This window comes from Streptomyces cinerochromogenes (genome assembly GCF_014648635.1).
In the GTDB taxonomy this organism is placed as follows: Bacteria; Actinomycetota; Actinomycetes; order Streptomycetales; family Streptomycetaceae; genus Streptomyces; species Streptomyces cinerochromogenes.
On record NZ_BMRM01000009.1, the window covers coordinates 168,774 to 280,235 of the forward strand.

A 111,462-nucleotide genomic window follows, 5' to 3' on the forward strand; every position below is an offset into this window, starting at 1 on the left:
CCTGGTACCGCCTTCGGCCCGGCTCGCCGTCGGCGTGTGCGGAGCGCTGGCGGTACTGCTGGTCCTCGGCACGGCCGGGGAGGCCGCCCGCCGCGGCCGTCTGCTGCGCGAGGCGAAGGCCGAACACGCCCGTCACGCCGCGACGCTGGAACAGCGGATCGCCGCGCACAACGCGCTGATGGAGCGCCTCGCCACCGAGATCCTGCCCAACGGCTTCTACCGGCTGCGCCGCGGCCAGGTGCTGCGCAACGCCGTACGCGACGTCTTCGACGCCGACCCCTCCCTGCGCGGCCTGCCCGAGGGCTACCGCGAACTGGTGCGCATCGCGCTGCGCGGTGCCGACCAGGAGATCTCGATGCGCGACGCCACCGAGCGCTCCTTCGTGAGCGTCGCCCGCCGCGTCCAGGCCATCGTCCACCAGCAGGCCCAGGAACTCCGCGAGATGGAGGAGGACCACGGCCGCAACCCGGAGGTCTTCGACGACCTGCTGCGCATCGACCACGGCACCTCGCTGATCGGCCGGCTCGCCGACACCATCTCCGTCCTCGGCGGCGGGCGGCCCGGCCGCCAGTGGCCCCAGCCGGTCTCCCTCTACAGCGTGCTGCGCGGCGCGATGTCGCGCATCCTGGAGTACCGCCGCATCAACCTCGCCTCGATCGTCAACATCAACATCAAGGGCACCTCGGTCGAGCCGATCATCCACGCCGCCGCCGAACTCCTCGACAACGCCACCCGTTACTCGCCGCCCACGACCAAGGTGCACGTCACCGCCGTCGAGGTGCAGTCGGGCGTCGTCATCGAGATCGAGGACTGCGGGGTCAGCCTCAGCGAGGAGTCCCGCGCCCGCATCGAGCAGATGATCGAGGACGCCAAGAACGGCGAGGACGCGCACAACCTCGGCGAGAACCCGCGCCTCGGCCTCGCCGTCGTCGGCCGCCTGTGCAAGCGGTTCGACATGGAGGTCTCGCTGCGCGCCTCCGCGTACGGCGGTGTCCGCGCCATCCTCGTCGTCCCGCGCGTCATGACGACCACCGAGCCCGGGGTCGGCGCCGTGCAGGCCCACGGCATCGGTGCCGCCGCCGCCCAGATCCCGACGGCGGACGCCGTCGAGGGCCCCAAGCGCCCGGCGAAGAAGCGCCGCCCCACCAGCCCCAAGATCCCCGCCGGCGTCTCGCTGGAGGACGACATCCCCGAGGTCACCGAATGGACCGCGGGCGGCCTGCCGCAGCGCCGCAGCCGGATGAAGACCCCGCTCAGCCAGCGGTACGCCGAGAAGGCCGCCATCGAACGCGCCGAACGCGAGGGCCGGCCGTCCGTCTGGGCCCAGAGGAAGCCGGAACCGGAACCCGAGCCCGAGATGGACCCCGAGATCAAGAAGCTCAGGGAACGGCCGCCGGGCATGTGGATGGAGGACTTCTGGAACGGCCTGCGCAAGGGCATGCCCCCGGACACCCCCACCCACGAACTGACCGACTTCACGCTCCACCCCACCAAGTACCTGCATCTGCTCAACGATTCGGCCGACTCCGCCGAAGGCGTCACCGAGGGCGCCACCGAGGCCGACGACGAGGGGGACCTCAAGTGATCCAGCAGCGAGGCAACCTGGACTGGATGCTCAAGCAGCTGAACGACGGCGTGCCGGGCATCGAGATGATCGTGGTCCTCTCCGCCGACGGACTGCGCATCGCCCGCTACGGCGGCGACCCCGACGCCGCCGACCGGGTGGCCGCCGCCTGCGCCGGCGTACAGAGCCTGGCCAGCGCCATCATCCAGGAGCTGCCCGGCGCCGGCGACATGAAGACGGTCGTCTTCGAGATCGAGGGCGGCTACTTCTACCTGATGAACGCCGGCCCCGGCGCCTACCTCGCCGTGCTGTCGGACGTGACCTGCGAACCGGGGCGGATGAGCGGCATGATGCGCGACCTCGTCGTCCGGATCGGCGGCCATCTCACCAGTCCGCCCCGGCGGAACGGGCAGACCGTATGACCCCTCCACGACGCACGCGGCGCCGGCCGCAGCCTTTGCCGGCCCCTCCGGCACCGCAGCCCGCGCAGCCGTACGAGCTGCCGCAGCCCCCGTCACCGGAGGCGGCGGAGACCACGGAGGCGGCGGCCGGCCGGGGACCGGGCAGCATCCCGGAACGGCTGTACTCCGTCACCGGATCCGGCGAGGGCGGCCGCGCCGAACTCGATCTGGTGACCCTGATCATGGCGCGCTGCGCGCCCCCGGTCTCCGCCACCCCGGAGCAGGCGGCGGTGCTCCGGCTCTGCCAGGCCCCGCTCTCCGTGGCGGAGCTGTCGGCCTACCTCCGACTGCCGTTCAGCACGATGACCGTCCTGCTCACCGAGCTGATCACGGCCGAACTGGTGCAGGCGCACGCCCCCGTCGTCCGCCAGGCGCTCCCCGACCGTTCACTCCTCGAAGCGGTGATGCATGGACTTCAACGGCTCTGACACCCTCCCCGGACCACGCACCGAGGACCACCTGCCGCACACGGCGCAGGCCGCGGTGAAGATCGTGATCGTGGGCGGCTTCGGCGTCGGCAAGACCACCATGGTCGGTTCGGTCAGCGAGATCAGACCGCTGACCACCGAGGAGACCATGACCCAGGCCGGTATCGGCGTCGACGACAACTACGGCTCCGACTCCAAGACGGCCACCACCGTGGCCATGGACTTCGGCCGCATCAGCATCACCGAGAAACTGGTGCTCTACCTCTTCGGCACCCCCGGCCAGGAGCGCTTCTGGTTCCTGTGGAACGGCCTGTTCGAAGGCGCGCTCGGCGCGGTCGTCCTGGTCGACACCCGGCGCCTGGAGGTCAGCTTCGACGTCATGGGCCGGCTGGAGGAGGGCGGCGTGCCCTTCGTCGTCGCCGTCAACACCTTCCCCGACGCCCCCCGTTACCCCGTCGAGGAACTGCGCACCGCGCTCGACCTGGGCCCGGAGATCCCGATCATCGAGTGCGATGTGCGCCGCCGGGCCTCCAGCAAGGACGTGCTGATGACCCTGATGCGCTTCCTGCACTCGATCGCCATGTCCCGCGCCCTCACCTGACCGGCAGCCCCCCGACACCCCGCCCCTCCTTTTCCGTTTTCCCGTTCCGGAGCGACCACTGTGACGCCTGAATCCCCCTCACCGACCGGCACACACGACACCCTCTCCGGTCCGCCGCCGGGCTGCCCCGCGCACGGCCTCGGCACCGCCGGACCGCGCCGGCTCTACGGCCCCGACACGGAGGACCTCGGTGACCTCTACGAGCGCCTGCGCGAGGAGCACGGCCCCGTCGCGCCCGTGCTGCTGCACGACGACGTACCGATGTGGGTGGTCCTCGGCCACGCCGAGAACCTCCAGCTGGTGCGCCAGGCCTCCCAGTTCACCCGCGACAGCCGGATCTGGTCCCCGCTGCTCGACGGCAGGGTCAAGCCCGACCACCCGCTCATGCCCCACATCGCCTGGCAGCCCATCTGCTCCCACGCCGAGGGCGAGGAGCACAAGCGGCTGCGGGGCGCCGTCACCGCGGCCATGGAGACCATCGACCACCGCAGTGTGCGCCGCCACATCGGGCGCTACACCCAGATCCTGGTCAACGGCTTCTGCGAGCGCGGCCGGGCCGAGCTGGTGTCCCAGTTCGCCGAGCACCTGCCGATGGCCGTGATGTGCGAGATCCTCGGCATGTCCGAGGAGTACAACGACCGCATGGTGCAGGCCGCCCGGGACGCCCTCAAGGGCACCGAGACCGCCATCCAGAGCCACACCTACGTCATGGACGCGCTGAGCCGGCTCACCACCCGGCGGCGTGCCCGCCCCGAGGACGACTTCACCAGCCACCTCATCACCCACCCGGCCCGGCTCACCGACGACGAGGTCCGCGAACACCTGCGGGTCGTCCTCTTCGCGGCCTACGAGGCCACCGCCAACCTCCTCGCCAACGCCCTGCGCATGGTCCTCACCGAGCCGGGCTTCCGTGCCCAGCTCAACGGCGGGCAGATGACGGTGCCGGAGGCGATCGAGCAGTCCCTGTGGGACGAACCTCCGTTCAGCACCGTCTTCGGCTACTACGCCAAGCAGGACACCGAGCTGGGCGGACAGCAGATCCGCAAGGGCGACGGGCTGCTCTTCGCGCCCGCGCCGGGCAACGTCGACCCGCGGGTACGGCCCGACCTGTCCGCGAGCATGCAGGGCAACCGCGCGCACCTCGCCTTCGGCGGCGGCCCGCACGAGTGCCCCGGCCAGGACATCGGCCGCGCCATCGCGGACGTCGGCGTCGACGCGCTGCTCACGCGGCTGTCCGACATCCAGCTCGACTGCGCCGAGGAGGACCTGCACTGGCGGCAGTCCATCGCCTCCCGGCACCTGGTGGCGCTGCCGGTGCGCTTCGAACCCAAGCCGCAGCAGGACGTCGACCTGCCCCCGCAGGCCATGCCCCTGCCACAGCAGCGCTCCCACTGGCAGATCGGCACCCTCAGCACCGACCCCGCACCCCCCGCCGACCCCCGTCCCGCCCCCCGTCCCGCTCCCACCCCGGCCCCGCCCCCCGCGGCCCCGGAGCCCCTCCGCCCCCGGGGCCTGTGGCGCCGACTGCTGGTCTGGTGGCGCGGGGAGTGAGGACGGGCTAGCCGCCCGCGGCCCACGCGTCGTACGACGTCCACGCCCGCAGGCCGCGGCGGCTGGCGAACGTGTGGGCCGTACCGGTGACCGGGTCGGTGAACTCCAGGGAACGGGCGAGGAGTTGCAGGGGGCGCCGGAAGTCGCCGGGCGGTACCGGGGGAGTGACCTCCGGGTACAGCGGGTCGCCGAGGATGGGGACGCCCAGCGTGTTCAGGTGGACCCGGAGCTGGTGGGTCTGGCCGGTCGCCGGGAGGAGGCGGTAGCGGGCCAGGCCTTCCCGGTGCCCGGTCAGTTCCACCCGGGTCTCGGCGTTCGGTTCGCCCTCGACCTCCCGGGCGGCCTGCACCCCGCGCTCCTTCACGATCCTGTTGCGCACGGTCCGGGGAAGGACGAGCGCGGGATCGTACGGCGCCACGGCCTCGTACTCCTTGCGTACCTGCCGGTCCCGGAACAGCCTCTGGTAGGCGCCGCGTTCCTCCGGCCGGACCGTGAACAGCACCAGTCCGGCGGTGAGCCGGTCCAGCCGGTGGGCCGCCGTCAGCGTCGGGATACCCAGCTCGCGCCGGAGCCGGGCCAGCGCGGTCTCGGCGACATGCATGCCGCGCGGGGTCGTGGCCAGGAAGTGCGGCTTGTCGGCCACCACGATGTGCTCGTCCCGGTACACCACCTCCACCGGGAACGGCACCGGCACCTCGGCGGGCAGGTCCCGGTGGAACCACACGAACATCCCCGGCCGGTACGGCGCGTCCGGTGCCACGGCCCGCCCGTCGGCCCCGACCACCAGCCCCGCGGCGAACATCGACTCGACCGTCCCGGGCCCGGCTCCCGTGAGCCGCTCCACGAGGTGCTCCCGGACGGTGGCCCAGGCCCCGTCCGCCGGCAGCCGCACCCGTACGGGGTCGACTCCCTCGCGCTGGGGGAGCGGGGCGGGCGGGGGCGGCGTACGGCGTCTCATCGGGGTCAAGGGTACGGGGCCGCGGTCACCCGGGCGGCGGACGAAAACGGGTGGGCCGCGGGCCACCGCACTCGGCAGGATGTCGGCCATGCCGTATCTCACCAGCCCGGTCCTGACGCCCGGCGCCCTCGCCCGTACGCCCCAGCCCGCCGTGCACGCCGACGACGACCTGCTCCTGCGCCCCTGGCGGCCCGGGGACGCGCCCGCCGTGCACGCCGCCTTCCAGGACCCGGTGCTGCGGCAGTGGCACATAAGGTCCTGTGACTCCGCCGAGGAGGCCGCCGGCTGGATCGCGCAGTGGGAACAGGGCTGGGCCGACGAACGCGAGGCGCAGTGGGCCGTCGTGGACAGCGCCTCGGACGCGTTGCTGGGCCGGGTCGCGCTGCGTCAGATCCTGCTCGGGGACGGTGTCGCCGAGGTGGCGTACTGGACGGTGGCGCGGGCCCGCGGCCGGGGCGTCGCCGCGCGCGCCACGGCGGCCCTCGCCCACTGGGCCTTCGAGGAGGTCGGCTTCCACCGCCTGGAACTCACGCACGCCACCGCCAACGAGGCCTCCTGCCGGGTCGCCGGCAAGGCCGGTTTCGCGCTGGAGGGCACCAAGCGCAGCGCCCTCAACCACCAGGACGGCTGGCACGACATGCACCTGCACGCGCGGGTCCGGGGCGACTGAGCCGGCCCGCCCGCCGACGTGACCCCGCTCCCTCGCCCCGTCCGGCCACACGCGATACATCGTGAGTGTTGCTCTCGCGACTCCCGACGCGATATGTTCGGTCACGGATATTCGGAAGCGGGGTGACCGTCGTGGCCGTGAAGCGTCGCAAGCTCGGCAATCCTCTGGCGCTCGCGGTGATGGCGACCCTGTGGCAGAAGCCCATGCACCCGTACGAGATCGCCCAGACCCTGCGCCGCCAGGGCAAGGACACCAGCACGAAGATCAACTACGGGTCGCTCTACACGGTCGTGCAGAACCTCGAGAAGCACGGCTTCGTCGAGGTGACCGGCGTGGAGCAGCAGGGCAACCGCCCCGAGCGCACGGTGTACGGACTCACCGGCACCGGACGCGAGGAGCTGACCGAGTGGCTGTCGGACCTGATGGCCGTCCCGGTCAAGGAGTACCCGATCTTCGAGACCGCCCTGTCCGTCATGGGGGTCCTGCACCCGGACGACGCCGTCCGGCTGCTGGAGGAGCGGCTGAGCACCCTCAAGGTGCAGCTGGCCGGCGGGCGCGGCGCGCTGGAGAAGCTCCGCGAGACGCTACCGCGGCTCTTCCTCGTGGAGACGGAGTACCAGCTGCACATGCTCCAAGCGCAGGCCGCGTGGGTCCGCGGCTTCCTCGAGGAGATCAGGGAAGGCACGCTGCCCGGGGTCGACCTCTGGCGGCGGTACCACGACACCGGGGAGCTGCCGGAGGAATTCACCGGACCCCTGTGACGAGAACGACCCCGGCACGGCTGTTGCAGCAGCCCCGCCGGGGTCTCGAACCCCGAATCGGATCCGCCGTGCGGCGGCTCCGGGCGATCGAGGTGCGGCACACCCAGGATAGCCCGGCGCTCTTCACGCGGATCTTCCACCGTCCGCCCACCCGGGCCGACGGACGATCCGTCATCGGCTCATTCAGGAGAGCAGTCGTCATGAACACCCGTGCACCCGCGGTGCAGGCGCGCCGGCTCGTCAAGACCTATCCCGGCGGCGTCACCGCCCTCGACGGGATGGACATCACCGTGACACCCGGCACCGTCTTCGGACTCCTCGGCCCCAACGGCGCCGGCAAGTCCACCACCGTCAAGATCCTCACCACCCTGGCCCTCCCCGACTCCGGCACCGCCACCGTCGCCGGGCACGACGTGCTGCGCCACCCCGACCGGGTGCGCCGCGCGATCGGCGTGGTCGCCCAGCACTCCGGCGCCGACCCGGTCGCGACCGGACGGGAGAACCTGCAACTCCAGGGCCGCCTCTACGGACTGGGCGGCGCCGCGCTGAACCGGCGGGTGGACGAACTGCTGGAGCGGTTCACGCTCGCCGAGGCCGCCCGCCGGCAGGTCAAGGGCTACTCGGGCGGCATGCGGCGCCGCCTGGACGTGGCTCTCGGACTGGTGCACCGGCCCGAGGTGCTCTTCCTCGACGAGCCGACCACCGGCCTCGACCCGGAGGCGCGCACCGCGATGTGGGAGGAGATCGGCAGGCTGGCCGGGGAGGAGGGGCTGACGATCCTGCTCACCACGCACTACCTGGAGGAGGCCGACCGGCTCGCCGAGCGCGTCGCGATCGTCGACCGCGGCCGGGTCGTGGTGGAGGGCACACCGGACGCCCTCAAGGGCGAACTGCGCGGCGACGCCGTCCACCTGGAGCTGGGCGAGCCGGTCGGCGAGGCCGGCCGCACACTGCTCACCGCTGCCCTGACCGCGCTGCCCGGGGTGCACGAGGCGTGGTGCGAGGGACGCCGGATCAGCGTCCGCGCCGACGACGGGGCCGCCACGGTGCCCGCGCTGCTCACGGCGCTGGACCGGGCCGGGGTGACCGTCGCCTCGGCCACCGTCGCCCGGCCCTCGCTGGACGACGTCTACCTCCGCCACGCGGGCCGCCGGTACGCGGAAGCCGAGGCCGGGACCGCGGGCGTGCTCGCCGGAGGTGTGCGATGAGCGCGGCCCTCACCCAGACCTGGTACATGGCGCAGCGTCAGCTGCGGGTGTTCGCCCGGCAGCCCGCCTACGCGGTCATCACCCTGGTCCAGCCGGTGATCTGGCTGTTCCTGTTCGGCAGCCTCTTCAGGAAGGTCGTCGAGCTGGGTGGCTTCGGCACCACCTCGTACCTGGACTATCTCGTGCCGGGCGTGGTGGTGATGAGCGCCCTGGGCTCCAACATGTGGGCCGGCATGGGCACCCTGGAGGAGATCCAGCGCGGCACCCTCGACCGCTTCCTGTCCACCCCGGTCAGCCGGGCCGCGCTGATGAACGGAAACGTCGTCAACAACGGCCTGGTCACGGCGTTCCAGTCGGTGGTCATCGTGCTGCTCGGGCTGCTCGGCGGTGCGGACTACCCCGGCGGCGTCGGCGGCATCGCGGTCCTCGTGCTGGCCGCCGTCCTGCTCGGCACGGTCTTCGGGGCGCTGTCCAACGCGCTCGGCATGCTGGTGCGCGAACGGGAGTCGATCATCGGGATCAACACCTTTCTGCTGCTGCCGCTGACCTTCCTCTCCAGTGCCTTCATGGCCCCGTCGCAGATGCCCGGCTGGATGCGGCACATCGCCGCCTTCAACCCGCTGGACTGGGCGATGGTCGCGGGCCGTTCGGCGATGTCCGGGCACCCCGACGGGGGTGACGTCCTCGGTCGCGGCGGCGCGCTGTTCGCCCTGGCGTTCGCGGCGGTGTGGCTGTCCGTGCGTACCTTCCGCTCGTACCAGCGGTCGGTGTGACCCCGTAGGGACCGGCCGGTGTGAAGATGGAGGACATGCCGGCCTACGATCTTGCCGACCGACTCGTCGTCGGTGTCGCCTCCAGCGCCCTGTTCGATCTGCGGGAGTCGGACGCGGTCTTCCGCGAGCAGGGCGAGGAGGCCTACCGGGCCTACCAGGAGGAGAACCGGGACAACACGCTCCAGCCGGGCGTGGCCTTCCCGTTCATCCGCAGGCTGCTGTCGCTGAACGACCTCGGCGAGCCGGGGGATCCGCTCGTCGAGGTCATCATCCTCTCCCGCAACGACCCGGACACCGGCCTGCGGGTCATGGGCTCGATCAAGACGCACCGACTGCCCATCACCCGCGCCGTCTTCATGCAGGGCCGCTCCCCGTACAGGTTCATGCCCGCGCTGAACATGTCGCTGTTCCTGTCGGCGAACGGCGACGACGTGCGCGAGGCCGTCGCCGCCGGGCTGCCCGCGGGACACGTCCGCGGCGGGGCGTACCCGGACGACCTCGCCGACCGGGAGCTGAGGGTCGCGTTCGACTTCGACGGGGTGCTCGCCGGTGACGCCGCCGAGCAGGTGTACCAGGCCGACGGACTGGAGGAGTTCCGCGCGCACGAGGCCCGCAACGCGGCGACCCCGCACGATCCCGGGCCGCTGCGGGACTTCCTCGCCGGGGTGAACCGGATACAGCGCCGCGAGGAGGAGCGGTGCACGAGCGATCCGGACTACGCGGTCCGGGTCCGCGTCTCCATCGTGACCGCGCGCAACGCCCCCGCCCACGAGCGCGCCGTGAACAGCCTCAAGCAGTGGGGTCTGCGGGTCAACGACGCCTTCTTCCTCGGCGGCATCGACAAGGGCGCGGTGATGCGGGTGCTGGACCCGCACATCTTCTTCGACGACCAGGTGACCCATCTGGAGAGCACCTCACGGACCACGCCCAGCGTGCACATCCCGTTCGGCAGGATCAACCAGACGGCCCCCTGACGGGCGGACGGCACGCGCCCCCAGGGCCGCGACGCTCAGGCCGCCGCTGCCGCCACGCCCTCCTGCTCGGCCTCGACGCGGGCGTTCCAGTCCCGCTTCGAGGCCTGCCAGCCGTCCTCGTTGTGGCCGAGGCGCCAGTAGCCGGAGATCGACAGGTCCTCGCGCGGGATCTGCCGTTCGACCCGGAGCAGGCGGCGCAGTTCCTTCACGAAGCCCGCCTCGCCGTGGACGAACGCGTGGAGCCGTCCCTCGGGGAAGTCCAGGCCGCGTACGGCCTCCAGGAGGGCCGCGCCGACCGGGCGGTCCCCGCGGTGCAGCCAGACGACCTCCACGCCGGTGTCGATCTTCTGCTCCTCCTCGGGGCCGGACACCTCGACGAAGGCGTGGGCGCGGGCGCCGGCGGGCAGCGCCTCCAGGGCACGGGCGATCGCGGGCAGGGCGCTCTCGTCGCCGGCGAGCAGGTGCCAGTCGGCGTCGGGGTCGGGCGTGTAGGCGCCGCCGGGGCCCATGAAGCGGACCGTTTCACCGGGCTGTGCGCGCAGGGCCCAGGGACCGGCCAGGCCCTCGTCGCCGTGGACGACGAAGTCCAGGGTCAGCTCCCGCCGGACCGGGTCCCAGGCGCGCACGGTGTACGTCCGGGTCACCGGCCACTGCTCGCGGGGGAACTCGGCGCGGATCCGCTCCAGGTCGAAGGGCTCCGGGTAGGTGACCCCGTCGGCGCCGAAGAGCAGCTTCACGTAGTGGTCGGTGCAGGTGTCCGCGGCGAATCCGGCCAGGCCCTCGCCGCCGAGCACCACGCGCTGCATGTGCGGGGTCAGGCGCTCGGTGCGTACCACCTGGGCGGTATGGGGCTTGCGCGGCTTTCGTCCCGGACGTTCTGCCATCACGGCCTCCTGCGAGGTTGGTTAGGTTTACCTAAGTTAGCATCCCGCTCCGCTGTGCCACCTCTCCGTGGGCCCTCGTCCTGATCGCTTTACCTGAATATTCCGGTCGGGCTCAGTGCGCCAGCGTCGTCAGCAGCCGCTGCAGGGAGCCCCCGAGGCCCCACCTGCGTGCCAGCTCCTCCAGCGCCGCCGGGTCGCTCGGGGCCTGCGGCAGCGCGGTACCGACGTCCGGCAGCGGCACGTCGTCGGCCACCCGCACCACCTTCGGCGCGACCGCCACATACGGCCGGGCCTCGGTGAGCCGCCTGCGCTGCGAGGGCGTGAGCTTCGCCCGCGGGTCGTCGACCGCCGCCATGATCCCGGCCAGGTCGCCGAACTCGGCGAGCAGCTTGGCGGCCGTCTTCTCACCGATCCCGGCCACGCCCGGCAGGCCGTCGCTCGGGTCGCCGCGCAGCAGTGCCAGATCCGCGTACCCCCGCCCGTCGACGCCATACTTCTCGCGCAGCACCGCCTCGTCGGTCAGCTGCAGCGTGCCCACGCCCTTCAGCGGATACAGCACCCGGATCCCGCGCGCGTCGTCCACCAGCTGGTACAGGTCGCGGTCGCCGGTGACGATGTCCACCGGGCCCTTCGCGCGCGCGGTGAACGTGCCGATCACGTCGTCCGCCTCGTACCCCGCGACGCCGACCCGCGCGATACCGATCGCGTCCAGCACCTCCTCGATCACCGGCACCTGCGGGGCCAGCGTGTCCGGCACCTCCTCCGCGTCCGGCGCGCCCTCGTGCTCCTCGGCGACGCGGTGCGCCTTGTAGGTCGGGATGAGGTCCACCCGCCACCGCGGGCGCCAGTCCGCGTCCATGCAGGCCACCAGGTGCTCCGGCCGGTGGTCCTTGACCAGCCGGTCGATGAAGTCCAGCAGCCCGCGGACCGCGTTGACGGGCGTGCCGTCCGGCGCCTTCACGGAGTCCGGGACGCCGAAGTACGCGCGGAAGTACAGCGAGGCGGTGTCGAGAAGCATGAGTCGTCCGGTCACGCACGCATCATGCCGCACGCCACCGACAGCGGCGTCGGCTCCCGGAACGCGTTGCGTGACGCGCACTGCCGTGAACCCGGCCACTCGCGGGTTTGCCCGGGCTTGACCTGGGGAGGCGCCGCCTCTGTCCTGTCCCCGCCAGACGAGAGGTTCGCGTGTCATCAGCCAGGCTTGAGGCGGAACACCTGTTCAAGGTGTTCGGCAGACGACCGGAGCAAGCAGTGGAACGCCTGCGCGAGGGCGCCGACCGGGCGGAGCTGCGCGCCGACGGCACGACCGCCGCCGTGATCGACGCGTCCTTCCGCGTCGCCGCCGGTGAGATCTTCGTGGTGATGGGGCTGTCCGGTTCCGGGAAGTCCACCCTCCTGCGCATGCTCAACGGGCTGCTGGAGCCGACCGCGGGCAGCGTCCGCTTCGACGGGCGGGACCTGACCGCGCTGTCCGACCGGGCGCTGCGCGAGCTGCGCTCCCGCAAGATCAGCATGGTCTTCCAGCACTTCGCGCTGTTCCCGCACCGCAGCGTCCGCGACAACGCCGCCTACGGCCTGGAAGTGCAGGGCGTGCCCCGCGCCGAGCGCGAGCGCCGCGCCGACGAGGCGCTCGCCCTGTGCGGCCTGGCCGGCTGGGAGACGTCCTGGCCCGACGAGCTGTCCGGCGGCATGCAGCAGCGCGTCGGCCTCGCCCGCGCCCTCGCCACCGACGCCGACGTGCTGCTGATGGACGAGTCCTTCAGCGCCCTGGACCCGCTGATCCGCCGCGACATGCAGGACCAGCTGCTGGAACTGCAGAAGACCCTGAAGAAGACCATCGTCTTCATCACCCACGACCTCAACGAGGCGATGCGGCTCGGCGACCGCATCGCCGTCATGCGCGACGGCCGGATCGTCCAGACCGGCACCGCCGAGGACATCCTGCTGCGCCCCGAGAACGACTACGTGGCCTCCTTCATCCAGGACGTCGACCGCTCCCGGGTGCTGACGGCGGGCGCCCTCATGGACACCTCGGTCACCGCCGACGCCCCGCTGTGCGGCTGCGAGACCGCGACCCGCGAGACCCCCTTCACCCGGCTCTGCGCGATCAGCGCCCGGCTGTCCCACCGCGTCTCCGTCGTGGACGAGGCGAACCGTGTCATCGGTGTCGTCCCCCGGCAGCGGCTGGTCGGCTTCCTCGGCGACGAGACGGCCGGCCCGGCTCCCTGTGACAACCCGGAGGGCAAGGTGATCAGCCGTGCCTAGGATCCATCTCGGCGACTGGGTCGACTCCGGCGTCTCCTGGCTGGTCGACCACCTCTCCTGGCTCTTCGACGCCGTCAGGGCGGTCATGGAGGGCATGTACGACGGCATCGACGCCGTGCTCGCCGCCCCGCAGCCGCTGCTGATGGCCGGCATCCTCGCCGTCCTCGCCTGGTGGCTGCGCGGGCTGCTCGCCGGTGTCCTCGCCTTCGCCGGGTTCGCCCTCGTCGACTCGCTCGACCTGTGGGACCGGGCCATGTCCACCCTCGCCCTGGTCCTCGTGGCGACCGTGATCGCCCTGGTGATCTCCATCCCGCTGGGCATCCTGGCCGCCCGCTCCAAGGCGGTCAGCGCCGCCGTACGGCCGGTTCTGGACCTGCTCCAGACCATGCCCTCGATGGTCCTGCTGATCCCGGCCATGCTCTTCTTCGGCCTGGGCACCGCCGCGGGCGTCGTCGCCACCCTGATCTTCGCGCTCGCCCCCGGCGTCCGCATGACCGAGCTGGGCATCCGTCAGGTCGACGCCGAGCTGGTCGAGGCCGCCGAGGCGTTCGGCACCGCCCCGCGCGACATCCTGTGGCGAGTCCAGCTGCCGCTCGCCCTGCCGACCATCATGGCCGGCGTCAACCAGGTGATCATGCTCGGCCTGTCCATGGTCGTCATCGCCGGCATGGTCGGCACCGGCGGCCTCGGCGGCGCCGTCAACGAGGCCATCGGCCAGCTCGACATCGGCTACGGCTTCGAGGCCGGCGTCGGCATCGTCGTCCTCGCCGTCTACCTCGACCGCGTCACCGGCGCGCTCGGCACCCAGCTCTCCCCGCTGGGCCGCAGGGCCGCCGCGAAGGCCCCCACGCGCGCGTGGTCGTACCGCCCGCGCCCGGCCGTCGCCGTGGCCGGGGCCGTCGTCCTCGCCCTCGTCGCCGGCGGACTCGGGATCTTCGGCTCCTCCACCGGCACCTCCGAGGCCTCCGGCACGGACGTCGGCAAGGGCAAGGAGATCCGGATCGGCTACATCCCCTGGGACGAGGGCATCGCCTCCACCTTCCTGTGGAAGGAGCTGCTGGAGGAACGCGGCTTCAAGGTCACCACGACCCAGTACGCGGCCGGCCCGCTCTACACCGGCCTCGCCACCGGCCAGCTCGACTTCCAGACCGACTCCTGGCTGCCCACCACCCACGCCGAGTACTGGACGAAGTACGGCAAGCAGCTGGACGACCTCGGCAAGTGGTACGGACCCACCTCCCTGGAGCTGAGCGTCCCCTCCTATGTCAAGGACGTGAACTCCCTGACGGACCTCGAGGACCACGCCTCCGAGTTCCACGGGAAGATCATCGGCATCGAGCCCAGCGCGGGCATGATGAGCCTGCTGAAGAGCAAGGTGCTCAAGGAGTACGGCCTGGACGGCGCCTACGACGTGGTGGACGGCTCCACCCCGGCCATGCTCGCCGAGCTGAAGCGCGCCTACGCCCGCAAGGAGCCGGTCGTCGTGACCCTGTGGTCGCCGCACTGGGCGTACAGCGACTACGACCTGAAGAAGCTCGAGGACCCCAAGGGTGCCTGGGGCCGGGGCGACGGCGTGCACACCCTCGCCCGCAAGGGCTTCGCCGCCAACAACGCGCAGGTCGGCCAGTGGCTGAAGGACTTCTCGATGACCGAGGAGCAGCTGACGGGTCTGGAGGCGCGGATCCAGAAGTCCGGCAGGGGCAAGGAGCAGGACGCCGTGCGCGACTGGCTGCGGCAGCACCCCGGCCTGGTCGACCAGTGGGCTCCCGTCGCCGCCCGGGACGGCGCCACCAGCCAGGCGGCCGGGTGACCTGACCGGCCCGGACCGCCTCCCGGGGGGCGGGCGCCGCCGAGACGCCGACACGCGTCCGGCGCTGCCCGCCCCCTGTGGCGTTTCCCCTACGGCAAGGATCCGGCCAATCACCGTTCGTGCGGACCGTTGGCCTGCGCCGGGGTGCCGCGCCCAGCTGGTCGGCACCTTCATCCCCCAGGGTGACCGGGTCACCGACCGGTCACCGGCCCCCAAGGCTGGCGCGAACCGAGAGGGTGGGGGATCACGGGGGTGTCAGGGATGTGACAGGCACGTGAAACGGTTTGCCGAACATGCGTAGGGTGCAGAGAAGTCATCAGAGGAAATGCGCCCCGCAGCGGGCACCCGGACAGCGGCACGACGAGCGAGGGAGGGAGCCGGAGCGATGGGCGACCACAAAGAGCAGCAGCCCGTGCGCGTGGGCGCGGCCGTCCGGCGGCGCCGTCGTGCGCTGGAACTGACCCTCGCCGCCGTGGCCGAGCGCAGCGGCCTGTCGGTGCCGTTCCTCAGCCAGGTCGAGAACGACAAGGCCCGCCCGAGCCGCACGTCCCTGGAGAAGGTGGCCGACGCCTTGCGCACCACGGCCGTCGAACTCCTCGCCGCCGCCGACCCGGCGGCGAGCGTGGACGTCGTGCGCGCCGAGACCTTCCCCGAGGGCGACTTCGACCCGCGGACCCGTTCCCTGGTGCGCGGCCACCACCAGCTGCACGCCTCCGAGTTCACCGGCGACCACGACGCCGGCCGCGAGTTCCAGCACCGCAACGACGAGCTGATGTACGTCGCCGACGGCGCGGTGGAGATCGAGGCCGAGGGACGCGCGTACCGCCTCGGGCGCGGGGACACGCTGTACCTGACGGGCGGGGTACGGCACCGGTGGCGGGCCACGGTTCCGGACACCCGGGTCATCGTGGTGGCGGTGGCGGAGCACATCGAGGCCGTGCAGGACAGGGCGCGCTGAGTGCGGCGGGAGCGGTGAGGGGCGTGCCGGGGCGTCGACCGTCCGCGCCCCCGTGGGGCGCCGCCCCTGCCGGGGGTGCGTAGTGCGGGTCGTCTCCCTGGTCCCGTCGCTCACCGAAGCCGTGGCGCTCACCCTGCCCGGCGTCCTCGTCGGAGCCACCGACTGGTGCAGTCACCCGGCGGACCTGGACGTCACCCGGATCGGCGGGACGAAGAACCCGAAGGTGGAGCGGATCCTCGCCCTCGCCCCCGACCTGGTGATCGCCAACGAGGAGGAGAACCGGGCCGCCGACCTGGACGCCCTGCGCGCGGCGGGGGTCGAGGTGCTGGTCACCGAGGTGCGGAGGGTGCCGCAGGCCTTCGCCGAGCTGGACCGGGTGCTCACCGCGTGCGGTGCGGCGGCCCGGCCCCCGTGGCTGGACGCGGCGGAGGCGGCCTGGGCCGGCCTGCCCGGGCCGGCGGAGCGCACGCGGGCGGTCGTACCGGTCTGGCGCCGCCCCTGGATGGTGCTCGGGCGGGACACCTTCGCCGGTGACGTCCTGGCCCGCCTCGGCGTGGACCACGTGTACGCCGGCCACCCCGAGCGCTATCCCCGCGTCCCGCTGGAGGAGCTGCGGGCGGCGGGCGCGCAGCTGGTGGTCCTGCCCGACGAGCCGTACCGGTTCACCGCCGACGACGGCCCCGAGGCCTTCCCCGGGCTGCCCTGTGCCCTGGTCAGCGGGCGGCACCTGACCTGGTACGGGCCGTCCCTGACGGAGGCGCCCCGGGTGCTGGCCGGGGCGCTGCGGGCAGCTCACCGCTGAGCAGGCCGCGCACGGTGCCCCAGGCCGCCGCGAGCCAGGCGGCCACGAGGACGCCGTACAGACCGGCGGCCGTGGCGTCGTACATCGCCAGTCCGGTGTGCCGGCCGAGGGCGGCGGCACCGGTGACACAGGTGCCCACCGGGAAGGTGAACGCCCACCACGTCAGCGAGAAGCCCATGCCCCGGCGCCGGGCCCGCACCACGAGCGCGGTGGCCAGCCCCAGCCAGAGCAGAGCGAACCCCATGACCGGCACCCCGTACAGCACGGCGAAGATGCCGAGGCCGCGGTCGTAGGGGGCCGGTACGACCCCGGGGGCGGCGTCCGCGACGAGGGCGACCGCGGTGGTGGACTGCCCGAGCGGGCCGAGGACCAGGAACAGGGCCGGGGTGAGCGCGAGCGGCAGCGGTCCGCCGGTGAGCAGCCGGGCGAAGATCATGGGCAGCATCACCAGCACGGCCAGCAGGCTCAGCCCGAACAGCGCGAAGCAGGCCAGCAGCAGGGTCTCCCGGGGCTGTCCGGGCGGCAGGTGCGGCACGAGCAGGGGGCCGACGGAGGCCGACACCATGGGCGCGACCAGCGGCAGCAGCCACACTGGGCTGGCCTGGGCGGCCTCGACGCGGTGCCGTACGGCCATCAGGCAGGGCACGGCCACGGCGGCCCCGAGCCCGATCACCGTACCCGTGGCGTACAGCACGGTGTCGAGGGCGACGGCCGCCCGCGTGCCGACGAGCTCCCGGCCCGCCGTCAGGGCGCCGCCGCCCACCGAGAGCAGGGCCATCGCCAGGCAGCCGTAGAAGGGGGCCATGGCCGGGTCGAGGAGGTGGGCGCGGGCCTGGTCGCGGTGGCGGCTCCAGTGCCGGGCCCGGGCGGCCAGCAGGGTCAGCAGCAGGAGGAGGGACAGCGCCCAGACGGCCGCGAAGACACCGCGCGGCCCGTGCACCGGCCCCGGCAGCGCGACGCCGGCCGAGCCGACGACGGCGGTGCCCATGACGGCGGCGTACCAGTTCGGGCCGAGGTGCCGGGTCCGGTCGGCCCGGGGGAGGCGGAGGGGCTGGGCTGCGGTGACCATGCCGCTACGGTCCCGTAGCCGATCGCCCCTGACCAGGGAGTTCCCGTCTATGAGGGCATAAGCTGGTCTTATGAGCGAGGCGGAGGAACAGCGCACGGCATCCCTGGCGCACCGGGTGCCGGACCTCGCCGCGCTGGAGCTGCTGCTGGCCGTGGCGCGGCTGGGCAGTCTCGGCGCGGCGGCCCGGGAGGTCGGCATCACGCAACCGGCCGCGAGCAGCCGGATCCGCTCCATGGAACGGCAGCTGGGCGTCGCCCTCGTCGACCGCTCGCCGCGCGGCTCCCGGCTCACCGACGCTGGCGCCCTGGTCACCGACTGGGCCCGGCGGGTGGTGGAGGCCGCGGCGGCCTTCGACGCGGGGGCGCGGGCGCTCAGGGACCAGCGGGACTCGCGGCTCAGGGTCGCGGCGAGCATGACCATCGCCGAGTACCTGCTGCCCGGCTGGCTCCTGGCGCTGCACGCCGAGCGGCCCGACACGGCCGTGTCGCTGCTCGCGGGCAACTCCGCGAAGGTCGCGGAGCTGCTGCTGGCGGGCGACGCCGACCTGGGCTTCGTGGAGGGCCTGTCGGTGCCGCCGGGCCTGGACTCCGCGGTCATCGCCCACGACCGGCTGATCGTCGTCACCGCGCCGGACCACGCGTGGGCCCGCCGGCGGCGGCCCCTGACGGCGGCGGAGCTGGCCGCGACCCCGCTCATCCTGCGCGAGCGCGGCTCCGGCACCCGGCAGGTCCTGGACGCGGCGCTCGGCGGCCTGGCCCGCCCGATGATCGAACTGTCCTCCACGACGGCGGTGAAGGCCTCGGCGGTCAGCGGCGCCGGGCCGTCCGTCCTCAGCGAGCTGGCGGTGGGCGAGGAGCTGTCGATGCGGCGGCTGGTCAGCATCCCGGTGGAGGGGGTCTCGCTCCACCGGGACCTGCGCGCGGTCTGGCCGACCGGCCACCGCCCGACGGGTCCGGCCCGGGAACTGCTGTCGCTGACACGCGGGTGACGGGTCGTCACCCGAGCGGAAAACCCCTCGCTCCGGGGCGGCCCGGCTCGCCATCATGCGGTATGACCCTCACCGCCCCGCCCGCCACCGGCGTCCGCACCCCCTGGGAAGACCTCCCGGCCGTCGTCCGCGACGCCGTCGCGGAGGTGCTCGGGGCGCCCGTCGTGCGGGCCGTCACCCAGAGCGGCGGCTTCTCGCCGGGCGTCGCCGCCCGTGTGCGCACGGCCGCCGGCCGGACCGGGTTCGTCAAGGCGGTGAGCGCCGACGCCAACCCGCACAGCCCCGGCCTGCACCGCAAGGAGGCCCGCACCGCCGCCGCGCTCCCGGCCGCCGTGCCGGCGCCCCGGCTGCTCGGGTCGTACGACGACGGCACCTGGGTGGCGCTGGTCTTCGAGGAGGTGGCGGGGCACCAGCCCCGGGTGCCCTGGCAGCGGGCCGAACTGGACCGTGTGCTCGACGCCGTGGCCGCGCTCGCCCGCACCGCCACCCCGTCCCCGGTCGACGCCCCGCCCGTCGCCGAGGACCTCGCCGAGGCCTTCTCGGGCTGGCGCCGGCTCCTGGCGGGCGAGGCCGGCGACGTGCGCGGCCGGCTCGGCGAGTGGACCGCCGGCCGCCTTCCCGGACTCGCCGCGCTGGCGGACGGATGGGCCGAGGGCGCGTCCGGGGACACCCTGGCCCACAGCGACCTGCGCGCCGACAACGTCCTGCTCACGGCCGACGGCGTCGTCTTCGTGGACTGGCCGCACGCCCTGCGCGCCGCGCCCTGGTTCGACCTGCTGGTCATGCTGCCGTGCGTGCGGGCCCAGGGCGGCCCCGACCCCGAGGAGGTGTTCACCGCGCACCCCCTGGGCCGGGCGGCGGACCCGGACGCCGTGACCGCGGCGCTGGCCGCCCTCACGGGCTACTTCCTGCACGGCTCGCTGCAGCCGGCGCCGCCGGGCCTGCCCACCCTGCGCCCCTTCCAGCGCGCGCAGGGCGAGGCCGCCCTGGCCTGGCTCAGGAGGCGGCTGTGACCAGGGCCCGCATCACCCGCAGGTCCTCGCCCATCTCCGGGTGCCACTGCACGCCCAGCACCCAGCCCTGGTCCGTCGGCAGCTCGACGGCCTCCACGGTGCCGTCCGCCGCGTAGGCCGACGGCACGAGCCCCTCGCCGAGCCGGTCCACCGCCTGGTGGTGGTACGTCGGCACCGTCAGCTCGTCGGGGACGATCCCGGCGTACAGCGTGCCCGGCACCGGCTTCACCGGGTGCTCGCCGAACGCGCCGACCACCTCCGCGTGCCCGTCCAGGTGCTGGACGAGCGTGCCGCCGAGGGCGACGTTCAGCAGCTGCATGCCCCGGCAGACGCCGAGCAGCGGGACCCCCTCCGCCAGCGCCGCCTCGATCAGCGCCAGCTCCCAGGCGTCCCGCTCCGGCGCGGGCGGCCCCGTGCGGGGGGAGCGCTCGGCGCCGTAGCGGGCCGGGTCGACGTCCGGGCCGCCGGCGATGACCAGTCCGTCGAGCCGGGCCACCGCGCCCGCGGCGTGCTCCGGCGCGTCCGGCGGCAGCAGCGCCGCGAGCGCGCCGGCCCGCTGCACCAGCCGCGGATAGCCGGCCGCGAGCAGCACCGCGTCCAGCTCCCACACCCCCCAGCGCACCCCGGACTCCAGATACGTGCTCACGCCGATCAGCGGCCGTGCGGTCATGCTGCCCTCCCTGGAAAAGCGCCCCGCTGCATGAGTGCCCGCTCTCACGCTGCCCACCCACAAAGGTATGCACCGATACCTTTGCTGGTCCTACTCTGGCAGATCCGGCTCACGCCAGGAAGCCCCGCAGCAGTGCCGCCGTGCCCGCGCAGTGCTCGCGCATCATCTCCCGCGCCCCGTCCGCGTCCCCGTCCAGCACCGCCCCGACCAGTGCCGTGTGCTGCCGCTGGGAGTGCTCCAGGTTGCGCACCAGCAGCGGGATGCAGTCCAGCAGGTCGTTCACGGTGGCCCGGACCGCCGCGTACTGCGCGGTCAGCGACGGCGAGCCGCACAGCTCGGCCAGCGTCAGGTGCAGCAGCGTGTCCGCCCGCCGGTAGTCCGCGAGCGGCGCCCCGTGGGTGCGGTCCAGCGCCTCCCGCAGCCGCTGCGCCTGCTCCCCGGTCAGCCCGTGCGCCGCGCACAGCCCGGCCGCGCCCACCTCCAGCACCTCGCGGAAGCGCAGCACGTCCTCGATGTCCACCTCGGCGATCCGGCGCCGCAGCTCGTCCTCGCCGCCCGCGTCCGGGCGCGGCAGCACGAACGTTCCGCCGTACCGCCCGCGCCGCGCCTCCACCAGACCCTGGTCCTGGAGCACCTTCAGCACCTCGCGCAGCGTCACCCGGCTGATGCCGAGCCGCTCCGCCAGCTCCCGCTCGGCCGGCAGCCGCTCGCCGCCCGGCACCAGGCCCAGCCGGACGATCTGCAGGATCTGCTCCAGCGCCTCCTCGAAACCGTTGCCCGCCCGCACCGGCCGCAGCACCGGGGCGAGCCGGTCCTCCGGCCCGCTCGTACCCATGTCGTGCGACATCCGCCGTACCCCCTTCCCAAGCAATGGTTCTCCGCAATACCTTATGGCTCCCGGCCCGGCCGAAAAAGCGCGATGGCGCCGAAGGAGGCTCTCCCGTGGCAGACCGCACACCCCCGCTCAGCGTCGAGGAACTGCACGCCCTCGTCGCGAGCGGTGAGATCGACACTGTCGTCCTGGCCTTCCCCGACATGCAAGGGCGGCTCCAGGGCAAGCGGTTCGCCGCCCGCTTCTTCCTCGACGAGGTCCTGCACCACGGCACCGAGGGCTGCAACTACCTGCTCGCCGTCGACACCGAGATGAACACCGTCGACGGCTACGCGATGTCCTCCTGGGAGCGCGGCTACGGCGACTTCGCCATGCACCCCGACCTCGCCACCCTGCGCCGGATCCCCTGGCACCCCGGCACCGCCCTGCTCGTCGCCGACCTCGCCTGGAACGACGGCTCCCCGGTCACCGCCGCGCCCCGCCAGATCCTGCGCCGCCAGCTCGACCGGCTCGCCGCACTCGGCTACACCGCCCAGGTCGGCACCGAGCTGGAGTTCATCGTCTTCAAGGACACCTACGAGCAGGCCTGGGACACCGGCTACCGCGGCCTCACCCCGGCCAACCAGTACAACATCGACTACTCCATCCTCGGCACCGGCCGCATCGAACCCCTGCTGCGCCGCCTGCGCAACGACATGGCCGGCGCCGGCCTCACCGTCGAGTCCGCCAAGGGCGAGTGCAACCCCGGCCAGCACGAGATCGCCTTCCGCTACGACGAGGCACTGCGGACCTGCGACCAGCACGCCCTCTACAAGACCGGCGCCAAGGAGATCGCCGCCCAGGAAGGCGTCTCGCTCACCTTCATGGCCAAGTACAACGAGCGCGAGGGCAACTCCTGCCACATCCACCTCTCGCTCGCCGACGCCGACGGCCGCAACGCCATGGCCGACGGCGACGGCATGTCCGACGTCATGCGCCACTTCCTCGCCGGACAGCTCGCCGCCCTGCGCGACTTCTCCCTCCTGTACGCCCCCAACATCAACTCCTACAAGCGGTTCCAGCCGGGCTCCTTCGCCCCCACCGCCGTCGCCTGGGGCCACGACAACCGCACGTGCGCGCTGAGGGTCGTCGGCCACGGCCGCTCCCTGCGCTTCGAGAACCGCCTCCCCGGCGGAGACGTCAACCCCCACCTCGCCGTCGCCGGCCTCGTCGCGGCCGGCCTGTACGGCGTCGAGCAGAAGCTGGAACTGCCCGAGCCCTGCCCCGGCAACGCCTACACCGCCGGCTTCGAGCACGTCCCGACCACCCTGCGCGAGGCCGCCGAGCTGTGGGAGAACAGCGCGATCGCCAAGGCCGCCTTCGGGGACGAGGTCGTCGCCCACTACCGCAACATGGCGCGCGTCGAGCTGGAGGCCTTCGACGCCGCGGTCACCGACTGGGAGCTGCGCCGCTCCTTCGAACGCCTGTGAAAGGTCACCACGTGTCCGACCCGAACGAGCTGACCGTCCTCAACCCCGCCACCGAGGAGACCGTCGCCACCGTCCCCGCCGCGAGCGAGGAGGACGTCGCCGCCGCCGTCGTACGGGCCGCACGCGCCCAGACCGGGTGGGCCGCCCTCGCCCCCGCCGACCGCGCCCGCCTGCTGCGCCGCTTCGCCGACACCGTCGACGCCCACACCGAGGAACTCGCCCGGCTGGAGGTCCGCGAGGCCGGCCACACGCTCGCGAACGCCCGCTGGGAGGCGGGCAACGCCCGCGACCTGCTCCTCTACGCGGCCGGCGGCGCCGAACGCCTGCTCGGCCACCAGATCCCGGTGCCCGGCGGCTGGAACGTCACCTTCCAGGAACCCCTGGGCGTGATCGGCGTGATCGCCCCCTGGAACTTCCCCATGCCGATCGCCGCCTGGGGTTCCTTCCCGGCCCTCGCCGCCGGCAACGCCGTGGTCCTCAAGCCCGCCGAGACCACCCCGCTCACCGCGCTCCGGCTCGCCGAACTCGCCCTGGAGGCAGGCCTGCCCGAGCACGTCTTCCAGGTGCTGCCCGGCTACGGCCACACCGCCGGCCGCGCCCTGGTGGACCACCCGGACGTCGCCAAGGTCGTGTTCACCGGCTCCACCGCCACCGGCCGCGAGGTCATGGAGCGCTGCGCCCGCCTGGTCAAACCCGTCACCCTCGAACTCGGCGGCAAGAGCCCCAACGTCGTCTTCGCCGACGCCGACCTGAAGGCCGCCCTCGACCCCTTCTCCTTCCTGGACAACTCCGGCCAGGACTGCTGCGCCCGCACCCGCATCCTCGTCCAGGAGACGGCGCTGGACGAGGCCCGCGCCCTCCTCGCCGACGCACTGGCCGCCGTGGTCGTGGGCGACCCGGCCGACGAGAAGACCCAGATGGGCCCGCTGATCTCCGGCAGGCAGCTGGAGCGCGTACGGTCGTACGTCCCCGCGGACGCCCCGGCCCTGCGCGGCAGCGCCCCCGACGGGCCCGGCTTCTGGTTCCCGCCGACCGTGCTCACCGGGGAGCGGCAGGACAGCCCGGCCGCACGCGAGGAGATCTTCGGACCCGTGGCCGTCCTCCTGCCCTTCACCGACGAGCAGGACGCGATCCGCCTCGCCAACGACACCCCCTACGGCCTCTCCGGCTCCGTCTGGACCCGGGACGTGGGCCGCGCCCTGCGCGTGTCGCAGGCCGTCCGCGCGGGCAACCTGTCCGTCAACTCCCACTCCAGCGTCCGCTACTGGACCCCGTTCGGCGGCTTCAAGCAGTCCGGCCTCGGCCGCGAACTCGGCCCCGACGCCCTGACCGCCTTCACCCAGACCAAGAACGTCTTCATCAGCACGGAGGGCCCCGCACAGTGACCGACAACAGTGTTTGCCGCCGCCTGGTCGGCCGTACCGCCGTCGTGACCGGAGCCGGCAGCGGCATCGGACTCGCCTCCGCCCGCCGGCTCGCCTCCGAAGGAGCCCACGTCGTCTGCGCGGACGTCGACGAGGCCCGCGGCAAGGCCGCCGCGGACGAGGTCGGCGGGCTCTTCGTCAAGACCGACGTCACCGACCCCGAGCAGGTCGAGGCGCTGTTCAAGGCGGCGTACGACACCTACGGCAGCGTCGACATCGCCTTCAACAACGCGGGCATCTCCCCGCCCGACGACGACTCCATCCTGGACACCGGCCTGGAGGCCTGGAAGCGGGTCCAGGAGGTCAACCTCACCTCCGTCTACCTGTGCTGCAAGGCCGCCATCCCCTACATGCGCCGGCAGGGCAAGGGCTCCGTCATCAACACCGCGTCCTTCGTGGCGAGGATGGGCGCGGCGACGAGCCAGATCTCGTACACGGCCTCCAAGGGCGGCGTGCTGGCCATGTCCCGCGAGCTGGGCGTGCAGTTCGCCCGGGAGGGCATCCGGGTGAACGCCCTGTGCCCCGGACCGGTCAACACCCCGCTGCTGCGGGAGCTGTTCGCCAAGGACCCGGAGCGGGCCGCCCGCCGGCTCGTCCACATCCCGCTCGGCCGGTTCGCCGAGGCCGAGGAGATCGCCGCCGCCGTCGCCTTCCTGGCCAGCGACGACTCCTCCTTCGTCAACGCCACCGACTTCCTCGTGGACGGCGGGATCGCCGGCGCGTACGTCACGCCCCTGTAGGGAGCCTCAGAGGAACGTGTGTCCCTCACCCCGGTAGGTGGGCACGGTCGCGGTGACCGTGTCCCCCTCGACCAGGTGGAGGGCGTCGAACCGCTCGCACAGCTCGCCCGCCTTGGCGTGCCGGAACCACACCTTGTCGCCGATGAGCAGGTCGTCGGCGGGCGAGCCGAGCAGCGGGGTCTGCACCTCACCGGGCCCCTCCTGCGGGTCGTAGGCCAGCCCCTCCGGCAGGTACGGCACCGGCAGCCGGTCGGGGCCGGCGGCGCCGGAGGCCGGGTAGCCGCCGCCCAGCACGGTGACGACACCCACCCCGGGCCGCCGGACGACCGGCTGGGCGAAGAGGGCCGCCGGACGGCCGGTGAAGGACGTGTAGTTGTCGAACAGCCGGGGCACGTACAGCCCCGAGCCGGCCGCGATCTCGGTCACCGCGTCCTCGGCGGCGGTGTGCTGCACACTGCCGGTGCCGCCGCCGTTGACGAACTCCAGGTCCGGTACGACGGCCCGCACCGCCCGCACCACGGCGGCCCGCCGCTCGGCCAGTTCCCGCCGGGCGGCGGCCTGCATCAGCCGGATCGCCCGCGAGCGCAGGGGCCGCCCGGCGACCGCGTCCCCGACCCCGGCGACGTGTCCCTCGTACGCCATGATCCCCACCAGCCGGAAACCCGGCCGCCGGGCCACCGACCGGGCCAGCTCGGCGACTTGGGCGGGCGAGTGCAGCGGGGAGCGCCGCGCGCCGACCCGCACCCGGCCGCCGAACAGCCTCAGCGAGGTGTCCAGCTCCAGGCACACCCGGACGACTTCACGCCCGCCGTCCCGGGAGGCGTCGACGAGGTCGAGCTGCGCCGGATCGTCCACCATCACCGCGACGGCACGGGCCAGCTTGGGGTCGGCGGCCAGCTCGGCGAACCCCGCCCGGTCGGCCGACGGGTAGGCCAGCAGGATGTCCTCGAACCCCGAACGCGCCAGCCACAGCGACTCGGCGAGGGTGAACGACATGATGCCCTGGAAGCCCTCCCTGGCCAGGACCCGTTCCAGCAGGGCCCGGCAGCGGACCGACTTGCTGGCGACCCGCACCGGCTTGCCCGCGGCGCGCCGGACCAGGTCGTCCGCGTTGGCGTCGAAGGCTTCCAGGTCCACGATCGCGAGAGGGGCGTCGAGATGGGCGGTGGCCCGGTCGTAACGGGCCCGGGCGGCGGCAGGCGCAGTCATGACGGAAGCCTGCCAGACAGGATTACCGCAGGGTAGGGGGATGTTCCGGGCAGATGCCGCGGCGCCGCGGACCGGTTCCGTCCCGACCCCCGACAACCCGTAGAGTGACGCGCACGTACGGCGGACGCATCCGGCACCCGCGTGAACCGGGATGCCGGTCCGGCCGTACGGGTATGCGTGCCCGGAAGGACCTGTCGCACCGGGCGCGGCCGAGCAGCAGGACGGCCCGCGTACGGCAACGGCCCGGGCATGAGGAAACGGGGGGTGCATGAGCACGGAAGCGCGGCACGCCCCGACCGGTGACAGCGCGGGCCCCGCGTGGCACGGCGGCGCCGGGCAGCCGGCCCCCCGCCCGCCGATGCCCTCCGCGCCCCCGGCTCCGGCCGACGACCCCGACGAGGAGCCGTCCGTCTTCACCCCGCGCGGCCCCCGCCCGCCGGCCGTCCCGCCCGCACGCGCCCACCGGCCCCGCCCGTCGACCGTCCCGGAGCCCCCCGCCCCCACCAGCCCGCCCCCGCCCCCCGCCTCGGCCCGCTTCCCCGACACCCCGCCGGCCGGCGCCGAAGCGGAACGCCCCGGCAGCACCGCCCCGACCGGACCACACGGCCCGACGACCCGGGGCCCCGCGACGCTCACGGGCCCGGGCGGGGCGGCGACTGCCGGGAGCGCGGCGGCCTCGGCGGCCCCCGCTCGCGCCGCGGGCAGCGCCAGCCGTGCGGGCAGTGTGGGCAGTGCGGGTTCGGCAAGCTCGTCGGGCGCGGCTGCTCAGGGCACGCAGGGGGATCCGGCGGCCCCGGGTCGTGCCGCGGCCCCGGGGCGTGCCGCGGCCTCGGCGGGGCCGGGAACGGCGACGGGGCCGGGCGGGGCGCCGGCTCCGGGGGAGGACGTCGGGGAGACGACGACGGCTCGGCTGCGGGCCGGCCGGCCGAGCGCGCCGGCCGAGTCCCCGTCGGAGACCACGGCCCGGTTGCGCCCGATCCGTTCGGTGTCCCCGGCGTCCGGGTCCGCGTCCGCCTCCGCGCGTGCCGCGGCCCCCGGCCCCCGGCACCCCGCTCCCAGGCACCCCGCCCCCACGCACCCGGCCCCCACGCATCCCGCGCACTCGGCGCCCGCGCACTCCGCGCCCGCGCACCCCGCCCCCTCGGCGCCCCCTCGCCCCGCTTCCGCGGCGGGGGCCACGGGAGCGGCAGGGGACCGAGGTGCCGCCTGGAGTCCGATGGCGCCCGCGCATCCCGTGAGCCCCGGGCCGGACCCGGCGCACTCCTGGAGTGCCGCGTCGGGCGGGCGGCCCGTGGTGTCCTTCGCGGAGCCCGATGTGTCCGGCGGGCGCAGGCGGCTCCGGGTGGGCCCGCGCACCGTCGCTGCCGCCGCCTGCCTCGTGCTCGGGCTCGGCCTCATCGGCGGTGCCGCGACCGGGAGCTGGCTCACCGGGGACGGCGGGGCCGACGGCACCGGGAACTCGTTCGGCACCGCCCGGACGCTCTGGCACAGCGTGCCCGTGGACGAGCTGTTCCCGCCCACCGTCCAGGGCACCGGCGCCGGCCCCGGCGGCGCCGACCGCACCTGGACCCGGATCGCCGTGGCCCCCGACAGCGGCTGCGCCCACGCCTTCGACCCCCTGCTGTACAAGGCGCTCGCCCCGGTCGGCTGCCGGCGGCTGCTGCGCGCCACCTACACCGACGCCACCCAGAGCTACGTCACCACCGTCGGCCTGCTGTTCACCGAGGCCGACCCGGCCTCCATGTCCGCGCTCGCCGCCCGCTTCCGCGCCGAACACCTGGACAGCCGTGCCGACCTGATGCCCCGGCCGTACGCCGCCGCCGGCACGGCCGCCGCGGCGTTCGGCGACCGGCAGCGGGCCTCCTGGACCATCTCCGTCCTCACCGACGCCCCCGTCGTCGCCTACGCCGTCTCCGGCTGGGCCGACGGCCGTACCGTCGACGCCCCCCAGCCCGCCGCGGACGCCGTCCGCTCCGGCGCCACCACCGATCCGGCCCAGGCCGGCCTCGGCAACGAGGCCCAGGGCCTGGCCGACCGCGTCCAACGGCGCCTGCGGAAAACCGTCGGCACGGCCACGGAGAAGCCTTCATGAAGCATGCCGCCAAGGCGGCGGTGAGCCTGCTGCTCGCCGGCTCCGCCGCCCTGCTGCCCTCCGCCACCGCCCACGCCGACGGCATCCGCGCCCAGCAGTGGGGCCTGTCCGCCCTCCACCTGGACGAGGCCTGGCGGACCACGAAGGGCCGCGGCGTCACCGTCGCCGTCCTGGACACCGGCGTGCAGACCGACCACCCGGACCTCGCCGGCAACGTCCTGCCCGCCAAGGACATGATCGGCTTCGGTGCCGAACCCGGCGACCGCACCTGGGGCCGGCACGGCACCGCCATGGCCGGCATCATCGCCGGGCACGGTCACGGAGCCGGCGGCTCCGAGGGCGTCATGGGCGTCGCCCCGCAGGCCCGCATCCTGCCCGTCCGGGTGATCCTGGAGGACGGCGACCCCGCCCGCGCCAAGGCCCGCACCACCCGCGGCAACGCCCTCGCCGACGGTATCCGCTGGGCCGCCGACCACGGCGCCGACGTCATCAACCTCTCCCTCGGCGACGACTCCGACTCCGCGCACCCCGAGCCCAGCGAGGACGAGGCGGTGCAGTACGCCCTGAAGAAGGGCGTGGTCGTCGTCGCCTCCGCGGGCAACGGCGGCGACAAGGGCGACCACGTCTCCTACCCGGCCGCCTACCCGGGCGTCATCGCCGCCACCGCCGTCGACAAGTACGGCACCCGCGCCGCCTTCTCCACCCGCCGCTGGTACGCCGCCGTCAGCGCACCCGGAGTCGACGTCGTCATCGCCGACCCCGACCACAAGTACTACGCGGGCTGGGGCACGAGCGCGGCCTCCGCGTTCGTCTCCGGCGCCGCCGCCCTGATCAGGTCCGCCCACCCCGGCCTGGCCCCGGCCCAGATCAAGAAGCTCCTGGAGGACACCGCGCGGGACGCCCCGGTGGGCGGCCGGGACGACTCCCGGGGCTTCGGCATGATCGACCCGGCGGCCGCGCTGAAGGCAGCCGCCCGCCTCGAACCCAGGGGCCTGCGCCCGGCGTCGTACGGCGACGAGTACTTCGGCGCCGGCCCGGACCACGCCAGGGCCGCGAGCGGCGCCTCCGGCTGGGCGGCGCCGCTCGCGGGCAGCGCGGGCGGGGTCCTGCTGGTGGCCGGCGTGATCCTGTGGCGGGGCCGCAGACGGCCGGCCTGAGCCGCCGCGGCCGAACGGACGGATCACCCAGGGATCATCCGTCGCCGAACACCCCTACCGCCGCCTTCGCCGCCGCCTCCACCAACGTGATGCCCTCCGCCCGGCTCAGCGTGCCGTCGGACAGCACCGCCACCAGGTAGTCGGTCCCGTCCACCGTCACCCGGCCGATGCTGTTCACGTCCCACAGCCCCGTCGTACTGCGCGCCAGCCACCCGTTCTTCAGCGCCCAGGAGTTGCCCCCGGCGGCGGCCGACACCCCCCACTGCTGATCCGCCCGGACGGCCTTCATCAGCCCCCGCACATACGTCCGCGAGGCCGCGCTCAGCTCCGACCCGGCCCCGAACACCTGCTGGAGCAGCACCAGTTGGTCCGCCGCGGTGGTCTGGGTGAGCCCCCACAGCCCACCGTCCCCGCCGGACGTCTCCGTCATCCCGAAGCGCTTGTTCGCCGCGTCCAGCCCGGCCGCCCGCCCGATCGTGTGCCACAGCGCCGTCGCGGACGCGTTGTCGCTGTCCTCGATCATCTCCGTGGCGTACGCGCGCTCCGCCGCCGTCAGCCGTCGGCCCTCGTCCTGCGCCTGGAGCAGCAGCGCGGCCAGGATGTCGACCTTGACGATGCTCGCCGTGTCGAAGGCCGCGTCGCCGTGGACGGCGCTCTCGCCCGAGTCCACCGCCAGGACCGCCGCCGACACCCGCGCGCCCGACGGCACCGCCAGCTTTGCCATCGCCGCGTCCAGCGCCGCGTCCCGGTCCCCGGCCGGCTCCGTCACCGATGCCTCCTCACCCGCCCCGGCCGAGGAGCGGGCCGAGGGCGACGGTGCCGACGATACGGCCGCCGCCCCCGGGCGCGCCCGCGCCTTCACCCAGGCCGTGCCCCCGGCGGCGACCCCCACCACGGCGACCGCGGCGAGCACGGTGTACAGCAGCGGACGGCGCCGGGACGGGCGCGCACGACGGCCACGGCGGGCTCGGGGGGACTCCATGCCCGCGATGCTCGCGGCGGCTCCTGTACGCCCCCTTGGACGGACCTGGGAGCCAGGTCGGGGAATCCCGGGCTTCCGGTGGGACACCCGTCCCGCGGGCCGGGGACGTGCGTGCGGCGGCCCGGAGACGTGCCGATAGGGTCGGTGACCGTGGCGAACAAGAACATTCCCGACCCCGGCTTCTCCGACGACGACGGCTCCGCCGACCCCCGGCTGAGCGCCGCGCTCGCCGCCTGGGCCGAGGACCGCGGCGCGCTCGGGCCCGTCCTGGAGGCGCTCAAGGGCGCCCGCCTGCTGGTCCCCGTCGTCGCCGTGCTCGGCGAGGTCGAGGAGGACGAGAACGGGCTGCGCCGCGAGAAGACCAGCGACATGGCCGTACCCACCCTGAAGGCCGGCGACCGCACCGCGCTGCCCGCCTTCACCTCCACCGACTCCCTCGCCCGCTGGGACCCGGCGGCCCGCCCGGTCGCCGTACCCCTGCACCAGGCGCTCCAGGCCGCCGCGCACGAGAAGGCCGACACGGTCGTGCTCGACCTCGCCGGACCGGTGCCGTTCGAGCTGACCGGCCCGGCGCTGCTGGCCCTCGCCGAGGGCCGCACCAGCACCGACCCGCTCGCCGACCCCGCCGTGGTGGAGGCCGTCCGTACGGCGGTGGCGGCCGAGCCCGCCGTGCTGCGCGCCCACCTCGGGCCCGGGCGGGCCGACGGCACCCTCGCCCTCGTCCTCGACCCCGCCGCGCCGCCCGCCGAGGCCGCCCGAGCGGTCGCCGAGCGGCTGGCCGCCGACGAGACACTGCGGGCCCGCCTGGTGCGCGGCCTCGACCTGGCACTGCTGCCGGCCGGGACCACCCCTCCGGGCGAGCCCTTGTACGTGAAGGAGTAGGTCAGCTGATAGGTCAGCTGTAGACGGGGCCGGTGTACTTCTCGCCCGGCCCCTGGCCCGGCTCGTCCGGGACGATCGACGCCTCGCGGAACGCCAGCTGCAGCGACTTCAGGCCGTCGCGCAGCGGGGCCGCGTGGAAGGAGCTGATCTCGGTCGCGCCCGCGTCCAGCAGACCGGCGAGGGCGGTGATCAGCTTGCGGGCCTCGTCCAGGTCCTTGTACTTCTCGCCCTCCTCGCTCAGCCCGAGCTTCACGGCGGCGGCGCTCATCAGGTTGACGGCGACCGTCACGATCACCTCGACGGCGGGGACCTCGGCGATGTCCCGGGTCATCGCGTCGAAGTCGGGAGCCTCGGCGGACTCGGCAGGGGTGTCACTCATGTCCCACACCATAGGTGGTCGGGCCCGGCGCCCCTCAATTAGCCCTTGTCAAGCGAGCCTGCTAGTCTGGGAGACGACCGGCCGGACCTTTGTGCCCGGCCCACAAGTGGAGGCTCCGATCTCCCACCTGACCGTCCTCCGGGACGGCGGGTCTCCGGTCAGGCGGCCGCCATCGTTCCGTACGGACGATGGAGTCGCCCGAAAGCGCGCCCCGCGGCATCGCGGCGGTGTTCCGGTAGTGCTTGGAGCCCCGCCTGTGATCGTCCGGGGCATTTTTTGTGCTTCGGCGCGGTTAGGTCTCACGAAAAGAGACGTTACGCGGCTGTCCGCCAGACCGCCGTGTGGTGCTACCGAGGAGGATCCATCAGCGCCGAGCCCCGCATCAACGACCGGATTCGCGTTCCCGAGGTGCGACTTGTCGGTCCCAGTGGCGAGCAGGTGGGCATTGTCCCGCTCGCGAAGGCACTGGAGCTTGCGCAGGAGTACGACCTGGACCTGGTCGAGGTCGCGGCGAACGCCCGTCCGCCCGTGTGCAAGCTCATGGACTACGGGAAGTTCAAGTACGAGTCGGCCATGAAGGCCCGTGAGGCGCGCAAGAACCAGGCGCACACGGTCATCAAGGAGATGAAGCTCCGGCCGAAGATCGACCCGCACGACTATGACACCAAGAAGGGTCACGTCGTCCGGTTCCTCAAGCAGGGCGACAAGGTCAAGATCACGATCATGTTCCGTGGTCGCGAGCAGTCCCGCCCCGAGCTGGGCTACCGACTGCTGCAGCGTCTCGCGGAGGACGTCCAGGACCTCGGTTTCGTCGAGTCGAACCCGAAGCAGGACGGCCGGAACATGATCATGGTCCTCGGTCCGCACAAGAAGAAGACCGAGGCGATGGCCGAGGCCCGCCAGGCGCAGGAGGCCCGCAAGGCCGAAGCGAAGGCGAACCCCGGAAAGTCGCAGAACGCCGCGGACCCGGACGCTGTGAACGCCGAAGGCCGCGACGAGACCCCTGCCGAGGCTTCCGCCGAGGCGTGATCCCGGGGGACGTACGTGCCCCGAGGATGTAACCGAAAGAAGAGCGACGCTCCACCGTGCCCGGTTTTCCACGACCGGGCACCGGAGCGCCACCGACGAGGAGATAACGGCGCTATGCCGAAGAACAAGTCGCACAGCGGTGCCAGCAAGCGCTTCAAGGTCACCGGCTCCGGCAAGGTGCTCCGTGAGCGCGCCGGCAAGCGCCACCTGCTCGAGCACAAGTCGTCCCGCGTCACGCGTCGCCTCACCGGCAACGCCGAGATGGCCCCGGGCGACGCCGCGAAGATCAAGAAGCTTCTCGGCAAGTGACGCGCGGCGCCGCCTGAGCGCCGTACGTCTGGACCGGGACCGAATCGTTTCCGGGTCGTGTGAAGACCACCACGACCCCGCTACAAGGAGTTAACAAGTGGCACGCGTCAAGCGGGCAGTCAACGCCCACAAGAAGCGCCGGGCGATCCTCGAGCAGGCCTCCGGCTACCGCGGTCAGCGTTCGCGCCTGTACCGCAAGGCCAAGGAGCAGGTCACCCACTCGCTGGTCTACAACTACAACGACCGCAAGAAGCGCAAGGGCGACTTCCGTCAGCTGTGGATCCAGCGCATCAACGCCGCTGCCCGCGCCAACGGCATCACCTACAACCGCTTCATCCAGGGTCTGAAGGCCGCGAACGTCGAGGTCGACCGCAAGATCCTGGCCGAGCTGGCCGTGAACGACGCGAACGCCTTCGCGGCGCTCGTCGAGGTCGCGCAGAAGGCGCTGCCGTCGGACGTCAACGCTCCCAAGGCCGCGTGACGCTGCGCTGGCTCTGAGCCGACGTTCACTGTAGGACCCGCAGGCTGTTCCGGCTTGCGGGTCCTGTTGTTGGGGTCCACTGCGCGTCGTCCGGCCGCCGGTGCCGTCGTGGTCGCTCGCGCCCACGCGGCGGAGCCGCATGTCGACAGGGCCCCGCGCCCCTGCGGGGCGCCACAAGTTTCCGAAGGTACGAGGATGCCCCCCGTCTCCCCTGAGCTCATCTCCCCCCGGTCCGCCCGTGTCTCCGCCGCGCGACGGCTCGCCAAGCGGAACTTCCGGGGCAAGGACCGGCTGTTCCTCGCCGAGGGGCCGCAGGCCGTGCGGGAGGCCGCCGGGCACCGGGCCGGGGGCCGGGCGACGCTGATCGAGCTGTTCGCCACGGTCGAGGCCGCGGAGCGGTACGCCGACATCATCGGGGCCGCGCGGGACGCCGGTGCCCGGGTGCACCTGGCCTCCGAGGAGGTCATCGCCGAGATCTCCACGACCGTCACCCCGCAGGGGCTGGTCGGGGTCTGCCGGTTCCTGGACACCCCCTTCGAGGAGATCCTCAGGAGCCGGCCCCGGCTGGTCGCCGTCCTCGCGCACGTACGGGACCCCGGGAACGCCGGGACGGTGCTGCGCTGCGCCGACGCCGCCGGCGCCGAGGCGGTGGTCCTCACCGACGCCTCCGTGGACCTGTACAACCCCAAGGCCGTACGGGCCTCCGTCGGCTCCCACTTCCACCTGCCGGTCGCCGTCGGCGTCCCCGTCGAGCGGGCCGTGGCCGGGCTGAAGGAGGCCGGGGTGCGCATCCTCGCCGCCGACGGGGCCGGCGACCGCGACCTGGACGAGGAACTGGACAAGGGGACGATGGGCGGGCCGACCGCCTGGGTGTTCGGGAACGAGGCCTGGGGACTGCCGGAGGAGACCCGCGCCCTCGCCGACGCCGTCGTCCGCGTCCCCATCCACGGGAAGGCCGAGAGCCTGAACCTGGCCACCGCCGCCGCCGTATGTCTCTACGCGTCGGCCCGTGCACAGCGCGCCTCCGGAGGGTGCCGCTCCGTCACCGAGAGCTAGTAGGGTGACCAGCGCGGGGCCCTGCGCCGTCTGAGAGGTGGGGTACGGGGATGAGTGTGGCCGGCACGAGCACCGCGCCGGAAGGGCGGGACGCCCGGCGCGCACCCGCGTCCGGGCCCGCGGACGGCTGCCCGGGTGTCGATCCCGACCAGCTGCCCGACGGCCTCGTCATCGCCGACGACAAGGGCCGCGTGACCTGCTTCAACGCCGCCGCCGCGCGGATCACCGCGGTACGGCCCGCCGACGCCCTCGGACGGTCCCTGGAGAAGGTGCTGCCCTTAGAGGACCTGGAGGGCCGCCGCTGGTGGCAGCTCACCGATCCCTACGGCGGGCTGCCGATCCGGGTGCGGCAGCCCGAGCGCAACCTGCTGCTGCCGGGCGGCCGCGAGGTGCTCGTCACCGCCCGCTACGTGCGGGACGAGCCGCTGGGGCCGGTCCGGTCCGTGGTCGTCTCCCTCCGCGACACCGAGGCCCGCCGCCGTACCGAGCGCAGCCACGCCGAGCTGATCGCCACCGTCGCCCACGAGCTGCGTTCCCCGCTCACCTCCGTGAAGGGCTTCACCGCGACCCTGCTCGCCAAGTGGGAACGCTTCACCGACGACCAGAAGCGGCTCATGCTGGAGACCGTCGACGCCGACGCCGACCGCGTCACCCGCCTCATCGCCGAGCTGCTGGACATCTCCCGCATCGACTCCGGCCGACTGGAGGTGCGCCGCCAGCCCGTCGACATCGGGGCCGCCGTCTCCCGGCACATCCAGGCCTACGTCGCCGCCGGCCAGCGCGCCGACCGCTTCCTGCTCCGCATCGAACAGCCGCTGCCCGCGCTGTGGGCCGACCCCGACAAGATCGACCAGGTGCTCAGCAACCTCATCGAAAATGCCGTGCGGCACGGAGAGGGAACCGTCACCATTGACGTCACGCCCACACCGTCCCCGCGCGAGGGCGAGGACACAGGCACGTCGGTCACGGTGAGCGACGAGGGGCCCGGCATCCCGGAGGAGTCCATGAACCGCGTCTTCACCCGCTTCTGGCGGGGCAGCAAGCGCGGCGGCACGGGTCTCGGGCTGTACATCGTCAAGGGCATCGTGGAGGCCCACGGCGGCACGATCACGGTCGGCCGCGCCGCGAGCGGCGGCGCCGAGTTCCGATTTACGTTGCCCGTGGCGGCCCCGGCGTATCTCGCCTAGTGGCCCACGGGCGCATTCGTACACCTCCACCCCGTTAGACTCGGCCTTTGGCACCTTTGTGTCTTCACACGGCCCACCAACGGTCGCGGGGACCATCCGCCAGCCAATCGGAAGCACGGGAAGAGATGTCGGCACCCAATAAGTCGTACGACCCTGTCGAGGTCGAGGCGTTGAAACCGGAAGAGATCGAGCGCATGCGGGACGAGGCGCTCGCCGCCTTCGCCGCCGCGGACTCCCTCGACGCGCTCCACGAGGCCAAGGTCGCCCACACCGGACCGGCCTCACCGCTGGCCCTCGCCAACCGCGAGATCGGCGCCCTGCCCCCGCACGCCAAGGCCGAGGCCGGCAAGCGCGTCGGCACGGCCCGCGGCGCCGTGAACAAGGCCCTCGCCGCCCGCCAGGCCGAGCTGGAGGCCGAGCGTGACGCCCGGGTGCTGGTCGAGGAGGCGGTGGACGTATCGCTGCCCTACGACCGCGTCCCGGCCGGCGCCCGGCACCCGCTCACCACGCTCTCCGAGCGCATCGAGGACATCTTCGTGGCCATGGGCTACGAGGTCGCCGAGGGCCCGCAGGTCGAGGCGGAGTGGTTCAACTTCGACGCGCTCAACATCGGCCCGGACCACCCGGCCCGCGGCGAGGCCGACACGTTCTTCGTGCAGGGCCCCGAGGGCGGCACCGAGTCCGGCACGGTGCTGCGCACGCACACCTCGCCCGTGCAGATCCGCTCGATGCTCGACCGCGAGCTGCCGGTCTACGTGATCTGCCCCGGCGTCGTCTACCGCACCGACGAGCTGGACGCCACCCACACCCCGGTCTTCCGCCAGGTCGAGCTGCTCGCCGTGGACGAGGGCCTGACCATGGCCGACCTCAAGGGCACCCTGGACCACATGGTCCAGTCCCTGTTCGGCGAGGGCATGAAGACCCGGCTGCGGCCCAACTTCTTCCCCTTCACCGAGCCGAGCGCCGAGATGGACATGCTCTGCTACGTGTGCAAGGGCGAGTCCGTCGGCAACCCGGACCGGCCCTGCCGCACCTGCTCCAGCGAGGGCTGGATCGAGCTGGGCGGCTGCGGCATGGTCAACCCGCGGGTCCTCACGGCCTGCGGTATCGATCCGGAGAAGTACAGCGGCTTCGCCTTCGGGTTCGGCATCGAGCGGATGCTGATGTTCCGCCACAACGTCGAAGACATGCGAGACATGGTCGAGGGTGACGTCCGGTTCACCCGGCCGTTCGGGATGGAGATCTGATGCGGGTCCCGCTTTCTTGGCTGCGGGAGTACGTCGACCTGCCGGCGACGGAGACCGGCCGCGACGTCCAGGCCAAGCTCATTTCGGCCGGCCTGGAGGTCGAGACCGTCGAACAGCTCGGCGCCGACCTCAAGGGCCCGCTGGTCGTCGGCCAGGTGCTGACCATCGAGGAGCTGGAGGGCTTCAAGAAGCCGATCCGCTTCTGCACGGTCGACGTCGGCCAGGCCAACGGCACCGGTGAGCCCCAGGAGATCGTCTGCGGCGCCCGCAACTTCGCGGTCGGCGACAAGGTCGTCGTGGTCCTCCCCGGCGCCACGCTCCCGGGCGGCTTCTCCATCGCCGCCCGCAAGACCTACGGCAAGGTCTCGCACGGCATGATCTGCTCCAGCGACGAGCTGGGCATGGGCGACGACGGCGCGCACGGCATCATCGTGCTGCCGCCGGAGACCGAGGTCGGCAAGGACGCCATCGAGCTGCTGGAGCTGGTCGACGAGGTCCTGGACATCGCCGTCACCGCCAACCGCGGCGACTGCCTGTCCATCCGCGGCGTCGCCCGCGAGACCGCCATCGCCTACGGCCTGCCGCTGCGCGACCCGGCCCTGATCGACGTACCGGCCCCGAACGCCTTCGGCTACCCGGTGAAGGTCTCCGATCCGTTCGGCTGCGACCGCTTCACCGCCCGCACGGTCACCGGACTGAGCCCCGAGGCGCGCTCCCCGATCTGGCTCCAGCGCCGGCTGCAGAAGGTCGGCATGCGCCCGATCTCGCTCGCCGTCGACATCACGAACTACGTGATGATGGAGCTGGGCCAGCCCCTGCACGCCTACGACCGCACGCTGGTCCAGGGCACCATCGGCGTGCGCCGGGCCGAGGAGGGCGAGAAGCTCGTCACCCTCGACGGCGTCGAGCGCACGCTGCACGCCGAGGACCTGGTCATCACCGACGAGCGCGGCCCGATCGGCCTCGCCGGTGTGATGGGCGGCGCCAACACGGAGATCGCCGACCACGAGGAAACCGAGGACGGCGTGAACGGCACCACCGACGTGGTGATCGAGGCGGCCCACTTCGACCCCGTCTCCGTCGCCCGTACCGGCCGCCGGCACAAGCTGCTGACCGAGGCGTCCCGCCGCTTCGAGCGCGGCGTGGACCCGCAGGCCGCCGCGGCCGCCGCCCAGCGCACCGTGGACCTGCTGGTCCTGCTCGCCGGTGGCACGGCGGAGGCCGGTGTCACCGAGGTCATCGCGCCCTCTGCCCCGCACACCATCACCATCCCCGCCGACCACCCGGACAAGGTGGCGGGCGTCGACTACGGCCGGGAGACGGTCGTGCGCCGCCTCCAGCAGGTCGGCTGCGACGTGTACGGGCAGGACGAGCTGATCGTCACCGTGCCGTCCTGGCGGCCCGACCTGGCCGACCCGAACGACCTCGCCGAGGAGGTCATCCGGCTCGAGGGCTACGAGAACCTGCCCTCCACGCTGCCCAGGCCGCCCGCGGGCCGCGGTCTCACGCACCGCCAGCGGTTGCACCGCAGGGTCGGCCGCGCGCTGGCCGGCGCGGGCTACGTCGAGGCGCCGAACTACCCCTTCGTCAGCGAGCAGGTCTTCGACCAGCTCGGCCTGGACGCCGACGACCCGGCCCGCCGTGCCGTCAAGCTGGTCAACCCGCTCAGCGACGAGGAGCCCGCGCTCCGCACGACGCTGCTGCCGGGTCTGCTCGGCGCGCTGAGGCGCAACGCCGGCCGGGGCTCGCACGATCTGGCGCTGTTCGAGACCGGGCTGGTGTTCCACCCGCGCGAGGAGCAGCGCGTCGCCGGGCACCTGCCCGTCGACCGGCGTCCCAGCGACGAGGAGATCGCCGCGCTGAACGCCGCGCTGCCCGAGCAGCCGCGGCACGTCGCCGTCGTCCTCGCCGGTGCTCGCGAGCAGTCCGGTTGGTGGGGCAAGGGCCGCCCGGCGGACTGGGCCGACGCCGTCGAGGCGGCGCGTGCCGTGGCCCGCGAGGCCGGTACCGAGCTGGTCGTGCGCAAGGGGCAGTACGGTCCCTGGCACCCCGGCCGCTGTGCCGAGCTGGTCGTCGTCGCCGACGGCACGGAGCGGGTCGTGGGTCACGCGGGCGAACTGCACCCGCGCGTCGTCAAGGCCCTGGGCCTGCCGGAGCGCACCTGCGCGGCGGAGCTGGACCTGGACGCCCTGGAGGCGGCGGGTGACGGCGTCCCGCGGGCGCCGCGGATCTCCGCGTTCCCGGTCGCCACCCAGGACGTCGCCCTCGTGGTCGACCAGTTCGTGCCGCACGCCGACGTGGAGGCCGCGCTGCGTGAGGGCGCGGGGGAGCTTCTGGAGTCCATCCGGCTCTTCGACGTGTACGAGAACGCCGAGCAGCTGGGGGACGGGAAGAAGTCGCTGGCGTACGCGCTGCGCTTCCGCGCGGGGGACCGGACGCTGACCGTGGACGAGGCGTCGGCCGCGCGGGACGCCGCGGTCGCCCTCGCGGGTGAGCGGACCGGGGCGGTCCTGAGGGGCTAGACCCCGTCCGGGGTGCCGCGCGCGGCCGGCTGCGGGTTCTCCGTGGCCGGCCGCGCGGTTCCCGGCCCCTGCCGTCTTCCCGCCGCGCCCCTGCCGTCAGCTGCATAAATGCGGGCCGGCTCGGGTTGTCTCACTCGTTCGAGTGGGAAGTAAGGGTGATCTCACCCAGCGGGGTCATGCCGTGGACAGAATCGGACCGGCCTTTCGGGGTCGGTCCGTCTGCTCTGTCAGGGCCCACATGGGGGACCAGAGGCATGATCCGCATCAAGGCACGGGCGCCCACCGGGCGGGCAATCGTCCTGCCCACCGTCTGGGGAGCCGTCGCGGTCGGCTACAAGTTCGGCTGCCCGCTCGCCCAGCAGGACGGGCTCGGGGCGCGCATCGCCACCAGCGCCGTCTTCTTCGCCGTGGGCACCGGCCTCGTCTGTCACGTCCGCCGCACCCTGCTGCGGGAGCTGCGGCTCGCCCGGCGGGCGGCGCGGGCCGCGCAGAACGTCGTCCTGCGTCCGCTGCCGCCGAGACTCGACGGGATCGACGTCGCCGCCGCCCAGCTGTCGGCCGACCGGGGCGCGAGCGTCGGCGGTGATCTGTACGAGGTCATCGCCACCGAGCACGGGGTGCGGGTGGTGATGGGAGACGTACGAGGGCACGGTCTGGCCGCCCTCGGCACCGTCGCCGCCCTCCTCGGCAGCTTCCGCGAGGCCGCCCACGACGAGCCGGAACTGGGCAGGGTGCTCCGCAGACTGGACCGCGCCCTCGCCCGCCACCTCCGCGAACGCGCCCGCGCGGAGCATCCCGCGAACGGCGCCGCCGACCTCGGCAACCCGGTCGCCGAGGAGTTCGTCACCGTCCTGCTCCTGGAGATCGGCCGGGACGGCGGGCTGCGCGCCCTCAACTGCGGTCATCCCTGGCCGTACCTGGTGAGCGGGGCGAGGGTCGAACCGCTGGCCGGGGATCCCCTTCCGCCCCTCGGACCGTTCCCGCTTCCGGCGGAGCTGGAGGTCCTGTCCTGCGGCCGGCTGCATCCGGGGGAGTCGCTGGTCCTCTTCACGGACGGGGCGGAGGACGCACGGGACCCGCACGGCCGGTTCTTCCCGCTGCCCGCGGCGCTGCGCGACGCCGTGGGCGAGCAGCCGGTGTCACCGCAGACGGTGCTGCGCACTCTCTTCAGGGCCCTCCTGCACCACACGGCCGGCAGACCGACCGACGACGTGGCCGTCCTGGTGCTGCGGAACGGCCGGGCCAGGGGCGAGCTGTCCTGCCCGGGCGGCGCGCGACCGGCCGGCACGCACCGCTGAGGACCGACCCGCCACCACCCACCGCCAGGGTCTTCGCCGGATCGGCCCGGGTCCGCGACGCCCGGCCGGGCCGCCGTCGTTCGAGGGGGAGCCGGCGGCCCGGCCGGTCTCTTGCGAGACACCCCAGTCAACCGGACCGACACGCTCCGCGACAGCGCGCGCACGCCCCGGATACGGGCACTCCGTTCACACCCCGTGTGAAGGCGGTGCCACTACGCTGACCGCACCAGGCCACTCGGGGGGCACTCCATGCAGCCCAACACTCTGCTCGACGCCATCCTGGACGAGGCGGGGATCTCGCACGCCGGTCTCGCCGCCCACGTCAACCAGGCGGGCCGCGCCCGCGGTCTCGCCCTGCGGTACGAACACACCGCCGTGGCGCGGTGGCTGAAGGGCCAGCGGCCCCGCGGCCAGGTCCCCGACCTGATCTGCGAGGTGCTCGCGGCCCGGCTCCAGCGGCCCGTCACGCTGGACGACATCGGCCTCGGCGTGCCCGGCGAGCCCGGCACCCCGCACACCGGTTCGCTGGGCGGCTTCGTGGAGCGGGCCACCGCCCTGTGGCGGTCGGACGAACAGCAGCGGCCCCATGTGCTGGATGCGCCGGCCGTCACCGGGACCCCGGCCGTGATGCCGGTGTGGGAGTGGGAGAACCCGCCCGAGGACGTGGACGTCTCCCGGGGCGGCCGGAACCCGGTCACCGCGGCCGACATCGAGATGCTGAGGGCCGCCCGGACGCACTACGAGCAGATGTACCGCAAGGCCGGCGGGATCGCGACCCGGACGCGGATCGTGGGGTTCCTCAACGCCGAGGCCGCGCCGCTGCTGCGCGGCAGCTACACCGACGCCACCGGCCGCCAACTGCACCGGGCCACCGGCGGGTTGGTGGCGATCGCGGGCATCTGCGCGTACGACTCCGACGCCCACGGACTCGCCCAGCGCTACTTCCACCAGGCGCTGCGTCTCGCGAAGGCCAGCGGGGACCGGGGACTCGGCGCCTATGTGATCGCACTGCTGGTCAACCAGGCGCTGTTCATGCGGGAGTACCGGCAGGCCGTCGCCTTCGCGGAGGCCGCGCTGCGCGCCGCCGGCCGGCACATCACCCCCGCGCTCGCCTCCGACCTGTACGCGATGCAGGCCAAGGCGTACGCCCACCTCGGGGACGGCGGCAGCGCGCTGTCCTGCATCCGGCGGGCGGAGACGGCGGCCGAGCGGATCCGGCGGGGCTACGAGCCCGACGAGACCGGGTACGTCCAGCCCGGACTGGTCAACGTCCAGGTGGCCGAGGCGCTGCTGAGCCTTGGGGAGCTCGCCGCCGCCGGGGAGCACGCGGCGGCGGCCGTCGGCAACCCCGCCCACGACCGGGGGCGGGTGCACCGGCTGGCCATGCTCAGCACCGTCGAACTGCGCCAGGGCAACGCCGAGAAGGCGGTGGTCACGGCCGTGCAGATGGCGGAGCAGGCCCGGGGCATGGAGTCCCAGCGGCTGCGCGACAGACTCCGCGCGGTACGCGAGCACCTGGTGCGCTGCGGCTCGGCCGGCACCGCCGAGGCCGCCGAACTCATCGACGGAGCACTGCGCGTACCGCTGTAGGCCCACTGTGGGCGCACCGTCCCTGCTGCGATATTGCCACTTACTCGGCGGAAGGTGGCAGAACCGTGCAGTGGACGAAACAGAACGAACAAACGGTGTATGAAAACCGCTGGTTCAGCGTCAATCTCGCAGATGTCGAGCTGCCGGACGGCCGGCACCTGGACCACTTCCTGATCCGGCTGCGTCCCGTGGCGGTGGCCACGGTGGTGAACGAGGCGAACGAGGTGCTGCTGCTGTGGCGCCACCGCTTCATCACCGACAGCTGGGGGTGGGAGCTGGCCGCGGGCGTCGTGGAGGACGGCGAGGACATAGCGAGCGCGGCGGCCCGGGAACTGGAGGAGGAGACCGGCTGGCGGCCGGGACCCCTGCACCACCTCATGAGCGTGGAGCCGTCCAACGGCCTCACCGACGCCCGGCACCACATCTACTGGTCGGACCGGGGCGAGTACGTCGGGCACCCCGTGGACGACTTCGAGTCGGACCGGCGGGAATGGGTCCCCCTCAAACTCGTCCCCGACCTGATCGCCCGCGGGGAGGTCCCGGCCGCCAACATGGCGGCCGCGTTACTCCTCCTGCACCACCTCAGGCTCGCCGACGGCTAGTGGGCCAGCGCCTGCCAGATCGTCACCAGGAGCGCGCCCAGGGAGGTGAGCGCGGCGAGCGAGGGCAGCGGCCAGCGTGCGTGTTCCAGCGAGTTCAGGCGGGTGTCCAGCTCGTCCAGCTCCTTGGCGGTCTCCTCGGTACGGTGGCGCAGCAGCGCCAGCCCTCCCTCGACACGGGCGTAGGCCACGTCGAGGCGGCGGCGTAACTCTGCGAGTTCTCCATGGACCACGGGATGCTCCGGTTCGGCGGTCACGGGTCCGCTCCTTTCGGTAGTCGAAATGGGTGGTTCCGCATCCCTTGCATGCGCATGATGAGTCAACTCGCCTGGTGGGCGCGTGGGGAGCGTGTGTGGCGGGCATATGCGTGCCCGGCGCGCACACGGTGTGTGAAACGGACGGGCCCGGCACTCGCAGGAGTGCCGGGCCCGCAGGCGTCGCTCTTCGTAATCAGCCGTAGGTGTAGAAGCCCGAGCCGGTCTTCCGGCCCAGCCGGCCGGCCTCGACCATGCGCTGGAGCAACGGGGGAGCGGCGTACAGCGGCTCCTTGTACTCGGCGTACATCGAGTTGGCGATGGAGACGATGGTGTCCAGACCGATCAGGTCGGACAGCTTCAGCGGGCCCATCGGGTGGGCGCAGCCCATCTCCATGCCGTTGTCGATGTCCTCGCGGCTCGCGATGCCCGACTCGAACATCCGGATCGCGGACAGCAGGTAGGGCACGAGCAGCGCGTTCACCACGAACCCGGAGCGGTCCTGGGCGCGGATGGCGTGCTTGCCGAGCACCTTCTCGGCGAAGACCTGGGCGCGGCTGAGGGTGCCCTCGGAGGTGGTGAGCGCCGGGATCAGCTCGACCAGGCTCTGCACCGGGGCCGGGTTGAAGAAGTGGATGCCGACGACGTGGTCCGGGCGGGAGGTGGCGACCGCCAGCTTCACCAGCGGGATGGAGGAGGTGTTGGAGGCCAGGATCGCGTCCGGGCGGGTCACCACCTGGTCGAGCACCTGGAAGATCTCGGTCTTCACCTGCTCGTTCTCGACCACGGCCTCGATCACCAGGTCCCGGTCGGCGAACTCGCCGAGGTCGGTGGTGAAGCTCAGCCGCGCCTGGGTGGCGTCCCTCTCCTCCTCGGTGATCTTGCCGCGCTCGGCGGCCTTGGCCAGGGAGTTGAGCAGCCGGGTACGGCCGATCTCCAGGGCTTCGCCGGTGGTCTCGGCGACCTTCACGTCCAGTCCGGCGCGGGCGCACACCTCGGCGATGCCCGCGCCCATCTGGCCGCAGCCCACGACTCCGACGCGCTCGATGTCGGTCACATCGTCCCCTTCGCAGTGTTCTCCGGCTCGCTGGCAGACCTCCGGGTTCGGCGCCTGCTCCGATCGTGCACGTTACCGTCAAGTATCGATGATCGATCGGCCGGGTGGGGCATCCTGAAGCGCGGAACGATCCGTGACGGAGCGGATCCGGAGCGTATGGGGGTGTGCCGATGGGGCGCATGTCTCGGCGGACCTTCACCCTGGCCGCCCTGTCCACGCTGGCCTCGGCACCGACCGCGGGGCCGGCCGCGAGCGCCACGGACCCGGAGTCCGGTGCGGCCGGCCCGGGCCGGGGGCCGGGAACCGCGGGCCCGGGCACGGGGGCGTCCGTCGTGGATCCGGGGCCGGCCACGTCCGTCATGGGTCCGGCGCCCGTTCCCGCACAGCCCACCGCGCCGGCCCCCGGCCGTCTGCCCCGCGCGAGCGCCGGGATGCGGGGCGTCTGGATCGCCACCGTCGTCAACCGCGACTGGCCCTCGCGGCCCGGGCTCCCGGCGAGCACGCAGCGCAAGGAGCTGGTCGCCCATCTCGACCGGGCGGTGCGCGACCGGCTCAACACGGTGATCCTCCAGGTGCGGCCCACGGCCGACGCGCTGTGGCCGTCACCGTACGAGCCCTGGTCGGAGTACCTCACCGGTACCCAGGGCCGCGACCCCGGCTGGGACCCGCTGGGAACGGCCGTGAAGGAGGCCCACGCCCGCGGTCTGGAGCTGCACGCCTGGTGCAACCCGTACCGGATCGCGCACCACACCGACCCCACCCGGCTGGCCGCCTCGCACCCCGCGCGCAGACACCCCGACTGGGTGGTGCCCTACGGCGGCCGGCTCTACTACAACCCGGGCCTGCCCGCGGTCCGCGCCTTCGTGCAGCAGGCGATGCTCGACGCGGTCGCCCGGTACCCGGTGGACGCCGTCCACTTCGACGACTACTTCTACCCCTATCCGGTCGCCGGGCAGACCTTCGACGACGACGAGGCCTACGACCGTCACGGCGGCGCCTTCTCCAGCCGGGCCGCCTGGCGCCGGGACAACACCGACCAGCTGGTGCGCGAGATGGCGGCCGGGATCGCACGGGTCCGGCCCGGCACCCGGTTCGGGATCAGCCCCTTCGGCGTGTGGCGCAACGCCTCCACCGACCCGCGGGGCTCCGACACCCGGGCGGGCGTCGAGACGTACGACGACCTGTACGCGGACACCCGGAAGTGGGTGCGCAACCACTGGATCGACTACATCGTGCCGCAGCTCTACTGGCACATCGGCTACGCGGCCGCCGACTACGCCCGGCTGGTGGCCTGGTGGGCGGAGGCCGCCGAGGGCACCAGGACGCACCTGTACATCGGGGAGGCCCTGTACCGGGCGGGCGCCGCGGGGCAGCCGGCGGCCTGGCAGGACCCCGCCGAGCTGTCCCGGCACCTGACCCTGGCCGCCCGGTACCCGCGGGTGCGCGGGCACGTGTTCTTCGCCGCCAAGGACCTGGCGGCGGACCCGGCCGGCGCGATGGCGCGGGTGGTCGCCGACCACTACCGGGAGCCGGCGACACCGCCGCGATGACTACTGCTGTTGCTGCTCCCGGTGCTTGACCTGGCAGTCGGGGCCGGGAGACATGATCGCCTCGTGCCCGTCGTGGAAGCGGACGCGGTAGGGCGGGTTGCCGTTCTCGCCCATCACTTCGACGACTTCGGAGACCTGGTCGTGCTGGCCCACCACCCTGCCGTGCTGGACAAGCTGGTCGCCCTTGGATGCGCGCATCTGCCGGCCCTCCTCACGATCACGACCGCTGGGTGACGGCGATGCACACGAGCACGGCCACGGCGGTCAGGGGAGCGGCCGCAGTGAAGTGCTCGCCCAGCAGCAGCGCCGACCACACCAGTGTGAGCAGGGGCTGAGCCAACTGCAACTGGCTGGCCCGGGGGATGCCGATGGCCGCCATGCCCCGGTACCAGACGAGCAGTCCGAAGAACGTCGAACCGAGCGCCACCCACACCAGGCCCGCCACCCCGTGGAAGCCCAGGTGCACCGGTTCGTGGGCGAGTGCCAGCGCCCCGGCCGGCACGGCCAGCGGCAGGCAGAGCACCAGCGCCCAGCCGATGACCTGCCAGCCCGGCATGACCCGGGCCAGCCGGCCGCCCTCGGTGTACCCGGCGGCGCACACCAGCAGCGCCCCGAACAGAAAGCCGTCGGCCGCCGTGAGCGCGCCGCCGCTCTGGGCGACGGTGAAGCCGAGCACGGCCGCCGCGCCGGCCACGGCCGCCAGCCAGAACCGGCGGGAGGGCCGGGCTCCGGTGCGCAGGGCGGAGAACACGGCGGTGGTCAGCGGCAGCAGGCCCACCACGACGGCCGCGTGGGCGGTGGTGGACGTCTGCAGGGCGAGCGTGGTCAGCATCGGGAAGCCCACCACCACGCCGAGGGCGACCACGGCCAGCCCGGCCAGGTGCCGGCGTGCCGGGGGCCGCACCCCCGCGGCGAGCAGACAGCCGCCGGCGACGAGCGCGGCGAGAACCTCGCGCAGTGCCACCAGGGACCAGGGGCCGAAGCTCTCCAGGCCCCAGGCGGTCGAGGGGAAGGTCAGCGAGAAGGCGACCACGCCGAGCGCGGCCTGGGCGGTGCCGAGTCCGCGGGCCTCCGGGGGAGCGGTGACTGCTATCGGCGTGGCGGTAGTAGCGCTACTCTGTGTTCTCATGCAACAGCGTAGCAGTGTGGGTGAACTGGCTGAACAGCTGCGAAGCGAGCTGGAGCGCTACTCGCCGGGTGGAAAGCTGCCGTCGAGCCGGGCACTGGTCGAGCGCTTCCGGGTGAGTCCGGTGACCGTCTCCCGGGCGCTCGCCCAGCTCGCCGCCGAGGGTCTGGTGGTCACCCGCCCGGGTGCCGGCGCCTTCCGGGCCCGGCCGCAGCCGAAGGAGTCGCCGGCCGGGGACACCTCCTGGCAGGAGGTCGCACTGAGCGCCGACGGCACCGCCGACCTCGTACCGCGCACGGTGGACGCCCGGGGCGTCACGGTGTCGCTGGCCGTCCCGCCGCCCGGGGTGCTGGAGTTCAACGGCGGCTATCTGCACCCCTCCCTCCAGCCGGAGCGGGCCATGGCCGCGGCCCTCGCCCGTGCCGGGCGGCGGCCCGGTGCCTGGGGGAGGCCTCCGCTGGAGGGGCTGCCGGAACTGCGGGAGTGGTTCGCGCGCGGCATCGGAGGCGGTGTCACCGCCGCGGAGGTGCTGATCGCGGCGGGCGGCCAGGCCGCGCTGGCCACCGCCCTGCGCGCGCTCGCCCCGCCCGGCGCCCCGGTACTCGTGGAGTCGCCCACCTACCCGGGGATGCTGGCCCTCGCCCGCGCGGCCGGACTGCGGCCCGTGCCCGTGCCCGTCGACCCCGACGGGGTCCGCCCGGACCTGCTCGCGGACGCCTTCCGCGCCACCGGCGCCCGGGTGTTCGTCTGCCAGCCGCTGTTCCAGAACCCGACCGGTGCCGTGCTGGCCCCCGCCCGGCGCGCGGAGGTGCTGCGCATCGCCCGCGAGGCCGGCGCGTTCGTCGTCGAGGACGACTTCGTCCGCCGGCTCGTGCACGCCGACTCGGGCCCGCTGCCCCGGCCGCTGGCCGCCGACGACCCGGACGGTGTCGTCGTCCACGTCGGCTCGCTGACCAAGGCCACCTCGCCCAGCTTCCGGGTGTGCGCCCTGGCCGCCCGCGGACCGGTGCTGGAACGGCTGCGCGCCATCCAGGTCGTGGACAGCTTCTTCGTCCCCCGGCCGTTGCAGGAGGCCGCCCTGGAACTCGTCGGCTCCCCGGCCTGGCCCCGCCACCTGCGGGCCCTCTCGGCCGAGCTGAAGAGCCGCCGGGACGCCATGACCGGCGCGCTCGCCCGGCACCTGCCCGAGCCGGCCCTGCCGCACATCCCGTCCGGCGGCTACCACCTGTGGCTGCGCCTGCCCGAGGGCACGGACGAGTCGGCCCTGACCGCGGCGGCCCTCCGCGCGGGCGTCGCCCTCGCCCCGGGCCGCCCCTACTTCAGCGCCGAAGCCCCCGCCGCGCACGTCCGGCTGAGCTTCGCGGCGGTCGCCGGGACCGGGGAGATCGCGGAGGGCGTGCGGCGGCTGCGGGCGGCGTACGAGGAGGTGGTGGGGAATTGGTTCGTCAGCGACCGGCCCGGCCTGTGAGGATCACCGCATGAGCGACACACCTGACCTCCCCGAGGGGTACGAGTTCTCCGCCGATTCCGCCCGCGTCGACGTCGACCGCGTGCACGGATGGCTGTCGTCCGACGCGTACTGGGCGATCGGCCGCCCGCGGGAGAAGCACGAGCAGGCGATGGCGTGCTCGCTGAACTTCGGGGTGTACGACACGGTCTCGGGCGAGCAGGTGGCGTACGCGCGCGTGGTCACCGACCAGGCGCTGTTCGCCTGGCTCGCGGACGTGTACGTCGACCCGTCGGTGCGCGGCAAGGGCATCGGCACGGCGTTCGTCGCCCGCGTCCGCGACCACCTGGTGCCCTTCGGGCTGCGTCGCGTCCTGCTCGCCACGCACGACGCGCAGGGGGTCTACGAGAAGATCGGGTTCCGGCCCCTGGACCGTCCGGACCAGTGGATGCTGCACACCTTCGGGTAAGCATCCGCATACCTCTGGTAACTCCCAGGTCACGGGCCCTTGACCCGCACCCCCGCAGGGCACACCATCACCGCATGCCACTGAGGGTGACGTTCGTCGCCGCCGCACGCGGCGCTCCGCAGTTCGCGGAGCGCTTCGAGGACGACCGGCCGCTGGACCAGGGCGGCTGGGACGAGGTGCAGCGCGTCGCCGGGGACCTGCTGCCGCTGGCCGCGGCCGAGCTGCGCTACTGCTCGCCGACCCCGCGCAGCCGGGCCACCGGCGACGCCCTGGGGTACGCCCCGCTGGTCCAGCTCGCGCTGCGCGACTGCGACATGGGCCGCTGGCGCGGGCTGACGCTGGGGGAGGCGATGGCCCGGGAACCGGAGGCGGTGGACGCCTGGCTCGCCGATCCGCGCTCCACCCCGCACGGCGGCGAGTCGCTGCTGGCGTTCATCTCGCGGGTCGGCGGCTGGCTGGACACCCGGCCCGTGGACGACGGCGGCCGGATCGTCGCCGTGGCCGAGCCGTCGGTGATCCGGGCGGCCCTGGTCTACGCACTGAAGGCGCCGCCCTCGACGTACTGGAACATCGACGTCCGCCCGCTGTCCACGACCACGGTCACGGGCCGCGGCGGCCGCTGGAACCTGCGCCTGGACGGCATCCCCGCTCAGCGCTCGCGCACGTAGTCGGTGGTGAGCAGGAGGTCCTTCGCCGGGCCTCCCACCCGCCACACCGTGCGCCAGTGGTCGGCGTCCCGGACGGTGAACTCCCCCCGGTAGAGGTCGGCCGCACAGGGGTGGTCGGCGATGTACCGCCCGGTGGTCAGGTCCAGCTCGTGGAAGGGCCGCCCGTCCGCGAACCGCACGTCGGCCCGGCCGGGTACGGGGTGCGGAAGGAACCTCAGCGTCCGGGTGGCCGGCCGCGCCGCTCCCTGCCAGGTGAAGATCCCGGACTCCTCGTGCAGCAGCCCGCCGCCGTCCAGCGCGCTGAAGACGGTGACCCCGCCGAAGTGCCCCTCGGCCCCGCTCGCCAGATCCCGCACGTCCCGCTCGACCCGCCAGCGGCCGGCCAGATGGGCCAGCACGTCCGGCACCGGCCACCACTCGCCCGTCACCGCACCCTCCGGGGCCCGCACAGCCTCCCGTCCATACCCCGGAGCTTACGCGCCGCGCTCGGTCCGCCCCATTGACGTGTTCATACCACTTCCCTATCGTGCGTTCGAAGTGCTGACCAATGTCTGATATTTCGAACAATACGAGCCGCGGAGTATCCATGTCACGCACCGCCCGCTGGAGACTCGGCCTGACCACGAGCGCCGTCCTGCTCGCCACGGCCGCCCTCCCCGCTCCCGCCCACGCCGAGGACGTCACCGACTACACGATCACCGTCGACCCCTCCGCCACCGGGCCGAAGATCGACAAGACGATGTACGGCGTCTTCTTCGAGGACATCAACCGCGCCGCCGACGGCGGCCTGTACGCCGAACTCGTCCAGAACCGGTCCTTCGAGTACTCCGCCGACGACAACACGGCGTACACCCCGCTGACCGCGTGGACGGTCTCCGGCACCGGCCGGGTCGTGAACGACTCCGGCCGGCTGAACGACCGCAACCGCGCCTACCTCTCCCTGGGCGCCGGTTCGTCCGTCACCAACGCGGGCTACAACACCGGCATCGCCGTGCAGGACGGCAAGACGTACGACTTCTCGGTGTGGGCCCGGGCCGAGGCCGGCGGCACGCTCACCGTGACCCTCCAGGACGCCGGCGGCACGGTCGCGACGGCCCGGCGGATCGCCGTGAAGAAGAACGGCTGGGCCCGGTACAAGGCCTCCCTCACCGCCACCCGCACCAGCACCACCGGCCGCCTCACCGTCGCCGCCGACGCCGCGACGGCCCTCGACATGGTGTCCCTCTTCCCCCGCGACACCTACCGGCACGAGCCCAACGGCCTGCGCAAGGACCTCGCCGAGAAGGTCGCCGCCCTGCACCCCGGCTTCGTCCGCTTCCCCGGCGGCTGCCTGGTCAACACCGGCTCCATGGAGGACTACAGCGAGGCCTCCGGCTGGCAGCGCAAGCGCTCCTACCAGTGGAAGGACACCGTAGGCCCGGTCGAGCAGCGCGCCACCAACTCCAACTTCTGGGGCTACAACCAGTCGTACGGCCTCGGCTACTTCGAGTACTTCCGGTTCGCCGAGGACATCGGCGCCATGCCGCTGCCCGTCGTGCCGGCCCTGGTCACCGGCTGCGGCCAGAACAAGGCCGTCGCCGACGACGCCCTGCTGAAGCGGCACATCCAGGACACCCTCGACCTCATCGAGTTCGCCAACGGGCCCGCCTCCTCGACGTGGGGCAGGGTGCGCGCCGGAATGGGCCACCCCAAGCCCTTCCACCTCACCCACATCGAGGTCGGCAACGAGGAGAACCTGCCGAACGAGTTCTTCGCCCGCTTCCGGCAGTTCCGCGCGGCCGTCCAGGCGAAGTACCCGGACATCCGGGTCATCTCCAACTCCGGTCCCGACGACGCCGGTTCCACCTTCGACACGGCCTGGAAGCTCAACCGGGACGCCAAGGTCGACATGGTCGACGAGCACTACTACAACAGCCCGCAGTGGTTCCTGCAGAACAACGACCGCTACGACTCCTACGACCGCTCCGGCCCGAAGGTCTTCCTCGGCGAGTACGCCTCCCAGGGCAACGCCTTCAAGAACGGCCTCGCCGAGGCGGCGTACATGACCGGCCTGGAGCGCAACGCGGACGTCGTCAAGCTCGCCTCCTACGCCCCGCTCTTCGCGAACGAGGACTACGTCCAGTGGAGCCCGGACATGGTGTGGTTCGACAACCACGCCTCCTGGGGCTCGGCGAACTACGAGGTCCAGAAGCTGTTCATGACCAACGTGGGCGACCGGGTCGTACCGAGCACCGCCACCGGCACCCCCGGTCTGAGCGGGCCCATCACGGGCGCGGTCGGCCTGTCCACCTGGAACACCAGCGCCGCCTACGACGACGTGAAGGTCACCGCCGCCGACGGCGCCACGCTGCTCGGCGACGACTTCTCCGGTGACGCCTCGCAGTGGACCCACACCGGCACCGGCAGCTGGAGCGTCCAGGACGGCCGGTACGTCCAGACGGACGACGCCGCCGAGAACACTATGGTCCAGGCCGGCGACCCGTCCTGGCACGACTACGACCTGCATGTGAAGGCCACCAAGAGGTCCGGCAAGGAGGGCTTCCTCGTCGCCTTCGGCGTCAGGGACACCGGCACCTACTACTGGTGGAACCTCGGCGGCTGGGACAACACCCGGTCGGCGGTCGAGCAGGCCGTGGACGGCGGCAAGTCCACCCTGGTCGCCAAGGCCGGCTCGGTCGAGACAGGCCGCTCCTACGACCTCGACGTCAAGGTGCGCGGCCGGCACGTGACCCTGTACGTCGACGGCACGGAGTGGGGCAGCTTCACCGACGACAAGCCGGCCGAGCCGTTCCGCCAGGTCGTCACCCGGGACGCGAGGACCGGCGAGCTGATCGTCAAGGTCGTCAACGCCCGGTCCGCCGCCGCCCGTACGGCGATCGACCTCGGCGGGGCCGAGGTGGCGTCCAGGGCCACGGTCACCACGCTCGCCGCCGCACCCGACGCGGTGAACACCGAGACGTCCACGGCGGTCGCCCCGCGGACGTCCACGTTCACCGGCGTGGCGAGGAAGTTCACCTACACCTTCCCGGCGAACTCCGTCACCTTCCTGCGGATCAGGCAGAGGTAGCCGAGGGAGCGGGCCGCTGCCCCACCGGCAGCAGCCCGCGCTCGGCGAACACCTTCTTCGCGGCGAAGGTGGCGTTCAGCGCCTTCGGCATCCCGCAGTAGACCGCGGAGTGCAGCAGCGCCTCCGTGATCTCCTCCGGGGTGAGCCCCACGTTCAGGGCCGCGTTCACGTGCACGTCCAGCTGGGCCTCGCAGCCGCCGAGCGCGGTGAGCATGCCCAGGGTGACCAGCTGGCGGTCGCGCGGGGCGAGCCCGGGCCGGTCGTAGATCTCCCCGAAGGCCCAGGCGACGACCTGGTGCCCCAGCTCGGGGCTGACGTCGGCGAGCGAGTCCACGACCCGCTGCCCGGCCTCCCCGTCGACCTTCCGCAGGACCTCCAGGCCGTGGGTGAAACGCTCGTCGCGGGTGGTGCTTCGTTCGTTGCTCATGACAGGAACCGTAGGAGTTGGAGCGCACTCCAACGCAAGCCCGGTCAGCCGCCGAAGTACCGCTGGGCCGCCCGCACCCCCTCCACCAGCGCGTCGACCTCCTCCAGGGTGTTGTAGACGTAGAAGCTCGCCCGGGTCGTCGCCGGGACGCCGTAGCGCCGGGCGACCGGGCGGGCGCAGTGGTGGCCGACGCGGACGGCGACGCCCCGCTCGTCCAGCACCTGGCCGACGTCGTGCGGGTGGATGCCGTCGACCGTGAAGGAGACGGCCGAACCGCGGTCGGCGACGTCGGCGGGGCCGACCACCCGGACCCCGGGCACCTCGGCGAGCAGTCGCAGGGCGCGGGCGGTGAGTGTCTCCTCGTACGCCGCCACCTCCGCCATGCCGAGCCGCTCCAGGTACTCCACCGCCGCGGCGAGTCCCACCGCCTGCGCGGTCATCGGCACGCCCGCCTCGAAGCGCTGCGGCGGCGGCAGGAAGGTGGTGCGGTCCATCTCCACGATCTCGATCATCGAGCCGCCGGTGAGGAACGGCGGCAGGCCGGCGAGCAGCTCGGCGCGGCCCCACAGCACACCGATGCCGCTCGGGCCGAGCATCTTGTGCCCGGAGAAGGCGAGGAAGTCCGCGCCCAGCTCGCGCACGTCGACCGGGCGGTGCGGGACGGACTGGGCGCCGTCCACGACGACGACGGCGCCGTGGGCGTGGGCGCGGTCGGCGAGCGCGCGGACCGGGTTCAGCGTGCCGAGGACGTTGGACTGGTGGGTGAGGGCGAGCACCCTGGTGCGCTCGTCCAGGAGTTCCTCCGCGCGGGACAGGTCGAGGCGGCCCTCGTCGGTCAGACCGAACCAGTCCAGCGTCGCGCCCGTCCGCTCGGCGAGCTGCTGCCAGGGCACCAGGTTCGCGTGGTGCTCCATCTCGGTGACCACGATCCGGTCGCCGGGGCCGAGCCGGCCGGCGTTGCCCAGGGCGTAGGCGACCAGGTTGATGCCCTCGGTGGTGTTCTTCGTGAAGACCACCTCGTCGTCGGCCGCGCCGATGAACCGGGCGACCGTGTGCCGGGCCTGCTCGTACGCCTCCGTCGCCTCGCCCGCCAGCTGATGGGCCCCGCGGTGCACGGCCGCGTTGCGCGTGAGGGAGAAGTCCCGCTCGGCGTCCAGGACCTGGAGCGGCTTCTGGGTGGTCGCCCCGGAGTCCAGGTAGACGAGCGGGGCGCCGCTCGCCACCGTCCGCTCCAGGATGGGGAAGTCCTTGCGCAGCGCGTTCACGTCGAAGCCCACGACGGCTCACCTCTCACGGTTTCGTACTCGGTTCTCCGTGAGGAACGCTAAGCCTTCCTCACGGAGAACCGCAAGGATTAGCATGAGAGCCGTGGATCACGAGTCACCCGTCTCCCTGCACCGGCTCCCCGTTCCCGGCGAGGACCGGTACGCCTCGCTGGACCTGGTCAACACCCGGTTCACGGTCAGTCACGGCCAGGTCGACCTGCTGGACGGCACCGAGGCCGCGCACCTGTGGCTGGTCCGGCGGGGGCTGCTGCCCGACCGGGTCGTCCTGAACGGCAGGCAGTCCGGCCGGCTCCGGGCCCTCCGCGAGGCGCTGCGGACCCTCTTCGCGGCCCGGGCCGGCGGGACCCGGCCGCCCGCCGACGCCCTCGACACCCTCAACACCGCCCTCGCCGCCGCCCCCGCCACACCCCGGCTGGCCTGGGGCGCCGACGGCCCCCGGCGCGACGACCTCCCCGACTCCGGCAACCCGGCCGCCGCCGTGCTCTCCCAGCTCGCCGAGGACGCCACCGACCTGCTCACCGGTACCGACGCGGCCCAGCTCACCGAGTGCGCCGCCCAGGGCTGCACCCGCTGGTTCCTGCGCTCCCACGGCGCCCGCCGCTGGTGCACCACCCAGTGCGGCAATCGGGTCCGCGCGGCCCGGGCCTACGCGGCCCGCAAGGCCGGTTCACCGTGAGAACACCTCCCGGAAAGTCAAAGTTATCCGGGAGGACATGAAATTCACGCGTTGTTTCCCGTATTCGGAGGATGCCGCCTCACTTTTCGGTGAGCGCACAACCAACAGGAAAGGCGTCCCGTCTAAGACGGCGAAATCAACGCAGTGAATTCATGGGGGCCTCCCGATAAATGGACCGCTCGACGTCACCCGATGCGCCGCGCCGGGCAGCCGCCCTGCTCGCCGCGGCCGTCACGGTCACCGCCTTCTGCGCCGGTGACCTCCTCGCGCGCAGCTATCCCTTCGGCCCCCGCACCCGCAGCGTCAACGACCTCGGCAACCAGTACGTGCCCTTCCACGCCCACCTGTGGGACCTGCTGCACGGCAGGGCCCACGGCGGCCTCCTCGTCAACTGGCAGTCCGGCTACGGCACGAGCTTCCTGCCCGACCTCGGCACCTACCTCGGCAGCCCCTTCGCCCTGCTCGTCGCCCTCTTCCCGCGCGACGGGATCGACCTCGCCGTCTACACCGTCACCCTGCTGAAGACCGCCTCCGCCGCCGCGGCCATGGCCTGGCTGCTGCTCACCCTGCGCCCCGGCCGCCGGTGGGCGGCGGCCCTGCTCGGCGCCTCCTACGCGCTGTGCGGCTGGAGCACGGCCGACGCCTCCTACAACCCGATGTGGCTCGACGGCCTGATCGCGCTGCCCCTGCTGTGCCTGGTCGGCGAACGGGCGCTGACCGGACGCCGGCTGCTGCCCGGTGTCCTCGTCGTCGCCCTCGCCTGGACCGCCAACTTCTACACCGCCTACATGGCCACCCTGGGCGCCGCCCTGGTGCTGCTGCTGCGCCTGCTGCTCACCCGCCCGCCCCGCCGGCGGGCGCTCGCCGCGGCCGGCCGTGCCGCCCTCACCACCGCCCTCGGCGTGGGCCTGGCCGCCCCGCTCGTGACCGTCGTCTACCTCGGAACCAAGCACGCCTACCCCGGGCGGGTACGCCGGTTCGTCCCCGTCCCCACCGAGGACGTCGCCGCCCGGCTGCTGCCCGCCACCTACGGCTTCGGCTCCCCGGCCCTCTACGTCGGACTCACCGCCCTGCTCCTCGCCCTCGCGCTGCCCTTCCACCGGGCGGTCCCGGCCGCGGTCCGCACCGGGTGGACGGCGCTGGTGCTCGCGGTGGCCCTGTCCCTCCAGTGGGGCCCCACCCACCTGGTCTGGCACGCCTTCGCCACACCGCAGGGCAGCCCCTACCGGCAGGCGTTCGTGCTGTGCGGCCTGCTGGTGATCGCCGCCTGGCACGCCGTGGCGTACGGCCTGCCCGACCGGCGTGCCCTCGGCGCCGCGACCGCGCTGCTCGTCCTGGCCATCGCCGTGGCCAGCCGCAGCACGCTGGTCCGGCCGTACACCTGGATCGTGCTGCCGCTCGCCCTCGCGGGCGCCCTCGGCGGGCTGGTCCTGCTCGGCCGCGCCGGGCAGCGCCACCGGCTGGCCGGGCTGGCCGTCGTCCTCCTGCTCGGCGCCCAGGTCGGCGAGAGTGCCGCCACCTCGGCCGTGGCCACCCGGCTGCGCCTGGGACACCTCGACGACTACGCGCCCTGGGGCGAGCGGCAGCGGACGCAGGCGGCGGCGATCGCCGGGGCCGACGACTGGCCCCGCCACCGCACCGACCCCGGCCGCGAGCAGACCGTCGGCAACGACCCCCTGCTGGTGGGCGGCGAGGGAGCGCAGTACTACAGCAGCCTGACCCCGGACGTCCTCAGCCGTACCCTCACCGCGCTGGGCGACGGCTGGACCTCGCGCGGCCGGAGCGTACAGAGCCTGGACAACGCCGTCACGGACGTCGTCTTCTCCGTCGGCGCCCGGGTGCACTCCCCGCCCGACCCGCACCAGAAGCACCAGTTCCCGGGCGGCGGGCCGGTGCGCGTCACCCGGCGGGACGTGCCGCCCCTGGTCACCGTGCGGCCCGGCCCGGACAGGCGGCCCTTCGGCCCGTCGCCGTACCGCAACCAGGAGCTGCTGCTCGGCAGCCGCGTCTACACCGTCCCCCGCGTCACCGTCCACGACGACGACGGCCGGCCGCTGCCGAGCCGCCGCGTCGGCACCGCGAACGCCCTGGCCCGGCCCACCGTCACCGCCCGGTGCCTGGCCGGCACCCAGGTGTACCTGTGGGCCCCGCACTTCTCCGGCACCGCACGGCTCGACGGCGGCACACCCGCCCGGTTCCGGTTCGTGTTCCCGCGCAACCGCGCCGCCATGGAGCCGCTCGGCACCGCCCCCGCCTCCGGGCGGCTGCGCATCGAGCTGGCCCCGGACCGGCCCGGCCGCGTCCCGCCCGGCGCGGTCGGCTGCCTGGACACCGCCCGGCTGGACACCGCCGCGGCCCGGCTGAAGGCGGCCGGCGCCACCGCGGTGACCGTCTCCGACGCCACCGTACGGGCCGAACTGCCCGCCGGCAGCGCGGGCATCGCCGTCGTCGCGGCGCCCCGCATCGCCGGCTGGCGGTGCGCCGCCGGCGACGGACCCGAGCGGCCCGCCGGTGACTTCCACGGTCTGATCGCGGTACCCCTCGACGCCGGCGCCACCAGCCTGACCTGCACCTTCCACCCGCCCGGCCTGCGGCTGGGCACGGCAGTCGGGGCCGCCTCGCTGCTCACCCTCGTCCTGCTCACCGCCGTCCGTGCCGTCCGCCGCCGGCGCACCCCGGTGCCGCCCACGACCACATCACCGCGCGAGCGCGTGACCACCGCTTCCTGACCGCGCCCAGGGGGGACCCCGCATGCTGATATCGATCGTCGCGCCCTGCTACAACGAGGAGGACGTCCTCGCCCGCTTCCACGAGGAGGTCCAGAAGGTCGCCGAGGAACTGCTGCCCCTCGGCCACGACATGGAGTTCGTCTACGTCGACGACGGCAGCCGGGACCGCACGCTCGCCGTCCTGAAGGACCTCGCGGACCTGGACTCCCGGGTGCGCTACGTCTCCTTCAGCCGCAACTTCGGCAAGGAGGCGGCCCTGCTCGCCGGACTCCGGCACGCCTCGGGCGACTCCGTGATCGTCATGGACGCCGACCTGCAGCACCCGCCCGCGCTGATCAGGCGCATGGTCGAGCTGCGCGAGCAGGGCCACGACCAGGTCATCGCCAGGCGCTCCCGCACCGGTGACCGGTTCACCCGGACCCTCACCGCGCGGCTGTACTACCGGCTCGTCAACCGCCTGGTCGACGTCGAACTGGTCGACGGCGTCGGGGACTTCCGGCTGCTGTCGCGGAGGGTCGTGGACGCGGTGCTGGCCCTCACCGAGTACAACCGCTTCTCCAAGGGCCTGTTCGCCTGGGTGGGTTTCCCGAGCACCACCTTCGAGTACCGGAACGCCGCGCGCGAGGCCGGCCGCAGCTCCTGGAACCTGCGCGGGCTCCTCAACTACGGCCTCGACGGACTGCTCTCCTTCAACAACCGCCCGCTGCGCGCCGCGCTCTGGCTCGGCATGGGCCTGCTGCTGTGCGCGGGCCTGTACACCGGGTGGATCGTGGGGGCCGCGCTCGTCAACGGCGTCCAGACGCCCGGCTATGTGACCATCATCACCGCCGTGACCGCCCTCGCGGGCGTCCAGATGGTCATGCTGGGTGTCATCGGGGAGTACACCGGCCGCATCTACTACGAGGTGAAGGGGCGCCCGCACTTCCTGGTGAAGGCGACCAATGTGGAACGGACGAAAGATCTCATCCCCTGATGTCGAGACAACTGCCGAGGCAGATTCTGACCTTCGTGGTGGTCGGTGCCGTGAACACGGCCACCTACTACTGTCTTTACCTGTTGTTCCTGACCCGGCTCCCCTACATCGCCGCGCACGTCCTGGCATTCCTGCTCAGTATGGTCGGGTCTTTTTTCCTGAACGCGCGCTTCACCTACCGGACGCGGCCCACCTGGCGGAAATTCCTGCTGTTCCCGCTGACGAACGTCACCAATTTCCTGATCACGACGGCGGGTGTCTACCTGATCGTGGACGTGCTGCACGCCGGCAGCCGCTTCGCCCCGCTGCTCGCCTCGGCGGCGGCGATCCCGGTCACCTTCGTCGTCTCGCGCCGGGTGATGCTCCCGAAGGCGATTGCATAAACGTGCAGCGATACGTATAGTCATGCCATCCAGAGGAGGGTGGACATGGCGGTACGTGCGGCGGTGGCCGGAGCGAGCGGATACGCGGGCGGAGAGGTCCTGCGTCTGCTCCTCGCGCATCCCGAGGTCGAGATCGGTGCCCTGACCGGCAACTCCAACGCCGGGCAGCGGCTCGGCGCGCTCCAGCCGCACCTGCTGCCGCTGGCCGACCGCGTGCTGGCCGAGACCACGCCCGAGGCCCTCGCCGGGCACGACGTCGTCTTCCTCGCGCTGCCGCACGGACAGTCCGCCGCCGTCGCCGAGCAGCTCGGCCCCGACGTCCTCGTCATCGACATGGGCGCCGACTTCCGGCTGAAGGACCCGGCCGACTGGGAGGCCTTCTACGGCTCCCCGCACGCCGGCACCTGGCCCTACGGCCTGCCCGAACTGCCCGGCGCCCGCGCCGCGCTCACCGGGTCCCGGCGCATCGCGGTGCCCGGCTGCTACCCCACCGCCGTCTCCCTGGCCCTGTTCCCGGCCTACGCGGCCCGGCTCGCCGAACCCGAGGCGGTGATCGTCGCCGCGTCCGGCACCTCCGGCGCGGGCAAGGCGCCCAAGCCGCACCTGCTCGGCAGCGAGGTCATGGGCTCCATGTCGCCGTACGGCGTCGGCGGCGGCCACCGGCACACCCCCGAGATGATCCAGAACCTCAGCGGGGTCGCGGGGGAGCGGGTCGCGGTCTCCTTCACGCCGACCCTCGCGCCGATGCCGCGCGGGATCCTGGCGACGTGCAGCGCGCCCGCCGCCGACGGAGTGACGGGGGAGTCCCTGCGGGCCGCCTACGAGAAGGCCTACGCCGACGAGCCCTTCGTCCACCTGCTCCCCGAGGGCCGCTGGCCCGCGACGGCGTCCGTCCACGGTTCCAACGCCGTTCACGTGCAGGTCGCGTACGACGCCGCCGTGGGCCGCATCATCGCGATCAGCGCCATCGACAACCTGACCAAGGGCACCGCGGGCGGTGCCGTCCAGAGCATGAACCTCGCCCTGGGTCTCCCCGAGACCACCGGGCTTTCCACGATCGGAGTCGCACCGTGAGTGTCACGGCAGCCAAGGGATTCACGGCGGCGGGCATCGCCGCCGGGATCAAGGAGAACGGCAACCCCGACCTGGCCCTCGTGGTCAACAACGGGCCCCGCCGTGCCGCCGCGGGCGTCTTCACCTCCAACCGTGTGAAGGCCGCGCCGGTGCTGTGGTCCGAGCAGGTCCTCCGGAGCGGCCAGGTCTCGGCCGTCGTCCTCAACTCCGGCGGAGCCAACGCCTGTACCGGCCCCAAGGGCTTCCAGGACACCCACGCCACCGCCGAGAAGGCCGCCGAGGTGCTCGGCCGCGGCGCCGTCGAGGTCGCCGTCTGCTCCACCGGCCTCATCGGCGTCCTGCTCCCGATGGACAAGGTCCTCAAGGGCGTGGAGACGGCCGCCGCCGCCCTGAGCGAGCACGGCGGCGAGAAGGCCGCCATCGCCATCAAGACCACGGACACCGTCCACAAGACCGCCGTCGTCACCCGGGACGGCTGGACCGTCGGCGGCATGGCCAAGGGCGCCGGCATGCTCGCCCCGGGCCTCGCCACCATGCTGGTCGTCCTCACTACCGACGCCGACCTCGGCAGCGAGGACCTCGACAAGGCGCTGCGCGCGGCCACCAGGGTCACCTTCGACCGCGTCGACTCCGACGGCTGCATGTCCACCAACGACACGGTCCTGCTGCTCGCCTCCGGCGCCTCCGGCACCACCCCGGACCACACCGACTTCGCCGAGGCCGTACGGCAGGTCTGCGACGACCTCGGCCGGCAGCTCATCGGCGACGCCGAGGGCGCCAGCAAGGACATCAAGGTCGAGGTGATCAACGCGGCCAGCGAGGAGGACGCCGTCGAGGTGGGCCGCTCCATCGCCCGGAACAACCTCCTGAAGTGCGCGATCCACGGCGAGGACCCCAACTGGGGCCGAGTCCTCTCCGCGATCGGCACCACCGGCGCCGTCTTCGAGCCGGACCAGCTCAACGTCGCCATCAACGGCGTCTGGGTGTGCAAGAACGGGTCCGTCGGCGAGGACCGGGACCTGGTCGACATGCGCTACCGCGAGGTCCACATCGTCGCCGACCTCGCCGCGGGCACCGAGACCGCGACCATCTGGACCAACGACCTGACCGCCGACTACGTCCACGAGAACAGCGCCTACTCCTCATGAGCACTCGCAAGCACACCGCGCTCCCCAAGGCCCGGATCCTCGTCGAGGCGCTGCCCTGGCTCACCCGCCACCGCGGCAAGACCGTCGTCATCAAGTTCGGCGGCAACGCCATGGTGAACGAGGAGCTGAAGGCCGCCTTCGCCCAGGACGTCGTCTTCCTGCACCACGCCGGCCTCAAGCCGGTCGTCGTGCACGGCGGCGGCCCGCAGATCAACGCCGCCCTCGACCGGCACGGCATCGTCAGCGAGTTCAAGGCGGGCCTGCGCGTCACCACCGAGGACGCCATGGACGTCGTCCGCATGGTCCTCGCCGGACAGGTGCAGCGCGAGCTGGTCGGCCTGCTCAACCGGCACGGCCCGCTCGCCGTCGGCCTCACCGGCGAGGACGCGCACACCATGACCGCCACCCGGCACACCCCCGAGATCGACGGGGAACCGGTCGACATCGGCCGGGTCGGCGAGATCACCGCGATCGACACCGGCGTGATCGAGGCGCTGCTGGCCGACGGCCGCATCCCGGTCGTCTCCTCGATCGCCCGCAGTCAGGACGACGGACATGTCTACAACGTCAATGCTGATACGGCGGCTGCGGCACTCGCTGCGGCACTGGGCGCCGAGACCCTCATGGTCCTCACCGACGTCGAGGGCCTCTACGAGGACTGGCCGAACTCCGACGAGGTGATCAGCCGCCTCACCGCCTCGCAGCTGGAGAAGCTGCTGCCGGAGCTGAGTTCCGGCATGGTGCCGAAGATGGAGGGCTGCCTGCACGCCGTACGCAACGGCGTGACCACCGCCCGCGTCATCGACGGCCGGGTCCAGCACTCGATCCTGCTGGAGATCTTCACGGACGAAGGCATCGGCACCATGGTCGTGCCCGACGAGACCGCCGACGGACAGGGGGAGTCATGAGCAACCAGGAGCTGACCCAGCGGTGGCAGGGCGCGCTCATGGACAACTACGGCACCCCGCGCCTGCCGCTGGTGCGCGGTGAGGGCGCCCGGCTCTGGGACGCCGACGGCAACGAGTACCTCGACTTCGTCGGCGGCATCGCCACCAACGCCCTCGGCCACGCCCACCCGGCGATCGTGGAGGCCGTCAGCCGGCAGATCGGCTCCCTCGGCCATGTCTCCAACCTCTTCATGGCCGAGCCCACCATCGCGCTCGCCGAGCGGCTGCTGACGCTGTTCGGCCGCGAGGGCCGCGTCTTCTTCTGCAACTCCGGTGCCGAGGCCAACGAGGCCGCCTTCAAGATCGGCCGGCTCACCGGGCGCACCCACGTCGTCGCCACCCACGGCGGCTTCCACGGCCGGACGATGGGCGCGCTCGCGCTCACCGGCCAGCCCGCCAAGCAGGACCCCTTCCGGCCGCTGCCCGGCGAGGTCACCCACGTCCCCTACGGCGACGCCCAGGCGCTGGCCGCCGCGGTCACCGAGGACACCGCCCTGGTGATCATCGAGCCGATCCAGGGCGAGAACGGCGTGGTCGTGCCCCCGGCCGGCTACCTCAAGGCGGCCCGCGCGATCACCGCCGCCACCGGGGCGCTGCTGGTCCTGGACGAGGTGCAGACCGGCGTCGGCCGGACCGGCACCTGGTTCGCCTACCAGGCCCACGAGGGCGTGCTGCCCGACGTCGTCACCCTCGCCAAGCAACTGGGCGGCGGGCTGCCGCTCGGCGCGACCGTGGCCTTCGGCCGGGCCGCCGACCTGCTCCGGCCCGGCCTGCACGGCACCACCTTCGGCGGCAACCCGGTCGCCTGCGCCGCCGGACTCGCCGTGCTCGACACCATCGAGAACGAGGGCCTGCTCGACAACGCCAAGCGGCAGAGCGAGCGGCTGCGGCACGGAATCGAGGCGCTGGACCACCCGTTGATCGATTATGTCCGGGGTGCGGGCCTGCTCCTGGGTATCGTGCTCACCGGGCCGCGCGCACCGCAGGTGCAGCAGGCGGCCCAGGAGGCCGGTTTCCTGGTGAACGCGCCCGCCCCCGACGTCGTACGGCTCATGCCGCCGCTGAATCTCCGCGACGACGAGGCGGGTGCGCTGCTCCGGGCGCTGCCCGGCATCCTCGACGCAGCCAACCCTGTGGATGGGGACGGACGATCCGGAGAATGAGACGACGATGAGCGAGGCGCAGGACCACGAGCCGGGGGCGGGGGCCGGGCCGGCGGTGCCCCAGACCCGCACCGCACGGCACCGCCGGATCGTGGACATCCTCAACCGGCAGCCGGTGCGGTCGCAGAGCCAGCTGGCGAAGCTGCTCGCCGACGACGGGCTGAACGTCACACAGGCGACGCTCAGCCGGGATCTCGACGAGCTGAACGCCGTGAAGATCCGCAACACCGACGGCGACCTGATCTACGCGGTGCCGAGCGAGGGCGGCTTCCGCACGCCGCGCGCCCCGCTGGGGGAGTCGGCGAAGGAGGAACGGATGCGGCGGCTCTCCCAGGAGCTGCTCATCTCCGCGGAGGCCTCGGCGAACCTGGTGGTCCTGCGGACCCCGCCCGGCGCCGCCCAGTTCCTCGCCTCCGCCATCGACCAGGCGGAACTGCACGACATCCTCGGCACCATCGCCGGCGACGACACGCTGCTGCTCATCAGCCGGGACCCCACCGGCGGGCAGGCGCTCGCGGACCATCTGCTGCGGCTGGCGCAGAACGGGCACTGACCGCATGCGGGGCCCGGCGTACCGGCGCAGAATGGGCATGTGATCTTCCACGGCGGGCGGGCGGGGGGACGGGCAATCCCCTGGCGGCCGTCCGACGTATACAGAGGTGTGTCGGGATACCGGTCCCCCGTCGGCCCCCTCCCGGACGAGGCTCTGCTGTCCGGGCTGGTCGCCGGGGATCCGGAGCTGGCCGCGATCTTCGTACGGAGGTTCCAGCACCGGGTCTTCGGCGTGGCGATGGCCGTCACCAGGGACCAGCAGCTCGCCGAGGACGTCGCCCAGCAGACGTTCGAGCGCGCATGGCGTCATGCCCAGATCTACGACTCGCGCCGCGGCTCGGTCATGACCTGGCTGACGGCCATCGCGCACAACCTGGCCGTCGATGCCGTCCGTGCCCGGCGGACGGAGCCGATGGCCCCGGAGGACCTCGAGGATCTCCTGGACACCGTCACCGCGACCCCCGAGGAGTGGGCCCTGGCCGACGAGGCCTCCGCCCAGGTCCGGGCCGCCCTGGCCCGGCTGCCACGGGAGCAGGCCAGGGCGCTGATGATGGCCGGCATCTACGGCATGACGGCCCAGCAGGTCGCCGACGCGGAACGGATCCCGCTGGGTACTGCCAAGACGCGGATCAGGACGGCGATGGCGCGTCTGCGCACCGTCGTCGCGCCGGCGAAGCGAGGCGACCATGTCCGGTGACGCGAACTGCGAGCGGCTGCGGGAGGTCGGCCCCGAGCTGGCGCTGGGCGTACTGTCCGGCCGGGAGCGGGCCGAGGCGGTCGCCCACCTGGACCGGTGCGCGGAGTGCCGGGAGTACGTCCGGCAGCTCACCCTGGTCGGCGACCGGCTGGTCGGCCTGCTGCCGGACCGCGAGCCGCCGCCCGGCTTCGAGACCCGGGTGGCGCGCGTCCTCGCCCGGCAGACCCCGGCGTCCGAGGGGCAGCGGTCGGCCCGCGCCCTCGGCCGCACCCGCCGCGGCCTGTGGCAGGGCGCCCGGCGGGCCAGGGTCCGGCTCGCCGCGGCCGCTGCCGCGCTCGCCGTCGCCGCCGGATTCGCCGGCTGGGCCGTCGGCACCGTCGTCGAGCAGGTCACCGCCGCACCGCCGCCCGCCGTCGAGTCCGAGCCCGTGCTCGTCGGCGACATGACCGCGGCCGGGCACGGCGGAGAGCCCGTCGGCGAGGTCTACGCCCACCCCGGCACCCCCGCCTGGATCTTCGTGTCCGTCGCCCTCACCCGCCCCGGCACCCGGTACACCGGAACGGTCACCTGTCTGCTGGAGCGCGCCGACGGCGCGAGCGTCCGGGCCGGCGCCTTCGCGCTGCGCGACGGACACGGCAACTGGGGAATCGCGCTCTCCGAGGACCTCAACCGCTACTCCGGTGCCCGTCTGACCTCGTCCGACGGCACCGTCCTCGCCACCGCGCAGCTGCGGAAGGCGCAGGTGCTGACCCCCGAGACGTGAACCGTGCCGCTCACCCACCGCGGCGCGGGACGGGCAGTGCCGTCTCCAGCGCGGCGACCAGTGCGGCGAGGCCGGGCCGGGCCGGCGGATCGGCGCGCAGACAGCCGTCGACGGCTGCCGCGAGGGCCGGCGGCAGGCGCCGCCGGGACCGGATCGGCGGCACCTCCCGCTCCAGCTGCGGGTACCGGTCGCCCGGGTCCCCGGTGCCGCTCTTGTCGTCCGGCTCGTCACCGGGGTACCCGGCGTACGGCCGGTGCGCCGTCCCGCCGGTCGTGCGGCACGCGAAGGGCAGGTCACCGCACGCGACCTCGTACAGGGTGGCACCGATGCCCCACACGTCGGCGGCGGCTGTGAGCATCCCGCCGCGGGCCTGCTCGGGGGAGAGACGGCAGCAGGTGCCCACCCCGGCCGGGGCCGGCCCGGGAGGCCGCGCGACGCTCAGGTCCAGCACCTTCGCAAGGCCCCGGTCCACCACCACGTTCGACGGCTTGAGGTCCAGGTGCAGCAGGCCCCGGCCGTGCAGGTAGTGGACGGCGGAGCACAACTGCACCCCGAGGAGCGCCACATCGGCCGCGGACGCCCGGCGCCGCAGCCGGTGCAGCAGGTGGGAGAGCGTCTCACCGGTCAGCGCCTCCAGGACGACGACCGGCTCGGGCGCGTCGAAGACGTCGTAGGCACGGACCAGGTGGGGGTGGGTGAACCCGAGCAGCCACCGCCCCTCGCGCAGCAGCCGCTCGCCCAGCCGCCGGTCGCCCCGCCGGTCCGGGCGCACGGTCTTGAGCACGCACCGGCAGTCGCGTTCCTCGCTCCAGGCGTCGTAGACGTCGAGCCAGCCGGTGCGGGCGAGCCCCGCCAGGATCCGGTAGCCCGGGACCGGTTCCGTGCCCGGGGCCGGCGGCGGGGTGTCCGGCGCGGCGGTGGCGTTCACGGCAGCACCGCTCCCGTGTGCAGCCGGTGCAGCCGGGCGTAGGCGCCGTCGTGCCCGAGCAGGTCGTCGTGGGTGCCGTCCTCGATGATCCGGCCGTGGTCGAGCACCACGATGCGGGTGGCGTCGCGGACGGTCAGCAGGTTGTGGGAGATGACCACGGTGGTGCGCCCGGCCATCAGCCGGCGCAGCGGGGCCATGATCCGCCGGTCGGACCGGGCGTCGAGTCCCGCCGTCGGCTCGTCCAGGAGCAGCACGGGCGCGTCCCGGATCATCGCGCGGGCGATCGCCAGACGCCGGCACTGCCCGCCGGAGAGGGTCCGGCCGCGCTGGCCGACCAGCGTGTCGTAGCCCTCCGGGAGCAGCTCGATGAACTCGTGCGCGTCCGCCGCCCGCGCCGCCGCGACGATGTCCGCGTCCGTGGCCCCCGGCCGCCCGTAGGCGATGTTGTCCCGCACGGTGCCGTGGAAGACGAGCGTCTCCTGCAGCACCACCGCGACGCTGTCCCGGACGTCGGACAGGCGGAGCCGGCGCAGGTCCGTCCCGTCGAGACGGACCGCGCCCCGGTCGGGGTCGTAGAAGCGCAGCTGGAGCTTGGCGATCGTCGACTTGCCCGCCCCGCTGGCCCCGACCAGCGCCAGCGTCTCCCCGGGCGCCGCGTGGAAGGACACGTCCGACAGCGCCCAGGACGGGCCGCCCGGATAGCGGAACCACACCCCGTCGAACTCCACGTCCCCGCGGGCGCGGCCGGTGCGCCGGGCGTCCGGGGCCTCGGTGACCTGGGGCCGCTGGTCCAGCAGCTCGATGATCCGTTCCGCCGAGGCGGCGGCCGCGTAGAAGGAGGTGCCGAGGTGGGACAGGCCCCGGACCGGGCCGTACAGCTTGCCGATCAGCGCGAGGAAGACCAGCAGCCCGCCGAGCGTGAGCTGCCCCTGGGCCAGTTTCCAGGTGCCCAGGCCCATCACCGCGAGGCCGCCGGCCACCTCGATGACCTCCACGACCGGCCCGTACACGGCACGGATCCGGGCCGAGGCCATCGCCGCCCGGAACCGTCCCAGGCTCTCCCGCTCGAACCGGCGCTCCTCCCAGCCCTGCCGGTTGTACGCCTGCACCAGCACGACGTTGCCCAGCGACTCCTCGGCGATCGCGCTGAGCGAGCCGCTGCGGCGCCGGCGCTCCCGCGACGCCTCCTTGACCAGCCGCGAGAAGTGCCGGGCGGCGCCCCAGAACAGGGGCACGATGACCAGGGCGAGGACGGTCAGGTCCCAGCGCAGGTAGAACAGCAGGCCGAGGAAGACGGCGAGGCGGATCACGTAGTAGAGGGCGTCCGCCACGCCCGAGAGCAGGAACGTCTCCACCGCGTCGACGTCACCGGTGACCCGGGACAGCACGTCCCCGAGCCTGCGGCGCTCGAAGAACCCGAGCGACAGCCCCTGGACGTGCCGGAACACGTCGGAGCGCAGGGCGAGCAGGAAGCGCTCGCCGACCCAGGTGGACGTCACCTCGTCGGCGAAGCCGAGGATGCCGGAGCACAGGACCAGGCCCAGATAGGCCGGTGCGATCCACAGGAAGGGGTGCAGGTCCCGGGGGACGAGCACCTCGTCCACGACGACCTTGAAGAGCCACAGCTCGGCGGCGTCGACGGCGGGACCGGTCAGGCTGAACAGGACCACGGGCACGAGCCAGCGCCGGCCGCCGCGGGTGTACGGCCAGAACCGCCGGAACACCTCGCGCGGGGGCACCGGGGGCGCGGCCGCGACCACGGCGTCGGAGGTCTCGCCGAGCGAGAGCAGACGCCGCAGGACATGCGCCATGGCGTGCGTTCCTCGGGGGCCGGCGGAGCGGACCGGGGTCCTTCGGCCTCCGGTCCGCTCCGCCGCGCGTGCGATCAGTAACCGCCGTGACCGTGGCGGTCGCCGTGGCCGCCGTGGCCGCCGTGGTCGCCATGGTCGCCGTGACCGTGACGGTCGCCGTGGTCGCCATGGTCGCCGTGGTCGCCGTGGTCGCCATGGCCGTGTCCCGACCAGTCGTCGTCGCGATCCCGGCTCGCGGGCATCAGGCTACTGAAGATGGCCATGTCGTTCCTCCTTCAACTTGCCTCACAGGTGATACGTCCCAGGGCCGGTGTCGGATGGCGTTCCGGGGAAAAAACTTCGCGTCCGGGCGAAAAAGGCGGGGCCGTCGCCCGGGCGCATCAGCCCAGCCGCGCCGCCAGCCCCCCGGTGCACCGCACCTCGTCGCCCGCGGTGATCAGCAGGGCCTCCACGTCCGGCAGGGACTCCAGCCAGGCCAGACCCTCCCGCGACCCCATCGCGAACGCGGCCGTGGCCCAGCAGTCGACGAACGTCAGACGCGGCCCCACCACCGTCACGGCCACCAGGTCCGTCACCGCCGACCGGCCGGTCCGCGGATCCACGATGTGCGCGCCCCGCTCCGCCGTACCGGACGTCGCCACCGCCAGCTCCCGCGTGCCGGCGGCCGAGATCACCGCCGCCAGTCCGCCGGGCCGGAGCGGATCGGCCACCCCCACCCGCCAGGGCCGCCGCGGCTCCGGCGCGCCCAGCATCTGCACGTCGCCGCCCCCGTTCACGCTCACCCCGCGCACCCCGGCCACCGCCGCCAGCGCCCGCGCCGCCCGCTCGGCCGCCCAGCCCTTGACGATGCCGGTGGGGTCCAGCGAGCCCTGGTACCGGGTGCTGAACCAGCCCTGGCTGACCCGCTCCGCCTCGGCCGCCAGCTCCAGCACCTCGGCGACCTCGGCGGCGCACTCCGGCACGTCCAGCTCGCCGCGGGCCAGCCGGGACACCTCGCTGTCGTCGCGATAGGTGCTGAACAGGGCGTCCGCCCGGTGCAGCCCGGCGACCGCCTCGGCGAGCGCCGCCCGGACCGCGGCCGGTTCCCCGCCGCGGACGTCGAAGGAGAAGACCGTCCCCATGACCTCCTCCGCGTGACGCACCGCGGCGGGAGTCTCCACCGGCTCGGCCACCGTGTCAGCCACCGGCCTGGTCCAGCGCGGACTGCAGGGACTGCCGGTAGCCGGTGCTGGTGTAGGTGGCACCGGAGACGGCGTCGATGTCCGCGCTTCCCGCGGTCACGGCTTCCTGGTTGAGCTTCGGGACGGCGAGCCGGGTCTTCTGGTCGCTGAGGCCGCCCTTGGGCGCCTGGACCGCCTCCGCCTCGGTGATCTTCCTGCCGCTGACCGTGATCCGTACCTGGACCGGCCCGTACTGGGTCTGCACGGCCTTCCCGGTGACGGTACGCGCCTGCGCGGAGCCGGAGGACGAGGACCCGGAGGACGAGGACCCGGAGGCCGGGGGCGCGGCGGTCTTCATCTTGTCCAGCGCCGACTGGAGCGACTTCCTGTAGCCCTCGCTCGTGTACGTCGCCCCGGAGACGGCGTCGATGTCCGCGCTTCCCGCGGTCACGGCTTCCTGGTTGAGCTTCGGGACGGCGAGCTGGGTCTTCTGGTCGCTGAGGCCGCCCTTGGGCGCCTGGACCGCCTCCGCCTTGGTGATCTTCCCGCCGCTGACGGTCAGCCGTACCTGCACGGCCCCGTACTGCGTCTGCGCCGCGTCACCGGTCACCGTGGCGGAGCCGGCCTGGGCGGCGCCCTGCGGCGCCTGCCCGGCCGCCGTCTGCTGCGGGACCGCGCCCGCCGCCGAGGCGGCCGCCGGATCCGACGCAGGCTTCAGCGACAGCAGCAGCACGACACCGGACACGGTCGCGGCGGTGGCCAGCACGACCCGTCGCACGGGGTGGCTCTTCCTCATCGCTTCGCAGCTCCGCTCACATCTCGAACGACTCGTGGTGGATACGGCGGGCGGGCACCCCCGCCTCCCGCAGTGCCTCGAACACCGACTGGGCGAACCCGGGCGGGCCGCACATGAAGACGTCGTGCGTCTCGATGTCCGGGATCTTCAGCCGGAGGTTCTCCGCCGAGATGTCCGGACGCTCGCCCTCCGGGCTGTTCACCGCGTACATCAGCCGGGCGCCCCGCTCCTCGGCGATCGCCGCCAGCTCGTCCCACAGTGCCAGGTCCTGGGTGGTGTTGGCCCGGTAGAGGAGGGTGATGTCCCCGGCGCCCCCGGGCAGCGTCTCGAACAGGGCCCGCATCGGTGTGATCCCCACCCCGCCCGCGACCAGCAGGACCTTGCCCCGGCTGCGGCGCTGCGCGGTGAGCGCGCCGTACGGGCCCTCCGCCCACACCTTCGTCCCGGGCTCCAGCTCGCGCAGCCGGGCGCTGTGGTCGCCGATCGCCTTCACCGTGATCCGCAGCATGCCGGGGCGCGGGGCCGCCGACAGGGAGTACGGGTGCGAGCTGAACCGCATCCCCGGGGCGAGGAACCGCCAGCGGAAGAACTGGCCCGCCTCCGCGCCCATCCGGTGCAGCCTCCGCCCGCCGATCAGCACCGACACGATGCCCGGCGTCTCCTCGATCACCGCCTCCACGTACATGCGGTGCCGCAGGTTCAGCCGGATCGGGGTGAGGATCCGGTACCAGACCACCAGCGCGGTGACCGCGCCGTACAGGGCGTACCAGAAGGTCTTGGCGGTGGGCTCCACCGCGAAGTCGTTGCCGGTGGTGATCTGGTGCCAGAACGTCAGGAACACCGCCGCGTACGTCAGCAGGTGGACGTGGTACCAGGCGTCGTACGGCAGCCGACGGCGGACCGGGCCGATCGACGTCAGCCCGATGACCACGAACAGGCCCGTGCCGAGGGCCGCCTTGCCCATGTCCGGGAGCTGGTTGATGGAGTCGACGGTCTGCTGGACGATGTCGCCGAGCGACTTGCCGGCCTGGCGCGCGTAACCCCACATGGTGAGGAACACGTGCGCGAGGACCAGGCAGAGAGTGTACCGGCCGCTCATCGCGTGCCAGCGGGCCACCCGGTCGGAGCCGACCCGCCGCTCCAGCGCCGGCACGCGCGCCATCTGGAGCACGACCAGCGCCATCAGATATCCGGCCAGCAGACCGGTGATCCGGCCCGCGCCCAGGATCCGGCCGGTGTCGTCGGCGATGGAGGGCGTGTTCTGCCACCAGAGCCACAGCACGGCCGCCGCGCCCGCCCAGACGGCGAGCAACAGCGGGACGGCCGGGGAGCGGCGCGGACGGATGCGGCGCATCGTCTGTCGGCGGGCGGCACGTCCGCCTGCGAGCGTGGTGGTCACGGTTCCTCCGTGGGGACTTGACCCTTGGCCCACAGATACGCGCCGCGTGCGCCGAGTGTTCAGAGACCGGCCGAGTCCAGCGCGGACTGGAGCGACCGGCGGTAGCCGTCGCTGGTGTACGTCGCTCCCGACACCGAGTCGATCTCCGCGCTCTGCGCCTGGAGCGCCTCGCTCCGCAACCGGGGCAGGGCGTAGCTGTTGATCTCCTGGTCGCGGGGGTTGTCCTGCGGGTAGGCGACGGCCGTGACGTCGGTGAGCCTGCCGTCCCGGAGGGTGACGCGCACCTGGACCGGTCCCCAGCGGGTCTGCACGGTGTCGCCGGTCACGGTCCGGCTGCCCGAGGCGGTACCGGGCGACGAACTGCCCGACGCGGCGGGGGGCCTGGTGTTCGCCGTGACCACCGTGGGCACGGTGTGCGGCTTCAGCGCCAGCAGCAGCACCGTCCCGGAGACGGTCGCGGCGCTCGCCAGCACGATCCGGCGCAGGGGGCGGTGCTTGTTCAGTGCGTGCATGTCCACGTCTCTCTCTGCGTCGCTCTGTGTCTCTCTGCGTCTCTCTCCGCCTCGTCCGTCTCACAGCTCGAACGACTCGTGGTGGATACGGCGGTCCGGGACCCCGGCCGCCCGCAGTGCCCGGTACACGTCCCGGGCGAAGCCGTCCGGCCCGCAGAGGAAGACGTCGAGGTCGTCGGCGGGGCCGGGGAAGGCGGTCCGCAGGGTTTCGGCGGTGAGCGGCGGGCGCTCGCCGCCGGGCCCGTTGAGGGCGTACAGCACCCGGCCGCCGCGCCAGCGGGCGATCGCCTCCAGTTCGCCGCCGAGGGCCAGGTCCTTTGCCGAGCGCGCCCGGTAGAGCAGGGTGACCTCGCCGGGCAGGGTCTCGAACAGGGCCCGCAGCGGGGTGACGCCGACACCGGCCGCGATCAGCAGGGTGTGGCGGCCGGCGGCCCGGTCGGCGGTCAGGGAGCCGTACGGGCCCTCCGCCCACACCCGGGTGCCGGGGCGCAGCAGGGACACCGCCGCGCTGTGGTCGCCGAGCGCCTTGACGGTGATGCGCAGCAGGCCGGGGCGCGGCGGCGCCGACAGGGAGTACGGCGTCGAGGTGCGGCGCATGCCCTCGGTGAGGAACCGCCAGCGCAGGAACTGGCCCGGCTGCACCCCCAGCTCGTCCAGCCGCCGCCCCCGCACGACGACCGAGTACACACCCGGTGCCTCCCTGTGGACCGAGTCCACACGCAGCCGGTGGCGCAGGTTGAGCCGTACCGGGGCGAGCACCCGGAACCACAGCACCAGGGCCGCCACGCCCAGGTACAGCACGTACCAGGCGGCGGTCGCGACCGGCTCGCCGTTGAACTCGTCGCCGAGAGCCAGCTGGTGCCCGAAGGCCAGGAAGACGGCCGCGTACGTCAGCAGGTGGACGTGGTACCAGAACTCGTGGCTCGTCCGGCGGCGCACGGCCCGCGCCGAGGTGACGCCGACCGCGAGGAGGATCACCGTGCCGGCGGTGGCCTTCAGCATCTCCGGGTAGTCGAGGACGACGGTCACCGCCTCGTGCCGGAGCGAGGCCCGGTCCTGGGCGGCGTACCCGGCGAGGACCAGCACGGTGTGCGCGAGCAGCAGGCAGACCGTGTACCGGCCGGCCAGCGCGTGCCAGCGCGCCACCCGGTCCGAGCCGACCCGCGTCTCCAGCACCGGTACCCGCGCCATCAGGCCGACCAGCACCGCGCAGGCGTACCCGCACAGCAGCCCGGCGATCCGCCCGGCCCCGGTCAGCCACCCGGCCGCCCCGACCACGGACCCGGTGTCCGCCCACCAGAGCGCCAGAACGGCCGCCGCCCCCGCCCACAGCAGGGCGAGCACGGGCCCGGCGGGGGAGCGCCGGCCGGGCACGGGCAGCGGCGGGGCCGGGGCCGCCCGCCGCGCATCCACGGTGGTCATCTGATGTCGCCGTCCTTTCGTCCGTCGGCCGGCCCACTGTGCGGGACGAAGCTCTGAGACGGCTCTGAGCGACCGCCGTGCCGAGCGGACTCAGAGGAAATCCATAGGGGGGCGCCGGTCCGCGGGCCCCGCGGACCAGCGATGCTGGAAGACGTCATGAACGCCACCCGTACCGGCCGCCCGGCCCTCACCCGCCCCGACGGCACCCCGCTGCGCGTCCTCGTCGTGGACGACGACCCCGACCTCGCGGAGGTGCTCACCGGCGCCCTGCGCTACGAGGGCTGGGAGGTGCGTGCGGCCGGCGACGGCGCCGCCGCCCTCACCGCCGCGCGCGAGCTGCTGCCCGACGCCGTCGTGCTGGACGTGATGCTCCCGGACACCGACGGCTTCGCGGTGCTGCGCCGCCTGTACACGGTGCAGCCCCATGTGTGCGTGCTCTTCCTCACCGCCCGGGACGCCGTCGAGGACCGGATCGCCGGGATCACCGCGGGCGGCGACGACTACGTCACCAAGCCCTTCAGCCTGGAGGAGGTCGTCGCCCGGCTCCGGGGCCTGCTGCGCCGGGCCGGCATGGCCCGCATGCAGGAGGAGGGGCCCCGGCTGGTCGTGGGCGACCTGGTGATGGACGAGGACGCCCGTGAGGTGACCAGGGCCGGCGAGCTGATCGACCTCTCGCCGACCGAGTTCGAACTCCTCCGCTTCCTCATGCGCAACCCGCGCCGCGTGCTCAGCAAGGCCCAGATCCTCGACCGGGTCTGGTCCTACGACTTCGGGGGCCGGGCCCACGTGGTCGAGCTGTACATCTCCTACCTGCGCAAGAAGGTCGACGCGGGCCGCGATCCCATGATCCACACGGTGCGCGGCGCCGGCTACGTCCTGAAGCCGGTGACCAGGTGACCCGGCTCGCTTCCCGCGCCCCGCGGGCCCGCACCCTGCGGCCCCGTGCTCTGCGTCCCCGCACCCTGCGGGCCCGGCTCACCGTCGGGCTGGTGACGCTGCTGGCGGTGAGCTGCGCGGCCGTCGGCCTGGCGGCGGTCGTGGAACTGAACGGCTTCCTCACCCAGCGCCTGGACGAACAGCTCACCCAGGTCGGCACCCGCTTTCCGGAGAGCCTGGAGCACGCGGGCCGGCCGCTCGGCGCCGACGACCACGACGGCGACGAACACGGCGACACCCGCCGGATGGCCACCGGCACCTTCGGCGCCCGCCTGCTGAAGGGCACGGTCACTCACAAGGGCCTGATCCGCTCCGGCGACCCCGCCGCCGACCTGGACGTGGACCTGACCGCGCGGGACGCCGGCCGGCTGGCCCGGGTACCGGTCGACGGCCGGCCCCACACCGTCGAACTCTCCGCCCTGGACGACTACCGGGTCGTCGCCTCCTCCGGCCGCGACGGGGACGTGCTGATCGTCGGTCTGCCGCTGGAGCCGGTCCAGGCCACGGTCCACCGCCTGGAACTGGTGGCCGGCATCGTCTTCGGCCTGGCCCTGGTCGTGACCGGGGTGGCCGGGGCCTGCTGGGTGCGCTGGTCGCTGCGACCGCTCAGCCGGGTCGCCGCCACCGCCACCCGGGTCAGCGAACTCCCGCTGGCCAGCGGCGCCGTCGCGCTGCCGCCACGGGCCCCGCAGCCCGACCCCCGCAGCGAGGTCGGCCGGATGGCGGCCGCCTTCAACCGCATGCTGGGCCACGTCGAGGACGCCCTGACCAAGCGCCACGCCAGCGAGGAGCGGCTGCGCCGCTTCGCCGCCGACGCCAGCCACGAACTGCGCACCCCGGTCGCCTCGATCCGCGGCCACGCCGAACTGGCCCTCCTGCACCCGGGCCCGGTGCCGCCGAAGGTGACCCGCGCCCTGGAACGCATCACGGCCGAGTCCGCCCGCATGGGCGAGATGGTCGACGACCTGCTCCTCCTGGCCCGCCTCGACGCGGGCCGCCCCCTGGAGCGCCGCCCGGTCGACCTGACCCACCTGGTCCTGGACGCGGTCACGGACGCCCGCGCGGCGGGCCCCGGCCACCGCTGGACCCTGGACCTGCCGGAAGAGCCGGTGACGGTCCCGGGAGACGCGCACCGCCTCCACCAGGTGGTGGCCAACCTGTTGGCCAACGCACGTTGGCACACACCCGTGGGCACGGAGGTCACGGTGACCCTGGAGACCGACGGCGAGCAGGCCCGCCTCTCGGTCGCCGACGACGGCCCCGGCGTTCCCGCCGACGTCCGGCCCACCGTCTTCGAACGCTTCACCCGAGCCGAACACCGCCGCCGCCCGGACGCCTCCGGCGGTGGAGCGGGCCTGGGCCTGTCGATCGTGGCGGCGGTGGCGCAGGCGCACGGGGGGAGCATCGGGCTGGAGAGCCGGCCAGGGGCTACGACCTTCACGGTGACCCTGCCCCTGGCGCCCTGACGGACCCGTCCCGGGGGTGCGGACAGGGGCTGACCGGCTGACCGGCTGTCCGGCTGTCAGTAGCGGGTGACCGCCGTCGCCCCGGTCTCCGTGCCGATGGCGATGTGCGGCTTCTGGGACGGGCGCGCCCAGGCGAGGATCCGCCGCATGTCGTCCGCCGGCACCGACACGCAGCCGGCCGTCGCCGCCCGGCCGTTGACGTGCAGGAAGATCCCGGCACCGCGTCCCCGCACGGGCCGGTCGTAGTTGAATCCGATGACGAGGGCGTACGCGTACTGCTCCCGGAAGTCCACGAGGTGCTCGGACTCGGCGGCGCGGCAGTCGGCGGGCAGGGGGTCGGTCCAGCGGTTGTACGAGCGGGAGTCGTTGTCCTGGCACCACCAGGAACTGTCCTTGACGGCGCGGTACTCGACCGCCGTGCCGGTCGGCGCCGGTTCGGTCCCGAAGCCGAAGGGGAGGTCGTACAGCCCGGTCGGGGTCGTGTTGGTGCCCTGCACGCGGGTGTCGCCGTCCACCAGGCCGCCCGCCCCGAACCGGGCCGGAGCGGATCCTGCCCGGACCCACTCCCCGTCCCGCAGGTCCCACCAGCTGACCGTGCCCGTCGTGGCCTTGGTGTCCGGCGCCTGGGCGACGATCAGCTGGCCGCCGCCGCCCGTGTCCGCCAGGCTCGCGGGCAGCGGCTCCGGGCCCGCGCCGGGTGCGGCGCCGAGCAGGGCGAGGGAGCAGACGGAGACGAGGGCGAGGACCACACCGGGGCGCATGGCTCAGACGGTAGAGGGCGGCAGCGGCAACGGCAGCCCGGGCAGTCCGTCCAGGCTGGTCGCGACGTGCTCCTTCTTGGTGAAGTAGGCGTTCAGTGAGGCGTCGTCCTCGCGGGCGAAGCGCTTGCCGTGCAGATCGCGGTCCGCCTCGTACGCCATGTGGGGGACGGCGTATCCGCAGGTGTCCCGGACCAGCTCCGCGTGGACGAGGATGACCGCGCGCAGCCCGTGCCGGCTCGTGTCGATGTCCGGGAAGCGGGTGAGCAGTTCCGGGAAGCGCGGGTCGTCGCGGAAGACCGGCTCGCCCCGGCCGTGGACGCGCACGATGGTGGGCGGACCCTGGAAGGCGCACCACATCAGGGTGATCCGCCCGTTCTCCCTGAGGTGGGCGATGGTCTCGGCGTTGGACCCGGCGAAGTCCAGGTAGGCCAGGGTGAGTTCGTCCAGCACGGCGAACGAGCCCCTGAGGCCCTTGGGGGAGAGGTTGACCGTGCCGTCGCCCGAGAGCGGGGCGGTCGCGGTGAAGAAGAGGGGCTGTTCCTCGATGAACGTGCGCAGCCTGCCGTCTATGCGGTCATAGGTCTTTCCCATGCCTGAGCATTATCGGGGCAACTGCTTCGCCTGTCTAAGTAATTGCCGGATCCGGCCGACACCGGATCCGGCGGTCGCGCTGCCCGTCACCCGAACCGGCCGCGGCTGCCCGTCACCTCACTTGGTGAGCGTGCAGGCGGCCAGGGAGTCCAGGCCCGTCGGCTTGGCCGAGGTGCGGCCGATGGAGAGGGCGATGCGGTCGATGGTCGAGGCCCGCTTGTCCTTGAGGGGGCCGAGGATGGCGTTGTCGACGAAGTTGGGGCCGCCCTGGCCGACCGTGTCCTTGAGCCGCTTGTCGGCTTCCTGGATCTGGGTCTGGAGGAGGGCGAGGTTGCGGTCGACCTCGGCCTTCGCGGAGGCGGGGACGGCGGGCAGCTGCGAGGCGACGTCCGGGCAGGTGATCGTGCCGGCCCCACTGTTCCCGCCGGCCGCGGAGCCGGCGCCCGCGTTCGCCTTTCCGCCCGCGTTCGCGTTCCCACCGGCGTTGGCGTTCCCGCCCGCCGCAGAACCGGCGCCCGCGTTCGCGTTGCCTCCTCCGTTCGCGTTGCCTCCTCCGTTCAGCGTGCAGGGCGCCAGCGCGTCCAGGCCGGTCGGCTTGGCCGCCGTACGGCCGATCGCCGTGGCGATGCGGTTGACGGTGGACACGCGCTTGTCCTTGAGGGGGCCGAGGATGGCGTTGTCGACGAAGTTCGGGCCGCCCTGGCCGACCGTGTCCTTGAGCCGCTTGTCGGCTTCCTGGATCTGGGTCTGGAGGAGGGCGAGGTTGCGGTCGACCTCGGCCTTCGCGGAGGCGGGGACGGCGGGCAGCCGTGAGGCGACGTCCGGGCAGGTGATCGTGCCGGTGGCGGCCAGGGTGCGGGCGCCGGTCGCGCCGTCGCTCTTGGCCGGGGTGCCGGCGAGGGCGGAGCCGGCGATCACCGCGCCGGACAGCACCACGGCGGCGGCGCCGCCGATGACCGCCACGCGGCGCTGGTTGTACTTCGGAAGAGCCCTGGACATGCGAATGCCTCACTCGGATCGGGGGTGTCGTCGTCGGACGAACGCGGCGCCTGCGTCCGGTCAGAGGTACGGGAAAGCGGTTGCGGACGTTCAACCGAAAGGGAGATTGACGAATCATGCAGAGTTCTGCATACTCATGCATGTCAGCGAATGCACTGTGAGGAGAAACCCGTGACCGAGCGCGTCGTACTCGCCTACTCAGGCGGTCTGGACACCTCCGTCGCCATCGGCTGGATCGCCGAGGAGACGGGCGCCGAGGTCATCGCCGTTGCGGTCGACGTCGGCCAGGGCGGCGAGGACCTGGACGTCATCCGCAAGCGCGCCCTCGCGTGCGGCGCCGTCGAGGCCGAGGTCGCGGACGCCAAGGACGAGTTCGCCGACGAGTACTGCCTCCCGGCGATCAAGGCCAACGCCCTCTACATGGACCGGTACCCGCTGGTCTCCGCGCTCTCCCGGCCGACGATCGTCAAGCACCTCGTCGCCGCCGCCAAGAAGCACGGCGCCACCACGGTCGCCCACGGCTGCACCGGCAAGGGCAACGACCAGGTCCGCTTCGAGGCCGGCATCGTCGCCCTCGCCCCCGACCTGAAGTGCATCGCCCCGGTCCGCGACTACGCGATGACCCGGGACAAGGCGATCGCCTTCTGCGAGGAGAAGCAGCTCCCGATCGCCACCACCAAGAAGTCCCCGTACTCCATCGACCAGAACGTCTTCGGGCGCGCCGTCGAGACGGGCTTCCTGGAGGACATCTGGAACGCCCCGATCGAGGACATCTACGAGTACACCTCCAACCCGGCCGTCGCGCGCGAGGCCGACGAGGTGGTCATCACCTTCAAGGAGGGCGTCCCGGTCGCCATCGACGGCAAGCCCGTCACCGTCCTGCAGGCCATCCAGCAGCTCAACGAGCGTGCCGGCGCCCAGGGCATCGGCCGGATCGACATGGTCGAGGACCGCCTGGTCGGCATCAAGTCCCGCGAGGTCTACGAGGCCCCCGGCGCGATCGCCCTGATCACCGCCCACCAGGAGCTGGAGAACGTCACCGTCGAGCGCGAGCTGGCCCGCTACAAGCGGCAGGTCGAGCAGCGCTGGGGCGAGCTGGTCTACGACGGCCAGTGGTTCTCCCCGCTCAAGCGCGCCCTGGACGGCTTCATCAACGAGGCCAACCAGCACGTCTCCGGCGACATCCGGATGACCCTGCACGGCGGCCGCGCGGTCGTCACCGGCCGGCGCTCGCAGGAGTCGCTGTACGACTTCAACCTCGCCACCTACGACACCGGCGACACCTTCGACCAGTCGGCGGCCAAGGGCTTCATCGACATCTACAGCCTGTCGTCGAAGATCGCCGCGCGGCGTGATCTGGCAGGCGGAGCCTGACGCAGACCTGGCGCAACCCGCCCGGGTCACCTCACGCGCATCAGCCTGACAGCCGCCTCCCCGCCTGGAAACGTGGGGAGGCGGTGGCACATCCGAACCCTCTCTAGGAGCAACGCAGTGAGCAGCAACACCGGTGACGTACGGCTCTGGGGCGGCCGTTTCGCCGACGGTCCGGCCGAGGCCCTGGCGAAGCTGTCCGCGTCCGTCCACTTCGACTGGCGGCTCGCCCCCTACGACATCGCCGGCTCGCGTGCCCACGCGCGCGTGCTGCACAAGGCGGGGCTGCTCACCGAGGACGAGCTGCAGCGCATGACCGCCGGACTCGACCGGCTCGAAGCCGACGTCGCCGCCGGCACCTTCGTGGGCACGATCGCCGACGAGGACGTGCACACCGCCCTGGAGCGCGGCCTGCTGGAGCGGCTCGGCCCCGACCTGGGCGGCAAGCTCCGCGCCGGCCGGTCCCGCAACGACCAGGTCGCCACCCTGTTCCGGATGTACCTGCGCGACCACGCCCGGATCATCGGCGGCCTGATCGCCGACCTCCAGGACGCCCTGATCGGCCTGGCCGAGGCCCACCCGGACGTGGCGATGCCCGGCCGCACCCACCTCCAGCACGCCCAGCCGGTGCTCTTCGCCCACCACGTCCTGGCCCACGTCCAGTCCCTGTCCCGGGACGCGGAGCGCCTGCGCCAGTGGGACGACCGTACGGCGGTCTCCCCCTACGGCTCCGGCGCCCTCGCGGGCTCCTCCCTGGGCCTGGACCCGGAGGCGGTGGCCGAGGACCTCGGCTTTGAACACGGCAGCGTCGGCAACTCCATCGACGGCACGGCCTCCCGGGACTTCGTCGCCGAGTTCGCCTTCATCACCGCGATGATCGGCGTGAACCTGTCCCGGATCGCCGAGGAGATCATCATCTGGAACACGAAGGAGTTCTCCTTCGTCACCCTCCACGACGCCTTCTCCACCGGCTCCTCGATCATGCCGCAGAAGAAGAACCCGGACATCGCCGAACTGGCCCGGGGCAAGAGCGGCCGCCTGATCGGCAACCTGACCGGGCTCCTGGCCACCCTCAAGGCCCTGCCCCTCGCCTACAACCGCGACCTCCAGGAGGACAAGGAGCCGGTCTTCGACTCCTGCGACCAGCTGGAGGTCCTGCTCCCCGCCTTCACCGGCATGATCGCCACCCTCACCGTCCACCGCGAGCGCATGGAGGAGCTGGCCCCGGCCGGCTTCTCGCTCGCCACCGACATCGCCGAGTGGCTGGTCAAGCAGGGCGTGCCGTTCCGCGTGGCGCACGAGGTCGCGGGGGAGTGCGTCAAGGTCGCCGAGGCCGAGGGCAAGGAGCTGGACGAGCTCACGGACGAGCAGTTCGCGAAGATCTCCGCCCACCTCACCCCGGAGGTCCGCACCGTCCTCAGCGTGCCCGGCGCCCTCGCCTCCCGCAACGGCCGGGGCGGCACGGCCCCGAGCGCGGTCGCGGTCCAGCTGGCGGAGGTGAAGGCGGACGTGGCGGCCCAGCACGCGTGGGCGGACGCGAAGAGGAAGGGCTGAGCCGGGGCGCCCCGTCAGGGGCGCGGGGAACCGCGCGACGAGCCACGAGGAACCCGCAGCCGCCACCACGCCGCACGAACCGGGTTCTCGGGCGGACCCGAAGGTCATCACGGGTTACGTTGGTCGAAGCCCTCACGGAGTCGACCCGACGGAGCCCGCGATGCCCTTCGCCCGACTGGCAACAGCAACCACGCCCACCTGCCACATCGGCCTGGGCCTCGCCGCCGTCGGCCGCCCCGGCTACATCACCCTGGACCGGGACAGGGACCTCGGAGAGAGCCGCAGCGCGGACGCGCTCCGCACCCGCACCCACGAACTCCTCGACGCCGCCTACGCCCAGGGCGTGCGCTACTTCGACGCCGCCCGCTCCTACGGCCGCTCCGAGGAGTTCCTCGCCGACTGGCTGAAGGCCCGCCCCGACGTCGACGACGTGGTGATCGGCAGCAAGTGGGGTTACACCTACACCGCCGGCTGGTCGACGGACGCCGAGACGCACGAGGTCAAGGACCACAGCCTCGCCGCCTACGAACGGCAGCGTGCCGAGACCGACGCCCTGCTCGGGGACCGGCTCGACCTCTACCAGATCCACTCGGTGACCCCGGACAGCCCGGCCCTCACCGACAAGGAGCTCCACGCGAGGCTCGCGGAAGCCGCCGCCCAGGGCCTCACCGTCGGCTTCTCCACCAGCGGTCCCGCCCAGGCCGACGCGATCCGCGCCGCCCTCGCCGTCACGGTCGACGGCGAGCCCCTCTTCCGTACCGTCCAGTCGACGTACAACATCCTGGAGCACTCGGCCGGCCCCGCCCTCGCCGAGGCGCACGACGCCGGGCTCACCGTGATCGTCAAGGAGGGCATGGCCAACGGCCGGCTGGCCGGACCGCACGCCCCGGAGGCGCTGAGGACGGTGGCCGCCGCGACGGGACTCGGCTGTGACGCGGTCGCCCTCGCCTGGATCCTGCGGCAGCCCTGGGCCGGTGTCGCCCTCTCCGGCGCCGCGACGCTCACCCAGCTCGCCTCCAACCTCCACGCCCCCGCCGTCGACCTCGAACCGGACCAGCTGACCCGCCTCGCCACGCTGGCCGAGGACCCGCGCGCCTACTGGGAGCGGCGCGGACAGCTGCCCTGGCACTGACCCGGGACACGCCGTAGCACGAGCGGCGGGAACGCCGTACGACCGGCGGGAATGAGTCACGCACGCCTTCAATGAGACATTGATGTCTCATCTGGGCTACCCTTGTCTCATGGCCCTCGATCGTGACCACGTGCTGCGCAGCGCAGCCGCCCTGCTGACCCGTAAATCCACCGCGACCATGGACGAGGTCGCCAAGGCCGCCGGGATCAGCCGGGCCACGCTGCACCGGCACTTCGCCGGCCGTGACGCGCTCGTCCGCGCGCTGGAGCAGCTCGGCATCGCGGAGTGCGAGGGGGCACTGGACCGGGCCCGGCCGGAGGAGGGCTCCGCCGCCGAGGCCGTACGCCGGCTGGTCCGCGAGATCCAGCCGGCCGCCGGGCTCCTCGCCTTCCTCTACGGCGAGAACCAGCTGTGGGAGGGCGACCGGCAGAACGAGGGCTGGCAGCGCCTGGACGCCCGGATCGGCGCGCTCTTCCAGCGGGGGCAGCGCGGCGGCGAGTTCCGTATCGACCTCAGCCCGGTCTGGCTCACCGAGGCCCTCTACGGGCTGATCGCCTCGTGCGCCTGGGCCACCCTGGACGGCCGCGTGGCCTCCCGGGACTTCCCGACCATGATCGCCGAGCTGTTGCTCGGCGGCGCTCTGCGAAGAGAGGAACCATGACCAGCACCCTGCAGCCGGCACAGGCGACCGGGGCGGTGAAGCGTCCGGGCCGCTGGCTCGCGCTCTCCGTCCTCGTCCTGGCCGTGCTGCTGGTGGCCGTCGACGCCACCGTCCTCGGCCTGGCGACCCCCTACATCAGCGAAGACCTCCACCCCTCCGGCACCCAGCTGCTGTGGATCGGCGACGTCTACTCCTTCGTCATCGCCGGTCTGCTCGTCTCCATGGGCAGCCTCGGCGACCGCATCGGCCGCAAGCGGATCCTGCTGGGCGGCGCCATGGCGTTCGGCGCGCTGTCCGTGCTCGGCGCCTACGCGACGACACCGGAGATGATGATCCTGGCCCGGGCGCTGCTCGGCGTCGCGGGCGCGACCCTGATGCCCGCCACCCTGGCCCTGATCCGGAACATCTTCCACGACCCGCGCGAGCGCAGCCTCGCCGTCGGCATCTGGGGCGCCACCGCCTCCGCCGGTACGGCCGTCGGCCCGATCGCCGGCGGATTCCTCCTCGAACACTTCTGGTGGGGCTCGGTCTTCCTGATCAACCTGCCGGTGATGGCCGTCCTGGTCCTGGTCGGCATCCGTACCCTGCCCGAGTCCCGCAACCCGCACCCGGGCCCGTGGGACCTCGGCAGCGTCCTGCTGTCGCTGGTCGGCATGATCGCCCTCGTCTACGCCGTCAAGGAGGCCGCCACCCACGGCCTCACCGGGACGACCCTCGGCACCGGCCTGCTGGGCGCGGCGGCGCTGTACGGCTTCGTCCACCGCCAGCTGACCATGCCGGTCCCGCTGCTGGACATGCGGCTGTTCCGGCGCCGCGGCTTCAGCGGAGCGGTCCTCGCCGACCTGCTGACCGTCCTCGGCATGTCCGGCCTGGTGTTCTTCCTCTCCCAGTACCTGCAACTGGTCCAGGGCCGACGCCCGTTCGAGGCGGGCCTGGCCGAACTGCCCGCCGCCGTGGGCGCGGTGGCGGCCGGCCTGGTCGCGGGCCGGACCGCCCGGCGCTTCTCGGTCCGCACCGTCGTCTCCGGCGGCCTGGCCGCGGTGGGCATGGCCCTGGCCGCCCTGACCGCGCTCGGCCAGTCCACCGGCTACCCGGTCCTCGGTGCCGCGCTGCTGGTGGTGGGCGTCGGCGCGGGCTTCTCCTTCACGGTGACCGCCGACGTCATCCTCTCCAGCGTTCCGAAGGACCAGGCGGGTGCCGCCTCGGCGGTCTCCGAGACGGCGTACGAACTGGGGGCGGCCCTGGGCATCGCCCTGCTGGGCTCCATCGTGACGGGCGCCTACCGGGACTTCCCGGCCCCGGCCGGCACCCCCGCCGGGGCACACGAGTCCCTGGGCGCGGCCGTGGAGGCGGCGGCGCACCTGCCCCCGCACCAGGCGGACGCCCTGCTCACCGCGGCCCGCGAGGCCTTCGTCCACGGTCTCCACCTGGCCTCCGGGGCAGGAGCGGCGGTCCTGCTGGCGGCGTCGGCGGTGGCGTGGTTCCTGCTGAAGGACCAGAAACTGGAAAGCACCGGCTGAGCGAAGCCGGACCGGACCACGCCGGACGTCACTTCCGGTAACCCAGCACCGTCATCATCCCGCTCTCCGAGTGGTACTGGTTGTGGCAGTGCAGCATCCACAACCCCGGGTTGTCCGCATCGAAGTCGATCACCAGCTTCCGGTGCGGCAGCACCATCGCGGTGTCCTTGCGCGCCCCCACCGAGTCCAGCCCCACCACCGCGAAGGTGTGCCCGTGCAGGTGCATCGGATGCCACATGTTCGTGGCGTTGATGAGCGTCAGCCGCACCCGCTCGCCCGCGCGGACCGGGTGACGCTGCTGGGGGGAGTACGGCTTGTGGTCGAACCCCCAGTCGAACTTCGCCATGGAGCCGGTGATCCTGATGCGGATCTCGCGGTCGGGGTCCCGCTTTCGCAGGGCGACGGATTCGTCGGGGAGGAGGCGGCGTGCGGGGACGGTGTTGCCGTCGAGTTCGTCCAGGCGGACGTCGGCCGGGGGGAGCTTTCCGCTCCCCTTGGCGGTGCGGAGCACGGCGAGGGCCCTGCCCTTCTTGCCCTCGGCCGCGGCGACCAGAGGGAAGACCCCGTCCTTGGCGGTGATCAGCACGTCGTACCGTTCCGCCATGCCGATCAGCAGGGCGTCGGTCTTCTTGTGCTTCACGGGGTAGCCGTCGGTGTGGGTGACGGTCATCGCGTGGCCGCCCAGCGCGAACCGGAAGGCGGTCTCGGATCCGGCGTTGATGATGCGCAGCCGCACCCGGTCGCCGGGACGGCAGCGGAACACCGACGGGTTGTGGGGCAGGCGTCCGTTGATCAGGTAGTGCGGGTAGTCGACGCTGCCGCCCTCACCGTGCAGCATGCGGCTGTACGAATGGTGCAGCACCCGGTCGGGGCCCTGGGACTTCCGCGAGGACGGGGCGTGCCCGCTCGCCTTCCGGTCGTGCCCCTGGCTCTCGTGCCCCGGGCTGTCGTGGCCGGGACCCATGGCCATCGACCCCATGTCCATGGCCCCGCCCGGCTTGAGCTGGCTCAGCACCCCGTCGGGGGTCGAGCCCTCCACGCCGTCGAGCCAGTCGTCCAGGACCACGACCCACTCCTTGTCGTAGGAGAGGGGCTCCTTGGGGTCGTCCACGATGAGCGGCGCGTACAGCGCCCGGTCGGGCTGCATCCCCACGTGCGAGTGGAGCAGGTAGGTGCCGGGATGGTCGACCGCGAAGTGGTAGCGGAAGTCCGAACCGGAGTGGATGGCCCGCTGCGTCAGGTCCGGCACGCCGTCCATGTCGCAGCGCAGCCGTACCCCGTGGGAGTGGAGGGTGGTCGTGGCGGGCAGCCGGTTGGCCAGGGTCAGGTCGAGTACGTCACCAGCCGTCACCCGCACCAGCGGGCCCGGCACCTCCTCGTTGTACGCCCAGGTGTGCACCGCCCGCCCGCCCAGGTCCAGGTGGGCTTCGGCGGCGGTGAACCGGAAGGTGCGTACCCGGCCGGCCCCCCGTTTCCGCTCGGCTGCCAGGACCTCCGGATCCGACGGGTTGACGTACCCCCGGGGGCCGGGCGGGACGAACTTCTCCCCGTCGCCCACCGGTTGGGGGCCGAAACGGGGCGCGGAACCGGGGCCGGTGCAGGACGCCAGGAATCCCGCGCCGGCGGCGGCGATCGGGGTACGGAGCAGAGTACGCCGAGAAGGTTTGTACATGTCCTGAATCAGACATGTTGTGTGGTGATAAGGCCGCTTTCATACGGCCGAATGCCGGATGTGTCGGCGGCAGATTCCACCGGCAGGCGGATTCAACCCGCTCAGGCGGCCTTGGCCTTGGTGGCGTACATGTCGACGTACTCCTGGCCCGACAGCCGCATCACCTCGGCCATGACCGAGTCCGTCACCGCCCGCAGCACGTAGCGGTCGCGGTCCATGCCCTCGTACCGCGAGAACTCCATCGCCTCGCCGAAGCGGACGGTGACCCGGCCCGGCCGCGGCAGGCCCCGGCCGCCCGGCTGCAGCTTGTCCGTGCCGATCATGGCGAACGGCACCACCGGAGCGCCGGTCATCAGGGTGAGGCGGGCGATACCGGTGCGGCCCCGGTACAGGCGCCCGTCGGGCGACCGGGTGCCCTCGGGGTAGATCCCGAAGACCCTGCCCTCCTCCAGGATCCGCCGGCCCGTCATCAGCGCGGCCACGCCGCCGCTCGCCCCGTCCCGGTCCACCGGGATCATGCCGACGCCGGTGAAGAACCACGCCATCAGCCGGCCCTTGACCCCCTTGCCGGTGACGTACTCGTCCTTGCCGATGAAGAACACCTGCCGCTTGGTGACCACCGGCAGCACGATGGAGTCGATGAACGTGAGGTGATTACCGGCCAGAATCACCGGGCCGTCACCGGGGATGTGCTCCGCGCCCTCCACCTGGGGGCGGAACATCAGGCGCATGATCGGTCCGAGCACTGCCTTGATGAACGCGAAGCGGGACAACGCTTCCTCCGATGTCAAGGGGGGCGGTATGAGTCTGTGCAGGTGAGGACATTACTCGCGGCGCAGGGCCGTGCGCACATCGGGGACGCCCGGTTCACCGAGGCCTTACGAAGTGTTGACGCGCGTTTACCTGCGGTGGCGCCCGGAGGACGGCGCGTAACGGCCTTGCGGGGATGTGACGGACATCGCGCCGGATCGGGGCTCCGGGTCCGACGGTCCGTCACCCTCCGCCGCTCGCGGGACACCCGACATCACCCGGGTGTTCGAACCGGGGCCTCCCCCCGGTCATGTGTACGACCCTACGATCGGCCCGCACCGACGGACGAACGTGGCAGGAGGACGCTCATGGACGGCGACCAGGCGAACGGGCAGACGCAGGGAACGGGACGGCGGGCGCTCCTCGGCGCCGCCGTCCTCGGCGCGGGCGGGGCGGTCCTCGGACTGCCCGGCACCGCCCGGGCCGCCGGCCGTCGCACGGCCGGGCACGGCGGACGCGGCCTGAAGAGCCTGCCGGTGCCGACGATCATCGGCCACCGCGGCGCCAGCGGCTACCGCCCCGAGCACACCTTCGGCTCCTACGACCTGGCTCTGGACCTGGGCGCCGACGTGGTCGAGGCGGGCGACCTCGTGCCCACCAAGGACGGCCACCTGGTCTGCCGGCACGAGCCGGAGATCGGCGGTACGACGGACGTCGCCTCCCGTCCGGAGTTCGCCGACCGCAAGGCCACCAAGGTGCTCGACGGGGTCTCCACCACCGGGTGGTTCACCGAGGACTTCACGCTCGCCGAGCTGAAGACGCTGCGCGCCGTGGAGCGCATCCCGGCCAACCGGCCGCACAACACCCTCTACGACGGCCGCTGGGAGATCCCCACCTTCGAAGAGGTCCTGAAGTGGCAGGACGAGCAGACCCGCAAGCGCGGCAGGCAGGTCTGGATCTACCCGGAGACCAAGCACCCGACCTACTTCCGCAAGCTGGGCCTCGGCCTGGAGGAGCGGGTGGCGAAGCTGCTGCGCAAGTACGGCAAGGACGGCCGCAACTCCCCGGTCATCCTGCAGTCCTTCGAGCCCACCAGCATCCAGCGGCTGAACCGGCTGGTCGACAACCCGCTCGTCGTCCTGCTCTCCTCGGCGAACAGCCGCCCGTACGACTTCGTCGAGGCGAACGACCCGCGCACGGTCGCCGACCTCATCACCCCCAAGGGCCTGCGGGAGATCGCCGGCTACGCCCAGGGCATCGGCCCGACCCTGGACCTGGTCATCCCGAAGAAGGCGGACGGCACCCTGGGCGAGCCGACCACGCTGGTCTCCGACGCCCACCGGGTCGGCCTGGTCCTGCACCCCTACACCATGCGGAACGAGAACCCCTTCCTGCCGGCCGAGTACCGCAAGGGCGGTGCGGCCGACGCCTACGGCGATGTCTTCGGTGCCTACAAGGCGTACTTCGCGACCGGGATCGACGGCGTCTTCACCGACAACGCCGACACCGGACTGCTCGCCCGCGCCGACTTCCTGAAGGGCTGACGGCCTTCTGCTCCGAGGAGCCGACGGCATCCCGGCGGGCCGGCCGCGTCAACCGCGGCTTTCGCCCCGCACCCGTTCGGAGTGACTGTGCGCCGCCCCGGCAACCCCCCGCCGGGGCGGCTCGTCGTTCCGCATATGACGCACGACCTGGTTGCCGCCCTGCGCCCCCTGCTCACCGCCGAGGCCTCCGCCGAGGCACATGCCGCCGGGGGCGAACCCGGCGACCTGGAGCAGGCCGTCTGGCTCCGGCTCCTGGAGCGGCTGGAGACCGACGGGCCGCCGCCGGACCCGCAGGGCTGGCTGCGCAGGGCCGTGCGCGCGGAGGCCCGCCGCAGCCGCCGCACCACCCGCCTGGAACGCCCCTACGGCGCCGAACCGGCCGACGACCTCCGCCCCGGCCCCGAACAGCACGTCCTCGCCGCCGCCCGGTACCGCGCCCTGCGCGACGCGGTGCGCCGGCTGCCCGGCCGCTGCCCCCGGCTCATCGAGGCCCTGCTCTCGCCGAAGGACCTCACATACCGGGAGATCGCGGGGGAGTTGGGTATCTCACAGGGAAGTCTTGGACCGGAACGCTCCAGATGTCTCGGTTGTCTGCGCCGATTGCTCACACCGGAGGTTGCGGCGTGCGAAGCGCGGGGATAGGAGTGGGGGACGACAGGTGATCAGGTGAGCGGGAGGCATGCGCACATGGGCATGAGCGTGACCATCTCGGTGGCGACCGAACAGGACGCGGAGCAGATCTTCCGGCTCCAGTACCTGTGCTTCCAGAGCGAGGCGGCGCTCTACGGCAACTACCGCATCGACCCGCTCGTGCAGACCCTGGACTCCGTCCGTCAGGAGGTCGCCTCCGACTGCGTCTTCGTCGCCCGGCTCGGCGACGAGGTGGTCGGCTCGGTGCGCGGCAAGGTCACCGAGGACGGCGCCGCGGCCATCGGCAAGCTCTGCGTCCACCCCCGCCTCCAGGGCCACGGCATCGGTGCCAGGCTGCTGCGCACGGCGGAAGCGGCCCTGGAGTCGGAGCGCGGCGCGACGACGTTCCGTCTCTTCACCGGCCACCGCAGCGAGGGCAACCTCCGCCTCTACCGCCGCGTCGGCTACCAGACGGTGGGCCGCGCCAAGGGCGCCGACGGCGTGGAGATGATCATCCTGGAGAAGCAGGCGGGGCAGTACGCGGCTACGGCCTGACGGTGTCGCGCGCCTTCCGCAGCCAGTACATCGCGGAGACCGGCAGCAGCACCGGGATGAAGATGTAGCCCGCCCCGTAGTACGACCACACGGTGGTGTCCGGGAACGCCGAGCGGTCGACCAGGGTCCAGGTGCCCACGAGGAGCACACCCGCGAGTTCGGCGGCGCAGCACACCAGCGCCGCCCTGCGGGCCGTCTCCCCGCCCCGGACCAGCGTGTAGGTGATGAAGCCGTACACCACACCGGCCACCGCCGACAGCGCATAGGCCAGCGGCGCCCGGTCGAACTCCGTGCTGATCTGGTACGCCGAACGCGACACCGCGCCGACGACCATCACGCCGTAGAACCAGACGAGCAGCATGCCCGGCCCGCTGATCAGCCGGGCCGGCTTCTCCTCCGCCGCCGTCACCTCAGCCTCCCCAGATGTCGTAGAGCCGTACTTCCAGGACGGCCAGCACCACACCGCCGGCGGCCACCGTCACCGAGCCCCAGCGGGACCGCTCGGCCAGTGACATCAGGCCCGCCGCCGGCACACACGCGAACGCGCCCAGCAGATACGCCACGAAGATCGTCGTCCCCTGCTCCGGCTTCTCGCCCCGCGCCAGCTGCACGACCCCGATCGCCAGCTGCACGACGGCCAGCAGCGACACCACGGCCATGCCGATGAAGTGCCAGTCCTTCGTCGGCTGGTCGCGGTAGGCGGCCCAGCCGCACCACGCGGCGAGCAACAGCGCGGCGACCCCGGTCACCAGCGTCAGGGGATTGAGCATGCCGTGACCTTATTACGGCCGAAACGGGCCGTCTCCGCCGCCCCCGCCGTACACCGTAGGGTCTAGACCATGACGATCCATGCGCACGCCCTCCTGTTCGACAACGACGGCACCCTCGTCTCCTCCCTCGACTCCGTCGAGCGCTGCTGGACCCGCTGGGCCCGGGAGTACGGGATCACCGCCGAGGAGTTCGGACGCGTCGAGCTGCACGGGCGGACCGCCGTCGAGATCGTCGCCGACCTGCTGCCCGCCCGCCTGGTGCCGGAGGCGGTGGCCCGGGTCGAGCAGCTGGAGGTGGAGGACGTACCGAACGGCGGGGTACGGCTGCTGCCCGGCACCCGCGCGTTCCTGGACTCGCTGCCGGCCGACCGCTGGGCCGTGGTCACCTCCGCCACCCGGCGCCTGGCCGAGGCCCGCCTGGCCGCCGTCGGCATCTCCCCGAAGTCCCTGGTCTCGGCCGACGACGTCACCCGCGGCAAGCCCGACCCCGAGCCCTACCTGCTCGCCGCCCGGCAGCTCGGCGTGGACCCCGCCCACTGCGTGGTCTTCGAGGACGCCCCCGCCGGACTGCGGGCGGGCCGCGCGGCCGGCATGACCACCGTGGCGTTGGCCACAACCCACCGGGCGCACGAGCTGGACGCCGACCTGGTGGTGCGGGACCTGTCGGCCTTGTCGGCACTGGTCACCGACGGGGGAGTGGGGATCGCCGTCCGTGGCTGATTCCCCGGCCGTCGCCGTCCACCGCTGTCCAGTATGCGGACAGCGGCGTCCGGTCAAGACCGTCCGTCTGCTTTACTGAGCGCATGACCACGACGAGCTGCCGCACCCTTGCGACCGAGGCGACCATGACGCCCGGTGCTCGTTGTATGTGTCGCCTGATGTGTCGAATGTGCGCCTTCTAGAGGGCCCCCGCATCAGCTGAGCCTCGCGCCCCGAAGCGAGAGCCGTGGCATGTCCGTGCCCCGCAGACCGCACAGGACGAAGCGCCACCCTCCATGCCGGAACCGCATGCACCCGTGCCCGGGCACACCCACGCCCGCGCACTCGACAGTGACGGAAACCCACGTGATCACCACCTCGGGCCTGACCAAGGTCTACCGCTCCCGCGGCCGTGAGGTCACCGCCCTCGACGGCGTCGATCTCCACGTCCGCGAAGGCGAGGTCTACGGCGTCATCGGCCAGTCCGGCGCCGGCAAGTCCTCCCTCATCCGCTGCGTCAACCTGCTGGAGCGCCCCACCTCCGGCACCGTGACCGTCGCCGGGCAGGACCTCACCGCCCTGGCCGGCCGCGGCCCCCGCGCCGGCAGGGAACTGCGCCGCGCCCGCAGCCGGATCGGCATGGTCTTCCAGCACTTCAACCTGCTGTCCTCGCGGACCGTCCAGGACAACGTCGAGCTGCCGCTGGAGATCCTCGGCCAGGCGGGCCGGGCCCGCTCCCGCAAGGCGCTGGAGCTGCTCGACCTGGTCGGCCTCGCCGACAAGGCCAAGGCCTACCCCGCCCAGCTCTCCGGCGGCCAGAAGCAGCGCGTCGGCATCGCCCGCGCCCTCGCCGGCGACCCCAAGGTGCTGCTCTCCGACGAGGCCACCAGCGCCCTCGACCCCGAGACCACCCGCTCCATCCTCCAGCTGCTGCGCGACCTGAACCGGCAGCTGGGCCTGACCGTCCTGCTCATCACCCACGAGATGGACGTCGTGAAGTCGGTCTGCGACTCCGCCGCCCTCATGGAGAGGGGCCGGATCGTGGAGTCCGGCACGGTCAGCGAGTTGCTCGCCACGCCCGGCTCCGAGCTGGCCGCCGCGCTCTTCCCGGTCAGCGGCGAGCGCACCGGCGCCGACCGGACCGTCCTCGACATCACCTTCCACGGCGAGGCCGCCACCCAGCCGGTCATCTCCCAGCTCTCGCGCACCTACAACATCGACATCTCCATCCTCGGCGCCGCCATCGACACCGTCGGCGGCCTCCAGATCGGCCGCATGCGCATCGAACTGCCCGGCCGCTACGAGGACAACGTGGTGCCGGTCGGGTTCCTGCGCGAACAGGGCCTGCAGATCGACGTGGTGGGCCAGGAGAACCTGCTGGTGAAGGAAGGTGCCAAGTGACCTGGTCCGAGATGCAGCCGCTGCTGTCGCAGGCGTGTTGGGACACGCTCTACATGGTCGGCTGGTCGACACTGATCGCCGTCGTCGGCGGCCTTCCGCTCGGCATCCTCCTGGTCCTCACGGACCGGGGCGGCCTGCTGCAGAACGTCGTCGCCAACAAGGTCATCGGGCAGGTCGTGAACGTGGCCCGCTCCATGCCGTTCATCATCCTGATGGTCGCGCTGATGGGGGTCACCCGCTCGATCACCGGGACGACCATCGGCCGCGAGGCCGCCATCGTGCCGCTCGCCATCGGCGCCATTCCCTTCTTCGCGCGCCTGGTCGAGACGGCCGTCCGTGAGGTGGACGGCGGGCTCGTCGAGGCCGTCCAGTCGATGGGCGGCAGCACCTGGACCATCGTCCGCAAGGTGCTCGTACCGGAGTCCCTGCCCTCCCTGATCGCCAGCACCACCACCACGATCGTCGCCCTCATCGGCTACTCCGCCATGGCCGGCACGGTCGGCGCCGGCGGCCTCGGGGACATCGCCATCCGCTACGGCTACCAGCGCTTCGAGACCCAGATGATGTGGATCACCGTCGGCATCCTCGCCGTCGTCATCTCCGTCATCCAGTTCGCCGGCGACTTCGCGGCCCGCTCCCTGCACCGCCGGGGCGGCCGGTCCGGTCCCGCGCCCAGGCTCCGCCTGCTGAAGGCCAAGGAGCCCGCGGCGGCCGACGTCGGCAAGGTCGCGTAAAGACACCCAGACTCCCCGTTCACCCGTACACGGGGTCGCACCACCCATAAGGAAAGGCACTTTTCGTGCGTAACACCGCCAAGCTCACCACCGCCGTCCTCGCCACCGGAGCCCTCACCCTCGGGCTGACCGCCTGCGGCTCCGGCAAGGACTCCGGCTCCTCCGACACGAGCGGCCCCCTGGTCGTCGCCGCGAGCCCGACCCCGCACGCCGAGATCCTCAACTTCGTCAAGGACAAGCTGGCGAAGAAGGCGGGCCTCGACCTGGAGGTCAAGGAGTTCACGGACTACATCACGCCGAACACGGCGACCGAGGACGGCTCGGTGGACGCCAACTACTTCCAGAACCAGCCGTACCTGGACGACTTCAACAAGAAGCGCGGCACCCACATCGTGCCCGTCGTCACGGTGCACCTGGAGCCGCTCGGCCTCTACTCCCACAAGATCAAGAAGGCCGACGCCCTCAAGAGCGGTGCGACCATCGCCGTCCCGAACGACGCCGTCAACGAGGCCCGCGCCCTGAAGCTGCTCGCCGCCAACGGGCTCATCACCCTCAAGGACGGCGCCGGCAGCGAGGCCACCCCGCAGGACATCGCCAAGAACCCCAAGAACCTCAAGTTCAAGGAGGTCGAGGCGGCCCAGACCGCGCGCTCCCTGGACGACGTCGACGCGGCCGTGATCAACGGCAACTACGCCATCTCCTCCGGCATCAAGCCCGCCAAGGAGGCCCTGGTCCTGGAGTCCCCGAAGAACAGCCCCTACGGCAACTTCCTCGCCGTGAAGAAGGGCAACGAGAAGGACCCGCGCGTCAAGAAGCTCGCGAAGCTCCTCACCTCGCCCGAGGTCAAGAAGTTCATCGAGGACAAGTACCAGGGCTCGGTCATCCCGTCCTTCTGAGCCGTCAGGGGGGACTGAGACCATGCGCACGTCCGTCGTCGCCGTGGCGGCACTGGCCGCCCTCGGCCTCACCGCCTGCGGCTCCGGCACGGACTCCGGCAAGGGCGGTGGCAAGGACGACACCCTCGTCGTCGGCGCCACCGCCGTCCCGGCCGGCGAGGTGCTCGCCTACGTCAAGGAGCACCTCGCCGCCAAGGCCGGCCTGAAGCTGGAGATCAAGGAGTTCACGGACTACGTCCTGCCGAACACCGCCCTCCAGGAGGGCGAGCTGGACGCCAACCTCTACCAGAACCAGCCCTACCTGGACGACTTCAACAAGTCCAGGGGCACCGACCTCGTCCCGGTCGTCAAGCCCTACCTGCCGCCCATGGGCGTCTACTCCCACAAGGTCGAGCGCGTCACCCGGCTCGCCGACGGAGCCACCGTCGCCGTGCCGAACGACACCACCAACGAGGGCCGCGCCCTCAGGCTGCTGGCGGCCGGCGGTCTCGTCGAGCTGAAGGACGGCGCCGGCGCCGACGCGTCCCCCGCGGACATCGCGGCCAACCCCCGGCACCTGCGGTTCAAGGAGCTGGAGGCCGCCCAGCTGCCCCGCTCGCTGGACGACGTGGACGCCGCGGTCATCAACAACAACTACGCCCAGGACGCGGGCCTCAGCCCCACCGAGGACGCGATCCTCCTGGAGTCGGCGAAGGACAACCCCTACGCCAACCTCCTCGCCGTCAAGCGCGGCAACGAGGACGACCCGCGGGTGAGGAAGCTCGCCAAGCTGCTCGTCTCGCCCGAGGTGCGCAGGTTCATCCAGGACAAGTACCACGGGTCCGTCCTGCCGGTGACCGGCGGCTGACGGCGCGTACACGGGGTTTCGCCACGCACGGGGTCCACTCCCTCACCGGGTGTGGACCCCGTTGTGCGGTTCAGTGGTTTCATGCTGCATGCTGGGCAGTTCAGCAGGCCTGACGGCCCTGACGGTCTTCCGAGGAATTTCCGAAGGTTACGGAGCGGCGCATGACGAGCACCTTCCCCAACATCTCCATCAGCACGGAGCGGTTGGTGCTGCGTCCCCTCGACGAGGACGACGTGCCCGCCCTGGCCGAGATGATGAACGACGAGCAGGTCGTCGCCTGGACCACCGTCCCCCACCCCTACGGCGCGGCCGACGCCCACGAGTGGATCACCCGGCTGGCCCCCGACGAGCGCACCGGGGGCCGCGGCATCGTCCTCGCCGTCACCGAGTTCCTCACCCAGCGGCTCGTCGGCATCGTCCACCTGAGGAACACCGACTGGCGCGTCCGCTCCAGCGAGATCGCCTACGTCGTCGCCCCCTGGGCCCGCGGCGAGGGCTACGCCTCCGAAGCCGCCCTCGCCATGGCCCAGTGGCTGTTCCACGACCAGAAGTTCGAGCGGCTCGAACTGCGCACCGCCGCCGACAACACCGCCTCCCAGCAGGTGGCCCAGAAGATCGGCTGCATCAGCGAGGGCGTCCTGCGCAACGCCTGGATAGCGCGGACCAGGACCGAGGACGGCACCTGGACCGACGTACGCACGGACGTCATCGTGTGGAGCCTGCTGCCGGAGGACCTCGCCGGAGCCGGCGAGCACCTGGCCGACGGCGGTGGTTTCCCGTCGTACTCGGACTGGAACTGAGACCCCGAGCCCCACCAGGTACTCTCACGGAGCCCGCTACGGGCCCACCCCACCCGAAGACCTGCGCAGAACCCCTGGAGACTGACGACGATGGCCGACCGGGTCACGGTGATCGGCTGGGACGGCTCGCCGCTGACCGACGCGGCACGGGCCGCCCTCGGCGCCGCCACCCTCGTGGCGGGCGCCGCCCACCACCTGGCGCTGCCCGAGCTGCCGCCCGCCGCCGAACGCATCCGCCTCGGCAGCCTCGCCCTGGCCGCCCGCCGCATCGCCGCCCACCGCGGCACCGCGGTCGTGCTCGCCGACGGCGACCCCGGCTTCTTCGGCGTCGTACGGACCCTGCGCGCACCGGAGTTCGGCCTGGAGGTCGAGGTCGTCCCCGCCGTCTCCGCGGTCGCCGCCGCCTTCGCGCGCGCCGGGATGCCCTGGGACGACGCCCAGGTCGTCGTCGCCCACCCGCGCACCCTGCGCCGGGCCGTGAACGTCTGCCGCGCCCACACCAAGGTCGCCGTCCTCACCGCACCGGGCGCCGGCCCCGCCGAACTCGGCCTCCTGCTGGAGGGCGTGCACCGCACCTTCGTCATCTGCGAGGAACTGGGCACCGACCGCGAGCAGGTCAGCGTCGTCACCTCCGACAAGGCCGCCGACCACACCTGGCGCGACCCCAACGTCGTCATCGTCATCGGCGGCCCCGCCGGCGCCGGCGAGAGCGGCGGCTGGATCGCCGGGCGCGACCCGGGCGCCGGCCCGCGCGGCTGGGTCCAGCCCGACGAGAGCTACGGCGCCGGGCCGGGAGCCGGACCGGGAACCGCGCCGGGCGGAGGGCTCGGCGAGGGGGAGACGCAGCTGCTGCGCGCCGCCCAACTCGCCCGCCTCGGGCCCCGGATCGGCGACCTCGTCTGGGACATCGGCTGCGGCAGCGGCGCGTTCGCCACCGAGGCCGCGCGCGCCGGTGCGGCCGTCATCGCCGTCGACCACGACCCCGCCGCCTGCGCCCGCACGGACGCCTCGGCCCGCCGCTTCGGCGTCCAGCTCCAGATCGTCCACGGCAGCGCCCCGCACGTCCTCGAATACCTGCCCGAACCGGACGTCGTGCGAGTGGGTGGCGGGGGACCGGCGGTCGTCTCCGCGGTCGCCGACCGGCGCCCGCAGCGCATCGTCACGCACGCCGCGACCCGGGACGCCGCCGAACGCGTCGGCCGCGACCTGACCGAGCACGGGTACCGGGTCGAGTGCGCCCTGCTGCAGTCCGTCGAACTCGACACCCGGGCCTGGACGGAGACCGAGCGGAACGTAGCGTTCCTGCTCAGCGGGGTACTGCCGGACCGCGCCCCGTGATCCTGTTGTCGTACCGCGCGCGGTAGGCTGGCCGATCGTTGTACCGCACCGGTGGCCCGAACTTCGTTCGCCAATGTCCGGATCGCACGCCCGTTTTGGGGTGGGTGTGGTACTGCGGAACCGGAGGACGCGCAACGTGGCGCAGTCCACAGCGGGCTGTCGTGGATCATGCTGTCGCGACGGCGGAACGACCGGGACAATGCCACTGAATGGCTTTGTCGCCTTTTCCGGCGGGTCGTTCGTGCCGCTGGGCACGGACGCTCGTTCTTCACTGCGGGGCGGTCGGTGCGCCGTTCCGGGTGAGCTGGTCGTAGGAGCACTAACCGATGGGCGAGGGGTACGCATGACCGACACCGGCCAGGTCCCGGGCGAGGGGCAGCCGGAGAGCGCAGGCATGGTGGAACAGCCGGGCGTTCCCACGCACGGCGCGTACACCTACCTCTCCGAGGCACCCGCCGAGGACGAAGACCTGCTGCTGCCGGGTGCCCAGGGCGCGTGGGGCAACGAGGTTCCGCCACCCGCTCCGGAACCGGTGGTGGAAGCCGTCCACGAGCCGGGCCCGCACGAGACGGCCGGCCGCGACAGCGGCTCGGTCGACCTCAGCGGCGTACGGCTGCCCGACTCGGGGCCCGTCTCCGTCACCCCGTCCCCCATCCTCTCGGCGCCGCACGATCCGGCGGCCGCGCCGCAGCCGCCGCGCCGCCCGCTGCACCTCGGCCCGCCGATCCCCGACGCCTCGGCGAGCCCGGTCCGCTCCCTCGCCGACCGAGGCCCCGCGGGCGCGCCGGTACGGCAGCCCGGAGCACCGGCCGCCGGCCCCGAGTACCTCGACGTCCAGCCGCAGATGGCTCCGCAGAGCGCGGCCCCCTGGGGCGCGGCCCCGCCCGCCCCGGCCCAGGCCGACGTGCAGGCCCCGGCTGCCGAAACGGTCAACCCGCCCATGTCCGCACCGGCGCCGGCCGAGCAGACCGACGCGGCCCAGGCCGCGGTGGCCCGCCTCACCGGCCAGGTGCCCGGCGTGCACGGCCACGACGGGGTGCAGCCGGTGCACGCCCACGACGGCGTGTACACGGCGCCGACGGGACCCGGCGCGGAAGATGCTCAGGCTGCCGTCGCCGAGGCGACCCCGGCGGAGCAGGCCGCACCGGCCGCCGAGGGTGCTCCGGCCGCCGAGGGTGCTCCGGCCGCCGAGGGTGCTCCGGCCGCCGACGGTGCGCCGACCGCACCCGGGGCCGAAGAGCCCGCGCCCGCCGAGGTGCCGACGCCGGAGGCCCCCGTGGCGGAACCCGCGGAACCAGTGGGGGAACAGAGCGTTCCGGCCGAGGGTGTTCCGTCCGGGCCGGAGCAGGCCGTACCGGCCGAGCCGCCGGCCGGCCCGCAGCCCGCCGAGGCCGCCGGTGCCCAGGGCACCGCGGAGTCCGGCCCGGCGACCGAGGCCCCGGCCCCCACGGCGGCGGCAGCGGACGCGCCTCAGCCGACGGCACCCGCCGAGCCGGCCGGGGCCACGCAGGCTGTCACCGTGGAGCACGCCGACGCGACCGTACAGGCGACGGACGTCGCGCAGCCGGTCGAAGCGCCGGAGCCGGCCGCCGTCGAGCCGGCCCCCGTCGAGCCGACCGCTCCCACGCCGGAGCCGGCCGCTGCCGCACCGGAAGCGGCCGCCGCGGAGCCGGCCGCTCCCGCGCGGCCCGCCGAGGCCGTGGAGCCGGTGGCCGTGCCGCAGTCCGCCCCCGCTCCCGCGGAGCCGGTTGCTGCCGCGCCGGGGGCGGCCGTTGCCGCGCAGTCGGCGGAGGCGTCGCAGCCCGTCGAGTCCGCGCAGCCGGCGGAGGTGTCGCAGCCCGTCGAGTCCGCGCAGCCCGTGGACGCGTCGCAGCCCGCCGAGGTCGCGCAGTCGGTGGAGGCGTCGCAGCCCGCGGCCGTAGAGCCTGTGGCCGTGCCGCAGTCCGCCCCCGCTCCCGCGGAGCCGGTTGCTGCCGCGCCGGGGGCGGCCGTTGCCGCGCAGTCGGCGGAGGCGTCGCAGCCCGTCGAGTCCGCGCAGTCGGTGGAGGCGTCGCAGCCCGGCGAGGTCGCGCAGCCCGTGGACGTGTCCCAGCCCGTCGTCGTGGAGCCGGTGGCCGTGCCGCCGTCCGCCCCCGCCCCCGCCGAGCCGATCGCCTCCGCGCCGGAGGCGGCCGTTGCCGCGCCGGAGCCGACGGCTCCCGCGCCGGAGCCGGCCGCTCCCGCGCCCCAGGCTGCCGACGCGGCGCAAGCCGTCGACGCCCCGCAGCCCCAGGCGCCTGCCGAGTCCCCGCAGTCCGCCGAGCCGCAGGCTCTCGCGCAGGTGGCGGCCGACGCCGTCGAGGCTCAGGCTTCCGTGCAGGTGGCGGTGGACGCCGCGCAGGCTCAGGCGGCCGCGGTCCCCGAGGCGCCGGAGTCCGCCGCCCCCGCCGTGCAGGTCGCCGAGGCGAGCGCGCCGGTGGAGCCGGCCCTGCTCCAGGCCCAGGGGCCGCAGATCGCCGAAGGCGTCCCGCACTTCGCCGACGCCCCGGCCGGGTCCGCCGTGCCCGGGCAGCAGCCGCAGGCCGGGGACGCCGCCGGCCCGGCGCCCGTCGCCGGACCGCAGCTCCAGCCGCAGGCGCCGGAGACCCCGGTGGACGCGGTGCACGCACAGAACCCGGAGCAGCCGCTCCCGTCCAGCCTGCCCGCGGAGCCGGACCAGCAGTCGCTCGGGCAGTTCGTGCCGGTGGAGGGCCAGGTGCCCACCACCCCCCACCTGGCGCCCACCCCGCCGCACCCCCTCGTCGTGCCCGCACCGCGCGAGGGCGAGCCGGCCGTCGTACCGGACGCGGCGCCCGCCCCCGACGTCGTACAGCACGCGGAGGACCTGCAGACCAGGGCTGCCGACCAGGAAGAGAGCACGGCCGCAGTGGAGGAAGCACCGAAGTCCACCGGCCCGGCCGCGCCCGGCTACGCCGACGCCGAGCGCGAGGCCGTCCTGAAGGTCATGCGCGAGCGCCGCGACATCCGCAACGGCTTCCGCAGCGACCCCATCCCGCACGAGGTGCTGCTGAGGGTCCTGGAGGCCGCGCACACCGCGCCCTCCGTCGGCCACTCGCAGCCCTGGGACTTCGTCGTCATCCGCTCCGCCGACACCCGGCGGACGATGCACGAACTGGCGATGCGGCAGCGCGAGGCGTACGCCAAGTCGCTGCCGAAGGGCCGGGCCAAGCAGTTCAAGGAACTGAAGATCGAGGCCATCCTCGACACCCCGGTCAACATCGTCGTCACCGCCGACCCCACCCGCGGCGGCCGGCACACGCTCGGCCGTCACACCCAGCCGCAGATGGCGCCCTACTCCTCGGCGCTCGCGGTGGAGAACCTCTGGCTCGCCGCCCGCGCCGAAGGCCTCGGCGTCGGCTGGGTCAGCTTCTTCGACGAGCGGGAGATGGTCCGCGCGCTCGGCCTGCCCGAGCACCTGGAGGTCGTCGCCTACCTGTGTGTCGGGTACGTCGACGAGTTCCCGGACGAGCCGGAGCTGATGCAGGCCGGCTGGTCCAAGCGACGCCCCCTGTCCTGGGTGGTGCACGAGGAGACGTACGGCCGCCGCGCCCTGCCCGGAGAGGAACCCCACGACCTGCTCGCCGAGACCGTCGCACAGATCCGCCCGCTCGACGCCAAGGCCCTCGGTGAGGCCTGGGAACGCCAGAAGCGGATGACCAAGCCGGCCGGCGCGCTCGGCATGCTGGAGATCATCTCCGCGCAGCTGTCCGGGCTGTCCCGGCAGTGCCCGCCGCCGATCCCGGAGCCCGCCGCCGTCGCCATCTTCGCCGGCGACCACGGCGTCCACGCCCAGGGCGTCACCCCCTGGCCGCAGGAGGTGACCGCCCAGATGGTGGCCAACTTCCTCGGCGGGGGAGCCGTCTGCAACGCCTTCGCCGGCCAGGTCGGCGCCGAGGTGTGCGTCGTGGACGTGGGCGTGGCCGCCGACCTGCCGGCCACCCCCGGCCTGCTGCCGCGCAAGATCCGCGGCGGTACGTCCGACATGACCACCGGCCCCGCGATGACCCGCGAGGAGGCCAAGGCTGCCATCGAGGTCGGCATCGAGACCGCCCGCGACCTGGTCGCGGCCGGCAACAAGGCGTTGCTGACGGGCGAGATGGGCATCGCCAACACCACGGCCTCGGCCGCCCTCATCTCGGTCTTCACGGGTGCCGACCCGGCCGAGGTGACCGGGCGGGGCACCGGTATCAACGACGAGACGCTCGCCCGCAAGACCGAGGTCGTCCGCCGGGCCCTGGAGCTCCACCAGCCGGACCCGGCCGACCCGATCGGCGTCCTCGCGGCGATCGGCGGCTTCGAGCACGCGGCCATGGTGGGCCTGCTCCTCGGCGGCGCCTCGCTGCGTACGCCGGTGATCCTGGACGGCGTCAGCGCCGGTGCCGCGGCCCTCGTGGCCCGCGCCATCGCGCCGGAGGTCCTCGCGGCCTGCATCGCCGGCCACCGCAGCGCGGAGCCCGGCCACGTCGCCGCCCTCAACAAGCTGGGCCTGCGCCCGCTGGTCGACCTCGACCTGCGCCTCGGCGAGGGAACGGGCGCCCTGCTGGCCCTGCCCCTGGTCCAGAGCGCGGCGAGGGCGATGCACGAGGTGGCGACGTTCGACTCGGCGGGCGTCACGGAGAAGTAGCCGCCGCGGCACGGGGAGGTCCGGTGTTCAGCTGCCGGACCACCCGTGCCGTGTGCCGTGTCCACGGCATAAAATCCGCACGTCAGGGCCGCTCCGAAGGTGCAGCGCGCCCATGCCACAGCTGCACGAGGAGCCGTACCTCATGGCCGAACACCCCGCCTACCCCGTAGGCCTCCGCCTCTCCGGCCGCCGTGTGGTCGTCCTCGGCGGCGGCCAGGTCGCCCAGCGCCGCCTCCCGGCCCTGATCGCCGCGGGTGCGGACATCGTCCTCGTGTCCCCCGGGGCGACCCCGTCGGTCGAGGCCATGGCGGACGCCGGCGAGATCACCTGGGTGAGGCGCGCGTACGAGGACGGAGACCTCGCCGAGGCCTGGTACGCCCTCATCGCCACCAGCGACCCCGAGGCCAACGCGCGGGCCTCCGCGGAGGCGGAGCGGCACCGCGTCTGGTGCGTCCGCTCCGACGACGCCGACCAGGCGACCGCGTGGACCCCGGCGACCGGTCACAGCGAGGGCGTCACCGTGGCCGTACTCACCACGCACGCGCGTGGCCGCGACCCCCGGCACACCGCCGCCATCCGGGACGCGGTCGTCGAGGGCCTGCGCGACGGCACCCTCGTCGCCCCGCACCACCGCACCCGCACCGCCGGTGTGGCCCTGGTCGGCGGCGGACCCGGCGACCCGGACCTGATCACGGTCCGCGGCCGGCGCCTGCTCGCCGAGGCGGACGTCGTCATCGCCGACCGGCTCGGCCCGCGCGACCTGCTCGCCGAACTCCCGCCGCACGTCGAGGTCATCGACGCGGCGAAGATCCCCTACGGCCGCTACATGGCCCAGGAGGCCATCAACAACGCGCTCATCGAGCACGCCAAGCAGGGCAAGGCGGTGGTCCGGCTCAAGGGCGGCGACCCGTACGTCTTCGGCCGGGGCATGGAGGAGGTGCAGGCGCTCGCCGAGGCCGGCATCCCGTGCACCGTGGTGCCGGGCATCTCCAGCTCGATCTCGGTGCCGGGCGCGGCCGGCATCCCGGTCACGCACCGGGGTGTCGCCCACGAGTTCACCGTGGTCAGCGGGCATGTGGCGCCCGACGACGAGCGTTCCCTGGTCGACTGGCCGTCGCTGGCCCGGCTCACCGGCACGCTCGTGGTCCTGATGGGCGTCGACAAGATCGGCAAGATCGCCGAGACGCTCGTCGCGCACGGCAAGTCCCCCGAGACGCCGGTCGCCCTCGTGCAGGAGGGCACCACGGCCGCGCAGCGTCGCGTGGACGCCACCCTGGCCACGGTCGCCGAGACGGTGCGCACCGAGGACGTGAAGCCCCCCGCGGTCATCGTCATCGGCGAGGTCGTACGGGTCGGCCCCGAGCGGCCTTCGGCGTGACCTTGGCCTGAACACGCGTAACCCGGGGTAACCCATCCCTTCCCAGCCGTTGGCACCACTCCCAGGACAAGGCAGTATCACCCTGTGGCCGATCTCATCACCGTCGAGGATCCCGACGACCCGCGCCTGAGCGACTACACGGGCCTGACCGACGTCGAGCTGCGCCGCAAGCGCGAGCCCGCCGAGGGCCTGTTCATCGCCGAGGGCGAGAAGGTCATCCGCCGGGCCAAGGAAGCCGGCTACGAGATGCGGTCGATGCTGCTCTCCGCCAAGTGGATCGACGTCATGCGCGACGTCATCGACGAACTCCCCGCTCCGGTGTACGCCGTCAGCCCCGAGCTCGCCGAGCGTGTCACCGGCTACCACGTGCACCGCGGCGCCCTCGCCTCCATGCAGCGCAAGCCGCTGCCCGCGGCCGGCGAACTGCTCCGCTCCGCCCGCCGGGTGGTGGTCATGGAGTCGGTGAACGACCACACCAACATCGGCGCCATCTTCCGCTCGGCGGCGGCCCTCGGCATGGACGCGGTGCTGCTGTCGCCCGACTGCGCCGACCCGCTGTACCGGCGGAGCGTCAAGGTGTCCATGGGCGCGGTGTTCTCGGTGCCGTACGCCCGGCTGGAGACCTGGCCCCGGGACCTGGACGCGGTCCGCGAGGCCGGCTTCACCCTGCTCGCGCTCACCCCGGACGACAAGGCCCGCACCCTGGACGAGGCCGCCCCGCACACCATGGACCGGGTCGCCCTCATGCTCGGTGCCGAGGGCGACGGACTGTCCACGCAGGCGCTGGTCGCCGCCGACGAATGGGTCCGCATCCCGATGTCCCACGGCGTCGACTCGCTCAACGTGGGCGCGGCGGCCGCGGTCGCCTTCTACGCGGTGGCGACGGGCCGGCCGGCCTCCTGACCGCGCGGGTCCGAGGGTGCCGTTCCGGTCGGGCTCAGTCCCCGGCGTCGTGGCTCAGTTCCCGGCGTCGTGGCTCAGCTTCGACCGCTGCTCGTCGGACATGACCTTCCCGTCGACGGCCGGCGGGTAGCCGGGCTGCGTGTGCCGCTGCCGCTGGACTCCGCCGTCGTCGCCGAGACCGCGCGCCGGCCCCTGGCAGCCCTGGGCCACGGCGATCCCGAGGGCGACCAGCAGGGTCACCACCACGAACACGAACAGCCGCTGCCGCAGCAGCCGGGGATTGGCGGGCCGCCGTCCGGTCCGCGCCGGGCGCTGCCCCGGCCGCCGCGAGCCGCCGCGCGGAGCGGGACGGCCACCGCCGGAGCGCGGCCCGCCGCCCCGCGGTGCCGGGGTGGGTCGCGCCGTGCCCGGCCGGGAGGAGGCGGTGGCGCCCCCGCGCGCACCGCTGCCGCCGCGTGAGGGGACCCCGCCCCGGGACGGCACGTCCGCCCGCGAGGACATCCCGCCCCTGGCCGGCGCCTCACCGCGGGAGACCGGGCCGCCGCGCGCCGGCATCCCGCCCCGGGCCGGGGTGCCCCCGCGCGGCAGCGGCGTACCGGGAGAGGTACGCCGCTGGGTGCGCTGCTGCTCGGGATAGGTGTCGACGAGCCGTCCGGTGGGCCGGTCCGCCTCGGCGGCACGCGGCGCGGGCGGCCGTACGCCGTCCAGGCCCTGCGCCTCCCGGGCGGCGATCTCCTTCAGCCGCAGCGACAGCTGCAGGGTGCTCGGCCGTTCGTCGGGATCCTTCGCCAGACAGGCCCGGATCAGCGGGGCGAGCGCGTCCGGCACGCCGTGCAGGTGCGGCTCCTCGTGCACCACCCGGTACAGCATCACCTCGGAACTGCCGTGCCCGAAGGGCGAGTCGCCGGTCGAGGCGTACGCCAGCGTCGCGCCCAGGGAGAAGACGTCGGTGGCCGGGGTGACCGCGGCGCCGCGCACCTGTTCCGGGGCGAGGAAGCCGGGGGAGCCGACCGCGGTGCCGACATGGGTGAGCGTGGAGGCACCGGTGGCCCAGGCGATGCCGAAGTCGATGATCCGCGGTCCCTTGGGGGACAGCAGGATGTTGGAGGGCTTGAGGTCCCGGTGGACGACGCCGGCCTCGTGCACGGCGACCAGTCCCTCGGACAGGGCCGCGCCGATCGCCGCGGTGTCCGCGGCGCCGAGCGCGCCCTCGTCGGCGACCTTGTCGTGCAGGGAGGGTCCGGGTACGTACTGGGTGGCGAACCAGGGCCGCTCGGCCTCCAGGTCCGCGGCGACCAGCCGGGCCGTGCACCCGCCCCGGATGCGCCGGGCGGCCGACACCTCGCGCGCGAACCGCGACCGGAACTCCTGGTCCTCCGCCAGATCGGGACGGATCACCTTCAGCGCGACCCGCTGCCCCTTCTTGTCGGAGCCGAGATAGACCACGCCCATCCCGCCCGCGCCGAGCCGTCGGTGAAGCCTGAACGAGCCGACGACGCGCGGGTCCTCGCGCCTCAGGCGCATCATCGCCATGTTCATCCCCGCTGCCCGGTCCTGTGACGTGGCACAGCTTACGTTTCCACGGCCGCCTGCGCGCAGAGGCCGCGCCCTCTCGGCCGGACGGATTGTGTGGGCCGACCGGGGGAGGTGAATCCCGGTCAGGAAGCCGCGCGGCACGGCGACTTCCGGTCACCGTGCATGCCAACCAGCCACTCGCGCAGGGAATTTGGGCTCGCGCGGGGCCGCGGTGCGCGGGGCCGCGCCCTGGCCCGGCGACGCTCCGCGGCGGCCCGCGGGCCCGGCCGGCCCCCGGACCGCGTCCCGTCTCCGGCCCCCGCCCGGGCCCCGGCCCGAGTGATCGAACTCACTCTTCCCGACCTCCGGGATGCTTCGGAAATGACCGGACAGAGCGGACCGCCCCCTCCGGGAAGACCCCGACACCCGGGCCCGCGTCTCCACCCAGGGGAGTACTTCGCAGGTCATGGCTCATCCTCCGGGAGGCCCGGCAATCGGTACGAGGGCATGACGCCCCGTGTGCGCCGCGCGCCTAGATTTGAGGTCAAGCGGCGGGTGCAGCACTCGTCCCCCGAGGTCAGGCACCCGCCGCTGCAGATGACAACCGAACGGTCAGGAGAGGGACCATGGCCCACACGGCACCGCGACGCACCGCGTTCGTCCCGCGCCGGACGGGCCGTCGCCACCCCCTGGTGGCGACGCTCATGGCCCTTCCCCTGGCGGCCCTGCTCCTGCTCGTCTGCGACGGCTGGGAGACGGTGGCCACACAGGCGTCGTCCGTGGGTGCGATGCTGGGGCGCTGAGCGGCGACCCCAGGCCCGGAAGAGCGGTCCGGGCGGGGACATCCATCCATGAAACCCCGTGGGGACGGGGGTGCGGCGGACGGCACAGATGCCGGCGCAGCTGGGGAGCTGCGCCGGCATTAGCCGTTTCCGGAGGAACCACGGCGACAATCCGGTGCCGGTGCCTGAGGCTGCGGCTGTGTCCGTGCCACGAGGGCACGACAGCCCTGCCGGAAGCGCGCCGCCCAGCAGCAGGACCGGCTGCGGGCAGTCGTGCCGCTGGGGCGGCACCCCGTCGGCGCGGTCGAGCGCCCCGACCCCCGGCCCGCCCCAGTACCCTCAGCCGAACAGCCAACCCGCCCGAGGCAGCCTTGACCGCAGACACAGGTGCAGACGCACGCAACGGCACCAATACCGGCACCAACACCGGCATCGGTACCAACACCAGCACCAGCATCGGCACCGGCCCCCGCCCCACCCCAGCACCCCCCGCCCTCATACCCGCCCTGACCGCCAGGGCCAAGGCTGCCGCCCACGCGCACCCGCACCCCCACGGACCCACCGCCCTTCCCCCCTGCACCTGCGTCGGCGCAACCCTCGCCGACCGTCAGGACGCCACCGTCGTCCGGCACGCCGGCACCGTCGCCAAGGCGCACGCCCCGGACACCGACCCCGCCGCCCTGACCCTCCGCGTCGCCACGGCCGCCCGCCTCCCCGACGTACTCCTGCCGCCGCTCGGCCCCACCCCGGCCACCCTGCACGACCGCCCGGTGACCCTCTGGCCGTACGGTCTCCCGGTCGACCCGGACGACCCGGACGCGGCTCCCTGGGAGGCCGCCGCCACCCTCCTGGCCCGGCTGCACCGCACCCCCGTCCCCGCCGGCCTCCCCCCGATGCGCGGCCCCGCCAAGGCCGCCCGCGCCCTCGGCAGGCTCCAGGCGGCCCTGCGCAGCACGCCCCACGCGGCGCCCCGCGCCGCCGCCCTCCCCGTCCTGGGCGCGTGGGCCACCCTGCCCGCCTGGGCCCGCGCCGAGGCACCGATGCCCGGCCCTTGGGCCCTGTGCCACGGCGACCTGCACCTCGGCCAGCTCGTCCGGCACCCGGCGCCGGACGGCCCGTGGAAGCTGATCGACGTCGACGACCTCGGCGCCGGCGTCCCGGCATGGGACCTCGCCCGCCCGGCCGCCTGGTACGCCTGCGGTCTCCTCCCGCCCGACGAGTGGACCCGCTTCCTGACCGCCTACCGGCGGGCCGGCGGCCCGGCCGTGCCCGCGGACGGCGACCCCTGGCCCGCCCTCGACGTCCCGGCCCGCGCGCTCACCGTGCAGACGGCCGCCCTCGCGGTCACCAAGGCGCTCGCCGCGGACCGCCCGCTGGACGAGGTGGAGCAGGCCGTGGTCGACGCCTGCGCCCGTATGCCGTCCGTGCCTGCGCAGGCGTCCCGCCCCCCTCGGCCCGCACCCGGTTTCCCGGGCTAGGCTGCAACCGCCCGGGCCCGGACGGAGTCTGTCCTGGGGAAACACGAAGCAGGACCGAACGGCGAGGAGTTGAGCCGAGCATGCAGTGTCCGAAGTGCCATGCGCCGATGCACACCTACAACCGCAACGGCGTCCAGATCGAGCAGTGCAGCGGCTGCCGCGGCATCTTCCTCGACTACGGGGAGCTGGAGGCGCTGACCCGCCTGGAGGCCCAGTGGTCGCAGCCGGCCCCGCCGCCCCCGCCCGCCGCCCCGCAGGCCTACCCGGCCGCCCCGCCCGCGCCCGCCTGGGGCGCCCCGCAGCCCGGCCACGGCGGTCACGGCGGCCACGGTCATTACGGCCACCACCGCCACAAGAGCTTCGGCCACATGCTCTTCTCCAGCTGAGCCGCCGGGCGGCTGAGCACACGCAGGAGCCCCCGGCCGTACGAGACGGCCGGGGGCTCCTTGCTGTGTGGACGATACTGGGATTGAACCAGTGACCTCTTCCGTGTCAGGGAAGCGCTCTCCCGCTGAGCTAATCGTCCGCGGGCTGTGACCCGTGAGTCACAGACAGTGCGCGATACTGGGATTGAACCAGTGACCTCTTCCGTGTCAGGGAAGCGCTCTCCCGCTGAGCTAATCGCGCGGGTGGGATCTTCGAGAAGATCCAGTGGACGATACTGGGATTGAACCAGTGACCTCTTCCGTGTCAGGGAAGCGCTCTCCCGCTGAGCTAATCGTCCTTGGAGGTGGAGACGGGATTTGAACCCGTGTAGACGGCTTTGCAGGCCGTTGCCTCGCCTCTCGGCCACTCCACCAGGAGTGTAGGGGATCGGGATGACCCCTTCTTCCTGCGAGCGGACGACGAGGCTCGAACTCGCGACCTCAACCTTGGCAAGGTTGCGCTCTACCAACTGAGCTACGTCCGCTTGTCGTTTCGGTCCGCTTCCGCGTCCCGGCGACGTGTTGAACTCTAGCGGATTCCCGGGCCAGTACAAAAACGCGTTTCCGCAGCGTGCTGCGGTGCGCCCGACGGACCCGGTGGCCAGGGCCCCCTCGGCGACATCCCGGGGCCGCCCGGCGGACACCCGCCCTAGACTCGACCACGTGCTCCACCACGCTCCTCTCGCCCGCTTCGGTGACCGTGTCGCCACCGGCCTCCTCGACGTCACCAGCGATCCGGCCGCCCTGGACTCCACCGGCTTCTGGGCCGTCTGCCAGGACTTCGAGGGCCGGCTGACCTGCGCCCGCTTCGCGGACGTACGGGAGGAGCCGGTGCCCGCCCCGGCGCCGGGAGGCTGGCGGGGCCCGGCGGTGGGGGACTGGACCTCCTCCCTGGACCGCGCCGCCTACACGGCGGCCGTCCGCCGCATCCGCGAGCACATCGCGGCCGGCGAGGTCTACCAGGCCAACCTCTGCCGGGTGCTCAGCGCGCCCGTTCCCCCCGGCGCCGACGTGGACGCCCTGACCGCCCTCCTGGCCCGTGGCAACCCGGCGCCCTACGCAGGAACGATTCGGCTGCCGGAGCACGGCGTGGAGATCGCCACCGCCTCGCCCGAGCTGTTCCTGCGCCGGGACGGCCGTACCGTCGAGTCCGGACCGATCAAGGGCACCGGACGCACCGAGGCGGACCTGCTGGAGAAGGACTACGCCGAGAACGTGATGATCGTGGACCTGGTCCGCAACGACATCGGCCGCGTCTGCGCGACGGGCAGCGTGACCGTCCCCGACCTGTGCGCCGTGGAGAAGCACCCCGGGCTCGTCCACCTCGTCTCCACCGTCCGCGGCGAGCTGCGCGCGGACGCCGGCTGGCCGGAGCTGCTGGCCGCGGCCTTCCCGCCCGGCTCGGTCACCGGCGCCCCGAAGTCGAGCGCCCTGAGGATCATCGAGGCGCTGGAGACGGCCCCGCGCGGCCCCTACTGCGGCGGCATCGGCTGGGTGGACGCCGACCGGGGCACCGCCGAGCTGGCCGTCGGCATCCGCACCTTCTGGATCGACCGCGCCGCGGGAGTCCTGCGCTTCGGCACCGGCGCCGGCATCACCTGGGGCTCCGACCCGGAGGGGGAGTGGCACGAGACCGAGCTGAAGGCGTCCCGGCTGCTCGCGGTAGCGTCGGGCACCTACGAGGAGACCGAGGGGGCGCTCACATGAGGATCTGGCTCGACGGCGGCCTGCGGGACCTGGAATCCGCCCGGATCTCCGTCCTCGACCACGGCCTGACCGTCGGCGACGGCGTGTTCGAGACCGTCAAGGCGGTGGACGGCGCACCGTTCGCGCTCACCCGGCACCTCGACCGGCTGACCCGCTCGGCCCGCGGCCTCGGCCTGCCCGACCCCGACCACGACGAGGTCCGCCGCGCCTGTACGGCCGTACTGGAGGCCGACCCGGTGCCGCTGGGCCGGCTGCGGATCACCTACACCGGCGGCCACGGCCCGCTCGGCGTCGGCCGCGGCGAGCACGGCCCCACCCTCGTGGTCGCCGTCGGAGAGACCGCCCGCCGCCCGGACTCCACCGCCGCGATCACCGTCCCGTGGACCCGCAACGAACGCGGCGCCCTCGCCGGCGTGAAGACCACCTCGTACGCGGAGAACGTCGTCGCCCTGGCCCGCGCCCACCGACACGGCGCCTCCGAGGCGCTGTTCGGCAACACGGTCGGACAGCTCTGCGAGGGCACCGGGTCCAACGTCTTCGTCGTCCTGGACGGCGAGATCCACACCCCGCCGGTCACCTCCGGCTGCCTGCCCGGCATCACCCGGGCCCTGGTCCTCGAGTGGACCGGCGCGCGGGAGACCGACCTGCCGCTGGACGTGCTGGGGCGCGCCGACGAGATCTTCCTGACCTCCACCCTGCGGGACGTACAGGCGCTGCACCGGACAGACGACCGCGAACTGCCCGGCGCCCCGGGCCCGGTGACCGCCGCGACCATGCGGATCTTCGCCGAGCGGTCCGCCGAGGACCTGGACCCCTGAGCCGGAAAACAGGCTGACGCGGTCGGCCGCCCTGGGTAGAACAGCTGTGATGACCACGACCCTGCGGCCGGCCGAGCCGCTCCAGCAGCACCCCGACGGAACCCGCTCCCGCCGCTACACGGTGTGCGTGAACAGCCGTCCCGTCGGTGAGATCCGCCTCGGCACCTCCCCGTCGCTCGGCGACTCGGTGGCCCGCCTCATCGACCTGCGGATCGCCGAACCGGACCGGCGGCGCGGCCGGGGCACCGTCGCCGCGCTCGCCGCGGAGGAGGTGGCCCGAGGCTGGGGCTGCACCCAGATGGAGACCGTGGTGCCCGCCGCCGCGGAGGCCGCGCTGCGCCTGTTCGACGCCCTCGGCTACACGCTGCGCAACCGCGGCATGCAGAAGCACCTCGGCGCCACCCCGCCCCCGCTGCCGGCGGACAGCCGGGCGCGGCCCATGACCGGCGCCGAGTTCGACGCCTGGCGGGAGGCGGACACCGAGCGGTACACGCGCTCGTGGACCGGGCGGGGCCTGCCGGAAGCCGTGGCCCGCGCCAAGGCCCGCGACGACCACGCGCGGCTGCTGCCGCAGGGGCTCGCGACCGAGGGCATGCTCTTCAGCGTGCTGGAGCACGCGGGCGGCCCGGTCGGCACCCTGTGGCTGGCCCTGGAGGAGGCCAGGGCGTTCGTCTTCGACGTCGAGACCGACGCGGCCCACCGCGGCCGGGGGCACGGCCGTACGCTCATGCTCCTGGCGGAGCGCCAGGCGATCGAGGCCGGCCGCCCGGTCCTCGGCCTCAACGTC

Annotated in this window: 106 protein-coding genes and 5 tRNA genes (2 of these 111 running past the window's edge); 74 read left to right on the plus strand and 37 right to left on the minus strand. The window is 73.2% G+C overall.

Annotated elements, in window-relative coordinates; genetic code table 11:
• The 5 genes in view from IEZ20_RS19120 to IEZ20_RS19140 are tightly spaced (at most 60 nt apart) and all read left to right on the plus strand, a layout consistent with a single transcriptional unit that may run on beyond the window.
• Window positions 1-1,585, plus strand: the 3' portion of a protein-coding gene (locus IEZ20_RS19120; RefSeq protein ID WP_229896135.1) for a sensor histidine kinase. The gene continues 104 nt to the left of window position 1, outside the view; 1,585 of the gene's 1,689 nt are visible here — the last part of the coding sequence; its start codon lies off the left edge, out of view; the stop codon is at window positions 1,583-1,585.
• Window positions 1,582-1,986 carry a roadblock/LC7 domain-containing protein gene (locus IEZ20_RS19125; protein ID WP_189300217.1) on the plus strand — a complete coding sequence of 135 codons (405 nt, stop codon included), beginning with the start codon at window positions 1,582-1,584 and terminating at the stop codon, window positions 1,984-1,986. The genes IEZ20_RS19120 and IEZ20_RS19125 overlap by 4 nt, the downstream gene beginning before the upstream one ends.
• Entirely contained in the window at window positions 1,983-2,453 is a 471-nt protein-coding gene (locus IEZ20_RS19130) for a DUF742 domain-containing protein (RefSeq protein ID WP_189300219.1), read from the plus strand. Before IEZ20_RS19125 ends, IEZ20_RS19130 begins: the two co-directional genes overlap by 4 nt.
• Window positions 2,434-3,054, plus strand: coding sequence for a GTP-binding protein (locus IEZ20_RS19135; RefSeq protein WP_189300221.1), 621 nt, complete (start codon window positions 2,434-2,436; stop codon window positions 3,052-3,054). Before IEZ20_RS19130 ends, IEZ20_RS19135 begins: the two co-directional genes overlap by 20 nt.
• 60 nt (window positions 3,055-3,114) lie before the next feature.
• Window positions 3,115-4,605 carry a cytochrome P450 gene (locus IEZ20_RS19140; RefSeq protein ID WP_189300223.1) on the plus strand — a complete coding sequence of 497 codons (1,491 nt, stop codon included), beginning with the start codon at window positions 3,115-3,117 and terminating at the stop codon, window positions 4,603-4,605.
• Window positions 4,606-4,612: 7 nt separating this feature from the next.
• Here IEZ20_RS19140 and IEZ20_RS19145 read toward each other — a convergent pair whose 3' ends face one another.
• Window positions 4,613-5,563 (minus strand): RluA family pseudouridine synthase, encoded by a 951-nt coding sequence (locus IEZ20_RS19145; RefSeq protein WP_189300225.1) that lies wholly within the window; start codon window positions 5,561-5,563, stop codon window positions 4,613-4,615.
• An 88-nt stretch (window positions 5,564-5,651) separates the two neighbouring features.
• On the opposite strand from IEZ20_RS19145, the gene IEZ20_RS19150 reads away from it, so the two are divergent.
• From IEZ20_RS19150 to IEZ20_RS19170, 5 genes are all read left to right on the plus strand, one after another.
• Window positions 5,652-6,233 carry a GNAT family N-acetyltransferase gene (locus tag IEZ20_RS19150; RefSeq protein WP_189300227.1) on the plus strand — a complete coding sequence of 194 codons (582 nt, stop codon included), beginning with the start codon at window positions 5,652-5,654 and terminating at the stop codon, window positions 6,231-6,233.
• A gap of 131 nt (window positions 6,234-6,364) precedes the next feature.
• Window positions 6,365-6,994 carry a PadR family transcriptional regulator gene (locus tag IEZ20_RS19155; protein ID WP_229896136.1) on the plus strand — a complete coding sequence of 210 codons (630 nt, stop codon included), beginning with the start codon at window positions 6,365-6,367 and terminating at the stop codon, window positions 6,992-6,994.
• 200 nt (window positions 6,995-7,194) lie between these two features.
• Window positions 7,195-8,202, plus strand: a complete 1,008-nt coding sequence (locus tag IEZ20_RS19160) for an ATP-binding cassette domain-containing protein (RefSeq protein WP_189300230.1) — start codon at window positions 7,195-7,197, stop codon at window positions 8,200-8,202.
• A complete protein-coding gene (locus IEZ20_RS19165; protein ID WP_189300232.1) occupies window positions 8,199-8,975 on the plus strand; it encodes an ABC transporter permease in 777 nt (258 codons plus the stop codon). Before IEZ20_RS19160 ends, IEZ20_RS19165 begins: the two co-directional genes overlap by 4 nt.
• Window positions 8,976-9,010: 35 nt before the next feature.
• Window positions 9,011-9,949 carry a 5'-nucleotidase gene (locus IEZ20_RS19170; RefSeq protein ID WP_189300236.1) on the plus strand — a complete coding sequence of 313 codons (939 nt, stop codon included), beginning with the start codon at window positions 9,011-9,013 and terminating at the stop codon, window positions 9,947-9,949.
• Window positions 9,950-9,984: 35 nt separating this feature from the next.
• On the opposite strand, the gene IEZ20_RS19175 is transcribed toward IEZ20_RS19170, so the two are convergent.
• Together IEZ20_RS19175 and IEZ20_RS19180 are read right to left on the minus strand one after the other, a co-directional pair.
• Complete coding sequence (locus tag IEZ20_RS19175; protein WP_189300237.1) at window positions 9,985-10,833, minus strand: siderophore-interacting protein; 849 nt, start codon at window positions 10,831-10,833, stop codon at window positions 9,985-9,987.
• 112 nt (window positions 10,834-10,945) lie between these two features.
• Complete coding sequence (locus IEZ20_RS19180; RefSeq protein ID WP_373303946.1) at window positions 10,946-11,866, minus strand: 5'-3' exonuclease; 921 nt, start codon at window positions 11,864-11,866, stop codon at window positions 10,946-10,948.
• Window positions 11,867-12,021: 155 nt separating this feature from the next.
• Here IEZ20_RS19180 and IEZ20_RS19185 point away from each other — a divergent pair, with 155 nt between their 5' ends.
• The 4 genes from IEZ20_RS19185 to IEZ20_RS19200 all read left to right on the plus strand — a co-directional run bounded on the left by IEZ20_RS19185 (window position 12,022) and on the right by IEZ20_RS19200 (window position 16,671).
• Window positions 12,022-13,101, plus strand: a complete 1,080-nt coding sequence (locus IEZ20_RS19185; protein ID WP_189300239.1) for a quaternary amine ABC transporter ATP-binding protein — start codon at window positions 12,022-12,024, stop codon at window positions 13,099-13,101.
• Window positions 13,094-14,911: an ABC transporter permease/substrate binding protein gene (locus tag IEZ20_RS19190; protein WP_189300241.1), complete on the plus strand. Its 1,818-nt coding sequence runs from the start codon at window positions 13,094-13,096 to the stop codon at window positions 14,909-14,911. The genes IEZ20_RS19185 and IEZ20_RS19190 overlap by 8 nt, the downstream gene beginning before the upstream one ends.
• Before the next feature lie 385 nt (window positions 14,912-15,296).
• Window positions 15,297-15,869, plus strand: coding sequence for a helix-turn-helix domain-containing protein (locus tag IEZ20_RS19195; protein ID WP_189300244.1), 573 nt, complete (start codon window positions 15,297-15,299; stop codon window positions 15,867-15,869).
• A gap of 82 nt (window positions 15,870-15,951) precedes the next feature.
• Window positions 15,952-16,671 carry a helical backbone metal receptor gene (locus IEZ20_RS19200; RefSeq protein ID WP_189300247.1) on the plus strand — a complete coding sequence of 240 codons (720 nt, stop codon included), beginning with the start codon at window positions 15,952-15,954 and terminating at the stop codon, window positions 16,669-16,671.
• On the opposite strand, the gene IEZ20_RS19205 is transcribed toward IEZ20_RS19200, so the two are convergent.
• On the minus strand, window positions 16,583-17,740 hold the full coding sequence (locus IEZ20_RS19205; RefSeq protein WP_189300249.1) for a TDT family transporter: 1,158 nt from the start codon (window positions 17,738-17,740) through the stop codon (window positions 16,583-16,585). The genes IEZ20_RS19200 and IEZ20_RS19205 overlap by 89 nt on opposite strands.
• Before the next feature lie 70 nt (window positions 17,741-17,810).
• Here IEZ20_RS19205 and IEZ20_RS19210 point away from each other — a divergent pair, with 70 nt between their 5' ends.
• Window positions 17,811-18,728, plus strand: a complete 918-nt coding sequence (locus tag IEZ20_RS19210; RefSeq protein WP_189300251.1) for a LysR family transcriptional regulator — start codon at window positions 17,811-17,813, stop codon at window positions 18,726-18,728.
• A 62-nt stretch (window positions 18,729-18,790) separates the two neighbouring features.
• Window positions 18,791-19,741 (plus strand): phosphotransferase, encoded by a 951-nt coding sequence (locus IEZ20_RS19215; RefSeq protein ID WP_189300253.1) that lies wholly within the window; start codon window positions 18,791-18,793, stop codon window positions 19,739-19,741.
• Here IEZ20_RS19215 and IEZ20_RS19220 read toward each other — a convergent pair.
• Both IEZ20_RS19220 and IEZ20_RS19225 read right to left on the minus strand, forming a co-directional pair.
• Window positions 19,725-20,411 (minus strand): gamma-glutamyl-gamma-aminobutyrate hydrolase family protein, encoded by a 687-nt coding sequence (locus tag IEZ20_RS19220; protein WP_189300256.1) that lies wholly within the window; start codon window positions 20,409-20,411, stop codon window positions 19,725-19,727. The genes IEZ20_RS19215 and IEZ20_RS19220 overlap by 17 nt on opposite strands.
• A 109-nt stretch (window positions 20,412-20,520) precedes the next feature.
• Entirely contained in the window at window positions 20,521-21,258 is a 738-nt protein-coding gene (locus IEZ20_RS19225; RefSeq protein ID WP_229896137.1) for a FadR/GntR family transcriptional regulator, read from the minus strand.
• 95 nt (window positions 21,259-21,353) lie between these two features.
• Here IEZ20_RS19225 and IEZ20_RS19230 point away from each other — a divergent pair, with 95 nt between their 5' ends.
• From IEZ20_RS19230 to IEZ20_RS19240, 3 genes are read left to right on the plus strand one after another with little or no spacing between them, the layout of a single operon-like run.
• Window positions 21,354-22,712, plus strand: a complete 1,359-nt coding sequence (locus IEZ20_RS19230; protein ID WP_189300258.1) for a glutamine synthetase family protein — start codon at window positions 21,354-21,356, stop codon at window positions 22,710-22,712.
• Window positions 22,713-22,723: 11 nt separating this feature from the next.
• Window positions 22,724-24,097: an aldehyde dehydrogenase family protein gene (locus tag IEZ20_RS19235; RefSeq protein WP_189300260.1), complete on the plus strand. Its 1,374-nt coding sequence runs from the start codon at window positions 22,724-22,726 to the stop codon at window positions 24,095-24,097.
• Window positions 24,094-24,876: a 3-oxoacyl-ACP reductase gene (locus IEZ20_RS19240; RefSeq protein WP_189300262.1), complete on the plus strand. Its 783-nt coding sequence runs from the start codon at window positions 24,094-24,096 to the stop codon at window positions 24,874-24,876. The genes IEZ20_RS19235 and IEZ20_RS19240 overlap by 4 nt, the downstream gene beginning before the upstream one ends.
• Before the next feature lie 6 nt (window positions 24,877-24,882).
• Here IEZ20_RS19240 and IEZ20_RS19245 read toward each other — a convergent pair whose 3' ends face one another.
• A complete protein-coding gene (locus IEZ20_RS19245) occupies window positions 24,883-26,085 on the minus strand; it encodes an amino acid deaminase/aldolase (protein WP_189300264.1) in 1,203 nt (400 codons plus the stop codon).
• A 1,216-nt stretch (window positions 26,086-27,301) separates the two neighbouring features.
• On the opposite strand from IEZ20_RS19245, the gene IEZ20_RS19250 reads away from it, so the two are divergent.
• Together IEZ20_RS19250 and mycP are read left to right on the plus strand one after the other, a co-directional pair.
• Window positions 27,302-28,177 (plus strand): hypothetical protein, encoded by an 876-nt coding sequence (locus tag IEZ20_RS19250; RefSeq protein WP_229896138.1) that lies wholly within the window; start codon window positions 27,302-27,304, stop codon window positions 28,175-28,177.
• Window positions 28,174-29,334 carry a type VII secretion-associated serine protease mycosin gene (mycP, locus tag IEZ20_RS19255; protein ID WP_189300267.1) on the plus strand — a complete coding sequence of 387 codons (1,161 nt, stop codon included), beginning with the start codon at window positions 28,174-28,176 and terminating at the stop codon, window positions 29,332-29,334. The genes IEZ20_RS19250 and mycP overlap by 4 nt, the downstream gene beginning before the upstream one ends.
• 34 nt (window positions 29,335-29,368) lie before the next feature.
• On the opposite strand, the gene IEZ20_RS19260 is transcribed toward mycP, so the two are convergent.
• Window positions 29,369-30,316: a serine hydrolase gene (locus IEZ20_RS19260; RefSeq protein ID WP_189300269.1), complete on the minus strand. Its 948-nt coding sequence runs from the start codon at window positions 30,314-30,316 to the stop codon at window positions 29,369-29,371.
• 150 nt (window positions 30,317-30,466) lie between these two features.
• Between IEZ20_RS19260 and IEZ20_RS19265 the strand changes: the two genes are divergently transcribed.
• On the plus strand, window positions 30,467-31,198 hold the full coding sequence (locus IEZ20_RS19265; RefSeq protein WP_189300272.1) for an SseB family protein: 732 nt from the start codon (window positions 30,467-30,469) through the stop codon (window positions 31,196-31,198).
• Window positions 31,199-31,211: 13 nt separating this feature from the next.
• Here IEZ20_RS19265 and IEZ20_RS19270 read toward each other — a convergent pair whose 3' ends face one another.
• Window positions 31,212-31,577 carry a DUF1844 domain-containing protein gene (locus IEZ20_RS19270; RefSeq protein WP_189300273.1) on the minus strand — a complete coding sequence of 122 codons (366 nt, stop codon included), beginning with the start codon at window positions 31,575-31,577 and terminating at the stop codon, window positions 31,212-31,214.
• 339 nt (window positions 31,578-31,916) lie between these two features.
• Here IEZ20_RS19270 and infC point away from each other — a divergent pair, with 339 nt between their 5' ends.
• From infC to IEZ20_RS19320, 10 genes are all read left to right on the plus strand, one after another.
• Window positions 31,917-32,606 (plus strand): translation initiation factor IF-3, encoded by a 690-nt coding sequence (infC, locus tag IEZ20_RS19275; RefSeq protein WP_189300275.1) that lies wholly within the window; start codon window positions 31,917-31,919, stop codon window positions 32,604-32,606.
• Window positions 32,607-32,720: 114 nt separating this feature from the next.
• Window positions 32,721-32,915, plus strand: a complete 195-nt coding sequence (rpmI, locus tag IEZ20_RS19280; RefSeq protein ID WP_004933563.1) for a 50S ribosomal protein L35 — start codon at window positions 32,721-32,723, stop codon at window positions 32,913-32,915.
• 97 nt (window positions 32,916-33,012) lie between these two features.
• Window positions 33,013-33,396, plus strand: a complete 384-nt coding sequence (rplT, locus tag IEZ20_RS19285) for a 50S ribosomal protein L20 (RefSeq protein ID WP_006141703.1) — start codon at window positions 33,013-33,015, stop codon at window positions 33,394-33,396.
• Window positions 33,397-33,591: 195 nt separating this feature from the next.
• On the plus strand, window positions 33,592-34,452 hold the full coding sequence (locus IEZ20_RS19290) for a TrmH family RNA methyltransferase (RefSeq protein ID WP_189300277.1): 861 nt from the start codon (window positions 33,592-33,594) through the stop codon (window positions 34,450-34,452).
• Window positions 34,453-34,502: 50 nt separating this feature from the next.
• The gene (locus IEZ20_RS19295) at window positions 34,503-35,639 is read left to right on the plus strand and encodes a sensor histidine kinase (protein ID WP_189300280.1); all 1,137 of its coding nucleotides are present in this window, start codon (window positions 34,503-34,505) and stop codon (window positions 35,637-35,639) included.
• A gap of 125 nt (window positions 35,640-35,764) precedes the next feature.
• Window positions 35,765-36,886, plus strand: coding sequence for a phenylalanine--tRNA ligase subunit alpha (pheS, locus tag IEZ20_RS19300; protein ID WP_189300282.1), 1,122 nt, complete (start codon window positions 35,765-35,767; stop codon window positions 36,884-36,886).
• Window positions 36,886-39,408, plus strand: coding sequence for a phenylalanine--tRNA ligase subunit beta (gene pheT / locus IEZ20_RS19305; protein WP_189300284.1), 2,523 nt, complete (start codon window positions 36,886-36,888; stop codon window positions 39,406-39,408). Before pheS ends, pheT begins: the two co-directional genes overlap by 1 nt.
• A gap of 254 nt (window positions 39,409-39,662) precedes the next feature.
• Window positions 39,663-40,706: a PP2C family protein-serine/threonine phosphatase gene (locus IEZ20_RS19310; RefSeq protein WP_189300286.1), complete on the plus strand. Its 1,044-nt coding sequence runs from the start codon at window positions 39,663-39,665 to the stop codon at window positions 40,704-40,706.
• Window positions 40,707-40,955: 249 nt separating this feature from the next.
• Complete coding sequence (locus IEZ20_RS19315; protein WP_189300288.1) at window positions 40,956-42,296, plus strand: NsdA family TPR-like regulatory protein; 1,341 nt, start codon at window positions 40,956-40,958, stop codon at window positions 42,294-42,296.
• A gap of 65 nt (window positions 42,297-42,361) precedes the next feature.
• Complete coding sequence (locus tag IEZ20_RS19320) at window positions 42,362-42,898, plus strand: NUDIX hydrolase (protein WP_189300290.1); 537 nt, start codon at window positions 42,362-42,364, stop codon at window positions 42,896-42,898.
• Here IEZ20_RS19320 and IEZ20_RS19325 read toward each other — a convergent pair.
• Together IEZ20_RS19325 and IEZ20_RS19330 are read right to left on the minus strand one after the other, a co-directional pair.
• Window positions 42,895-43,152, minus strand: a complete 258-nt coding sequence (locus tag IEZ20_RS19325) for a hypothetical protein (RefSeq protein ID WP_189300292.1) — start codon at window positions 43,150-43,152, stop codon at window positions 42,895-42,897. The genes IEZ20_RS19320 and IEZ20_RS19325 overlap by 4 nt on opposite strands.
• A gap of 193 nt (window positions 43,153-43,345) precedes the next feature.
• Window positions 43,346-44,206, minus strand: coding sequence for a 3-hydroxybutyryl-CoA dehydrogenase (locus IEZ20_RS19330; protein ID WP_189300294.1), 861 nt, complete (start codon window positions 44,204-44,206; stop codon window positions 43,346-43,348).
• 179 nt (window positions 44,207-44,385) lie between these two features.
• Here IEZ20_RS19330 and IEZ20_RS19335 point away from each other — a divergent pair, with 179 nt between their 5' ends.
• Window positions 44,386-45,756, plus strand: a complete 1,371-nt coding sequence (locus IEZ20_RS19335) for a glycoside hydrolase family 10-like protein (RefSeq protein ID WP_373303947.1) — start codon at window positions 44,386-44,388, stop codon at window positions 45,754-45,756.
• On the opposite strand, the gene IEZ20_RS19340 is transcribed toward IEZ20_RS19335, so the two are convergent.
• On the minus strand, window positions 45,757-45,954 hold the full coding sequence (locus IEZ20_RS19340; RefSeq protein WP_189300297.1) for a DUF1918 domain-containing protein: 198 nt from the start codon (window positions 45,952-45,954) through the stop codon (window positions 45,757-45,759).
• Window positions 45,955-45,973: 19 nt separating this feature from the next.
• Window positions 45,974-46,885: a DMT family transporter gene (locus IEZ20_RS19345; protein ID WP_189300299.1), complete on the minus strand. Its 912-nt coding sequence runs from the start codon at window positions 46,883-46,885 to the stop codon at window positions 45,974-45,976.
• Between IEZ20_RS19345 and IEZ20_RS19350 the strand changes: the two genes are divergently transcribed.
• The 3 genes from IEZ20_RS19350 (at window position 46,884) to IEZ20_RS19360 (ending at window position 49,466) form a co-directional block, all read left to right on the plus strand.
• Window positions 46,884-48,350 (plus strand): aminotransferase-like domain-containing protein, encoded by a 1,467-nt coding sequence (locus IEZ20_RS19350; RefSeq protein ID WP_189300301.1) that lies wholly within the window; start codon window positions 46,884-46,886, stop codon window positions 48,348-48,350. The genes IEZ20_RS19345 and IEZ20_RS19350 overlap by 2 nt on opposite strands.
• A gap of 10 nt (window positions 48,351-48,360) precedes the next feature.
• Window positions 48,361-48,798, plus strand: a complete 438-nt coding sequence (locus IEZ20_RS19355; RefSeq protein ID WP_189300303.1) for a GNAT family N-acetyltransferase — start codon at window positions 48,361-48,363, stop codon at window positions 48,796-48,798.
• Between the two features lie 74 nt (window positions 48,799-48,872).
• Entirely contained in the window at window positions 48,873-49,466 is a 594-nt protein-coding gene (locus IEZ20_RS19360) for a histidine phosphatase family protein (protein WP_189300305.1), read from the plus strand.
• Here IEZ20_RS19360 and IEZ20_RS19365 read toward each other — a convergent pair.
• A complete protein-coding gene (locus tag IEZ20_RS19365; RefSeq protein WP_189300307.1) occupies window positions 49,448-49,894 on the minus strand; it encodes a DUF6314 family protein in 447 nt (148 codons plus the stop codon). The two genes, IEZ20_RS19360 and IEZ20_RS19365, sit on opposite strands and share 19 nt — an antisense overlap.
• Window positions 49,895-50,052: 158 nt before the next feature.
• Between IEZ20_RS19365 and IEZ20_RS19370 the strand changes: the two genes are divergently transcribed.
• The gene (locus IEZ20_RS19370; RefSeq protein WP_189300309.1) at window positions 50,053-52,533 is read left to right on the plus strand and encodes an alpha-L-arabinofuranosidase family protein; all 2,481 of its coding nucleotides are present in this window, start codon (window positions 50,053-50,055) and stop codon (window positions 52,531-52,533) included.
• Here IEZ20_RS19370 and IEZ20_RS19375 read toward each other — a convergent pair.
• Together IEZ20_RS19375 and IEZ20_RS19380 are read right to left on the minus strand one after the other, a co-directional pair.
• The gene (locus IEZ20_RS19375; RefSeq protein WP_189300311.1) at window positions 52,520-52,960 is read right to left on the minus strand and encodes a carboxymuconolactone decarboxylase family protein; all 441 of its coding nucleotides are present in this window, start codon (window positions 52,958-52,960) and stop codon (window positions 52,520-52,522) included. The two genes, IEZ20_RS19370 and IEZ20_RS19375, sit on opposite strands and share 14 nt — an antisense overlap.
• A gap of 44 nt (window positions 52,961-53,004) precedes the next feature.
• Window positions 53,005-54,237, minus strand: coding sequence for a cysteine desulfurase (locus tag IEZ20_RS19380; RefSeq protein WP_189300313.1), 1,233 nt, complete (start codon window positions 54,235-54,237; stop codon window positions 53,005-53,007).
• Window positions 54,238-54,319: 82 nt separating this feature from the next.
• Between IEZ20_RS19380 and IEZ20_RS19385 the strand changes: the two genes are divergently transcribed.
• The 11 genes from IEZ20_RS19385 (at window position 54,320) to IEZ20_RS19435 (ending at window position 65,351) form a co-directional block, all read left to right on the plus strand.
• Window positions 54,320-54,922: an ABATE domain-containing protein gene (locus IEZ20_RS19385; RefSeq protein ID WP_229896139.1), complete on the plus strand. Its 603-nt coding sequence runs from the start codon at window positions 54,320-54,322 to the stop codon at window positions 54,920-54,922.
• A gap of 170 nt (window positions 54,923-55,092) precedes the next feature.
• Window positions 55,093-57,651 carry a YfhO family protein gene (locus tag IEZ20_RS19390; RefSeq protein ID WP_189300318.1) on the plus strand — a complete coding sequence of 853 codons (2,559 nt, stop codon included), beginning with the start codon at window positions 55,093-55,095 and terminating at the stop codon, window positions 57,649-57,651.
• Window positions 57,652-57,673: 22 nt separating this feature from the next.
• Window positions 57,674-58,624, plus strand: a complete 951-nt coding sequence (locus IEZ20_RS19395; protein WP_189300320.1) for a glycosyltransferase family 2 protein — start codon at window positions 57,674-57,676, stop codon at window positions 58,622-58,624.
• Window positions 58,624-59,007, plus strand: a complete 384-nt coding sequence (locus tag IEZ20_RS19400; RefSeq protein ID WP_189300322.1) for a GtrA family protein — start codon at window positions 58,624-58,626, stop codon at window positions 59,005-59,007. Before IEZ20_RS19395 ends, IEZ20_RS19400 begins: the two co-directional genes overlap by 1 nt.
• A 45-nt stretch (window positions 59,008-59,052) precedes the next feature.
• Complete coding sequence (gene argC, locus IEZ20_RS19405; protein ID WP_189300325.1) at window positions 59,053-60,081, plus strand: N-acetyl-gamma-glutamyl-phosphate reductase; 1,029 nt, start codon at window positions 59,053-59,055, stop codon at window positions 60,079-60,081.
• Window positions 60,078-61,229, plus strand: coding sequence for a bifunctional glutamate N-acetyltransferase/amino-acid acetyltransferase ArgJ (gene argJ, locus IEZ20_RS19410; protein WP_189300327.1), 1,152 nt, complete (start codon window positions 60,078-60,080; stop codon window positions 61,227-61,229). The genes argC and argJ overlap by 4 nt, the downstream gene beginning before the upstream one ends.
• Window positions 61,226-62,137 (plus strand): acetylglutamate kinase, encoded by a 912-nt coding sequence (argB, locus tag IEZ20_RS19415; RefSeq protein WP_189300329.1) that lies wholly within the window; start codon window positions 61,226-61,228, stop codon window positions 62,135-62,137. The genes argJ and argB overlap by 4 nt, the downstream gene beginning before the upstream one ends.
• Complete coding sequence (locus IEZ20_RS19420) at window positions 62,134-63,339, plus strand: acetylornithine transaminase (protein ID WP_189300331.1); 1,206 nt, start codon at window positions 62,134-62,136, stop codon at window positions 63,337-63,339. The genes argB and IEZ20_RS19420 overlap by 4 nt, the downstream gene beginning before the upstream one ends.
• A 7-nt stretch (window positions 63,340-63,346) precedes the next feature.
• Window positions 63,347-63,892 carry an arginine repressor gene (locus tag IEZ20_RS19425; protein ID WP_189300334.1) on the plus strand — a complete coding sequence of 182 codons (546 nt, stop codon included), beginning with the start codon at window positions 63,347-63,349 and terminating at the stop codon, window positions 63,890-63,892.
• 108 nt (window positions 63,893-64,000) lie between these two features.
• The gene (locus IEZ20_RS19430) at window positions 64,001-64,588 is read left to right on the plus strand and encodes an RNA polymerase sigma factor (RefSeq protein ID WP_189300336.1); all 588 of its coding nucleotides are present in this window, start codon (window positions 64,001-64,003) and stop codon (window positions 64,586-64,588) included.
• A complete protein-coding gene (locus tag IEZ20_RS19435) occupies window positions 64,578-65,351 on the plus strand; it encodes a hypothetical protein (protein WP_189300338.1) in 774 nt (257 codons plus the stop codon). Before IEZ20_RS19430 ends, IEZ20_RS19435 begins: the two co-directional genes overlap by 11 nt.
• 10 nt (window positions 65,352-65,361) lie before the next feature.
• Here the strand turns inward: IEZ20_RS19435 and IEZ20_RS19440 are convergent, their stop codons facing one another.
• The 8 genes from IEZ20_RS19440 to IEZ20_RS19475 all read right to left on the minus strand — a co-directional run bounded on the left by IEZ20_RS19440 (window position 65,362) and on the right by IEZ20_RS19475 (window position 73,379).
• Complete coding sequence (locus IEZ20_RS19440) at window positions 65,362-66,279, minus strand: serine/threonine-protein kinase (protein ID WP_189300340.1); 918 nt, start codon at window positions 66,277-66,279, stop codon at window positions 65,362-65,364.
• On the minus strand, window positions 66,276-68,090 hold the full coding sequence (locus IEZ20_RS19445; RefSeq protein WP_189300342.1) for an ABC transporter ATP-binding protein: 1,815 nt from the start codon (window positions 68,088-68,090) through the stop codon (window positions 66,276-66,278). The genes IEZ20_RS19440 and IEZ20_RS19445 overlap by 4 nt, the downstream gene beginning before the upstream one ends.
• Window positions 68,091-68,164: 74 nt before the next feature.
• Window positions 68,165-68,353 (minus strand): hypothetical protein, encoded by a 189-nt coding sequence (locus IEZ20_RS19450; RefSeq protein WP_189300345.1) that lies wholly within the window; start codon window positions 68,351-68,353, stop codon window positions 68,165-68,167.
• A gap of 117 nt (window positions 68,354-68,470) precedes the next feature.
• Window positions 68,471-69,274, minus strand: a complete 804-nt coding sequence (locus IEZ20_RS19455; RefSeq protein ID WP_229896140.1) for an FAD:protein FMN transferase — start codon at window positions 69,272-69,274, stop codon at window positions 68,471-68,473.
• A complete protein-coding gene (locus IEZ20_RS19460) occupies window positions 69,267-70,046 on the minus strand; it encodes an FMN-binding protein (protein ID WP_189300347.1) in 780 nt (259 codons plus the stop codon). The genes IEZ20_RS19455 and IEZ20_RS19460 overlap by 8 nt, the downstream gene beginning before the upstream one ends.
• Window positions 70,047-70,062: 16 nt before the next feature.
• Window positions 70,063-71,445 carry a ferredoxin reductase family protein gene (locus IEZ20_RS19465; protein ID WP_189300349.1) on the minus strand — a complete coding sequence of 461 codons (1,383 nt, stop codon included), beginning with the start codon at window positions 71,443-71,445 and terminating at the stop codon, window positions 70,063-70,065.
• A 59-nt stretch (window positions 71,446-71,504) separates the two neighbouring features.
• Window positions 71,505-71,957, minus strand: a complete 453-nt coding sequence (locus IEZ20_RS19470) for an FMN-binding protein (protein ID WP_189300351.1) — start codon at window positions 71,955-71,957, stop codon at window positions 71,505-71,507.
• Window positions 71,958-72,017: 60 nt separating this feature from the next.
• Window positions 72,018-73,379, minus strand: a complete 1,362-nt coding sequence (locus tag IEZ20_RS19475) for a ferredoxin reductase family protein (protein WP_189300354.1) — start codon at window positions 73,377-73,379, stop codon at window positions 72,018-72,020.
• A 156-nt stretch (window positions 73,380-73,535) separates the two neighbouring features.
• Here IEZ20_RS19475 and IEZ20_RS19480 point away from each other — a divergent pair, with 156 nt between their 5' ends.
• Entirely contained in the window at window positions 73,536-74,276 is a 741-nt protein-coding gene (locus IEZ20_RS19480; RefSeq protein ID WP_189300576.1) for a response regulator transcription factor, read from the plus strand.
• Window positions 74,273-75,781, plus strand: coding sequence for a HAMP domain-containing sensor histidine kinase (locus IEZ20_RS19485; protein ID WP_229896141.1), 1,509 nt, complete (start codon window positions 74,273-74,275; stop codon window positions 75,779-75,781). The genes IEZ20_RS19480 and IEZ20_RS19485 overlap by 4 nt, the downstream gene beginning before the upstream one ends.
• Window positions 75,782-75,837: 56 nt before the next feature.
• Here the strand turns inward: IEZ20_RS19485 and IEZ20_RS19490 are convergent, their stop codons facing one another.
• The 3 genes from IEZ20_RS19490 to IEZ20_RS19500 form a co-directional block, all read right to left on the minus strand.
• On the minus strand, window positions 75,838-76,542 hold the full coding sequence (locus IEZ20_RS19490) for a L,D-transpeptidase family protein (protein ID WP_189300356.1): 705 nt from the start codon (window positions 76,540-76,542) through the stop codon (window positions 75,838-75,840).
• A gap of 3 nt (window positions 76,543-76,545) precedes the next feature.
• Window positions 76,546-77,133 (minus strand): pyridoxamine 5'-phosphate oxidase family protein, encoded by a 588-nt coding sequence (locus tag IEZ20_RS19495; protein ID WP_189300358.1) that lies wholly within the window; start codon window positions 77,131-77,133, stop codon window positions 76,546-76,548.
• A gap of 117 nt (window positions 77,134-77,250) precedes the next feature.
• Window positions 77,251-78,132 (minus strand): hypothetical protein, encoded by an 882-nt coding sequence (locus IEZ20_RS19500; protein ID WP_189300361.1) that lies wholly within the window; start codon window positions 78,130-78,132, stop codon window positions 77,251-77,253.
• Between the two features lie 171 nt (window positions 78,133-78,303).
• Here IEZ20_RS19500 and IEZ20_RS19505 point away from each other — a divergent pair, with 171 nt between their 5' ends.
• From IEZ20_RS19505 to IEZ20_RS19525, 5 genes are all read left to right on the plus strand, one after another.
• Window positions 78,304-79,506, plus strand: a complete 1,203-nt coding sequence (locus tag IEZ20_RS19505; RefSeq protein WP_189300363.1) for an argininosuccinate synthase — start codon at window positions 78,304-78,306, stop codon at window positions 79,504-79,506.
• A 117-nt stretch (window positions 79,507-79,623) separates the two neighbouring features.
• Window positions 79,624-81,057 carry an argininosuccinate lyase gene (gene argH, locus IEZ20_RS19510; protein ID WP_189300365.1) on the plus strand — a complete coding sequence of 478 codons (1,434 nt, stop codon included), beginning with the start codon at window positions 79,624-79,626 and terminating at the stop codon, window positions 81,055-81,057.
• Between the two features lie 160 nt (window positions 81,058-81,217).
• Window positions 81,218-82,189, plus strand: coding sequence for an aldo/keto reductase (locus IEZ20_RS19515; protein ID WP_189300367.1), 972 nt, complete (start codon window positions 81,218-81,220; stop codon window positions 82,187-82,189).
• A gap of 109 nt (window positions 82,190-82,298) precedes the next feature.
• Window positions 82,299-82,850, plus strand: a complete 552-nt coding sequence (locus IEZ20_RS19520) for a TetR/AcrR family transcriptional regulator (RefSeq protein WP_189300369.1) — start codon at window positions 82,299-82,301, stop codon at window positions 82,848-82,850.
• Complete coding sequence (locus IEZ20_RS19525) at window positions 82,847-84,370, plus strand: MFS transporter (RefSeq protein WP_189300371.1); 1,524 nt, start codon at window positions 82,847-82,849, stop codon at window positions 84,368-84,370. Before IEZ20_RS19520 ends, IEZ20_RS19525 begins: the two co-directional genes overlap by 4 nt.
• A gap of 28 nt (window positions 84,371-84,398) precedes the next feature.
• Here IEZ20_RS19525 and IEZ20_RS19530 read toward each other — a convergent pair whose 3' ends face one another.
• Together IEZ20_RS19530 and IEZ20_RS19535 are read right to left on the minus strand one after the other, a co-directional pair.
• Entirely contained in the window at window positions 84,399-86,042 is a 1,644-nt protein-coding gene (locus IEZ20_RS19530) for a multicopper oxidase family protein (protein WP_189300373.1), read from the minus strand.
• 101 nt (window positions 86,043-86,143) lie between these two features.
• Window positions 86,144-86,815 carry a lysophospholipid acyltransferase family protein gene (locus tag IEZ20_RS19535; RefSeq protein ID WP_189300580.1) on the minus strand — a complete coding sequence of 224 codons (672 nt, stop codon included), beginning with the start codon at window positions 86,813-86,815 and terminating at the stop codon, window positions 86,144-86,146.
• A 345-nt stretch (window positions 86,816-87,160) separates the two neighbouring features.
• On the opposite strand from IEZ20_RS19535, the gene IEZ20_RS19540 reads away from it, so the two are divergent.
• From IEZ20_RS19540 to IEZ20_RS19550, 3 genes are all read left to right on the plus strand, one after another.
• Window positions 87,161-88,336, plus strand: coding sequence for a glycerophosphodiester phosphodiesterase (locus IEZ20_RS19540; RefSeq protein ID WP_189300375.1), 1,176 nt, complete (start codon window positions 87,161-87,163; stop codon window positions 88,334-88,336).
• A gap of 135 nt (window positions 88,337-88,471) precedes the next feature.
• Window positions 88,472-88,978: a sigma-70 family RNA polymerase sigma factor gene (locus IEZ20_RS19545; RefSeq protein ID WP_189300377.1), complete on the plus strand. Its 507-nt coding sequence runs from the start codon at window positions 88,472-88,474 to the stop codon at window positions 88,976-88,978.
• Window positions 88,979-89,023: 45 nt separating this feature from the next.
• A complete protein-coding gene (locus IEZ20_RS19550; protein WP_189300582.1) occupies window positions 89,024-89,521 on the plus strand; it encodes a GNAT family N-acetyltransferase in 498 nt (165 codons plus the stop codon).
• On the opposite strand, the gene IEZ20_RS19555 is transcribed toward IEZ20_RS19550, so the two are convergent.
• Both IEZ20_RS19555 and IEZ20_RS19560 read right to left on the minus strand, forming a co-directional pair.
• Window positions 89,511-89,930: a hypothetical protein gene (locus IEZ20_RS19555; protein ID WP_189300380.1), complete on the minus strand. Its 420-nt coding sequence runs from the start codon at window positions 89,928-89,930 to the stop codon at window positions 89,511-89,513. The genes IEZ20_RS19550 and IEZ20_RS19555 overlap by 11 nt on opposite strands.
• 1 nt (window position 89,931) lies before the next feature.
• Window positions 89,932-90,291 carry a hypothetical protein gene (locus IEZ20_RS19560; protein ID WP_189300382.1) on the minus strand — a complete coding sequence of 120 codons (360 nt, stop codon included), beginning with the start codon at window positions 90,289-90,291 and terminating at the stop codon, window positions 89,932-89,934.
• 69 nt (window positions 90,292-90,360) lie between these two features.
• On the opposite strand from IEZ20_RS19560, the gene IEZ20_RS19565 reads away from it, so the two are divergent.
• From IEZ20_RS19565 to IEZ20_RS19610, 10 genes are all read left to right on the plus strand, one after another.
• Complete coding sequence (locus IEZ20_RS19565) at window positions 90,361-91,011, plus strand: HAD family hydrolase (protein WP_189300384.1); 651 nt, start codon at window positions 90,361-90,363, stop codon at window positions 91,009-91,011.
• 288 nt (window positions 91,012-91,299) lie between these two features.
• Entirely contained in the window at window positions 91,300-92,391 is a 1,092-nt protein-coding gene (locus IEZ20_RS19570; RefSeq protein WP_189300386.1) for a methionine ABC transporter ATP-binding protein, read from the plus strand.
• Window positions 92,388-93,125 (plus strand): methionine ABC transporter permease, encoded by a 738-nt coding sequence (locus IEZ20_RS19575; RefSeq protein ID WP_189300388.1) that lies wholly within the window; start codon window positions 92,388-92,390, stop codon window positions 93,123-93,125. The genes IEZ20_RS19570 and IEZ20_RS19575 overlap by 4 nt, the downstream gene beginning before the upstream one ends.
• Window positions 93,126-93,190: 65 nt before the next feature.
• Entirely contained in the window at window positions 93,191-94,021 is an 831-nt protein-coding gene (locus IEZ20_RS19580) for a MetQ/NlpA family ABC transporter substrate-binding protein (protein WP_189300391.1), read from the plus strand.
• A gap of 22 nt (window positions 94,022-94,043) precedes the next feature.
• The gene (locus IEZ20_RS19585; RefSeq protein ID WP_189300393.1) at window positions 94,044-94,868 is read left to right on the plus strand and encodes a MetQ/NlpA family ABC transporter substrate-binding protein; all 825 of its coding nucleotides are present in this window, start codon (window positions 94,044-94,046) and stop codon (window positions 94,866-94,868) included.
• 161 nt (window positions 94,869-95,029) lie between these two features.
• Complete coding sequence (locus IEZ20_RS19590; protein ID WP_189300395.1) at window positions 95,030-95,668, plus strand: GNAT family N-acetyltransferase; 639 nt, start codon at window positions 95,030-95,032, stop codon at window positions 95,666-95,668.
• A gap of 90 nt (window positions 95,669-95,758) precedes the next feature.
• Entirely contained in the window at window positions 95,759-97,006 is a 1,248-nt protein-coding gene (cbiE, locus tag IEZ20_RS19595) for a precorrin-6y C5,15-methyltransferase (decarboxylating) subunit CbiE (RefSeq protein ID WP_189300397.1), read from the plus strand.
• A 343-nt stretch (window positions 97,007-97,349) separates the two neighbouring features.
• A complete protein-coding gene (gene cobT, locus IEZ20_RS19600; RefSeq protein ID WP_189300399.1) occupies window positions 97,350-101,669 on the plus strand; it encodes a nicotinate-nucleotide--dimethylbenzimidazole phosphoribosyltransferase in 4,320 nt (1,439 codons plus the stop codon).
• Window positions 101,670-101,811: 142 nt separating this feature from the next.
• Window positions 101,812-103,047, plus strand: a complete 1,236-nt coding sequence (cobA, locus tag IEZ20_RS19605; RefSeq protein WP_189300585.1) for a uroporphyrinogen-III C-methyltransferase — start codon at window positions 101,812-101,814, stop codon at window positions 103,045-103,047.
• Window positions 103,048-103,131: 84 nt separating this feature from the next.
• Window positions 103,132-103,950, plus strand: a complete 819-nt coding sequence (locus IEZ20_RS19610) for a TrmH family RNA methyltransferase (RefSeq protein WP_189300401.1) — start codon at window positions 103,132-103,134, stop codon at window positions 103,948-103,950.
• A gap of 54 nt (window positions 103,951-104,004) precedes the next feature.
• On the opposite strand, the gene IEZ20_RS19615 is transcribed toward IEZ20_RS19610, so the two are convergent.
• A complete protein-coding gene (locus IEZ20_RS19615) occupies window positions 104,005-105,489 on the minus strand; it encodes a serine/threonine-protein kinase (RefSeq protein WP_229896144.1) in 1,485 nt (494 codons plus the stop codon).
• A 602-nt stretch (window positions 105,490-106,091) separates the two neighbouring features.
• On the opposite strand from IEZ20_RS19615, the gene IEZ20_RS19620 reads away from it, so the two are divergent.
• From IEZ20_RS19620 to IEZ20_RS19630, 3 genes are all read left to right on the plus strand, one after another.
• Window positions 106,092-106,268 (plus strand): hypothetical protein, encoded by a 177-nt coding sequence (locus IEZ20_RS19620; RefSeq protein WP_189300403.1) that lies wholly within the window; start codon window positions 106,092-106,094, stop codon window positions 106,266-106,268.
• A gap of 434 nt (window positions 106,269-106,702) precedes the next feature.
• On the plus strand, window positions 106,703-107,725 hold the full coding sequence (locus IEZ20_RS19625; RefSeq protein WP_189300587.1) for a phosphotransferase family protein: 1,023 nt from the start codon (window positions 106,703-106,705) through the stop codon (window positions 107,723-107,725).
• An 80-nt stretch (window positions 107,726-107,805) separates the two neighbouring features.
• The gene (locus tag IEZ20_RS19630) at window positions 107,806-108,111 is read left to right on the plus strand and encodes a TFIIB-type zinc ribbon-containing protein (RefSeq protein ID WP_189300405.1); all 306 of its coding nucleotides are present in this window, start codon (window positions 107,806-107,808) and stop codon (window positions 108,109-108,111) included.
• Window positions 108,112-108,179: 68 nt separating this feature from the next.
• On the opposite strand, the gene IEZ20_RS19635 is transcribed toward IEZ20_RS19630, so the two are convergent.
• The 5 genes from IEZ20_RS19635 to IEZ20_RS19655 all read right to left on the minus strand — a co-directional run bounded on the left by IEZ20_RS19635 (window position 108,180) and on the right by IEZ20_RS19655 (window position 108,635).
• A tRNA-Val gene (locus tag IEZ20_RS19635) sits at window positions 108,180-108,251 on the minus strand.
• A gap of 29 nt (window positions 108,252-108,280) precedes the next feature.
• Window positions 108,281-108,352 (minus strand) — tRNA-Val (locus IEZ20_RS19640).
• 25 nt (window positions 108,353-108,377) lie between these two features.
• Window positions 108,378-108,449, minus strand: a tRNA-Val gene (locus IEZ20_RS19645).
• Window position 108,450: 1 nt separating this feature from the next.
• Window positions 108,451-108,524: transfer RNA gene (locus IEZ20_RS19650), tRNA-Cys, on the minus strand.
• 38 nt (window positions 108,525-108,562) lie between these two features.
• Window positions 108,563-108,635 (minus strand) — tRNA-Gly (locus tag IEZ20_RS19655).
• A 178-nt stretch (window positions 108,636-108,813) separates the two neighbouring features.
• On the opposite strand from IEZ20_RS19655, the gene IEZ20_RS19660 reads away from it, so the two are divergent.
• The 3 genes in view from IEZ20_RS19660 to IEZ20_RS19670 are tightly spaced (at most 49 nt apart) and all read left to right on the plus strand, a layout consistent with a single transcriptional unit that may run on beyond the window.
• Window positions 108,814-109,857, plus strand: a complete 1,044-nt coding sequence (locus IEZ20_RS19660; protein ID WP_189300407.1) for a chorismate-binding protein — start codon at window positions 108,814-108,816, stop codon at window positions 109,855-109,857.
• A complete protein-coding gene (locus tag IEZ20_RS19665; RefSeq protein ID WP_189300409.1) occupies window positions 109,854-110,675 on the plus strand; it encodes an aminotransferase class IV in 822 nt (273 codons plus the stop codon). The genes IEZ20_RS19660 and IEZ20_RS19665 overlap by 4 nt, the downstream gene beginning before the upstream one ends.
• 49 nt (window positions 110,676-110,724) lie before the next feature.
• A protein-coding gene (locus IEZ20_RS19670; RefSeq protein ID WP_189300412.1) for a GNAT family N-acetyltransferase crosses the window boundary here: on the plus strand, window positions 110,725-111,462 show its 5' portion. It continues 87 nt past the right edge of the window; only the first 738 of its 825 coding nucleotides appear in the window; its start codon is at window positions 110,725-110,727; its stop codon lies off the right edge, out of view.

Coding starts and splice junctions, on each gene's coding strand:
- IEZ20_RS19130 (WP_189300219.1), top strand. CDS start 1,983: ATGACCCCTCCACGACGCACGCGGCGCCGGCCGCAGCCTTTGCCGGCC.
- IEZ20_RS19135 (WP_189300221.1), top strand. CDS start 2,434: ATGGACTTCAACGGCTCTGACACCCTCCCCGGACCACGCACCGAGGAC.
- IEZ20_RS19145 (WP_189300225.1), bottom strand. CDS start 5,563: ATGAGACGCCGTACGCCGCCCCCGCCCGCCCCGCTCCCCCAGCGCGAG.
- IEZ20_RS19150 (WP_189300227.1), top strand. CDS start 5,652: ATGCCGTATCTCACCAGCCCGGTCCTGACGCCCGGCGCCCTCGCCCGT.
- IEZ20_RS19160 (WP_189300230.1), top strand. CDS start 7,195: ATGAACACCCGTGCACCCGCGGTGCAGGCGCGCCGGCTCGTCAAGACC.
- IEZ20_RS19165 (WP_189300232.1), top strand. CDS start 8,199: ATGAGCGCGGCCCTCACCCAGACCTGGTACATGGCGCAGCGTCAGCTG.
- IEZ20_RS19170 (WP_189300236.1), top strand. CDS start 9,011: ATGCCGGCCTACGATCTTGCCGACCGACTCGTCGTCGGTGTCGCCTCC.
- IEZ20_RS19175 (WP_189300237.1), bottom strand. CDS start 10,833: ATGGCAGAACGTCCGGGACGAAAGCCGCGCAAGCCCCATACCGCCCAG.
- IEZ20_RS19195 (WP_189300244.1), top strand. CDS start 15,297: ATGGGCGACCACAAAGAGCAGCAGCCCGTGCGCGTGGGCGCGGCCGTC.
- IEZ20_RS19205 (WP_189300249.1), bottom strand. CDS start 17,740: ATGGTCACCGCAGCCCAGCCCCTCCGCCTCCCCCGGGCCGACCGGACC.
- IEZ20_RS19210 (WP_189300251.1), top strand. CDS start 17,811: ATGAGCGAGGCGGAGGAACAGCGCACGGCATCCCTGGCGCACCGGGTG.
- IEZ20_RS19215 (WP_189300253.1), top strand. CDS start 18,791: ATGACCCTCACCGCCCCGCCCGCCACCGGCGTCCGCACCCCCTGGGAA.
- IEZ20_RS19220 (WP_189300256.1), bottom strand. CDS start 20,411: ATGACCGCACGGCCGCTGATCGGCGTGAGCACGTATCTGGAGTCCGGG.
- IEZ20_RS19225 (WP_229896137.1), bottom strand. CDS start 21,258: ATGTCGCACGACATGGGTACGAGCGGGCCGGAGGACCGGCTCGCCCCG.
- IEZ20_RS19245 (WP_189300264.1), bottom strand. CDS start 26,085: ATGACTGCGCCTGCCGCCGCCCGGGCCCGTTACGACCGGGCCACCGCC.
- IEZ20_RS19250 (WP_229896138.1), top strand. CDS start 27,302: ATGGCGCCCGCGCATCCCGTGAGCCCCGGGCCGGACCCGGCGCACTCC.
- mycP (WP_189300267.1), top strand. CDS start 28,174: ATGAAGCATGCCGCCAAGGCGGCGGTGAGCCTGCTGCTCGCCGGCTCC.
- IEZ20_RS19260 (WP_189300269.1), bottom strand. CDS start 30,316: ATGGAGTCCCCCCGAGCCCGCCGTGGCCGTCGTGCGCGCCCGTCCCGG.
- IEZ20_RS19270 (WP_189300273.1), bottom strand. CDS start 31,577: ATGAGTGACACCCCTGCCGAGTCCGCCGAGGCTCCCGACTTCGACGCG.
- rpmI (WP_004933563.1), top strand. CDS start 32,721: ATGCCGAAGAACAAGTCGCACAGCGGTGCCAGCAAGCGCTTCAAGGTC.
- IEZ20_RS19290 (WP_189300277.1), top strand. CDS start 33,592: ATGCCCCCCGTCTCCCCTGAGCTCATCTCCCCCCGGTCCGCCCGTGTC.
- IEZ20_RS19295 (WP_189300280.1), top strand. CDS start 34,503: ATGAGTGTGGCCGGCACGAGCACCGCGCCGGAAGGGCGGGACGCCCGG.
- pheS (WP_189300282.1), top strand. CDS start 35,765: ATGTCGGCACCCAATAAGTCGTACGACCCTGTCGAGGTCGAGGCGTTG.
- pheT (WP_189300284.1), top strand. CDS start 36,886: ATGCGGGTCCCGCTTTCTTGGCTGCGGGAGTACGTCGACCTGCCGGCG.
- IEZ20_RS19310 (WP_189300286.1), top strand. CDS start 39,663: ATGATCCGCATCAAGGCACGGGCGCCCACCGGGCGGGCAATCGTCCTG.
- IEZ20_RS19315 (WP_189300288.1), top strand. CDS start 40,956: ATGCAGCCCAACACTCTGCTCGACGCCATCCTGGACGAGGCGGGGATC.
- IEZ20_RS19335 (WP_373303947.1), top strand. CDS start 44,386: ATGTCTCGGCGGACCTTCACCCTGGCCGCCCTGTCCACGCTGGCCTCG.
- IEZ20_RS19340 (WP_189300297.1), bottom strand. CDS start 45,954: ATGCGCGCATCCAAGGGCGACCAGCTTGTCCAGCACGGCAGGGTGGTG.
- IEZ20_RS19350 (WP_189300301.1), top strand. CDS start 46,884: ATGCAACAGCGTAGCAGTGTGGGTGAACTGGCTGAACAGCTGCGAAGC.
- IEZ20_RS19345 (WP_189300299.1), bottom strand. CDS start 46,885: ATGAGAACACAGAGTAGCGCTACTACCGCCACGCCGATAGCAGTCACC.
- IEZ20_RS19355 (WP_189300303.1), top strand. CDS start 48,361: ATGAGCGACACACCTGACCTCCCCGAGGGGTACGAGTTCTCCGCCGAT.
- IEZ20_RS19360 (WP_189300305.1), top strand. CDS start 48,873: ATGCCACTGAGGGTGACGTTCGTCGCCGCCGCACGCGGCGCTCCGCAG.
- IEZ20_RS19370 (WP_189300309.1), top strand. CDS start 50,053: ATGTCACGCACCGCCCGCTGGAGACTCGGCCTGACCACGAGCGCCGTC.
- IEZ20_RS19375 (WP_189300311.1), bottom strand. CDS start 52,960: ATGAGCAACGAACGAAGCACCACCCGCGACGAGCGTTTCACCCACGGC.
- IEZ20_RS19385 (WP_229896139.1), top strand. CDS start 54,320: ATGAGAGCCGTGGATCACGAGTCACCCGTCTCCCTGCACCGGCTCCCC.
- IEZ20_RS19390 (WP_189300318.1), top strand. CDS start 55,093: ATGGACCGCTCGACGTCACCCGATGCGCCGCGCCGGGCAGCCGCCCTG.
- IEZ20_RS19395 (WP_189300320.1), top strand. CDS start 57,674: ATGCTGATATCGATCGTCGCGCCCTGCTACAACGAGGAGGACGTCCTC.
- IEZ20_RS19400 (WP_189300322.1), top strand. CDS start 58,624: ATGTCGAGACAACTGCCGAGGCAGATTCTGACCTTCGTGGTGGTCGGT.
- argC (WP_189300325.1), top strand. CDS start 59,053: ATGGCGGTACGTGCGGCGGTGGCCGGAGCGAGCGGATACGCGGGCGGA.
- argB (WP_189300329.1), top strand. CDS start 61,226: ATGAGCACTCGCAAGCACACCGCGCTCCCCAAGGCCCGGATCCTCGTC.
- IEZ20_RS19420 (WP_189300331.1), top strand. CDS start 62,134: ATGAGCAACCAGGAGCTGACCCAGCGGTGGCAGGGCGCGCTCATGGAC.
- IEZ20_RS19425 (WP_189300334.1), top strand. CDS start 63,347: ATGAGCGAGGCGCAGGACCACGAGCCGGGGGCGGGGGCCGGGCCGGCG.
- IEZ20_RS19435 (WP_189300338.1), top strand. CDS start 64,578: ATGTCCGGTGACGCGAACTGCGAGCGGCTGCGGGAGGTCGGCCCCGAG.
- IEZ20_RS19445 (WP_189300342.1), bottom strand. CDS start 68,090: ATGGCGCATGTCCTGCGGCGTCTGCTCTCGCTCGGCGAGACCTCCGAC.
- IEZ20_RS19450 (WP_189300345.1), bottom strand. CDS start 68,353: ATGGCCATCTTCAGTAGCCTGATGCCCGCGAGCCGGGATCGCGACGAC.
- IEZ20_RS19460 (WP_189300347.1), bottom strand. CDS start 70,046: ATGAGGAAGAGCCACCCCGTGCGACGGGTCGTGCTGGCCACCGCCGCG.
- IEZ20_RS19470 (WP_189300351.1), bottom strand. CDS start 71,957: ATGCACGCACTGAACAAGCACCGCCCCCTGCGCCGGATCGTGCTGGCG.
- IEZ20_RS19475 (WP_189300354.1), bottom strand. CDS start 73,379: ATGACCACCGTGGATGCGCGGCGGGCGGCCCCGGCCCCGCCGCTGCCC.
- IEZ20_RS19480 (WP_189300576.1), top strand. CDS start 73,536: ATGAACGCCACCCGTACCGGCCGCCCGGCCCTCACCCGCCCCGACGGC.
- IEZ20_RS19490 (WP_189300356.1), bottom strand. CDS start 76,542: ATGCGCCCCGGTGTGGTCCTCGCCCTCGTCTCCGTCTGCTCCCTCGCC.
- IEZ20_RS19495 (WP_189300358.1), bottom strand. CDS start 77,133: ATGGGAAAGACCTATGACCGCATAGACGGCAGGCTGCGCACGTTCATC.
- IEZ20_RS19500 (WP_189300361.1), bottom strand. CDS start 78,132: ATGTCCAGGGCTCTTCCGAAGTACAACCAGCGCCGCGTGGCGGTCATC.
- IEZ20_RS19515 (WP_189300367.1), top strand. CDS start 81,218: ATGCCCTTCGCCCGACTGGCAACAGCAACCACGCCCACCTGCCACATC.
- IEZ20_RS19520 (WP_189300369.1), top strand. CDS start 82,299: ATGGCCCTCGATCGTGACCACGTGCTGCGCAGCGCAGCCGCCCTGCTG.
- IEZ20_RS19525 (WP_189300371.1), top strand. CDS start 82,847: ATGACCAGCACCCTGCAGCCGGCACAGGCGACCGGGGCGGTGAAGCGT.
- IEZ20_RS19530 (WP_189300373.1), bottom strand. CDS start 86,042: ATGTACAAACCTTCTCGGCGTACTCTGCTCCGTACCCCGATCGCCGCC.
- IEZ20_RS19540 (WP_189300375.1), top strand. CDS start 87,161: ATGGACGGCGACCAGGCGAACGGGCAGACGCAGGGAACGGGACGGCGG.
- IEZ20_RS19545 (WP_189300377.1), top strand. CDS start 88,472: ATGACGCACGACCTGGTTGCCGCCCTGCGCCCCCTGCTCACCGCCGAG.
- IEZ20_RS19550 (WP_189300582.1), top strand. CDS start 89,024: ATGGGCATGAGCGTGACCATCTCGGTGGCGACCGAACAGGACGCGGAG.
- IEZ20_RS19560 (WP_189300382.1), bottom strand. CDS start 90,291: ATGCTCAATCCCCTGACGCTGGTGACCGGGGTCGCCGCGCTGTTGCTC.
- IEZ20_RS19565 (WP_189300384.1), top strand. CDS start 90,361: ATGACGATCCATGCGCACGCCCTCCTGTTCGACAACGACGGCACCCTC.
- IEZ20_RS19570 (WP_189300386.1), top strand. CDS start 91,300: ATGCACCCGTGCCCGGGCACACCCACGCCCGCGCACTCGACAGTGACG.
- IEZ20_RS19585 (WP_189300393.1), top strand. CDS start 94,044: ATGCGCACGTCCGTCGTCGCCGTGGCGGCACTGGCCGCCCTCGGCCTC.
- IEZ20_RS19590 (WP_189300395.1), top strand. CDS start 95,030: ATGACGAGCACCTTCCCCAACATCTCCATCAGCACGGAGCGGTTGGTG.
- cbiE (WP_189300397.1), top strand. CDS start 95,759: ATGGCCGACCGGGTCACGGTGATCGGCTGGGACGGCTCGCCGCTGACC.
- cobT (WP_189300399.1), top strand. CDS start 97,350: ATGACCGACACCGGCCAGGTCCCGGGCGAGGGGCAGCCGGAGAGCGCA.
- cobA (WP_189300585.1), top strand. CDS start 101,812: ATGGCCGAACACCCCGCCTACCCCGTAGGCCTCCGCCTCTCCGGCCGC.
- IEZ20_RS19615 (WP_229896144.1), bottom strand. CDS start 105,489: ATGAACATGGCGATGATGCGCCTGAGGCGCGAGGACCCGCGCGTCGTC.
- IEZ20_RS19620 (WP_189300403.1), top strand. CDS start 106,092: ATGGCCCACACGGCACCGCGACGCACCGCGTTCGTCCCGCGCCGGACG.
- IEZ20_RS19630 (WP_189300405.1), top strand. CDS start 107,806: ATGCAGTGTCCGAAGTGCCATGCGCCGATGCACACCTACAACCGCAAC.
- IEZ20_RS19665 (WP_189300409.1), top strand. CDS start 109,854: ATGAGGATCTGGCTCGACGGCGGCCTGCGGGACCTGGAATCCGCCCGG.